We start from the raw sequence: 115,343 nt of genomic DNA, 5'->3' as shown, positions 1-115,343 counted from the left end.
GTATTTACTCGACAATAAAGAGCTTTTTGATCTGCATGCTACTGTCGAACATGCCATGGCGAACGGTACGACACAAGAAAACGTCCGTGGCATTGTCGCAGATCGTGCTCGCGCGGTATTTAATGGCCGTATCCATATTCACCGAGATGCGCAGAAAACGTCGGCGGAGCTGAATAACCGTAACTTGTTGATGTCGGATAAAGCAGAAATTAACACCAAACCAGAGTTGGAAATTTACGCAGACGACGTGAAGTGTGCCCACGGGGCCACGGTTGCTGAGATCGACAAGCAAGCACTTTATTACTTGGAAACTCGTGGTATAAGTCGCTCAAAAGCGCAAGTGATGCTGAACTTTGGTTTTATTAATGAGTTGATAGATTTAATGCCCAATGCGGCGTTAGCGGAGTGGGTTCGCCCGATTATTCGTGAACGTTTTGCGCAAATGGACGTGGAATAAGCGAGAAAATGATGAGTTTTGATGTAGCAGCTATTCGTGAGCAGTTTCCCATATTAAAACGTGAAATTGACGGTAATCCACTCATTTATCTCGATAACGCGGCCACGACACAAAAGCCGCAGTGCGTGATCGACGCTTTGGTGGAGTATTACACGACTTGTAACTCCAATGTGCATCGTGGTGCCCATCGACTTGCGGATGAAGCAACGCGCCATTTTGAAGCGGCGCGAGACATCGTAAAAGACTTTATCAATGCGCCAAAACGCGAAGAAGTGGTTTGGACAACGGGCACTACTGAGGGTATTAACATCATTGCCAACGGTTTGGGGGCTTTGTTGTCGCCTGGTGATGAAGTGATTGCAACAGGAATGGATCACCATGCTAACCTAGTGACGTGGCAGCAGGCATGTAAAGCCTCTGGTGCGACGCTGAAAACGGTGCCAGTGCTTGATTCAGGTGAATTAGATTTAGTCGCTTACCAGGCGTTGCTAAACGACCATACTAAGTTCGTCGCTTTCCCCCATGTGTCGAATGCATTAGGTACGGTAAACCCTATCAAAGAAATGACCGCTAAAGCCAAGCAGGTCGGTGCGCTGGTTTTGGTGGATGGGGCGCAAGGTGCTGCTCATCGTAAGGTCGATGTACAAGATATTGGTTGTGATTTTTATGTCTTTTCAGGGCATAAAATTTATGGGCCAATGGGCATTGGTGCTTTGTGGGGGAAAGAGTCTGTTCTCGCTGAGTGGCCTGTTTGGCGCACTGGTGGTGAGATGATTTCTACTGTGACGTTGCAAGACGCGACGTGGAATGTGTTGCCTTATCGTTTTGAAGCGGGTACGCCAAATGTGGGGGATGCTATTGCCATGGGCGAAGCCATTCGTTGGTTAAGTGCGCTGGACAGGGATGCAGTAGAGGCTCATGAAAAAGCCTTGTTAGATCACGCGACGGCACTTGCTGAACAGTTTGAAGGTCTGACCATTATAGGCAAAGCGAAAGACAAAGTGGGCGTGCTGAGCTTTGTGATGAATCACGGGCATCCTGCGGATATCGGCTTTTTGCTGGATCGACAAGGTATCGCTGTGCGAACGGGTGATCATTGTGCTCAGCCTTTAATGGCGCGTTTTAATGTGCCTGGTACGGCAAGAGTGTCGTTCTCGATTTATAATACATTAGAAGAAGTTGATGCCTTATTTGCAGCGCTGAAAAAAGTGCGCAGCATGTTGGCTTAGGAGGTTTTGATGACAGCAACTACCTTTGATCCTGTCTCTAGCGTGTCTTTAACCGCTTCTGCGCAGAAATATTTTGCCTCTAAATTAGCTAAGCAACCTGGCAAGTTGATTCGATTGAGCACGAAAGAAAGTGGCTGTACTGGCTTTTCTTATGTGTTGGATATTGTCGAAGGAGCGTCTGATAGTGATGACGTGCTGACCTTTGGTGATGTGATTTTTGCCGTCGATTCAGAATCCGCTCAAATGCTTAGGGGTACAGAAATTGACTTGGTTCGTGAAGGTGTGAACGAAGTTGTTAAATTTAATAATCCAAACGTTGTGGCTGAATGCGGCTGTGGCGAAAGCTTCAGTGTGAGCTAATAGATGCAGAAAATGGTAGTAACCCAGCGTGCTTGTCCAGCACGTAGAGTACCCAGCGGTGAGTCGGTTAGTATTCCAGAAGGGCAATTTATTACGATTAACCAAAGTCTTGGTGGTAACTATACCGTCACTTGGCAGGGTAATATGTTGCGCATTGATGGAACCGATGCGGAGGCCATTGGGCAACAGCCAGAAGTGCTTGAGTTTGATGATCTAGGCACGGATCAGATTAATGAAGATCAGGTTTGGCAAGCCTTGGATACCATATACGATCCTGAGATACCTATCAGTTTGGTATCACTGGGTTTGGTGTATAAGGTTGAATTGGATCAACAGAACAAAACGGTTTTGATTGATATGACGCTAACGGCACCGGGTTGTGGAATGGGACCCGTATTGGTGGGTGATGTGAAATATCGTGTTGCCAAAGTGCCGAATGTCGAAGCAGTTAAAGTGGATTTAGTGTTCGATCCGCCTTGGTCGCGAGAGATGATGAGTGAAGAAGCGCAACTAGAAGCGGGTCTTTTCTTCTAGTTAGTGGCTTTTTGATAGCTTCGGTCGAGAATCAAAATCTAATACAATAAGAAACGGCCTTGGATGTTACTAAGCGCCGTTTTTGTTTTTGTGGCCTTGATAAAAAAGAGGGGAGTCATGTCCTTACCTAGTACAGAAGATATTGTGGACGATCTGTCGTTTTTTGACGATTGGGAAGATAAGTACAAGTATATTATTGATTTAGGTAAGTCTTTGCCTGCGTTTGATGCGGCGTGGCATACCTCTGAGCGCTTGGTGAAAGGTTGTCAAAGCAACGTATGGATTCAGCCAGGTACCGAGCAAGATCCACACCAGGGTGAAGTGCTCACCTTTGCTGTCGACAGTGATGCTATTATTGTGCGTGGTTTACTTGGCGTGGTCTTAGCGGCATTCAACCGTAAAACGCCGCAAGATATTTTGGATTTTAATATTGATGAGTATTTTGCTCAGCTGGATCTTGAGCGTCATTTGAGTCCTACTCGCGGTAATGGTTTGCGTTCTATTGTGGGTCGTATAAAAAGTATCGCGCAAGCGGCGGCTTAGTGTTGTTTTGATCGACTCTTGTTTGCTAAAAGAAATCGATTTTATTTTTATTGGAGAGCTTTAAATGAACACCCCAGTCTATCTAGATAATTCAGCGACCACGCCTGTTGATCCAAGAGTGGCTGAAAAAATGATGGCGTGTTTAACTCAGGATGGCAATTTTGGGAACCCAGCTTCTCGCTCTCATCTCTTTGGTTGGCGTGCAGAAGAAGCGGTAGAGGAAGCAAGGCAGCAAGTATCCAGCTTGATTGGTGCGGACGCTCGGGAAATTGTTTGGACATCCGGTGCAACGGAAGCGAATAACTTGGCTTTGAAAGGTGTGGCTCATGCGTATCGCCAAAAAGGCCGCCATATTATTACCTCCATGATTGAACATAAAGCGGTACTGGACCCTTGTAAGCAGCTTGAAAAAGAAGGGTTCGAGGTGACCTATTTAAAACCCGATGTACATGGCGTTATTTCGTCGGATCAAGTTGCGGGCGCTCTCAGAGAAGATACTATTCTCGTGTCTCTGATGCATGGTAATAACGAGTTGGGTGTATTAACAGACATCGCGGCTATCGGTGAATTGACTCGTAAAAATGGTGTGTTTTTGCATGTGGATGCGGCTCAAACCACGGGGAAGGTGGCGATTGATGTGAACGCGATGAAGGTTGATCTAATGTCTCTTACGGCCCATAAAACCTATGGTCCAAAGGGGATTGGTGCTTTATTCGTACGTCGCTCACCAAAAGTGAAACTAGAGGCGCAAATCCATGGCGGTGGTCATGAGCGAGGCATGCGTTCTGGAACCTTGGCAACCCATCAAATTGTTGGAATGGGGGAGGCATTTCGTCTGGCGAATGAAGAGATGGCGCAAGACTGTGCTCGAATCCAAGCTTTGCGGGAGCGTTTATGGTCGTCCCTAAGTGAAATCTCTGGTGTGCATCTTAATGGCGATTCAGCTAACCGTGTCGCTGGAGTGCTCAATGTGGGGTTTTCTGGGGTAGATGGAGAAGTGTTGTTGATGTCATTAACGGACATCGCCGTGTCATCTGGGTCTGCCTGCACCTCTGCGAGCTTAGAGCCCTCATATGTGTTACGAGCCATTGGTTTGCCAGATGCTTTGGCTCACAGTTCATTACGTTTGTCTGTGGGGCGCTTTACCACGGAAGAAGAAGTGGACTTTGCGGCGGAGACAATTAAAAAGGCCGTTACAGCGCTTAGATAGGGCTTTTTTGCTGTAAAAGTGTATTTTTTGTTGAGAATTGCAAAAGAATCGTGTGTTGAGCATACAATTTTAACAAAGAGATGCGTATAATCCACGCGCTGAAACTTTTATGTCTTGGGCCATGGCTGTTATGGCTTTTGTCAAATTAGCCATCGTCCTTTTGAATTTATTTTGGAGTTATATCATGGCGTTAGAACGCACTCTATCTATCATCAAGCCAGATGCGGTTGCGAAAAACGTAATCGGTGAAATCTACACTCGTTTTGAGCGTGCTGGTCTTAAAATTGTTGAAGCGAAAATGGTTCAACTAGACGACGAATTGGCTGGCGGTTTCTACGCTGAGCACAAAGAGCGTCCTTTCTATAAAGATTTGGTTGCGTTCATGACATCTGGTCCTGTTGTTGTATCCGTTCTTGAAGGTGAAAATGCCGTACTTCGTCACCGTGAACTAATGGGAGCGACGAATCCTAAAGAAGCTGCCGCGGGTACTCTGCGTGCAGATTACGCAGAATCTATCGATGCAAACGCGGTTCACGGTTCTGACTCTGTAGAATCAGCGGCTCGTGAAGTTGCTTACTTCTTTGGTAAGTAATTGATCGCTTGCCCGATCTGATTGCTTAAAGCGGGCATTAGCCCGCTTTTTTACAGATATACAGAGGCTTCTGAAAAGCGTTTTCTTTTCAGAAGCTTTTTTCGTTTACACTAAATGCTATTCGTAGCAAGCGATATTTATTATGACTGACAGCAAAAAAGTAAACCTATTAGGTTTATCCCCTGAAAAACTGATTGCCTTCTTTGAGTCCATTGGCGAGAAGAAGTTTCGTGCGACTCAAGTGATGAAATGGATTCATCAAAAAGGGGCGGAAAGCTTCGAAGAGATGACGGATGTCAGCAAAGCATTACGAGCGAAACTGGAAACGATTTGCGAGATTCGGGCGCCAGAAGTCGTTACGCAAAATATTTCTAGCGATGGTACCCGTAAATGGATCATTCGTACCGAAGGCGGCAAGAACGATTGTGTAGAGACAGTGCTTATTCCTGATGGAGATCGAGCGACGTTATGTGTGTCTTCTCAGGTGGGCTGTTCTTTGGATTGCAGTTTTTGCTCGACTGGCAAACAAGGTTTTAATCGTAATTTGACGCCAGCTGAGATCATTGGTCAGGTTTGGATTGCGATAAAATCTTTTGGCCCGATGGATCCTAATGGCCCTCGTCGTGTAACCAACGTGGTCATGATGGGGATGGGGGAACCTCTGATGAACTTTGAGCCTGTTGTAGATGCGATGATCTTGATGATGCACGATAACGCTTATGGGCTATCGAAGCGCCGTGTGACCTTGAGTACTTCCGGTGTGGTACCTAAAATCTACGAGTTAGTTAAACGTACCGATGTGTCGTTGGCGATTTCTCTACACGCACCGAATGATACGTTGCGTAATGAGTTGGTGCCGATCAACAAAAAGTATCCCATTGCGCAATTGCTGGAAGCATGTCAGCATTATTTAGCCAATCTGCCAGATAAACGTCATATCACCATCGAATACACTTTGATGTCTGGGGTGAACGATAATGAAGAGCAAGCGTATGAGTTAGTCGCGTTACTGGAAGAGCTGGAATGTAAGGTTAACTTGATTCCGTTTAACCCATTCCCTCACTCTGGTTATGAAAAACCCTCTAACAATCGTACCCGTCGTTTTCAGAAAATTCTGGCAGATGCCGGCTACACGGTAACGGTTCGAACCACCCGTGGCGATGATATTGATGCGGCTTGTGGTCAATTGGTTGGGGATTTTCAGGATAAAACGCGCCGTAGTCAAAAATACATTGAGTTACGTGAAGTGAAGTAATGGGCTAAGGTGCTAGGTTGTTTCTTTTGAGAGACAACGGGTAAATAAATATCATTGTAGACAAGGATGTCTTAATGAAGATAATACGAATGATCTGTCTTTTCGTGGTGTGTTGGGTGATGATTGGCTGTGCTTATCAGCGTACCGATAATGTATTGTCAGATATCTCTGATGAACGCCGATTGGATCTTGCTCAAGCGCATATATTGTTAGGGCAGTTTGCGTTGAGCAAAGCTCAGCTCGATCAGGTGTCAAAAGCACATCAAGGTAGGAATTACTGGCGTTTAAGAAGTCTTTACTGGTTTAATGCTGGAAAAGAAAGTAAGGCGTTAGCTGAGCATGAGAAGGCCTTGTCTTTGTATCCAGACGATGACTTTATCTTAAATAATTATGGTGTTTTATTAGGTAAAGAAAATCACTGGAAAAAAGCATGCCACGAGTTCAAAAAGGCCAGTTTAGGCGGCTATTCCGCTCGACAATCCGTGTGGATTAATTTGTCTCGGTGTGAGCTAAGTCAGTTTGACGTAAAATTATCTGAAAAGGACTTAAATAGAGCAAAAGAAATTGATGATTTGCCTCTGATAGGTTTGATGACAGAGCTTAATCTTGTTTTAATACGGGGTAACCTTAGTAAGGCTCGCCTAATCTTAAATAATATCCAGGCTGACACAAAACACGCCACCAATAGCGTGTATTTTGATGAATATAACTGTCTGTCGCGGCAAGTGATCGCACGCGAGACTGACCCTACAATTTATTCATCTGCGAGCACTTTGACCTGCCTGGATCGCTCAAGGTATTGATATGACAACTGAATTCCAAGCTGACGTTCCAAATGTAGAAAAGAGTCAAATTGAAAAGCCCACTGTTGATATCAACATAGGTAATCGATTAAAAGCAAGACGTGCTGAGCGTGGCTTTGATGAAAGAGAAGTGGCGACCGAACTTAAGATACCAATTGATCAAGTACGGGCACTTGAGTCCAATAACTTTGCTTACTTCCGTTCTAAAACATTTGCGCGTGGCTATTTGAAAGCTTATTGCCGTTTTCTTGAAATGGATCAAACTGAGATATTGATCGCATTCGATGCGATGCAGCCTGGTGTTGAAACGACGATTAGACCCGTTGATAAGGTCATTAACAAACAGACCAAGTTTGGTGATCCTATTGTTATGTTGGTTTCCGCCGTTATTATTGCAGTATTGATATTCTTGGCGGTCTGGTGGCCAAGTTTCTCCAGTAAACATTCTGCTGCGATAGATAAAAACCCTCCAGTGGCAGACTCTTCTCAAGCGAACACTCCTTCTCAAGGAAAGGCCTCTTCTCCTTTGGTGAGTGGCCCCCCACCAGCTCTTGATCCTCTTAATGAACAAGATGTGGACAGTGATACGGCTTCCAAGACGGGAGACACCGATATCTCGCAATCAAAAGCGGCAGCAGCAAGCGCTGCGGATGAGTCTGTCGATGCAAAGGTTCACACTCAAAAGGACGATGGTGTGACGACAGGAATGTCTGCTGAAACCATTGCTTTGCTTGAAAATTCAGGCGTGAATGCGAAAAAGGTTGAGCAAGAAACAAAAGCCGTAGCGACTGCGGATCTATCACAACCCTCTGCTAATGGCGAACTTGCGAAGCCTGCACCGACCTATACCAATGATATTGAAGCGACCTTTGATGCCGATTGCTGGGTAGAGGTACGCGATAGCACGGGTAAGATTTTATACTCTGGCGTGAAAAACGCAGGGGATAAGTTGGATCTAACTGGCACGCCTCCTTACCACGTTGTGTTGGGGTATGCTAGGGGCGTTACCTCTTTTGATTATAGAGGTAAGCCTTTCGACTTTTCTTCTTATACACATAAAGACCTGGCTCGTTTTGAGCTCAAGTAGAGAATATTATGCATTTTGAATCACCTATTAAGCGCCGTCAGTCTCGTCAGATTATGGTGGGTAATGTACCTGTTGGAGGTGGTGCTCCAATTAGTGTACAAAGTATGACGAATACAGAAACCTGTGATGTAGCGGCGACCGTTGCACAGATTCGTGCGATTACCGAGGCTGGCGCAGACATTGTTCGTGTCTCCATTCCCTCTATGGATGCGGCTGAAGCGTTTAAAAACATTCGTGAACAGGTATCGATTCCTTTAGTTGCTGACATTCATTTTGATTACAAAATTGCCTTGAAAGTCGCCGAATACGGTGTGGACTGTTTGCGTATTAACCCAGGTAATATTGGCAATAAAGATCGTATTCGCGCTGTGGTGGATTGTGCCCGTGATAAAAACATCCCTATTCGTATTGGTGTGAATGCTGGCTCATTAGAAAAAGATCTACAGAAAAAATACGGTGAACCAACAGCCGATGCCTTAGTTGAATCGGCTTTTCGTCAACTGCAATATTTTGATGAGCTGGATTTTCATGAGTACAAGCTCAGCTTAAAAGCGTCTGATGTCTTTATGACGGTTGCGGCTTACCGTAAGATTGCCGCACAAATCGATAACCCGTTACATTTAGGGATTACCGAAGCCGGTGGGTTACGCTCAGGCACGGTAAAATCCTCCATCGGTCTTGGTCTGCTGTTAATGGACGGTATTGGTGATACGCTGCGTGTTTCGTTAGCGGCTGATCCAGTGCAGGAAATTAAAGTCGGTTGGGATATGTTGCGCAGTCTTAAATTGCGTAATCGTGGCATTAACTTTATTGCCTGCCCAAGCTGCTCTCGGCAAAACTTTGATGTCATCAAAACGATGAATCAATTAGAGGAGCGCTTAGACGACATTACTATTCCCATGGATGTGGCCGTGATTGGTTGTGTTGTTAACGGCCCAGGAGAGGCCAAAGAGGCGGATCTAGGTTTGGCTGGTGGCACACCCAATAATTTGGTTTATACCGATGGTAAGCCCAGTGGTAAAGTAAAAAATGAGACACTTGTTGATGAACTGGAAAGAATGATTCGTCAGAAAGCTGTCGCAAAAGAACGTGAACTTGCAAATATTATCGCAAAAGATTAAGGAACCACCGTGGCTCGTAAAATTCAAGCGCTCAGGGGAATGAATGATATTTTACCTGGTCAATCCTCTGTTTGGCAGTATTTAGAAAATGTTGTTGCCGACGTTGCTAAATCCTATGGTTATCAGCAAATCCGTTTTCCTATCGTAGAAAATACCGACCTCTTTAAACGTGGTGTAGGAGAAGCGACGGATATTGTTGAAAAAGAAATGTACACATTCGAAGACCGTAACGGTGAGTCATTAACGTTGCGGCCAGAAGGGACGGCTAGCTGTGTACGTGCAGCGGATCAGGCTGGTCTCTTATTCAATCAAGTTCAGCGTCTGTGGTACACGGGCCCGATGTTCCGCTATGAACGACCACAGAAAGGTCGTTATCGCCAGTTTTATCAAATAGGACTGGAGTGTTTTGGCATGAGCAGTGCCGATATCGACGCGGAATTGATTGTCTTATTAGCCTGTTTATGGAAAAAACTGGGGCTGTTGGAGCATGTGGAATTACAGCTCAATACCATTGGCGAGTCATCGGAGCGTGAAGCGTATAAAACGGCGCTTGTGGAATATTTGACGGGCTTTAAAGATCAGTTGGATGAAGATAGTCAGCGTCGCTTATTCACTAACCCAATGCGTATCCTTGATTCGAAAGATGCCAATACGCAAGCCATATTAGATAAGGCTCCAAGCCTTGAAGAGTTCATTGGTGAAGAGTCGAGAGCGCACTTTGATCGTTTGCAGAGTTTGTTGACGGCCAATGGTGTGTCTTTTGTGATCAATCGCCGCTTGGTTCGAGGGTTAGACTACTACAGCAAAACGGTATTTGAGTGGGTGACGACGCATCTAGGGGCGCAAGCAACGGTCTGTGGTGGAGGCCGTTATGATGGTTTGGTTGAGCTCTTGGGCGGCAAGCCGACACCTGCAGTAGGTTTCGCTATGGGGATAGAGCGTTTGGTTTTATTGCTGGAAACGCTTGATTTGGTTCCAGAGGAAGCGAAACCATCGGTCGATCTATTTATTGTGAGCTTTGGAGAGGATGCCGAGGTGCGTTCCTTTGTGCTAGCGGAAGAGATTCGCTCACATACCAATGATCTTGTCGTGCTGCGTCATTGTGGCGGTGGTAATTTTAAAAACCAAATGAAAAAGGCCAATAATTCTGGTGCACGCTTTACTGTCATCTTAGGACAAGATGAAGTGGATCAAGGTATTTGCCAAATAAAAGATATGCAAACGGGTGAGCAGGAGACTTGTTCATTCGATTCAGTCGTTGCTTATATTAATACAAAATTCTAATCGATAACCGTACCGCGCCTATTTTCGGCGTGTTGAATGAGGGATAGAAAGTGTCTGAGTTAAAGACTGAAGAAGAACAAATTGAAGCGTTTAAACAGTGGTGGAAAAAGTACGGCACGATTCTTCTGATTGCTGTTGTTGTTGTCGTTGGTGGGTATTTTGGTTGGCAAGCATGGCAGCGTAGCCAAGCAGTGCATATTAGTGAAGCATCTGCTCTATACCAAAATTTGCTTCAAGCATCTGGGGATTTATCGAATAAGGATAACCAAAAAACCGTTGCCTACATTTCTAATCAGCTTAAGAAAGACTACAGCGATACCGGATATGCCATGCTTGGCCAGCTTATTGCGGCACGCTTAGAGGTTCATAATAAGGATTATGATAAAGCGATTAGTGATCTTGAAGCAGCGGCGAAAGCAACAGATGACGCTTCTTTTAAAGCCATTGCTTATGTGCGTATTGCTCGAGTATTGGCTCAAAAGGCCGATTATGCCAAAGCGTTGGCGACCCTTGATCAGGTGACTGAACCGCAATTTTTGGCGCAACGAGAAGAAACTGCGGGCGATATTTATTTATTACAAGGTAAGCGTGATGAAGCGCGCATGGCTTATGAAAAAGCTAGCAAGGCTCTGGGTGATAAAGTACAACATCCTTTGCTTGATATTAAACTTAGAGACTTGGTGAAAGGTTAATTATGAGTAAGTCACTTCTCGCGGGCGTTGTATTGGCGGCCTTGATGTTACAAGGGTGTTCTAGCTCGCTTCCTGCATTACCTGATCCCAAGCCCATTAAAAGTGAAGTGGATCTGCATAGTACCTGGCGGACTGGCGTGGATGGTAACTTTGGGGAATCCAGCGAACGTTATAACATCGTAGCAAAAGACGGTTCGCTGTTTTTTGTGACCGATGAGGGGACGGTTTATCAACTATCGCAGAAAAATGGCGATAAAATAGAGCGTATCGACACCAAATACAAACCAAGTGCAGGCGTGACAAAAGTTGGCGATAATATCTATTTTGGTACCTATAAAGCTCAGCTTGTGTCGGTCTCTCTAAAAGATAAGAAAGTAAACTGGGTGAAAACATTAAGCTCAGAAGTCTTATCAAGTCCGGGTTATGCTGATGGTAAATTGGCTGTGCAAACAGGTGATGGCTGGTTAACCGTAATGGATGCGAAAACCGGGGATGTGTTGTGGCGCGCGAAAGAGGATTTGCCTCCGTTGACTGTGCGTGGTACAAGTGCCCCTATTATTGCTGATGGCAAAGTCATTGCCGGTTTTGCTGATGGTCATGTGAAAGCTTATGACTTGAAAACAGGCAAAACGGATTGGGAATACGCCGTTGGTATCCCCAAAGGTCGCTACGAAATAGAGCGATTATCCGATGTGGATGGTCGTCTGGTAGTCAAAGATGGTGTGGTTTATGCCATTGCTTATAATGGCACGCTTGCCGCCCTGTCATTGCAAACAGGACGCCCTATTTGGCAGCGTAATATTTCAAGTGATGTTGGGGTAGCACTTCGAGACAAGTTGTTGGTTGTGGTGAGTCAAGATAGTACGGTCTATGGCTTAAATGCTAGCAATGGTTCGAAAATTTGGGTCAATAAGAATCTGAAAAATCGAGCTTTGATTACGCCTGAGTTTTTTAGAAATTATGTCGCTGTCATGGGCAGAGGCGGTTACGTGTTCTTGCTTGATCTGAAAACAGGTAAAGTGATTGCACAAGAGGTCGCTCATGATGATGTGCCTTCGGGCAGTCGTATGGTGTCGGCTGATAAGCAATTGTTTATACTGACGCCTGACGCTGATGTGACCGCATTAAGTTATTGAAGTCGGCTTCGACTTTTCTAACCAACGCATTTAAAGAGGCCGCCATGCCAATATAGGGATGGTGGCCGTTTTGTATTTTTATAGGTAATAAAATGATTCCAGTTATTGCATTGGTAGGTAGACCCAATGTTGGTAAGTCAACACTGTTTAATCGTCTGACGAAAACACGTGATGCTTTGGTAGCCGATTATCCAGGCTTAACGCGTGACCGTAAATACGGTGATGGTAAAGTGGGTGAGCATGAGTTTATCATCATTGACACGGGTGGTATTAGCGGCGATGAGCAGGGTATTGATGAGAAAATGGCTCGTCAGTCATTGTTGGCCATTGAGGAAGCCGATGTGGTGCTGTTTCTTGTTGATGGTCGCCATGGTTTGAATCCGGCTGACGAAATGATTGCCAATCATTTACGTCGTGCGAATAAACCGGTTTATTTGGTGGTCAATAAAACGGATGGGGTGAATGAAGATATTGCGTTAGCCGATTTTTATTCAATTGGTTTAGGAGAATTGCATCCCATTGCCGCGGCACATGGTAAAGGGGTTCACGTCTTAATTGATAAGGTCATGTTGCCTTTTGCTGAGCAAGTTGCCGAGGCAAAAAATGATATCCAATTGTCTGCGCGAGGTATTCGTATCGGGGTAGTGGGTCGACCAAACGTAGGTAAATCGACATTGGTTAACCGCATGCTGGGCGAGGACCGTGTGGTGGTTTTCGACATGCCAGGTACAACACGGGACAGTGTGTATATCCCTTATGTTCGTAATGACAAAGAATATACCTTGATTGATACCGCAGGTGTGCGCCGTCGTAAACATGTGAAAGAAGCCGTAGAGAAATTCTCCATTGTGAAGACCTTGCAAGCGATCCAAGATGCGAATGTGGTCATTGTAGTGATCGATTCCCATGAGGATCTGGTTGAACAAGATCTTCATATGATTGGCTATGTGTTGGATGCAGGGCGTGGTGTGGTGATCGCTGTGAATAAGTGGGATGGCCTAACGAAAGATGAGCGTGAGCACATTAAAAATGAAATTGAGCGTCGTTTGGGGTTTGTTCCTTATGCGAAAGTGCATTACATTTCTGCTTTGCATGGGACCGATGTTGGTAACCTATATGACACAATAGAAGCGACTTATGATTCTTGTTACGCAAAATGGTCTACTAATCGTTTAACACGAATTTTGGAAGATGCTGTCGCAGAGCATCAGCCTCCATTGGTGAACAGTCGTCGTATCAAGTTGCGCTATGCTCACCAAGGGGGATCCAATCCACCGCGTATTATAGTTCATGGCAATCAGACCGATGCGTTGCCTGGTAGCTATAAGCGTTATTTAGAAAATAAGTTTCGAACGGTGTTGAATATTACAGGTACCCCTATCTCGTTTGAGTTCAAGTCGGGCGACAATCCATACGCGACGAAAAAGTAACGCTGAGAGGAAGAGCTGTGAATGATGAGCTTATTTACTGTCTCTTACTTTTGATTTACGAAAAAACCCCTTGTGTTTATCAAGGGGTTTTTTTATGTTTAGAGCGTAGCCTTGTTATAGTTAGATCCGAACATGGTGTCGCCACCGACACTACGAGTAACCATATAAAATAAACAGCTGGCCGTAGACAACAAGGTTGTTTATAGCATGTAAATGAGCATTTTGAGACTGGTTTAACAAAGCATTGTAAGGCGTTGTCGTCAAAATAGATCTTGCTGTGACAAAATGGTGAGCAAGGATGATAGCAAGCCATTCATAACAATAAGAAAGGAGAAGGTAATGGCTAATCGATTAAGTGTTGTAGAGGCCACTACGAATAGTAATAGCGTTATATTTGATGTCCTGCCGTTTGCAAAACAGTATAAAATGGGCTTGGTTCAATTAAACAGCCCTGAGTCTTTAAATTCCCTTACATTACCCATGATTCAAGCAATATACACTCAACTGGAAGAGTGGGCGATGGATCAAACCATTGTCGCTATCTGGTTGGAAGGGGCGGGAAATAAGGCGTTTTGCGCGGGCGGCAATGTGGTTGACGTCTATCGTAGTTTAGAGAAAGAAAGGGATACCTCATATTGTGAACAGTTTTTTCGTGAGGAATATGCGCTTGATTATTTGTTACATCGTTTTTCAAAGCCTGTAATCTGTTGGGGAAGCGGCTATGTGATGGGCGGCGGTATGGGGTTAATGATGGCTTCTAACTATCGCATTGTCACGGAAAAGAGCCGCTTATCTATGCCGGAAATTAGTATTGGTTTGTACCCTGATGTTGGTGCAAGCTACTTTTTGAATCAGTTGGAAGATGATGCCATTGCACGTTTTTTGGCCTTAACGGCTTATCAAGTTAATGCCACGGATGCCTGTGAGATTGGGCTAGCAACACATTATTTAATGGAGCAGGATTGTGCCGAGTTGAAGCAACGATTAATGATGGCTCAAATGACAGATTTGAACCCTGAAAAAGTCACGCTGATTATTGAGCAGGCATTGTTTACTTTGTCTCAGTCTGATGACTTGCCTTTGCTAAAACCCGAGTTGACTGCGCTATCTCCCACTGTTGTCAGTTTGATGACAGGAGATATCCATAATATTTATGCTTCCATGTTATCCTATTCTCCAGAGTGTCCTGCCATGACAAAAGCTAAAAATACCTTTTTGACAGGCAGTCCTTTGTCGGCCCATATCATTGTGCAGCAGCTTGAATGGGCAAAACAAAAAACCTTAGAGTCGGTTTTTGCGCGAGAATTAGAGTTATCTGTATCTTGCTGTCAGCAGGGCGATTTTGTCGAAGGCGTGAGAGCCTTGTTAGTGGACAAAGATAAGCGCCCTAAATGGCAGTATGGACGAATCTCAGAGGTTCTTGAAGAAAAGGTACAGATCCTCTTAGGTAATCAAAAGTTAATCGACACGATGGATGCAGGAGGGTAATCCTTTAGCCTGGCAGCGCATTTTGTATCTGGTCTATTGCTCTTCTTGCTTTTGCTTGGCTTTGAAGTCATTAAGGGTAATGGTCAAGGCATCGATGATGGTTTGGTTGTCGATGTTGCTTTCTTCTAACATCTCGATAAGATCGACAGCGAGCTTGATATGGGTGGGAGCATTGTCTAGAGACATTTTTTTTCCTGTCTATTAATTGTCGTATTTGACCTGTAAAAACAAAGAAGCGAACTTATAATAGTATGTGTCGCAAAGGTGTGTCCTGTCTTTATTCAGATATTGTCTAAGAATACAGGGGACAAGACAATGAAATCTGTGAGTACTCCGTGAGGTTGTTGTGATTACGAATGAGTTTTGGCTAGATCGTTGGCTAAATGGCCGGATAGGATTTCATCAGGAAGGAGTCAATGCTTGGTTGGTAGAGTACTGGCCAAGCTTGCCGAAAGGCAGTCATGTATTAGTGCCTTTATGTGGTAAGTCCAATGATATGATTTGGCTTGCTGAGCAAGGCTATCAAGTAACAGGGGTGGAATTATCACCTTTAGCCGTTGTGCAGTTCTTGGGGGATAATGACTTAGCCTATGAAACGCAACAGGTAGGGGATTTAAAAATCCATACCGTTGCTGGACTACCGCTGCGTATTGTTGAAGGGGATTATTTTCTTTTTAACGAGGAGCATTTTGATGCTTGTTATGATCGGGCCGCCATGATTGCGATACCTGAAGAAATACGAGCGGACTATGTGGCGCATACAAAAGCACGCTTGTCTCCTAACGCCACGTTATTGTTAGTCTCCACCAAACATGGCGGTGAGGAAGAGGGGCCTCCATTTTCCGTAGAAGATGACAGTATTGTCGCCATGTGGGGCGATGCGATTCAGAAAGTGGCCTCAGAAGATTTGGTGCAAGCTAACCCACAGTATAAAGAGCGTGGCTACACTTTTTTTGAAGAGAGTGTTTGGCATATAGTGCCGCAACAAAGCTAACGACAAATAGCGTGAGTAGTTAATAAATATTCTTTATATGGCTTTGGGGATTGGCGCTGTTTACCTGAGTCGTTTTCTGGGATAATGCCGGAAAATTCACTTGATAAACGATGTCTTCATAATATGACAACGCCATTATGTTGAATATTGATTAAGACTAAGAGCCGCTAATGACCAAACGACATAAAACTGCCAAAGAGCTTTTCTCTTACCCTCTATATTGGGCAGAGTGCTATGGCATCTCGCCTTTTTTGCCAACCACACGAGAAGAAATGGATGCGCTTGGCTGGGACAGCTGTGATGTGATCATTGTCACAGGGGACGCTTATGTGGATCATCCTAGCTTTGGTATGGCAGTTTTAGGTCGTTTATTGGAGTCAAAAGGTTATCGGGTGGGGATTATCGACCAACCAGACTGGCGCAATACGGAGGATTTTATGCGCCTTGGTCGACCGAATTTATACTTCGGTATTACCGCTGGTAACATGGACTCTATGATCAACCGTTATACGGCGGACCTTAAAGTTCGTAATGATGATGCTTATACGCCTTATGGAATAGGCGGCAAACGCCCGGATCGGGCTGTCATTGTCTATTCACAGCGTTGTAAACAGGCTTTCCATGATGTGCCTGTGATGATTGGTGGTATTGAAGCCAGCCTGCGTCGCATAGCCCAATACGATTATTGGAGCAACGAGGTACGCCGCTCTGTGTTGATTGACTCTACGGCAGATATTCTGCTTTATGGTAACGCGGAGCGAGCCATGCTTGAGGTGACTCATCAAATGGCGATGGGGAAAACGCTCGATGAACTCACGGATATCCGAGGCACGACCATTGTGCGTAATGCCCCTCCAGGTGGCTATACTGAGATTGATTCCACCCGAGTGGATTGGCCTGGTAAGGTAGAGAAAATCTACAGTCCTTATGAGTACATTCCAGAGGGAAAGTGTCAGTCTACAGGAGAAGCTGACAACGATGTAATGCCGATTCGCGTGATTCCTGCTCCGCTCCGTCGAGGAGAAAAATTAGAAATGGAGAAGACCTATATTCGTCTTCCTTCGTTCGAAAAAGTGTCTAAAGACCCCGTGTTGTATGCGCATACATCACGTATTTTGCATTTGGAATCGAACCCTCACAATGCTCGGGCTTTGGTACAAAAACACGGCAAAAAAGAGATATGGGTGAATCCACCACCGATTCCATTAGAAACCTCTGAAATGGACGGGGTATTTGATTTGCCCTATGCACGCGTCCCGCATCCTAAGTATAAAAAAGCGCGTATTCCCGCTTATGATATGATTAAAACGTCGATCAATATCATGCGTGGCTGTTTCGGCGGCTGTACTTTTTGTTCGATTACGGAACATGAAGGTCGAGTGATTCAGTCCCGTTCACACGAGTCTATTTTAAAAGAAATTGACGACATCAAAGACAAGGTGCCGGGCTTCACGGGACATATTTCTGATTTAGGTGGACCCACGTCAAATATGTATACCTTGAATTGTAAGGATGACGAGATTCAAGCCTCCTGCCGTAAGCTGTCTTGTGTGTACCCAACGATTTGTTCTAATTTGAATACGGATCACAGTCCAACGACTCAGTTATATCGTAAAGCTCGAGCCGTTGAAGGGATTCATACCGTATCGATTGCCTCAGGGTTACGCTATGACCTCGCCGTAGAAGACCCTGAGTATGTTCGAGAGCTTGTGACATATCATGTGGGCGGGTTATTAAAAATTGCCCCTGAGCATTCTGAGCAAGGTACGCTGTCTAAGATGATGAAACCAGGGATGGGGACCTATGATCGCTTTAAGAAAATGTTTGATAAGTTCTCCAAAGAGGCCGGCAAGAAGCAGCATTTGATTCCCTACTTTATTGCGGCTCATCCCGGAAGTTCGGACGAGGATATGATGAATCTGGCGGTTTGGTTGAAAACCAATGACTTCAAGCCTAATCAAGTACAAACCTTTTACCCTTCGCCCATGTCATTGGCCACTGCAATGTACCACTCTGGGAAAAACCCATTGAAGCCTGTGACCTACAAAAGTGAAGAGGTTTATACGCCGAAAGACTATAAGCAGCGGACGGTACAGAAAGGCTTTTTGCGATACCATGATCCCAGTAATTGGCAAGATTTACGTAATACCTTGATCAAAATGGGACGTGCGGATTTGATCGGCCACGGTGCGAATAAGTTGGTGCCCGCTGAAGACAAGGATAAGCAAATACACCGCCGGCCGAAGAAAACAAAAGCTGGTCAGGCGACAGGAGCCTCCCATAGCTCTAATCGCCCCACCATGGAAAAGAATACCGCTACAGAAAAAGCTCGTCGTAAAAATGCCCATGGTGGAAAGCCGTCTGGTCATCAAGCAGCGGGGGGCGTGGCTCAGTCAGCGAAGCGTCGTAAACCCAAGGTGAAGTCTCGATAGCTAACCATATTGCTAATATGATCATAGAGCAGACATAAGTGCTATGCCTGTCGAGTTGATTAGTCGACATGGCTTTCTAGGGCAATGACGTCACTTAACAGAAGGCTTAATTCCTTGAGCTTATCTTCACCTAATTTGCGAATCAAACGCTGGTAAGCGGCATTGACTTCGGGACGGAACTCCGCAACCACTGAGATGGCTTTAGGTGTCAATGATAATAAGGAAATGCGCTGATCTTGGGGGGATTTTTTCCGAGTAATATACCCTTCTTCTTCAAAGCGTGTGACGATACGAGTTAGGCTTGGGCTAAGAATACAGCTAAGATGCGCCAGCTGCCTAACCTCTAACTCTTCATGATCGTTCAAAACCCTTAATACTCGCCATTGTTGTTCCGTAAATCCCACTTTTTGTAGCACGGGCCGAAAGAAATTCATTGATGATTCACGTGCCCTTAACAACTGTAAGGGTAAAGAGTCTTCTAATTTTTTCATGAGAGAATAGGGAATCCTAAGACCATTTGAGTGATTTGCAGTCGAAAATGAAAAGCAACTGCCTTCCTGAGTTTTGCCATAAAATCAAAGTTTTACATGTTAAGTAATGAATGGCAACAAGCAATATATAACGGTTTAAGTGACAAGTACCTGTCAGAGTATAGAGTGAAGATAGGCTTTTTTATAATTACGAAGTTTAATAAGCAGCCCAGTAAAATGAGTTTACCAAGCTGCTGGACTAAATTGTTGTTATCTACGAAAGGAGCAAAGGGTCAGGAAAGCTGTTTGATTAAATGTTGGAGGCTTTGTTTGAATGTGGTTAATTCTTTATGGTCAAAGTCAGCAAACAGTGTACTCTGTTGTTGATCTGAAATCGCCCACAGGTGCTCTGCAGCATCGAAACCTTTTGTTGTCAATTCAAAGCGTTCATTGATTAGTCCAAAGGATTTAAGGCTTTCAAGGGCATTTGTGACATCCCTGGATGGAATAGTAACGAGGTTATCTAGATCCTCTCTGGTAATGTTTTTAGCATCACTCAGTACCAATAAAATACGCGCTTCACCTGTGCTTAATCCCGTAGAGGACTGTTTGGGCAAATAGTTCATTTGGACTTTTTGCAGCACTTTATGCATGAGATAAATCGCGCTGTCATGGAGTCTTGCTAGAGTCTCTCCTGATGCCACATTATTGGCAGCTGTTTTTGCTCCAGTAAATGACACCGCACCAGCATAGCTTCCTTGCACATAAAGTAGGGGGGCACGGCCGTGATTTTCAAAAGCGACGACTTTGCCAATCATTATCCAATGATCTCCACCATCGACAACTTGGTATTTTTCACACTGAAAATTCGCCGCAGTGTTTGGCAATATAGGAGCGCCGCCAACGCCCGAAGTGTATTCAATGTTGGCAAATTTATCGTCACTGGGTTTTGCAAAGTTATTGGATAAGTCTATTTGATCGGCCGCTAGTATGTTGACGGCAAAGTGCTCTGATTGTTCAAAGATTCTGTAGCTACTGGAAGTTTTAACAATACTCCACAGAATAAGTGGCGGATCAAGTGACACCGAGTTAAAGCTGTTCGCAGTGACGCCGACTTGTTTTCCATTGGATGATTTAGCCGTCATAACAGTAACGCCAGTCGCGAAATTGCCCAGACAGCGTCGGAATTCTTTAGGGTCAAAGCTCATAGTATTCTCTCTTATTATTATGTATGTATTTTTTTAAAGGGGGCAGATCTCTTAAAAATAATGCCAGTATCAGTTACAACCCGGTCTGGTGTTTAAGGAATCTGACCCCTTTAAGGTGCCTTGAAAGTGAGATTATAGTAATGATGGATCCGGCTCTAACCCCATGACTTCACGGCCGAGGATTTGAGCGCAAACGTCATAATCTGTGTAAGCATGTGAACCAGTCATGTGAGCATCGCGGAATAAACGTTGTGCTTCTTTATCCAATAACCAGTTTGATGCACCAATGGCATCAAACAATCTATCAACGGCTTCAATACACATTTTTGTCACGTAGGCTTGGTTTGTACGCCAATGAGCGAGAGTGTAACGATCAGGGTAGCGATGGGCTTTAGCGTATTCAGCGTGCTCTTCCCATGTTTTTTCTAGGAAAGCACGAGCGGCAAGAATTTGGTGGGTCGATTCACCGGTACGAAGAATCGCTGGAATAGCGGCATGCACTTTTGCACCAGTGTAGGCTCGCACACGGTTGCTGGTCACTTCCTTGTAAACTTCGAGCATACGTTCGGCAATACCAAGAGAAATGGCCGAAAAGCCAGAAGCAAAATAAGGGCGGTAGGGTGAATAAAATAAATCACTGTCCGGATACAGGCCGTAACCAGCGGATTTGCCTTCCATCATATCTTTGGCTTTTTGAATGCGGTGTTCTGGAACATAGGCATCTCTAATTTGCAGCGTCTTTGTGCCTGAGCCTTTCATCGCCATCGCATTCCAATCGTCGTCGATGGTGTAATCGGTCGCGGGAATCACCGCAAAACAGTAATCTTTAGCCCCTTCTTGATTATCACGTAAGAAGCCAACAATGGCCCATTGGGCATGATCACAGCCACTGCTCCACTTCATATCGCCATTGAATAGGATACCGCCTTCCGTTTCTTCATAGCGGCCAAAGGGTGCAATACTACTGCTTGCTAGTGCATTTGGATCATTTCCCCAAATCTCATCTTGTAGTTGCTTTGGAAACAAGGCAAGTTGATGGTTATGGGTACATAAAAGACTGAACGCCCAAGCCGTACTGGCACAAGCGCCCGCTAATGCAGCAATACAATCGCCAAATTCAGGAAGCGATATTTCATAACCACCATAGGCTTTTGGTAAAAAGGCTTTATGTAAGCCAACTTTTTTAAGAAGGTCGATATTCTCAGATGGTACTTTTCTGAGCTCTTCGGTATTGGTCGCATTTTTAGCGATGTCTGGTAGAACAGCTTGAAGGTCTTTTAATAAAGGATTAGCACGTTTCATTATTTTTCTCTCTATTTTATTTTTGTTTTGATTGGAACAGTATTAGACGGGAGCAAGATTTAATGAATGTGCTTTTTTCACAAAAGTTAGGACTTTTCTAGAATGTGGTGCTTGCCTGTTTAGAAAAACACCAAGACGGATGTCTCTTGAAATGGCAGGGATTTCTTGACAATACCCTAAGTGAAATAGATAGACTCACAAAATTAAGACACACTTTTCGATAGTCAAAATGCTTGGTGTGATCATCGGGCGGTTTTACGTTCAATATATCAAACCTGCTTAGTTCGCGTTATCAATGTGCTAATAAAACAGCTACTGCATAGTATGCCGCAACTTCCCATCATAATAAGTAAAATTTGCGGGGAGCCATCGAAAAGCAAGCTGGCGATGTAGCTGATCAGGCTCCCCATGGCAAATTGAACAGCAACCAATAACCCTGACGTGGTGCCGGCTTTATCAGGTAATTGGGAGAACAGAATAGCCAAGCTGTTAGCACCAATAGCGCCGGTAACCGATATATAAATCATGGTTGCAGCAATAAATAGCGTCATAGGCACCTGAGTGAAAAAGTACGCATACCAGATCATTAGTGTTGCAGAGAAAGAAACAAATATCATGCAATAAAGAGCCGCTTTCACCGTGAAGCGTTTACTTAAATATGAATTCAGTAACGTGATCAGGATGATGGCGAATATATTGGCCGAAAAGAGCATAGCGTAGTGCTGCTTTGAAATATGGTAATGCTCTATGTAAATAAAAGAGGAGGTCGCAATAAAAGCAAACATACCAGCAAACGAGAACGCATTAGTTAGTGCGTATTGAACCACGAGAGGTGCCCGTAAGCAGATGAGATAGTTTTCCACATAGTGAGTAATGTGAAAGGATTGCTTTTTCTTACTCTGTTCAGAAGGCAGAATCCAAATGCTGCTAAGTAGCGTGATAAGAGAGAATAAGGCTAGAACGTAAAAAATCCAACGCCAATCAAAATGGTCAACAATGGCGGCACCTAAAATGGGAGAAACGAGCATCACCATCATCGAAATGACGTGCATATAAGAAAGAATAGATGCGGCTCTTTTTAGTTCAAATAGGTCTCTTACCAGCGCTCTACCTAAGATAGAGGCTGCCGCACCGCCTAGGGATTGTAAAAAACGATAGGCAATAAGACTCTCACCTGAGGCCGCAATAGAACAGCCAAAACTGCTTAAAAGATAGCAGATAATGCCCACGATCAAGAGGCTTTTCCTACCTAATAAATCTGATAGAGGGCCAAAAAGCAACATGCCTAATGCCATCCCTAATAGAAAAACGGTAATGGTTGTTTGAATGATTTGATTGCTGGTTCCTAAATCATTAGCGATGGTTGGCAAACTTGGTAGGTACATATCGATGGATAAAGGACCAAATGCCACAAGGCAGCCAAGCAAGGGAATTAACAGTCTACTTTTTAACGAATTCATAAGGCTCGTTCTTCGATAACATGATTAATAGCAGTGGTCGCACAATCGAGATCTTAGTGTTCACTGCCTCTTTAAATACTAGTGGCTCTGAGTATCTTGAATTGCCAAGAGGCGAGTGTTTATCAATCCACTTCAATTGGTTGAATTCAAGGTTAAGTTGGCTCTGTTCTGTGGTGTTTCCGAAACTCTGATGGGCTGATATTTGCGTGTTTAATAAAGAATCGAGAAAAATAAGAAGGATCTATATAGCCCAGAGTGTAGGATATTTCAGTTAAGTTTTTGTTGGTGTGGGTAAGTAGGCGTTTAGCTTCCAAAAGAATCCGACTATTGATCATTTTCTTTGGACTGACGCCGGTGATTTTTTTACACAGATAATTTAATCGGCTTTCATTGATGTTCAATTGCTGGCAATAGAATTGAATTTGTTTTTCTTTGAGGAAGTATTTCTCAATAAGAGTACTGAACTCTCTAAAACAAAGAATCTCATTTTGACTGTGTTGCTTTTTGGGGTGTTCTTCACCAGACAGTCTTAACATATTGATAAAAATAAGTTTTACAACAGATTCGATAGTGTTTTGTTGATAGAGCGAAGAATGCCCCCATTCTGCTTTGAGCATCTTAAAAAGGTTTAATAGTTGTTCCCAATACACTTTATCTGTTTCTGATGCCTTTTGTTTATCAATACAGAAGGGCATCAGCAAGGATTCTTGATTGCTGTATTTGTTCAACTCAACCATAATTTTTTGCAGGTGGCTACTATGGATGGTAATCACGTAACCAGGAGCAGTTGGTTCCGTTAAAAACGCATGAGGCGTTGCGGGTGGGGTGTAAAAAGCGGCACAATCTTCAGCCTTGAACACGTTTTGATCGATATTAAAAAGCGTTTTACCGGATAGAATAAGGTGGATTTGACAATACTCGGCATGCAAATGCATGGGCATATCGCGGCCAAAAAAGTCCGCCATCCTGCCTAGCACATCAAAGTGAATGGTCGCGTCTTGATAGGCTTTATCGTAGTCTTGACCAATATTAATATTCGGTATCCATTCTTTGTTCATGGTAAAGTATTCTTATTTTTATTAATGAATGATTGCTGTTAAAAAAGGCCAGCCTATGAATCGTCATAGTGCTGGCAAAAGTAAGGGTGATCAAGTATAGATCAGAAAACTGAATGCCGTAGGGAGGAGGCCGACATCCAGATTACAAGCAGCAGACGTCTAATAGACGGATACTGTTGCCTCTTCTAGCGAGTTGGGCTCACCTTTGAACTCACTCACTAAAGCCTTGGTGCTATTCATCAGTAAGCCAGTATCACTACCAACGGCGACAAATAACGCTCCTAAAGATAAATAATGTTTTGCTTGTTTCTTGTCTGCCATCAAGATACCGGGGGCTTTGCCAGCGGCTACAATCTTAGCAATACTTTCTTCAATGACCTTAACCACATCAGGGTGGTTAGGCTGACCAATATAACCAAGGGACGCACTGAGATCCGCCGGACCAATAAATACGCCATCGACCCCTTCAACCGCCAGAATGTTGTCCAACTCTGCAACAGCTTGAACGGATTCAATTTGCACCAATACACAGATTTCGTCATTGGCGGTTTTTAGATAATCAGGCGTTCTATTGAACTGTGAAGCCCGTGCTAGAGCACTGCCAACGCCACGAATGCCTTCTGGAGGGTAGCGAGTGGCTTTGACAATTTGTTTGGCCTGTTCAGCACTGTCCACCATGGGAGCCAAAATGGTTTGCACACCAATGTCTAAGATTTGCTTAATAGCCACATGATCTGCCCATGCAGGGCGAACAATAGGATGGCTGGCAAAAGGGGCAATGGCTTGCATTTGGCCAACCATTGTTTGCAATGTGTTGGGGGCATGCTCGCCATCGATCAACAGCCAATCAAATCCAGCTGACGCAATCAGTTCTGCGGTGTAGTTATTAGCGAGCCCTAACCAGAGACCAATCTGTGCTTGACGTTCTTTTAGCGCGGCTTTAAAGGTATTTTTTGGGGCAGACATTCATAACCTCCTAGGCAAAATGGCAAGAAACAGAACCCAATGGACCGTAGTCAACATTAAAGGTATCGCCTTTTCTTGCGGCAATGGGGCGTGTGAAAGAGCCGCCCAGAATAATCTGACCTGCTTCTAATTCCACATCAAATGGGGCCAGTTTATTGGCAAGCCAAGCGACACCATTAGCAGGGTGATTGAGCACGCCAGCCGCCACACCGGTTTCTTCTATGATGCCATTTCGTTGCATGATGGCGGCAGCCCAGCGTAAATCCATTTCATCCACTCTGATGGGACGGCCACCTAGAATGATGGCGGCGTTAGCAGCATTATCTGAAATCGTATCGAAAACTTTTCTTGGGCGTTTAGTCTCAGGATCGATAGATTGGCTGCGTGCGTCAATCAGCTCTAACGCTGGAACAACGTAGCCTGTGGCATCGTACACATCAAAAATCGTGCAGTTAGGCCCTTTCAGCGGTTTATCGAGAATGAAAGCCAATTCGACCTCGATACGAGGAACAATGAATTTGTCCGTGTCAATCTCACAGCCATCGTGATAGAGCATATCGTCCAATAGAGTGCCGTAATCCGGCTCATCAATTTGGGAGCTCATTTGCATGGCGCGAGAGGTTAAGCCAATTTTATGACCAATAATTTTACGGCCTTCACTCAGTTTGATCTGCACCCATTCGCGCTGGATGGCGTAGGCATCTTCAAAGGTGATGTCTGGGTAATCAAGGGAGATTTGACGAATCTGCTTGCGCTCTTTTTCCGCTTGGTTAAGGCGTTGTGCGCAGGAGGTAATAATATCTTTAGAAAGCATGTCTCTCCCCTTATTGTTTATTAATCGTTTTTAGGTATTCCGTTTCTGAAATGATGGTATTTTTAAGAACACCAACGCCTTCTACTTCAGTTGTCACCACGTCTCCGGGTTGCACATCGGCTAGACCTTCTGGTGTGCCAGTAAAAATCATATCCCCAGGCGACAAGGTCATGATGTCACTCAGGTAAGCGATTAACTGAGGGATATTAAAGACTAGGTCTTTCGTATTGCCTTCTTGCTTGAGCTCGCCGTTGATATAAGTACGAAGAACCAAGTTGTGAGGGTCTTTGACATCTTTCGCATCGACAAGGTAAGGACCGATTGGTGTACATGTGTCACGGCTCTTAACGCGTAAGTTTGGACGGTAGTAGTTTTCCAAATAGTCACGAATGGCGTAATCGTTACCCACTGTGTATCCACCCACGTAATCCATCGCGTCGTCGACAGAAACGTTTTTGGCTTGTTTGCCAATGACGACAACCAGTTCACACTCATAGTGCATGTAATCCACATTGTCTGGTCGATAGGTGTGTTGGTTATGACCGATCAAGGAGTTGTTGTTTTTTAAAAACACAAGCGGTTCATCGGGTGCTTTGAATGACAGCTCGGCCGCATGATCAGCGTAGTTAATGGCTAAAACGAAAATCTTTCCGTCACAAGGGGGTAGCCAAGTGAAGGAGCCTTCTTCAAGCACCTTGCCTGCTTGCGTAACGACTTGGTCTTTCTCGTTCACCGTGACATGCAAAGTTTCATGGTTAAATAGTATACGAGCACTCTTCATGTCTTTTCCTACTCCATTTCCACTGGGTTACTAAGTTGACCAATGCCGTCGATATCGATCGTCACGCTATCGCCAGGCTTGATTTCAAGCTCTGCAGAACGCAGTGGCGTTCCTGCAATGAGGATGTCACCCGCTTCAAGGGTCATGAATCCACTGATATAACTCACGATCTCTTCAACAGAGTGGATGAGCTGATTTGTGTTGGTTTCATGAACCATCTGGTCATTAATGACAGTTCGAATGGTTAGGTTGTTAGGGTTTTGGATAGATTCTTTATCAATAACCCAAGGGCCAATAGGGCAAAAAGTGTCACGACATTTGGCCTTGACGGCGGGGCGGTAAAACGACGTTTCCGCCAGGCTGACTTCGTTCACTACCGTAAACCCTTGAACCACATCAAGTGCGTTTTCAGCACTCACTCGTGTGGCGGTTTTTCCAATGACAATGCCTAATGCCGGGCCTGCATAAACAGGGCCTTTGTCAGCTGGCACCTTGATCGGAGCGCCATAGCCTAGGTGCGTGTTGTCTGTTTTGATATACAAAACAGGTGTTTTGGGTGGTTGCACATGGGGCTTCTCGTGAAAGCTTTTTTCGAGCGTCTTAACGAGGGCTTTATCGTTCAGCGCCACGCCGATGACGTTGCCTGATGTCGGAGGAAGGATAGTGTCGTCTAAGGGAATCTCAACACTGGCTTGGGCCGTTTTTGCAATGGCGGTATTTGATTCTTTTTGCCTAAAGTAAAACATTATTATTTTTGCCAAATGTAGTTAACATGTTAATCATATTTGCGTAAAAGAAAATCCTTGTCAACATCAATATGCGCTTTATTTGATGAATCGTTGACGATCTATGCTACGGATGCCATCAAGATTCTGCATCAAGTCCATTGGATACGTCTAACAATGCTGTTGGCCAATGCACCTGTACTGCTTAGTTGTGTCATTCGTTCTCGCAAATTAATTTGCTTTCTTTAAGGGTGTGGGCTTGACACCTTATTGCTGTTAAGTTTAATTTATTTAACATGTTAACTAAATTTGGGTGTAAAAAGAAAATACCTAATTTCTAGCTTGGAGAATGAAGACGATGATTAAGAACTTAATAAATGGGAAATGGGTTGAAAGTAAGGAGACGTTTCAAACCTTTAACCCTGCGACGGGAGAAGTGCTTGCCGAAGTGGCCCATGCGTCCGATACACAAGTCGCAGAAGCGGTCGCCGCTGCGAAAGCTGCGTTTCCTGCTTGGGCCAACATGCCCGTTGCTAAGCGTTCTAAAATCATTGAAAAAATGGGCGATTTAATTGCTCAGAATGTCGATGAATTGTCCGCATTAGAAACCGCTGATACGGGGTTGCCTCTCTATCAAACTCGCAATGCACTTGTGCCTCGAGCGTCTAACAATTTCTATTTCTTTGCCGAGAAGTCTCGTCAAATGAACGGCCATACTTATCCAATGGATGACCAAATGTTGAACTACAGTTTGTACCAGCCAACTGGTGTGTGTGCTTTGATTTCTCCGTGGAACGTTCCTTTTATGACCGGAACCTGGAAAACAGCACCTTGTCTTGCATTGGGGAATACAGCGGTTATAAAGCAGTCTGAATTGTCTCCTTTGACAACGGATTTCTTAGGCAAAATTGCCCTTGAAGCTGGGGTTCCTGCGGGCGTATTTAATGTGGTTCATGGTTTTGGTGGGACAACAGGGAACGCTTTGATTACGGACCCAAGCGTCAATGCTATTTCTTTTACCGGCGGCACGGCAACGGGTAAACACATCATTGCGAATGCCGGTCTGAAGAAATTCTCCATGGAGCTGGGTGGTAAATCTCCTGTGATGATTTTTGATGATTGCGATTATGAGCGAGCCCTAGATGCCGCCGTATTCGGTATTTTTTCCATCAACGGTGAACGTTGTACAGCCGGTTCTCGCTTGTTTGTTCAAGAAACTATTTACGACAAGTTCTGTGATGATTTCGCTGCTCGTGCCGCCAAAATCAAAGTTGGCGATCCAAACGATATGCAAACCCAAGTGGGCTCATTGATCTCTAAAGCGCATTGGGAAAAGGTCACTGGCTATATCAAGTTGGGCATTGAAGAGGGCGCGAAGCTCATTGCAGGGGGGGCAGATAAACCCCTTGATGAGCTTCCAGAACACCTAAAAGGCGGCCACTTTGTACGTCCAACCGCTTTCCGTGATGTTACCAATACCATGCGAATTGCCCGAGAAGAAATCTTTGGCCCTGTTGCTGTGATCATCCCATTCAAAGATGAAGCAGACGTTGTGAAGATGGCCAATGACAATGATTACGGACTTGCTTCCTACTTATGGACTCAAGATGTCAGCAAAGTACACCGCATTGCGCGTCAAGTAGAAGCGGGCATGATGTTTGTCAACAGCCAAAACGTGCGAGATCTTCGAACCCCATTTGGTGGTATGAAAGCGTCTGGCACAGGGCGAGAAGGGGGAGATTACAGTTTCGAAGTCTTCTGTGAACCTAAAAACGTCTGTATCAGTATGGGCAGTCACCACATTCCAAAATGGGGTGTCTAGGAAATGATTACCATGCAGAGAGGCGAGGTTCTCTCTGCATTTTATTATTGAATACTCAGTCAACCTTGAAGAGAACGTTGACTTTCAACCCATTTCTAAAGCGCTTCACGATTATGTGATCAATATAAAAGCGGAGAAAACGTATGGGTAAATTAGCCCTTGCTGCAAAAATAACGCATGTTCCCTCTATGTATCTTTCAGAGCTTGATGGTCCTCAAAAAGGATTTCGTCAAGCCGCTATTGACGGGCATTACGAGATATCGAAACGTTGTCGAGAATTGGGTGTCGATACCATTGTCGTGTTTGATACGCACTGGTTGGTTAATGCCAATTATCACATTAATTGTGCTCCGCACTGGGAAGGTGTGTACACGAGCAACGAGTTACCCCACTTTATCAATAATATGCCGTATGAGTTAGATGGTAACCCTGAGTTGGGTCGTATTATTGCTCAAGTATGTAATGAGCAAGGGGTGGAAACCTTAGCCCATGATGCAACCACCTTGGCACCTGAGTACGGAACGTTAGTGCCAATGCGATACATGAATGAAGACCGTCACTTTAAAGCCGTCTCTGTATCGGCGTTGCTAACGGTACATTATCTCAATGACTCGGCTCGTTTGGGGTGGGCGATTCGTGAAGCGATCGAAAAGCACTACGATGGTACGGTGGCCATACTTGCCAGTGGTTCGCTTTCTCACCGTTTTGCGCAAAATGGCCAAGCCCCAGATTTTTCCACCAAAGTGTGGAGTCCATTTTTGGAAACTTTGGATCATCGCGTCGTTGAAATGTGGGAAAACGCAGAGTGGAAAACATTCTGCGAGATGCTGCCTGAATACGCCGCAAAAGGTCACGGTGAAGGATTTATGCATGATACCGCCATGTTATTGGGCGCATTAGGTTGGTCGGATTATGATCAAAAAGTAGAAGTGGTGACGCCCTACTTTGGTAGCTCTGGAACGGGGCAGATCAATGCAATTTTTCCTATCTCACCACAAACGGGGGAGGCGGTTCCTGGCCCGCAAGCTTCTGTTGAAAATGGCTCGTTTGTTTATGGTAAAAGTCGCTTGTGATGTTGGCAATTGGTAATCTGTTACCAGTTGATCAGAGGAGACCATTTTCGGGATAATCCGGATAATTATCCCGAAGTGTTTTTATAAATAAAAAATGATTCACTCACACAGTAATTCTTAATCATGACGTTTGGGTTTCATTGCAACAGCTGTCAGTGATGCGACTTTTCATTTTCCTAACCAAAGATAGGATAATTAATAAGGCGAGTAATACGCCAGCTGATAGTGTCGCCCACGCGGGAAGTAGCGCCTCGTCTTGACCCAGTTGTGGCATCACCTGAATGTTAAATTGTGTAACCGCTAGGTCAACCAAGTAACCGAAGAAGAGAGCACCACCTAATACGCCAGTTAAATACCCCATTAGGGCTCGTTTACCGAGCTCTTTGCTGACAACACCAAGTGTTGCGATGTTTGTTGCTGGCCCTGCCATCATGAAAACCAACACGGCCCCGGGTGAAACGCCTGCTAATAGAAGGCCCGCCGCGATGGGGGTGGAAGCGGTCGCACAGATATACATTGGTATAGATACGATTACCATCACCAGCATTGCAAGCAGTCCGTTCCCCCATTGTGCTAAAAAAACATCTGGTAAGTAGGCTTGCACTAACGCTGCGAAGCCAAGGCCAATCAATAACCAAAGGGCGGTGTCATCGAGTAACTCTGTCGTCGAGTAAACAAGCCCCGAGCGTATTTTACTGGCAATGCTGCTGGGTTCTTGTTTCTCATCATGGTTTTGACCGCAACAAGAGGAAGTTGTTTTCGTATTCGATGAGCAACAGTTTGTACTGGTCTCTTGTTGTTGACTGGAACAACAGGTTTTAGGCATTGATGTGGTTTGATTGTCTTTGACTTCGTCTTTACCAACCAAGATTCCTGCAATAATGGCACTGCAAACTGCAGCAATAGGGCGCACAATGGCCATAAAAGGCCCAAGTAATACATAAGACACCGAAATGGAGTCCACTCCCGTTTCAGGCGTCGACACGAGAAAGGAGGTGGTGGCCGCTTTTGATGCCCCCGCACGACGTAAGCCAACCGCCGCAGGAATAACCCCACAAGAACAGAGAGGGAGTGGGGCGCCGAATAAGGCGGCTTTTATGGTGGTTTTTAAGTCATGTCCCCCAAGTTGAGTCGTCATCCAAGACATGGAAACAAACATTTTTAACATGCCAGCAAGGACAAGACCGATGAGTAGCCAAGGAGCAGACTCTAAAAAAAGCACGTAGAAATGTTCTAAAAAAATCATCTTAGTGCGCCTCATGATGGTGATGTTCATGGCGAATTTGGCTGGTATCAGACTCCAGAGCCTCTAAAATCGTACAGTGCTCGGCGCTTTTTTCGCCGCCACAACAAGCGTCTGATAAATGTTTTAGGGAAGTTTGAAAGCGTGTTAATTCGGCGAGTTTCTGCTCCACATCAAGCAGCTTTGCATCCACTAATTCTTTAACATCCGCGCAGGCGTTATTGGCTTTATCAACTTCAATGGACAATAACTCACGTATCTCCGCTAAACTAAATCCCACCCCTTTTGCGCGGAGAATGAACTGCAGTATTTCCTTGTCTTTTTCCGAATAAAGACGATAGCCTGAATCGGAACGATTAGACGGGCTCAGTAGGCCGTTCTTTTCGTAAAAACGCAGTGTGTCATTATTGATTTTGCAGGCCTTTGCCAATTCGCCAATTCGATACATAGTAATGACCCTCTCCATGAGCGATGACATTAAGTAGTGGATGAGTAGTCAGTATAAACCTTTGAGTTAAGTCACAGGTCAAGGCGTTTTTTTATCGTATGAGGTTTTTTTCACGACATCTGTCCATGCGCAACAAAATAAGACAAACAAATAGAGCAGAATCGACTAGATTTATAGAACGATCTATCAAATGTAACTGTCTGCAGTAATTGTGATGAGTTTATAGGGATGGAATTAGGGTGTCTGTATGAAAAAGATGTCGACTGTTTTAATTGTAGACGATGTTCCTGAGAATTTGCGTGTACTGAGCGACGTTATCGCCAGCGAAGAATGTCAGGTCATGGTTGCCAATTCCGGTGAGCGAGCATTAGAGCTTTTAGAGCGAAACAAACCGAATTTGGTGCTGTTGGATGTCATGATGAGCGGGATTGATGGCTTTGAAACTTGTCGTCGAATTCGTGCGAATCCCGCACTAGTGGATTTGCCTATCATTTTTGTCACGGCTTTAGTTGATGACATTACTAAGGGGTTTGCGGCCGGTGGAAATGATTACATCACCAAGCCTATTCGAGTCGATGAAGTACGGACCCGTGTTGAACATCAATTGGAACGCTTCTATTTACTACAACAGCTTAAAGAGTTAAATAACACGCTTGAAGAACGAGTGCGTGAACGAACTCACGATCTCAATGCCGTTAACCGAAGTTTACAAAAAGAGGTCAGCGAGCGGCGCTATATGCAAGATCGTTTAAACTATCTTGCCCAGCATGATTTTGTCACCAAACTCTATAATCGAGATGCCTTAGAAGAACATGTGACCCACCTTATTTCAGGTGTTCAGCATAAATCGAATGTGAGTGTACCTTACTTTGTCCTGATTGATATTAATGAATTCCGTTTGATTAACGATGCTTGCGGTTGTGTGGCTGGCGATAGTCTATTATTTCAAATCGCACAGATTATCAATCGTGTAGCCGATCCCAAAAAATATTATTGCGCGCGTCTTACGGGCGATAAGTTTGCCATCGCGGTAGGCCGAAGCCGCGCACAAGATATTGAAGCTTTTTTTGAACAGCTCAATACGGAAATAGGGCATTTTGTTTTTACTTGGGATGGTCGAAATTTTCCGACATCCATTACTCAAATCGCCATTCCCATTACCATAGAAATGGTGACCTTTGAACAGGTCATTATGATTGCGGATGAGGTGAGTTACGCTTCGAAACAATCTGGTTCTTATCAACGGGTAGTGGTTGATGAAAAAGAACTGGCCCTTGATGAACGTCGTAGTAATTTAAATTGGGGGCTAATCATTATCGATGGTCTGGAAAAAGACTTATTTGAAGTGCACTTTCAACAGGTCTTTTCTCTTGATAGCGACAATGAGGATAAGAAAAAGCGTATTGAGATATTGGTACGGCTACGAGATGACAAAACAGGTGAACTCATTTATCCGAATGATTTTATCCGCTCTGCTGAGCGCTTTGGTATTGTCTCCAAAATTGATCGCTGGGTCATTCAGCACACTATGATGCAATTGGCTGAACGTCCTGAGCTTTGGAACAGCATTGACCAAGTGGCTCTGAATGTGTCAGCTTTATCGGTGAGAGAGCCGGATTTTGCTCCCTTTATACTGGATACTTTACAGAAGTATCAGTTGGAAGGGGATAAATTTTGCTTTGAAATTACCGAAACAGAGGCACTCAATAATTTCACTGAAACGCGCTATTTTATGTCTTTGCTGCATGAGTCTGGCTGCAGCATTGCCTTGGATGATTTTGGAGCGGGATTCTCGTCTTTCTCATACTTAACAGACTTACCATTTGATGTGATCAAGATAGATGGCGAGTTTGTTCGGGATATGCATGTGAATAGCATTCATCACGGTATGGTCGATTCCATTGTTAAATTGGCTAAGATGCTGAAAAAACCCGTAGTGGCTGAGTTTATTGAACATCAAGAAATTGTGGTGGCTCTACGGGAGTTGGGGGTGGAATGGGGGCAAGGGTATCACTTTCATCGACCTGAAAAACTATAGCGGAGGCGCTTGGAATGCCTGATTTTGAGTTGTTTGATTGGGTGCTGTTTTTGTTTGTTGTGGTCTTTTTTGTCGGTTCGTTGCTGTTGGCTAGACAGTGGCGAGCTTTGTCATTAGAAAAAGAGCGGCATTTTAGAGCCATTCATAATGCTCAGTTTGGGTTATGGCAATGGTTTATTAAGCCTGATCGCTTTGAGTTGTCTTTGGATTTTATTGAAGGCTTTGATGAATACCACTTGCAAGTGCAAACAAAAGACGATTGGCTTGAGCATTTGAGTGAAGTCGATAAAGAAGCCTTTATTGACTGGCTAATGGCAATAAAAGAAGGGAGTTCAGAGCCCGGTTTGCGTTTGAGTATGAGTTCTGAACATGGTGTTGCTCATTGGATAGAGATGCGTGGCAGTGTGGTCGAAAGCGATGGAAATAATCAGCCGACCTGTATTGCTGGTACGGTTCATTGTATTTATCACCTTGTGGCGCTGCAAGAGTCATTCTTAAAAGAGACAACACATAAAAATAAGATAATGACCACCGAAGAAGCGCTTTATTACTTGGGAGAAAGTAAAGACGCGTTGGACGATGAAGAAATATTTGGGGATGATCTCTCTAAAGAGGAATCTTCTCATCATACTCTCTCTGCTGAGGCTTCCCGAGAGCATAATCCACGCACGTTAGGCACTAATGAGCTACATATTGATCCCGCTTTACAAAAAGAAGCTCAGCAACAACAAAGCCAAAGCTATTTTCTGGCCAATATGAGCCATGAAATCCGCACGCCGCTAAACGCCATCATTGGCTACGCGCAATTACTGAGTGAAGACACACACTTTGAGGGCGTTGCCCATACAAGGTTCCAAGCGATTATTGCCGCAGGCGAGCGCTTGTTAAATATGCTCAATGATATTATTGATATTGCGCGTATTGAGGCGGGTCGTTTGGATCTGCAGGGCCACAAAATCAAACTTCATAAAGAAATTAACCAAGCGATTGATGTGATTCGCCAAAGGGTTGAAGACAAAGGCCTTGATCTCAAGGTAAACAATCAAGTTAGTGAAGGTCTGTGTGTTTGGGGGGATTCTGTTAAGTTACAACGTATCTTCCATAATATTCTAACCAATGCCGCGAAGTTTACGCATCAGGGTGATATCTCTGTCAGTGCCTCATATGAAAATGAAATCTTACGCCTTACCGTTCAGGATACGGGCGTAGGTATAGATGAACAGTTACTCGAACACTTGTTTACGCCATTTGTTCAAGAGCGAAATAGCGGTGTTGAAAAGAGCTCAGGGCTAGGGCTAGCGCTAACGAATACGTTAGTGAAGTTGATGGAAGGACAGTTAAACATTGACAGTGTATTAGACGAGGGCACAAAAGCGACCATCCTGTTGCCTCTTAAAGAGGAGGTTGAAGATATTATGCCGATATTATCCGGTGAAGATATGAGCCATTTACATTTGAATCGAAGCATTCAAGTGCTGGTGGCAGATGATGACGATTGGTCTCGAGATATTCTTATTACGTTACTCGAAAAAGCAGGGAGTCAGGTTTGGGAAGCAGAGCACGGAGAAGAGGCTTTAGCCTTGTTTAAGAAGCATTCCCCTGATCTGGTGTTGACTGATATTCGCATGCCCAAGATGGATGGCCGTGAGTTGCTGCAAGCCATTAGGGCGCTTCCTCAAGCTGAGCCTATTCCCGTCATTGCCGTAACGGCCTCAACACTGATTCAAGAGCATCAAGCCTTGATTGATGCAGGCTTTTGGGAAGTGGTGTCTAAACCCTATAAAGTGGCGGAGCTTTATCAGAGTTTAGTTAACCACATTGAGGATTTATCTTTTGTTTATGATAAGGAACCTCAAGAGACAGATGAAGGGAAGGAAAGTCATCATCCTAAGGCGGCTGACGGCCTAAAAGCCGCCCCATTGGTGACGAGTTTAACCCCTGAAAATTGGCGCCCACTCCTACTGGCCGCCAAGGAAGGTGATATGCAGCGAGCAGAAAAGTGTTTCCATGCCATCTATCACAACATGCCAAGTCAGCAGCGTCATGCAATCAAACAGGCATTAGAACAGTTTGATTTAGGATTGGTCGAGCAGCACGTTAAACAGTATTGTCCAGAAGCGATTAAGCATGATTTAGGGGATGTGTGAGCAAATAGACAGCTATCTCCACAAGACAAACTGGATGAAAACCGCCTACAATAGGGCGGTTTTTTGCATGTTACCCATCGAGTGTTTGATTGGGTTTATGCCACTCTTTTTGATCATATGAAACAGGTAACGCCAACATGAGCAGTTTAGCCCATTGTAATTTTCCCTTTACCGCCGTTGCCGGGCAAGAGTCTTTGAAGCTTGCTCTTATTCTGGTAGCGGTTAATCCGAAAATTGGGGGAGTGCTCATTAGTGGGCCGCGTGGCTCGGCGAAATCAACCCTAGCGCGTGGTTTATCCGGTGTTATGCCAACGCTGAATAATGAGGCGTTTGTGCCGTTTACGACGTTACCTTTAGGTGCCAGCGAAGATCGTCTGTTAGGGGCATTAGATTTAGAACAGGTTTTGCAAGACAAAGAGGTGGTGTTCAAACCTGGGTTGTTAAGCCGTGCCCATGGTGGCGTGTTGTATGTGGATGAAGTCAATTTGTTGGCGGATCATTTGGTTGATCAATTGTTGGATGTGTCTGCCAGTGGCGTGAACCGTGTAGAACGTGATGGTATTAGCCATGAACACGAGGCGAAGTTTTTGCTGATCGGTACGATGAATCCAGATGAAGGGGAGCTGCGTCCGCAGCTACAAGACCGTTTTGGTTTGATGGTGTCTTTGAGTAACCAATACAGTTTAGAAGAACGAATACAAATTGTGCGATTGCGTGATGAGTACGATCAAGATCCCAAAGGGTTTTGTGACGCGTTCAAATACAAGCAACGTAATCTTAGGCACAGTGTGAAGGCGGCCCGCGAGTTGCTAACAAAAGTACGCTGTGCTGATGCCCTACGTATGGACATTGCCACCCGTTGCTATGAAGCCAATGTGGATGGTGTGCGAGCCGATATCGTGTGGGTACGAGCGGCCATGGCGCATGCCGCCTGGCGTGGCGCACAGACGGTCTCGATTGATGATATTCAAGCGGTTGAGGCGTTTGTGTTGGACCACCGTCGACAACCTCATCAGCAAGTCCCTCCTTCTAGTGTGCCGCCGTCGCGCCGTCCTGCTGATTCTTTTAAAGATCCAAAAATGCCGCCTTCACAAGCCCCAGACAACACCCGTAGCGAGCAGAAAGAGGACCAAACCTCACAAGGTGAATGGGGCAGTATGACACCAGAAAGTGCAGACCATCATGTTCGAATACCGCTTCCCGCAAGTGATATTCCCTCTCGCTCCCCATCGTCTAGTTCATCGATCAGTGAGGTGACGCCGGGAAAGCACCGAGGTAAGCATCAAGGTGGCTATCGTCCTGATGCTTCAACAAATAGTACGAGTGTGGATTGGTTTCGAAGTCTGACGAAAAATCCGCAAACCTGGCCACCAGAAAACCTAACATCCAAAATGGCCAATACTGGCCAGCCCGTTTTGCACCTTGTTTTGTTGGATTCGTCTGCCTCTACGTTGGGTCAAGGGAGTTTTGCAAAAGCCAAAGGGGTGATTATTGACATTGCGAAGCGCGCCTATCTTGCTCGAGAACACATGGCTATTTTAGGCTTTGGTCAGGACGGGGTCTCATCGGTTTTGCCCAGAGTACGTGCGCCAAAAGAGATCACCGAGTTATTAGATCAGTTAAGCGCGGGTGGCGGCACACCGTTTCGCCTGGTTATTGATAAAGCTCGACAATACTTAAACCAGCAACGTAAGCGCCAAGCGGGTTTATTAAGTCGTACCTATATTTTGACCGATGGCCGTACCCAAGCGGATTTGTCAGACTTTTCAGAGTCTTCTGACAAAGGGGATTTATTGGGTGATTGCGTGCTGATCGATACCGAAAACGCGGCCATTAAACGTGGTCGTGGACAAGACATCGCCCAACAATTAGGGGCACAATACATATTATTGAATTCGATTTTAGGGACACCATCATGACCAGGTCAATTGCCGCGCTGTGTCCGGCACTTTTTTTAACCGCACCGGCTTCTAATCAGGGGAAAACGACCATTACAGCGGCCTTGGCGCGGTATTTTACGAAGCAGGGTAAGGTGGTACGTGTGTTTAAAACCGGGCCTGATTATCTGGATCCACAAATTTTGGCCCAGGCATCTCAGCAACCTGTAGAACAGTTAGATATTTGGATGGCCGGAGATGATTACTGTCAAGATAGACTCTATCTTGCTGCCCAAGAAGCGGACTTGATTCTTGTTGAAGGGGCGATGGGCATGTTTGACGGCGAACCCTCCAGTGCCGATTTAGCCGCGCGTTTTGATATCCCCATGGCGATTGTGATGGATGTAAAGGGCATGGCACAAACCGCAGCGGCGATTGCCTCTGGCTTGGCGAATTTTCGTCATGATGTTGCCATTGCTGGCTTGATCGCAAATCGCTGTGGCAGTGAGCGCCATGCTCAACTGATTCGTGATGCACTGCCCGACAATTTGCCCTTACTTGCAACACTCAAGCGTGATGAAGAGGTGACGTTGCCAGAGCGCCATCTTGGGTTAGTGCAAGCCGAGGAAGTCAAAGATGAATTAGAATTGCGTTTTGAAGCCGCTGTCGATTGGTTGCAACAAAGCGCGGATAAAGGCTTATTGGCTTTGCCTAAAGTCGTGTCTTTTCAACCCGCGAAAAACCCCGTAAATACTCTGAAGACTGAGCCATTACTGCAGGGAAAAACCATAGCCGTTGCCAACGACGCAGCCTTTAGCTTTATCTACGACGCCAATGTAAATGTATTAAGAGACTTAGGGGCGAAAGTGATCTTTTTCTCGCCATTAAATGATGCAAGGTTGCCCGATGCTGATGCTTTATGGTTGCCAGGTGGTTACCCAGAATTGCATGCCAAGGCGTTGTCAGAAAACATTAGTATGCGCACGTCCATTCAGGCATTTTACCAATCCGGTCAGCCGATTTTAGCCGAGTGTGGTGGCATGCTTTATAGTTTAGAAACCTTGACGGATTTAGAGGAAAGAGAGTACCGCATGTTAGGTATTCTGGAGGGGCAAGGCGCGATGCGGGGGAAGCGTGGCTGCCAAGGCATGCAAACGGCTGTTATGCCAGAAGGTGACATTCGTGGACATGCCCATCATCGATCCCGTAGCGCCAATACCCCCACTCCTGTGGGTTATGGTCGCCGTCAGCGTCATCCTGCCCCGGGGGAGCCAATTTATCAGCAAAAAGCGTTAACGGCGAGCTATCTACATTTGTTCTTTCCCTCTAATGTGGAAGCGACTGCAAAGTTATTTTTAAAGCAAGCTTCGTCCTTAGCGAGCGAGTAAGGCTAGGTAATTATGTGGCCAGAAAGTGCTGACGAGCCTGCTCCCCTTCGAACAGGGTTGACCACAGGAACCTGTGCAACAGCCTGTTGTGTGGCCGCGGCACAAGCACTTTTAGGTGGTCATCAAACCTCACAGGTGAGTGTGACCTTACCCAAGGGGCAAACGGTTGAACTGACCATTGAGTCCTATCAGGCGTTAGACTTAACCTTGGAAAAGGGTATTAGAACGTCAACGGTTAAGGATGCAGGAGATGATCCAGACGCGACCCATGGCGCAACGGTGTTCGTTGAGCTGCGTTTGACAGCCGAGCAAGGGGTTCAGTTTTTTGCGGCTCAAGGGGTCGGTATGGTAACCCGAACGGGCCTTGTATTAGCCGTTGGTGAGCCTGCCATTAATCCCGTACCCCGAAACATGATGGTGAGTCATTTGACCGAGTTCGCCAAACGTTATGATTATAACGGCGGCTTTGCCGTTTCTGTCGGTGTGATCAATGGTGAGCAAATTGCCTTGAAAACCATGAACCCTCGTTTGGGCATTGTGGGAGGGCTATCTATTCTTGGCACCACGGGAATTGTGCGGCCTTTTTCTTGCGCTGCTTACATCGCCTCGATCCATCAAGGGATTGATGTGGCCCGAGCCAATGGTCTGACACATATTGCGGCCACGACGGGCAACGCCAGTGAAGTGGCAATAAAACAGCATTATGGCTTAACAGACATGGCTTTGATTGAAATGGGTGACTTTGTCGGCGCCGTGCTAAAGCATATTCGAAAAGTGGAGCACGCTGCCTCGATTCAATTAAGCAAACTCAGTATTTGTGGCGGCTTTGGTAAAATCAGTAAACTGGCCCAACAGCATATGGATTTAAACAGTCGAGTCTCTAGTATTAATTTAGAGGTCTTGGCGGATCTTGCGGCCACTCTGGGTGCCGATGAATCACTACAAATGCGTATGCGAGGGGCCAATACCAGTGTGGAAGCCTTGGCGTTGTTTAATCAACATGGCAATGGCAACCAAGAAAATTTGGCGGATGCCGTGTGCCAGCAGGCGCTGTTGTTTGCTCGCCGCTATATTCCTGATCATATGGCATTGGAAGTGTGGTCGATTGATCGCAAAGGCCAGTTTGTGGGCTTTGCCACCGATACAAAGATTGAATAGAGGGGATGATGGCGTTGGATGCAAAAGAGCGAACAAAAAAGCTACTGCTACTTGGTGGAACGGCGGATGCCAGACGGCTGGCGGATGCGCTGCATCAAGCGGGCATCCGCGTGATATACAGTTTGGCTGGCTTGGTGCGCGTTCCTAAAGTGGATTGTGAATTAGTGGTCGGTGGCTTTACGCAATTTGGTGGGTTAGCCAACTATCTAACCGAACAGAATGTTGCTGCTATTTTGGATGTCACCCACCCTTATGCGCAAACCATGAGCAGCAAAGCGGTCGAGGCCGCTAGAGAGGTTGGCATCCCTTGTTGGCGTTTTCATCGCCCCGCGTGGCAAGCTGTCGCGGGAGATCAATGGCGTTATTATGACGACGATGAAGTACTTATTTTGCAATTAGCCCATTTTAAGCGTCCATTACTGAGTGCGGGTCAAGTGAACGAAGACTCGTTGCAGCGCATTTTACAGTTGCCAAGTATTGAATATGTGGTGTGGCGAACGGCAGTGGCGCCTGCATTTGATCTGCCTAGGGCTGTACATTGGGTAAAGGCCATTGGGCCTTTTCACCTGGAAGAAGAACAGCATTTATTGCAGGCTCAACAAGTGGATGTCATTGTCAGCAAAAACAGTGGAGGCAGCGCCACCTATGCTAAGTTGGAAGCGGCCCGAGCGTTATCTATTCCTGTTTTGCTACACACAAGGCCACGCTTGCCGGAAGCGGATCAAGAATTCAGCGATACAGATAAGTGCCTGCAAGCGTGTTTAGCGGCTTGGGGGAACATCATTCCGACTTTTAAAAATCAACAAAAAGACAACCAACAGTGACTCAAGATACTTTTTCTCAACAGGTTTCCGACAACGTTTATCAATATGAGAACAACCCTCAGGCGATTGAGCAGGAGAGCTTTCGGCAAATTCGCGAATTGACCGATTTATCGGCTTTTACTCAAGATCAACAACAAGTGGTGATGCGAGTGGTGCATAGTTTAGGCTTTCCTGATGTGTCGACCCAAATGCGTTTTAGCCAACATGCCACCCAAGCAGGGCGAGAGGCGTTAGCAAAAAATTGTGCCATTTTGTGTGATGTGGAGATGGTCAAGCAAGGTGTGACCAAACGCATGATAGAACGTGACCCCTTGTGTTTTCTAAACGATCCTCGTACTGCTGAACTGGCAAAAAACAAAGGGGAAACTCGCTCTATGGCGGCCTTGAGTTTATGGCAAGACACTCTAGCGGGCAGTGTGGTGCTTATTGGTAATGCACCGACGGCGCTGTTTCGTTTATTGGAGATGATCGCTCAAGGGGCGCCCAAGCCCGCTTTAATTATAGGAATGCCGGTGGGGTTTGTGGGGGCGGCTGAGTCGAAAGAGGCGTTGTGGCAAGCCCATGAAAGGCTTGGCATCGAATGCATAACGTTGCTTGGTCGCATGGGGGGCAGTGCAGTGACTTCCGCCAGTTGTAACGCTTTATTGCGTTGTAATATTCAAGAGTATTATTAGTAGTGGAAGTGGGCAGTAGATATAATTGATGGAAAAAATACCGATGAAAATACACGTTGTTGGCCTTGGAGTTTCGGAACAGGCAATACTCTCGGAAGAAGCGCAATCACTGCTTGCGAATTTATCTGCCAAGGACATTGTCTTAGGGGCCTCTCGCCAACATGACACCATTGCTCACTATTCTCATCAAGCCCAGAGACAGACGTTACCTAAGCTAACACAATTGGCAGAGTTGTTTGGTCAGTGGCAAACCCAAGGGGCTGAGCAGGTGGTGGTCTTAGCGTCGGGGGATCCTCTTTATTACGGTATTGGGGCTTGGTTAGTACGTACTTTTCCGTTTGAATCCTTGTGTTTTTACCCCAATGTGTCCAGTGTGCAAGTGGCTTGTCATCGCCTTGGTTTGTCTTTGCAAAACGTTCAGGTCGTGAGTTTGCATGGCCGTCCACTTGCCAGTTTGCGTCGCCATTTGCAGTCAAACAAAACTTTGGTGTTACTGACCGACCAATACAGTCAACCGAAACAGATCGCTCAAGAATGTAGCATGGCTGGGATGGATCACAGTGAAATAACGGTGTGTGAGGCGCTAGGTTATGCCCATGAAAAAGTACGAACCTTTGTTGCCAAAGAGGGGCTTGAGAATGACGCTGTGTTTGATCCATTGAATGTGATCGTGGTGAAAACCAGTCAACAAACGTCAATTTACCCAAGTGCCCCAGGTATTCCAGATGTGTCTTTTATTACCGATAAAGGTGAAGGGAAAGGCATGATAACCAAGCGGGAAGTGCGTCTGGCGGTTTTGTCTTACATGAATATCAATCAGGATGACACTGTTTGGGATATTGGTGCAGGTTGTGGTGGCGTCAGTGTGGAGTTGGCCTATTGGCATCCTCATAGTCGGATCATTGCCATTGAGCATCATGCCGAGCGTTTGGCATGTTTAAGGGCCAATCAAGAGTGCTTTGGTGTTGTTCAGAATTTGTCTATTGTGGCGGGGCGGGCTCCTGATGCGCTGGTGGATTTGCCTTTACCGAGTAAAGTCTTTATTGGCGGCAGTGATGGTGAGCTCTGCGTTTTACTTGAGAGTGTTTGGTCGATTTTACCGCTTGGTGGCACGTTGACAGTGAGTGCTGTGACCGAAGAGACTAAATACCAAGTAATGCAATTTGTTCAGCAACGTGATCTAAAGCAAGACGCAAACGAACAGAGTGTGCAATTGTCTATCAGTAAGGGGGAGCGACTAGCAGGGCAACGGGTGTTTCGCCCAAATTTGCCCGTGAGCCTTTTTCATTTTTCTAAGCTTAGTGGTAAAGTCGCGCCCCATTATCATTATGTTCTCAAAAAAAGCACGAATGCCTTTAAGGAAAACGCCTAATGAATGGCATGGACACAGAAGAAAAACAGGGTCGATTTATTGGTGTCGGTGTCGGACCCGGCGACCCAGAGTTAATTACCCTAAAAGCCTTACGTTTAATTCAATCCGCCGATGTGATCAGTTATCTTGCGAATGCCGAAGGAGGCTCTCAAGCGAAAAGCATTGCCTGTGAAGCGTTTGTTGGTGTGGCCCATAAACAGCATGAAATAGCCATCGTGATGCCCATGTCCACCGACCGTCAGTTGGCTAACGACGCTTATGATAGCGGTGCTAAGGCTATTGCCCATGAATTATCACAAGGTAAGGATGTGGTATTTTTATGCGAGGGGGATCCCTTGTTTTTTGGTTCCTTTGCCTATTTGCTAGAGCGCTTAGAAGGACGCTTTGCATGCCAGGTGGTACCTGGAGTGTCGTCCATCAATGCGGCATCGTCAGCCCTGAATCACCCGTTAACGGTCTTAAAAGAATCGTTAGCTGTAGTGAGTGGGCGTCATTCGCCAGAGCAAATTGATAGTGCACTTGAGCAACATGATAGTGTCGTCATTATGAAAGCAGGGCGAGCGCGTCCGCGTATTTTAATGGCCTTGCGTAAGACCAATCGAATACAGGATGCGAAATATCTAGAATATATCGGTCGCGACAATGAACGTATTGTTCATGATGTATCGACCTTGGAAAATGGTGCTGGACCGTACTTTTCACTTTTTGTCGTGACCAAATCGGAGCGAGGCACCCGATGATTCGAGTGATTGCGTTAACGCCAGCAGGAAAAGAATTGGCCCAGCGCTTACAGACTTTTTGGCCCAACAGTATTCTAGACTATAAACCAAAGCCGTTCGCTGAGCAGGTGCAAAGGGCATTTGAACAGGGGGACTCGCTGATTTTTATCTGTGCCACTGGCATTGTTATGAGAACGCTTGCTCCCGTGATTCAAAACAAACGCCAAGATCCTCCGGTGTTGGTATTGGATGAAGAAGGCAAGTTCGTTATCCCGCTCTTGTCTGGTCACGAGGGGGGAGCCAATGAGTGGGGAGCACAAGTGGCACAAGCGCTTGGTGCCCAATTGGTAGTGACGACGGCAAAACCTTACCTGAATCCGGTTTACACTCTTGGTATGGGGTGTGAGCGTGGGTGTCCGTTGGCGTTTCTTGAAAGCTTAATGCTCGATGCGTTAGATCAAAAAGACTTAACCCCAAGTGATATTAATTCACTCAGTAGCATTGATATTAAAGCGGATGAGGTGAATCTTATCGCGTTAGCGGAAAAATACGGTTGGGCCTTTCATACTTTTTCGGCCGACCAACTCTCTACTATGGAGACTTTCCTTAGTTCTCGCTCTGAATACGTTTATAACACCGTTGGCGTCTACGGTGTAGCGGAATCCGCCGCTTTGTTTGCTGCCCACAATGTGACGGGCTCAGAACCCGAGCTAATGCTTAATAAAATCAAAAATGCCAAAGCGACTTGTGCTATAGGGCGTTCCTTTCCATAAAGCTGATGACGTTTAATCATCAACAATCGTTGGCATTTTTCTGAAGAATGGCGGTGTGTTATCGGCGTGCTTTTGTGTTGATTTTTCATTGTAAAGACTGGATGAGTACAAGGTGATGCTTGATAAAAGCGACATGCCATTGATGTCGTGACGGCAAAGTTGTGAGAATGTGTTCTTTTGTCAATAAAAAGTAAAAAAATTAAGACGGGGGGATAGGAAGAATGCCATCATTAAGGTACTCTTCTAGCAAATTAGCTATGGAAGCGTCTTCTAAACGGATTTTTATTGTGAGTGTTTTATCACTCACTCTTTGTGAAAATAATTTATAAATCATAAGGTTGAATTCTCTTATAAATATATTTTATCAGTGTGCCGTCTTTTACTTCTATTTTATAGGTAGTTAACTGATTTTATTATTTTTTGAGTGGTTCGAATAGAAAGTATGTCTTCTATGTTTTTTTGGTATTGGTCATCTTAAGTGGTGTGACTAATAACGACCTCATTGATAAGGGACATAACTATGCAGATCTCCTTAAAAAATAGAATTCTATTTTTTACTCTTTTTCTCATTTTGATTATTTCATGTATTTTAACTTGGAACGGCTATTATCGGTTCAGTTCATTTAATACAAAGTCTGCTCTAGACAATCAAAAGGTTGAAACCAGTCTTGTTGCAGAGGCCCTTGATGAAAAAATAAATGGCTACTTCAAGTCTTTAAATAGTTTTTCGGTGAGTTTTAACGACGATTTAAACTTTTCCGATCAACAGCAGGTGATAAAGGCCCTAGATAAATTAAAAAAAACAGACCCTCATATTCTGGCGGCGTTTGTTGGGCTGAAAAATGGTAAGTCATTTGAGGATGATCGATTTTACCCTGGTTTTAATGCCAAAGAGCTAAATAAAGAATGGTATGTTCGTGCCTTTTCAGGTGAGAAAAATATCATTACCAAAGCGTATTTTGGCGAGGGAGAGCAAGCTGATGTGTTCGCATTGGCCTCACCTATTTATCATGATGGTAACGTGGTTGCTGTGGTCTGTATTACATTAAAAGTGGCTGAACTCACGGACTATATTAAAACCTTAGTGCCTAAAAATAATGTGTTTGTATATGATGACTCTGGGTATGTCGTCTCAGCCCCTAATAAAAAATGGTTGGGTAAAAATATTTACGATATTCGACCAGACTACAAAAGATTTTCTTCAAGTCATCCTGTTCTTGATTATTCGATTGATGGTCGTGGTGTGACAGCCTTTGCAGGAAAGTTAAAAGATCGTAATTGGACGGTGGTTTCTTTTACTTGGGATGATGTGGTTTCCAAGCCAAGTCAAGACATGTTGATTGGTTCCATCATTATTTTTGCTGTTTTGATTATTCTATCCCTATGTATTGTTTATATAGGTGTAGTGAATTTGGTTTATAAACCAATTGGCGGGGAACCAAAAGAAATCTCACAGATCATTTCTCGAATTGCCAAAGGGGATTTATCCCAACCCTTAAAACAGAACGGTGATGAAACAGGAATTTATGCCTCGATTATTGCTTTGAATAATAAATTATCAGAGATTATCAAAGGTAGTTTATCGATTTCTGACAGTGTGTCATCGGCTTCCGAAGAACTAACCTTAGTGATGAAGAGTACGGCGGAGAACGCGCAAGAAGAACTGAAAGAGGTTGAGTCGATTGCCAATGCGGTGAATGAGTTGTCTAACGCGTCAGAAGAAGTCAGCGCAAACGCTGTTCAGGCAGAAGACCAAGCGAATAAGGCCATAGAGAGTGTAACGAAAGGACACCAAGGGCTAGAAAAGTCGATTAACTTAACCCGCTCTATTAATACGACGTTTAATCAAACCGCCGAGATGATTGCCAAGTTACGTGAAGAAACGCTCAATATTGGTGAAGTCACTAATGTCATCAGCTCCATTTCTGAGCAGACAAATTTATTGGCACTCAATGCCGCCATTGAGGCCGCGCGTGCAGGCGAGCAAGGCAGAGGCTTTGCAGTGGTCGCCGATGAAGTTCGAAGTCTTGCTGCGAAGACCCAAGAATCAACATCAACCATTCAAGCAATTATTAATACATTGCAGGATCAGTCCAAAAAAGCCAATGACAATATGATCGAGAATGTGAGGTCAATCGAGGAGTCCGTAGAGCTGGCTGAAAATGTAAAAGTGTCTTTTGATGAATTAACAACGTACGTTCGCACACTTTCTGACATAAATACTCTCGTCGCTGCAGCGTCTCAAGAGCAGTTTAATGTCACGGCAGACATTAATAAAAATACCGCGACAACGGTGGATCTAGTGAATCAAAATGTGTCAGCGGTTGAACAGACTCAGCAGGCGGCAAAAGAGTTGGCACAGTTAGCGTTGAAGCAAAAGAACACACTGGATTTCTTTAAGCATTAGGAGCCACGCCAAGATCTAGAAAGATTGGCTCTATCATTAAAAAGGAGTTGTTGTATATGAAAAGGGACAAACAGGCCTGTTCGGCTGTATCTGAGATGTCTTATTCTCGTCGTGATATATTAAAAAAGACTTTAGCTTGGTCTGGTGTGGCGCTAGGCGGTGCTGTTTTATCGGGTAAGTTATTAGCGCAGCCTTTAAGCCTCAACTACCCTGATGAGCATGTCAAAATATTGGATGAGAGCTTTGCCAAGTATCGTTTGTTTAATGCCAGCGTTGAACGCCTCGCGACCGGAATGCGCTGGGTAGAAGGTCCTGTTTGGAGTGGTGATGGACGTTATTTATTGGTCAGCGACATTGCAAATAATCGCATTATGCGCTGGGACGAACTTACGGATGAGTTGAGTGTTTACCGTTATAAATCGAACCATTCTAATGGTCTTTGTCGCGATCTTGAAGGACGTCTTATTGCCTGTGAGGGCTCAACGACGGATGTGGAAGGACGTCGCGTAACAAGAACCGAGCACAATGGTACGATTACGGTATTGGCCGATAATTTTGAAGGTAAACGCTTTAACTCTCCTAATGACGTTATTGTAAAACGTGATGGCTCAATTTGGTTTACAGATCCGCCGTTCCAAGCTGGCAGCATGTATGAAGGTAATATTGTGAAAACTGAATTGCCGGATGCTGTCTATCGTATAGATGGACAAACCGGTAAGTTAACGCAAGTGATCACAGAGATTGCCGGCCCTAATGGTTTGTGCTTTTCGCCAGATGAATCCATTTTATATGTTGTTGATTGTTTGACAGGGCCGAATCGCAAAGTGTGGGCCTACGATGTGGCATCCGACGGTACGCTAGGGACTCGTAAAGCGTTTATTTCCAACATTAAGCATGCAGCTTTTGATGGGATTAAATGTGACCAAGATGGCAACCTTTGGTGTGGTTGGGGCAGTGACGGTTCTAAGGGGCAAGATTCTAAGGCGTTAAATGGAGTGATGGTCTTTAACAAACATGGAAAAGCAATAGGTCACATCTCATTGCCCGAATACTGTGCCAATATTTGTTTTGGAGGCACCAAGGGGAATCGACTCTTTATGGCGGCTTCCCACTCTATCTATTCGCTCTATGTGAACACTCGAGGGGCAACCTTCGTTTAGTGCGAGTATCTTGATCGACGATAAGAGCAGCTATTTCAGGCTGTTCGCTTTCTATCAGCATAGCAAGATAAATGAGCGTCCATTGTCGGGCGCTTTTTTAACTCGAAAAGTTTCCATCGATTACAGCGGATGGGTGGCTTAATACTCAATTGAACTGACGGTTGAGGATGTCATGATCATGTAACTTTCTTAGTTTATACAGTTGTTATGGTTGCTAAATCGGGCTCTTTCCCCCATCCTTTTAATACGATTGATTTTTATTTATCAGTGATTGGTTACGTATTTTGGGGTTACATCATGAAGAAAGGGAGCTTATGCGAAAGTAGCCATGTGATCAGTCGCTCAGGTAAGTGAGTGCACTTACGCAATGAGAAAAAGATTATGGAGAGAGCAAGTTATGTCGATAGCAATGTCGAATTCTAATCGAGGGCAATCTTTAGGTGAAGAGATTGCCAACAGTATCAGTCATGGTTTAGGGCTGGTCGCGGCGATTGTCGGTACGCCGTTTTTAATTATTAGCGCGGTAAAATACGCTGATGTGAGCTTTGTGGTTGGCGTAAGTATTTTTTCTGCCACCATGATTATTTTGTATTTAGCATCGACCTTATATCATGCCATGCCTGCTGGCTGGCAGCGAGTCAAAGAAGTTTTTCGGGTGATTGACCATGCGGCGGTCTATTTGTTGATCGCAGGAACCTATACGCCCTTTATGCTGGGTGTATTAAAGGGGGCGTGGGGGTGGTCTCTACTCGGTGCGGTTTGGGGGCTAGCATTGACAGGAGTGGCCTTAAAGGCCTTTGGTCGAGTGTCTCACCCAGCGATTTCAACTGGCTTGTATGTCTTATTGGGCTGGTTGATTTTGGTTGCTATCAACCCATTGATTGAGCGAATGCAAACCGAAGGCTTGTACTTATTGGTGCTGGGTGGCGTACTTTACACCATTGGCGTGCTGTTTTTTGTGTTTGATTCACGAATTAAATACAGCCACTTGATCTGGCATTTGTTTGTTCTATCTGGCACGATAAGTCACTTTTTTGCCATTATGTGGTACGGCGCTTAGCCTCTGATTGGCCTGCATTTTTAGTCAATTTTTAAAAGCTCTAGCATGTAAATGTTAGGGCTTTTTTAATGCTAAAGACGCAAGTGTGTTGTTGCGTTATATTGTCTCCGTCCACTGGATTGCCTGTTCCTCAAGGAGGTTACTAGGCTGCTGGTTTTGATATGAGTGTGTTGAGTTAACGTTTGCTTAGAAATGTACTGAACTGGTAGCGGCTAGGCATCGGAGACTTTGTCTTACGGCCAGTTTCTAGCCAAACTGCAAGCCAGTCAAAATAGGACGATAGGTAATACAATAAGTGCAGTAATCGCGGGAATTATACTTTAATATCGATCAATGAACCAATGGTCTTATTCGACGCATCGATGACTTTGGCATTGGCTTTAGATTCTAGCTCGCTTTGTTTGGCTTCAACTAATCCATCCTGAATCTGCGAACCATATCGAGCATTGTTCGTCGTTGCTTCATTTTGATTCACATTTCTCTGATTGACGGTTTGAGTCGACGCTTGGGCGACTTTTTGGCTTGCTTGGTCCAGTCTGTTTTGACTACCTTGCAGACCATTTTGACCGTATAAGAATGAAGATCCTTGTATATTCATGCTGCTGACCTTGGCTTTTCGACGCTAGTGTAATACTAAATATCGTTACAGTGTAATGCAAATTACAGCACTTGTCTGTGACATGGTTGGGTTATTTTGTAACCAAGGTGGTAGAGAATGTGCTTATTGTTTGATCATTGGTGAAGAGAAGGTGCGCATCAAACGGCCTTTTTTGTCAAATTTCGGTAAAATCTTGTCCGTATCTAGTGGTTATCTTTTCGACTTTGCACTATAAGAAAGTATTGGCATCAAGATTGCGTGTTTTGTTGACGAATTCACAATTTGTTGCGAATTTGTTTACAAATAGATTATCTTAGCGAATTAGGATTGTTACTTGACTGGAACAACGCTTCAAAAAGGTGCTTCACCAGATGGTTAAGTTGTTCTTTTTTGGTGCGATTTCTGATCTTTTAGCAATACAGAGTAATTAAGTCGAATTTTCTTTTATCAGCCATTTTGTATTTACAGTAAATTGGCAATAACAGCACTCAAGCAGAGAGAGACAAGCATGAAGAAACTAGTTGCAGCGGTTATAATGTTATTTTATGTGGGTATCGCATCCGCATCCGATAACGCTCTATGGGAAAAGTCCACTCTTAATCAAATCGTTAAGCGTGGCTCACTAGAGGTGTGTTTGGAAGCAGGCTATATGCCGTTCGAAATGCGTGATAAAGCTGGTCGTATTGTCGGTTTTGACGTCGACATGGCGAAAACAATGGCGCACGCCATGGGCGTTAAATTGTCTCTTCGTAACACAGCTTGGGATGGTATCATTCCGGCGCTATTAACATCTAAATGTGACATCATCATGTCTGGTATGACCATCACGGCTCAGCGTAACCTGAAAGTGAATTTTGCACATCCTTATATTGTTATTGGTCAGACGATCCTGATTAATCCTAAGCTAAAAGGCATCGTGAAGAGCTATAAAGATTTGAATAATCCTAAATACACCATCGCGACAAAATTAGGTGTAACGGGTGAAATCGCAACCAAGAAACTGATGAGCAAAGCAAAACTGCAATTATTTGAAACAGAGTCTGAGGCAGCGCTACAAGTTGTTAATGGTAAAGCCGACGCGTTTGTTTACGATTTACCATACAACGCGATCTATGCGGCTCAAAATAAAGGGAAAGTGGATCTTCTTGATAAGCCATTTACCTACGAGCCATTGGCGTGGGCGATCCGCAAAGGCGACCCAGATTTTCTAAACTTCCTTAATAATTATTTGGATCAAGTGAAAGGTGATGGTACCTACGATAAAATCTATCACAAATGGTTCAAAACCAAAGGCTGGTTAAGCACCGTTCAATAATTTCAATCACGTCTTATAGGCGGGGCAAGGTTGCCTCGCCTCTTATTCGCAAGATAGCGCTTCTATTCTTTATTTTGTTGGTCTCATTGTTATTAACACTCTTTTATAACGGGCACGACAAAGTAAAATGAAACATACGGGGAATGCTTCACCGATGAAAAAGCAAAACAATCTGCTTTTATGGAAAATGTTATATGTCCTTATCATGATTGGAATTGGATATGGAGTATATGCATCGAGTAAAAGTCTTAGTTACAACTGGCGTTGGGAGCGTATCCCCCAGTATCTTATTAGCTTCCAACCTACTGATATTAAAGCACCTTTTGATGGTTCTATCGAATCAGTCAATCCCAAAACACATAAGATAGTGGTGCAATCGGATTCGGGTCAAACTTTTGTTGTCACAAAATACGATAAGGCCGTTGCTCATACGGGTGATCTGGTTTTTGAAGGTGATACGGTCGCGACAATAAAAGGCTGGCACCTGGGCTCCCTTTCTTGGGGCTTGATCATGACGCTGAAAATTTCTGCCGTGTCATTGATCTTTGCGATGATCATAGGGTTATTTACAGGGCTTGCACGTATTTCCCATAATCCCGTGCTGCGTTATTTGTCGGTGACTTACATTGAAGTGATTCGCGGGACACCGCTATTGGTCCAGATCTTTATCTTCTATTTCTTTATTGGCACCGTGCTGAATTTGGATAGGTTTACGGCAGGTGTGGCCGCGCTTTCTGTTTTTACAGGCGCCTACATTGCTGAAATTATTCGAGCGGGGATTCAGTCTATCCATCCAGGTCAAATGGAAGCGGCCCGCAGTTTAGGAATGAATTATATTAAGGCAATGATCTATGTTATTTTGCCACAGGCTTTTAAACGTACTTTGCCTCCTTTAGCAGGGCAGTTTATTAACTTGATTAAAGATTCTTCCTTGGTGTCGGTCATTTCGATTACGGATTTAACAAAAGCAGGTCGTGAGGTCGTGAGCTCAACGTTTGCTCCGTTTGAGGTGTGGTTTACAGTGGCGATCTTGTATTTGGTACTTACTGGAAGCCTATCTTGGGTCATTCAAAAGTTAGAGAAGAGGTTATCAGCCAGTGACTAATCCCATTTTGAAAGACAGTATTATTGTCGCTGACAGCGTGGAAAAAATTTACCCAAATGGGTGCCACGCCCTTAAAAAAGTATCGCTTAATATCAAAAAAGGCGAGGTTGTGGTGATTATTGGGCCAAGTGGTTCGGGTAAATCGACATTTTTGCGGACCTTGAATCAGCTAGAGACCATATCCGATGGAACGATTCATATTGATGATATCAACTTGACCCATAAAGAGACCAATATCAACAAAGTGCGAGAAGAAGTGGGGATGGTGTTTCAGTCCTTTAATCTGTTTCCACACAAAACTGCATTGGGTAACGTGATGTTGTCACCCATGAAGGTGCTTAAAAAGTCTGCCAAAGAAGCAGAAGCAGAAGCAAAAGACTTAATGGCTAAGGTGGGGCTGGCGGATCGGATGAGTAACTATCCGTCACACCTTTCTGGAGGACAACAACAGCGTGTCGCCATTGCTAGAGCTTTGGCGATGAGCCCCAAAATTATGCTGTTTGATGAGCCAACCAGTGCGCTTGACCCAGAAATGGTGGGGGAAGTGTTGGATGTCATGAAGAGTCTTGCAGGTGGTGGTATGACCATGGTGGTCGTCACACATGAAATGGGGTTTGCTAGAGAAGTGGCTGATCGAGTGGTGTTCATGGAGGATGGTGAATTGGTGTTTGAAGAAACGCCAGATCGATTCTTTGAATCCGATAACCCGCGCTTACAGCGTTTTCTTGGTCAAGTACTTTAAGCTTTTTAGATGTGGTATAAAAAAGTCTTGGTAGGGTGTTACCTGCCAAGGCTTTTTTTTGAGCATTTTTCGTCCCCATGACTGTGTGGTTACACGAGCACATGGTATGGAACGAGTGGTTGGGATGAATAGTTGGCTCTCAGAATATGATGTGTCCATAGATATCTAACTTCTATCATACAGATTTTATTCACGCAAAGAGTGGTGTGGGTAGGGTCATACATCCTTTGCTGTTAGCAGGAATAAATACAACCAATGTTGACCTCAATATTACGTATATGGTGTGTAGTCAGTGTATTGTGTGCGGCTTCGTTCACGATGGTAACCTCCGAGTTCGCACCAATTGGTTTAATGTCCCAGATATCATCCGATCTAGGACAATCCCCGTCGACTATCGGCCTGACAGTTACGTTGTACGCATGGATAGGCGCTGCAAGTGGCTTGATGTCCAACTGGTTAAACCATTGGATACCTCGTAAGTCGCTGTTAATTACACTCATGTTAATATTGGCTGTTTCAAACGGCTTAGCCGCATTCGCACATGAATTTTTAGCTCTACTCAGTGCTCGAGCCTTAGGTGCATTAGCACATGGTGTATTCTGGGCTATCGTTGCGGCTACAGCTGCACATATTGTCCCAGCACAGCGAGTAGGAGTCGCTACGTCTATAGTGTTGGGAGGCATCACTATTGCCACAGTCATGGGCGTTCCACTGATAAATTTGGTGGGGCAACACTATAGCTGGCGCACTGCATTTGTCTGTCTTTCTTTTATGTGTATCGCCAGTGCTGGAGCGATCGCCCTAGTAATGCCCTCAATACACATTCGGTCATTCAATAAAGGGATAGGTTTTATCGCTGTATTAAAGCGCAAAGACCTTTTGATTACTTATGTGATTACTGGACTGACAGCTGCCGCCCACTTTAGTGCTTACACATTTGTTGAACCCTTTATTGAGAAGGTCCCTGGCATTACGTCTTACCTGATTGCTGTTTTATTATTTACCTTCGGTGCAGCCGGTTTCTTAGGCAACTTACTAAGCGCGTTTTTTATTGATCGTTACTTAAAAAGGTTCATTTTATTAGCATTGATATCGATGGCGCTGGCATTAACTGCTTTAGGGATCTACGGGCCACAGATAGGTATAATACTAGTCGTCGCCTTTCTAATGGTCTGGGGGACTGCTATTTCGTGCTTATTTACCGGACTACAGACTTGGGTGTTACGTATTGCGGGTGATGACACTGTACCAGCAACAGCGGTGCATACTGCAGTATTGAATAGCGCAATTGGTTTAGGTGTGATTATTGGTGGGAATGTTTTAGATGTTATGGGGCTTAAGGGAACCATGATATCGGCAGGCATGATGATTGTCCCTGCCATTATACTGTTAACGATTCTAATAATTCGCGCTAAGAAATGTACTGCAACAGAATAGAGAGAATTTGGGTGCATTTAAATCCATATGTGTTATGACATAAAAAGAGTAAGCCGCAATGAGTTCACAGGATATTTTGTTGATTTATGATAAGGACTGTCCCGCTTGCCATTACTACTGTCAAATTGTGCGTATTCGTGACAGTGTGGGAAACCTAGTCCTGATCGATGCTCGCGAAAACAATGCCGTAATGAAAGAGAGTACTGACCGTGGTTTGGATATCGACCAAGGCATGGTGTTGAAAATGCATGGGCAGTTTTATTATGGTGCAGACGCCATTCATGCTTTATCCTTGCTGAGTAGTCGGTCAGGACTGTTTAACCGTTTTAACTTTTGGTTGTTTCGTTCGAAAAAGTTGGCTTCAGTGTTGTATCCTGCATTACGTTCTTGCCGTAACCTATTGCTGAAAATGCTGGGAAAAACAAAAATCAATAATTTGGATTTACCTAACAATGACCATTTTTAGCGAGATGAGTGTTGTGTAATCCCTGTTTTGATGGCTGCAATCGATCATATTGTATTTCCCATGATTTACATTAGCGCATGAAGATGATTAGAGATCATGTGCTCCCCATAAATAGTATGCTGTATTTTTCTTGAGCAAATTACCATGAAAACATTAAAAGACATGACGTTCTTTGAGCGCTTTGAAGCCGATATTCTTCGTGATAAAAAAGTCATCACGATTCGCGATGAATCCGAGAGTCATTATCACGTTGGCTCAGTGGTGAATGTGTCGACTTTTGAAACGGGTCGTTATTTTTGTCAGTTACGTATCCTATCGGTAGAGCCTATTGCTTTCTCGTCGCTTGATGAGGACCATGCAAAACAAGAAAACATGACACTACCAGAGTTAAAAGGTGTTATTCGAGAGATTTATCCAGGCGTTGAAACACTTTTTGTTATTACCTATGAGCGATTAGCAGAGTCATAATCGTTGACTAAGTGTTATTAAATAGCATTAAACAGCTGCTCGTCACGAGAGTGAAATCCTAACTGTGCCGATCTGAGTCTTTTCTGACTATTACGTTATAACAAAATTCTAAAAAGCTATTAAAAGTTTTTTTTCAAAAAAAATAAACTATAACTGTGTAACTATTGTGCCAATCAAACCTGTTTACTTTTCCTCATTTTCACTCTCGCATAAAATAAGCGTAATTAATTCACTAGGAATATGAAATCATGAAAAAATTACTAGCAACCAGTCTGTTGCTATGTCTGAGTAGTTTCTCTGTGTTGGCAGCCACCCCACCTAATGCGCTAGTGGTTGCTCAGTCCTTAGATGATGTGACCAGTTTGGATCCTGCTCAAGGTTTTGAATTAACCTCAGTGCAAACCTTTACTAATGTGTATCAACGTTTGGTTCAGGCAAACCCAAAGAAACCAACTGAGCTAGAGCCAACCTTGGCGGCAAGTTGGGTATCTACGCCAAAAAGTTTGACCATTACCTTACGTAAAGGGGCTGAGTTTGCCAGTGGTAACCCAGTACGCCCTGAAGATGTGGCTTTTTCCCTTGCCCGTGTGGTGAAGTTGAACTTGGCGCCGTCTTTTATTTTGACGCAATTGGGGTGGAATAAAGACAATGTGGACAGTCACATTCAAAAAGTGGCTGATAACAAAGTAAAAATTACTTGGAATGTTAATGTTGGCCCATCGTTCGTTTTGAGTCTTTTATCTGCGCCAGTGTCTTCGATTGTAGATGAAAAAACCGTAATGGCTCATGCGAAAAATGGTGACTTTGGCCATGCTTGGTTGAATGATCATTCGGCAGGCAGTGGACCATTCCAAATCAGACAATACACACCTCATGAAGCCTTGGTGTTAACGGCGAATAAAACCTCCCCAGGCGGCGCGCCAAAATTGGGCATGATTTTGATGAAAAACGTGCCAGATGCGGCAACCCGTCAGTTATTGATTGAACAAGGCGATGCGGATATTGCGCGTAACTTAGGGGCGGATCAGTTTCAATCTTTAAAAGATAAGCCCGGTGTGAAAACGCTGGCATTGCCTTATGCGTCTTTGTACTACATTTTGTTTAATACCAAAGCGAAAAACAATCCCGATTTAGCAAACCCCGCGTTCTGGAAAGCGGCACATTGGGCATTTGACTATAAAGGCATTGCTGTGGACTTGATGCGTGGCCAATTCCAAGTTCAACAGTCTTTTTTACCGCAAGGTTTTAAAGGCGCTTTAAAGGATCAGCCGTACCATTATGATCCAGAGAAAGCCAAAGCCATCTTGAAAAAGGCGGGCATTAAGAACCCACACTTTAAGTTGATCGTGAGTAATCAGCCGCCGTATTTGGATGTCGCGCAAGCGCTGCAAGCCAGTTTTGCCCGTGCAGGGATTAAAGTCGAGCTCATCCCTGGTGTGAGCAGTCAAGTATCAAGCGAAGTGAATACTCACCATTTTGAAGCAACCGTATCAGCTTGGGGGCCAGATTATTTTGATCCAAATACCAACGCGTCAGCGTTTGCTTATAACCCAGAAAATGGCTCAAAAACCCTTGCATGGCGTGCAAACTGGCAGATACCAGAATTGAGTAAAATGACGCTTGCGGCTCGTGCTGAGACGAATGAAGCGAAACGGACTCAAATGTATGAAACGCTACAGCGTAAAGTACGAGAAAACTCGCCGATTGTGGTGGGTTTGCAAAACAAAAAACTGGTTGCCATTCGTAGCGATCTAAAAGGTTATGTGCAAGGCATCATGCCTGATATGGTTTATTACAAGAACGTTTCTAAATAATGAGCACTTCAACCTACTCAGTCGGCGCTAAGCGCCGACTTTGGATAGGCCGCAGCCGACAGTTGGTGAGCGGCCTTATTTCATTGGCACTGACCTTGTTTGGTTTGCTGATATTTACTTTTATTTTGTCACGAGCGGCACCGGTTGATCCTGTGTTACAGCTAGTGGGAGACCATGCCAGCCAAGCGACATACGATCAAGCACGTCATGAATTAGGTCTAGACCAACCCTTGCCGATGCAGTTTTTGCATTATCTGGGGCGTTTGAGCCATGGGGATTTAGGCGTCTCTCAACTGACGCAGCAGCCAGTTATTAATGACTTGATGCGTACTTTTCCTGCAACCATTGAGCTGGCAACTTGCGCAATGATCTTTGGAGCCTTGTTTGGCATCTTGCTCGCGGCCATGGCGGTTTTTAAGCCGGGTAGTTGGATGGATCACCTCGCGCGTTTCATCTCCTTATTAGGGTATTCGGTGCCTGTGTTTTGGTTAGGCTTATTAGGTCTTTTATTGTTTTATGCCACCTTGCATTGGTCAGCAGGGCCAGGGCGATTAGACGACATTTATACCTATACCATGACGCAACATAGTGGTTTTGTCTTGTTAGACGCCCTTCGCAGTGGTGATCCAGCAATATTGAAAAATGCCATTGCCCATTTATGGTTGCCTGTTGCCGTGCTGGCATTACTTTCTATGGCGTCGATCACTCGCTTATTACGCGCTGTGATGTTGGAAGAAAGTAATAAAGAATATGTGATCTTGGCGCAAGCCAAAGGAGCGAGTCGGCTGCGTATTATCCTTGTTCATATATTTCCGAATGTTTTAGGTACCTTAATTACCATCCTCGCGCTTTCCTACGCCAGCTTACTGGAAGGGGCTGTATTGACCGAAACGGTATTTGCTTGGCCAGGGCTGGGGCGGTATTTGACCAGTGCGTTGTTTGCATCGGACATTTCTGCTGTATTAGGGGCAACCTTGTTAATAGGTACCTGTTTTATTCTGCTGAACGCGTTTGCAGACGCACTGACAAAATGGGTGGACCCGAGAACACGATGATAAATTCTAGTCTTCAAAAAGACCCTTTAGAAAAGAGTACGAAGAGAATCGCCAGCGGACTTCATTTACCACATTGGTTAAATACCTTTAATGTGGGGTTGGTGATGGTGGTGATCCTGCTTGGACTGGCGTTATTGGCGCCGCTTCTTTCCCCCTTTGACCCAAACCTTCAGAACATTCAAGATCGATTGTTAGCGCCTGATGCACAGCATTGGTTTGGTACAGACCGTTTTGGTCGAGATTTATTCTCACGCGTATTGTACGGGGCACGTCCAACACTCATTCTGGTCAGTTTAGTGGTTATTCTAACCGTGCCTATTGGTTTAATCGTGGGGATTTGCGCTGGCTATTTTGGTGGCTGGACTGAGCGTGTATTAATGCGTATGACGGACATTGTTATGTCGTTGCCAAGCTTGGTCATTGCACTGGCGTTGGTGTCGATTTTAGGTCCGGGTTTGATGAATGGCGCTTTGGCGCTCGCCTTTACCAGTTGGCCGTCTTTTGCTCGCCAAGCGCGCACGGAAACCTTATCCATTCGTCGTAGTGATTATCTGTCTGCGGCAAAAATGCAGGGCGTAACTGGCTGGCGTTTGATTGTTGGTCATATTTTGCCTTTGGTGTTGCCTAGCGCGATTGTTCGGGCCGCTTTAAACCTAGGAGGAATTATTCTTGCGGCGGCAGGTTTGGGGTTTTTAGGTATGGGGATTCAGCCGCCAACGGCAGAGTGGGGGTCGATGGTGTCTAGTGGTAGCCGAGTGATCTTTGATCAATGGTGGGTGGCCGCTGTACCAGGCTTTGCTATTTTGTTTGCAAGCCTTGCATTTAATCTGCTTGGTGATGGCTTAAGAGATAAAATGGACCCTCGTCATGACAAATAACAGCAGTTTGATACAGGTCGAGAACCTACATATTGGTCTAGAAGACGGCACCGAATTGATTAAAGGTATCGACTTTGCCATGGGGCGTGAGCGCGTTGCTTTGGTGGGGGAATCCGGCTCAGGTAAGTCACTGACTGCGCGCTCTTTAATGGGCTTGTTGCCAGCATCATTGCATGTTCAGGCTAACCGTTTTGAGTTGCTTGGTGAGGCGGTGTTGTCATACAGCCAGCGTCAGTGGCTTCAATTGCGTGGTAAACAGGTGTCTATGGTATTACAAGACCCAAAATACGCTTTGAACCCATCGCAAAACATTGGCAGGCAAGTAGAAGAACCTTTGGTGCTTCATCAATCTCTGACCAAAAAAACACGAGTTGAAAAAGTCGAACATATGTTGGATGCAGTCGGCTTGCCTAACCCTGCTAAACTTCGCAAGCTTTATCCTCACCAATTATCCGGCGGTATGGGACAGCGTGTCATGCTTGCCATCGCGTTGATTAATGATCCGCAATTTTTGATTGCTGATGAACCCACTTCCGCCCTGGATCATGCCGTGCGCGACCAAGTGCTAGAGCTGATTGCGTCTTTAGTTGAGGAACGGAATATGGGGCTGCTGCTGATCAGTCATGACTTACAACAGGTAGCCGATTATTGCGAACGTGTATTGGTGATGTATCAAGGTCAACTGATCGATCAGTTACCTGCTTCCCAGCTGTCTAATGCGACACATCCCTATACGCAGACCTTGTGGTCTTGTCGGCCCAATATTGATAAGCGAGGGCAAGCGCTTCCGGTGCTGGATCGTGGAGCATTAGCGACCTTAACCGAAGGAGCAGCCAAATGAGTGTGCTTGAATTAAAAGACGTGAGCATCAGTCATGTACAAGGCTTGGAAAAAAACACGGTCGTTCATGATGTGAATGTATCGATAAAAGCAGGTGAATGTTTTGGTTTGGTGGGTCCTTCGGGTTGTGGCAAATCCACCTTGCTTTGGGTATTGGCGGGGTTGAACCCACATTGGAGTGGCCGTATAAAGCTACTTGATCAGCCATTAACACCAGGCAAAGTCTTTAGCGGTGAATTACGCCGTCGTGTACAAATGGTGTTTCAAGACCCGTATGCCTCGTTGCATCCTAAACACCGTTTACGTCGGGCCTTATCTGAACCACTAAAGTTGCTTGGCTATCAAGACATCGACGATCGACTCAGCGAAGGTTTCAAACTTGTGGGGCTGTCAGATAATATGATTGACCGCTATCCCCATCAATTGTCAGGCGGGCAACGTCAACGTGTCGCGATTATCCGAGCCTTGCTGCTGGAGCCCAAGCTTCTTCTACTGGACGAACCAACGTCAGCATTGGATATGTCAGTTCAGGCGGAAATACTTAACTTGCTAAACGAGTTAAAAGCCAAGCGTGATTTGACGATGGTCATGGTCAGTCATGATCCTGAAGTGGTGGATTACATGTGTGATCATGCTGTTACCATGAAAGCTGGGCGGATTGATAAGGAAACTTTCTACGATTAGGCTCAAAGCCTATTGAATGCGAGACATCAAGTTTGCCATGCTGCTTACTAAAATATGCTGCATGGCAAACAGTGAGCTCCTTCTAAATGACAACGATACCGTGGCTTGCTGCCAAACATACTTTGTTCTCTACTGAGAAGAGTGTATTTGTTGCGTTACGGTTTGTACTCTTGCCCCTGTGGCGTTATTCCCCATAAGGTAGCCTAAAATAGCCACAATGACGCAGGCTATTAAGGCAAAGAACATATTAATCATGGGGAAATACGATAGCATTAATCCACAAACCAGTGGGCTAAACGAACCTCCTAAACTTGAGAGATTATGAATTGCAAAATAGGCTCCTTCTCGGCTAGGCAATGCAATATCCTTGATTAGAGAATATTGCGCAGGCGCAATAATCATCTCTGCCAAGCTGAAGACGGCCATTGATAAACACCAAAATGGTAAAGAAGTCGCATACATAAATCCTACCAATCCCAGTGTTAGTAATAGCAATCCACATATTGATCTTGTTATCAGCGGTAGTTTTTCCAATAAGTTCGTGACGTGGACTTGGAAAACGACCACCATACCTGTATTGATTATGATTAGGGTGCTAATGATCTTGGAGATGTCCTCCATGCCATTAGAAAGAAGAAAGAGAGAGAGATAGCTTGGAAATTGGCGTAAAGCAATAGAGGTTAGAAAACCAGCTAGTACATAGTAAAAGAGCTTTTTATCTATCAACAATAATTTAAGTGAGTGAGAGTGCTTCTTTACTTGCTGATCATTGCTAGTCTGCATATGGCTCTTCTGCAATGAGAAAGCGACTAATGCCATTAACATTGCTGTGGCAGCAAACCAAAAGATCATACCATCGTTTCGTTTTAGCAGCACCGCCCCAAGCAATGGGAAAATACCAAATGCCAGGTTTGTAAGTACATATCTCAAACCGAAGACTTTCGTGCTTATTTTGGAAGACGTTACTTTTGCTACTGCTGAATTAATTGTCACCGATATGGTCGAATAGCCAAGGACCAAGACCGTCATGAGCATAAAAATAAGCCATATATTTTGAGTATTATAAATAAGTAGATAAGCAATGATAGAGAAAATGCATATACTATTTAAAATGATCTTAGTATTAAGTCGATCAATTAAGTTTCCAAAAAAAACGCACATAAAACCACCAGCAAAGACTGCGCTGGTAACAACAAAGCCTATTTCACTTAGATTAATATCCATAGACTTATGCAGTATTAATACAATATAGGTTAGTCCTAGCCCCCGCGCTGCTGTAACAAAAAAAGAGCCCGTTAAATAGCCAGAAAATTTTATATATTTTAGTAATGATTTCGACTTCATAAAAATTTAATCCTTTTCAGAAATAAGCTCATAATATTGGCTTTCAATTTTTCTAATGGTTTCCAGGTCTTTAAAAAGGAATTTTTTATTGTCTGATACTAAGTAAATATGACCAGGGCTGCTGGTTAAACAATGTGTAATGGATATCTGGTCGGAATCTCGGATCATTATGCTATGTAGCGACGTTAGATGTTTTTCCCAAAATGCAATGTGTTTATCACTTTTGATTTTTCCAGTTGTGTTGGAAATTAAAAATACACATAAACAATGTCTTAGATTTTTCTTTCTCTCTGAGAGAATCAGTTTATTATAGTTATCATAGTAAAAAAGCGCTGAAATGAGGGTGGCTATTTGCGTGCTCTCTAGGCATCTGGTGTAGGCAGATGGGTCTGATCCACCAGGACATCTCCCCGCTATTTCTATTAATTTGGGTATGCCTTTATCTATGATGATTTCGCTATGTGAAAAACCTGCTTGAAAGCCGATTGCTCTGAGTACAGAGATAGAATAGTTCTCAATTTTTTCAAAAATGGATTGGTCTTCAATAGGACATAATAATTCCATCCGGTTATGAATGAATACACCATTAACGATTCTTTTATACACTCTGATGATTTCAGTAACATAATGCTGCCCATTCAATGAAACGGAGTTTGCATTATAGGCAATGGTATCACTCCCTTCATTGTGGCTATCAAGCAGATATTCTTGAGTAAGAACACTGGTATTTAATGTCTCCATCTTTGTCTGGCTACCCATAATTTTCTGATGAGCAATTCTAATTTCCTCATCACTATGACAAATATAGACATCTTCTGAACCGGAGCTATCGACTGGCTTAAGAACCAATGTGGTCAGTTGAGAGTCGTGCTTCCACTGTATTGCTTCCTCTGCTGAGTACGTTAACGTTTGCTTTAAGTGTGCTATGCCAGCGGCTGATAACGACTCTTGCATCACAAATTTATTTCGGCAACGTTCTGCTGTACCGGGTTTATTCTGGTGGGGAGTATCAAGTATTTTGGCAACGACTTCAGCCATTTCAACACCAGACTCTGCCCCTGGGATGACTAATAGAGGGGAGTATTGAGATAATATATCAGGGCTTTCTTTAAACTCTTTGAATGTTATTTCAAAAATAAAGTCTTCTTTTCGATAGTTATTACCATATCGAGGTGGGATCTTATCTGAACTTCTTATATGAATGCAGTCAAAGCCTCGAGATATAAAACCTGGAGCAATATATTGTCCTGTACCATATGCATCGACAATAATAATAATATTTTTCTTAAAAAACATAGCATAAGATCCTTCTTATAGAGTTTTTATAAACTGATAGAGTCTATCGACTCCTTTAGAAAATTCGGCAGTGCTCATAGCAATAGAAAGACGAATGAGGAAGTTAGAACGCTCGGATGTTGAGATTGAAAAGCATCGTTCCGTTAGAATAAATACATTATAGGTATAAGCTAAAATTCGTTGAACATCTCTCTCATTCATAAATTTAAATTTTTCTATTTTGATAAAAAAATTCATGCCAGCATGATGCTCAGAAACGAAAGATATTTCATCCTTTAAAATATCTAGTCGCCCCTGAAAAACTCTCAACCTATTGAATCTAATGTGTTTTTATAAGATAGTTAATATCTAAATCTTGCTATAAATACGCCATAAGGCCCAAAAAGTTGCAGAACAGGTGAGTTTTATGAAGCCTCGTCAGACACAGACCATACCGCAAAAGGATTTATTCCAACCTCAGCTCGTTGACATCATTAACCCCAATCATCCTTTAGTTCGACTGGCTAAGATCATTGATTGGAAGCAATTGGACTCAACGCTTAGTGCCCATTTTTCAAGCGTTGGTGCGGCCGCGTTGCCAACGCGTCTTATGGCGGGATTGCTGTATTTGCAGCACTTGCATAATTTGTCTGATGAGCTGGTGCTAGAGCAATGGCTTGAATCGCCTTATTACCAATACTTTTGCGGCGAAACCTTTTTCCAGCACGACTTCCCGTGCCATCCAACCAGTCTTGTTAAATGGCGAAAACGGTTAGGAGAAGAAGGCTGTGAATGGCTGCTTACCCAGACGATACAAGCAGGATTGAAACTAAAAGTCATCAAACCAGCGAGCCTAAAACGAGTCGTGGTAGACACCACGGTACAAGAAAAAAACATCACCTTCCCAACCGATGCCAAGCTCTACAACAAGGCTAGAGAGCAGCTCACTCAGGTCGCCAAAGAACAAAACATCACGTTAAGACAAACCTACGACAAAGCCTGTCATGAGTTAATGCCAAAAATTGGACGCTATGGCCACGCCAAACAATATAAGCGGATGAGAAAAGCGATTAAGCAAGTCAAAGGCTTTTTAGGGCGAGTCCTGCGAGATGTTGATCGGCAAGTAAAACGACAAGGATTAACGCTCACTCAAAAGCAAGAAGACACACTCAACCAAGCCTATCGATTACTAAAACAAACTCGCCAGAGCAAAAACAAACTGTATAGCTTGCATGAACCTAATGTGGACTGCATATCCAAAGGCAAAGCGCATAAACGCTACGAATTTGGTGTAAAAGCGAGCATAGCCGTAACAGCAAAAGAATCCTTCATTGTGGGAGCCAGAAGCTATCCAGGTAATCCTTATGATGGCCATACCTTGAAAGATCAACTTCAACAAGTTGAAACCCTAACAGGAAAAAAACCGGAAACCTGTTTTGTTGATAGAGGGTATAAAGGATCGGGCGTAGACGATATTAAGGTGTTGGTTGCAGGTCAAAAACGTGGTGTACCAAAGAAAGAGAAGCCATGGATGGGAAGACGAAATAGCGTAGAACCCATCATAGGACACCTCAAATCAGATGGAAAACTCAGACGATGCTTCTTAAAAGGCGTACTAGGCGATGCGATTAACGTGATCTTAAGTGCCTGTGGTCAGAACCTACGTAAGCTACTGAAGTGGCTTTATTGTGCCCCATATTTTGGGCAATTTTTAAGGCGATTATGGCTGAAAATAACTTTTCTACTGGAAAGACCCAAAAATTGCATGGCGTTTCTTGCTTGAAACGCCATTATTCAGGGACGACTATCTAATGCATAATGCTTATTGGCCAGCATCGTAGCTTCATTTTGTTGATGATTTATTATATATTGATCAGAAAACTGACTGATAAAATCTGAATTTATTTTCTCTAGAATAATGTCTCTAGAATCGTCATCAATCATTTTTAATGATTTTTTGAAAAACAAAGAGGCGCTTTTCTTATAAGACAGCTTTTTTTCTGGTGTCTCTTGAAGCATGATGATTCTACTTAGAAAAATAAGGGGGATAGTGAGTCCAAGTACCGTAGGAGGGTTCATTATCATATTTTGTTGTTCTGTTATAAAGTCATTTATCAAGACTGTGCTGCCAAAGATGTGGCCAAGACGATAACCAGCTAGGCTTTCTGACTTTGAGAGAGAGTCAATTACAGCAACACGACCATTTTCAATATAGTGTTTGACCACGCTAGAAATGTCTTTCATATAGTGTTGGTTAGACACTAGCATGCCCACTCGGTCGATCAAAACATGAGCACCGATGTGATCTGCTACTGTTAGAATGGCGTCTAAATCAGCAGAAGAGTAACATGTTCCTGAGGGGTTATTTGGTAATGATAAGATAATAATAGTCGGTTTTTCTTTATTGGTTATATGCATAACTCTTTCAGCAGAAGGAACACTGGAATCGTCAGATTGGCACTGTATCATCTCACATTGATATATATCGGCTTGATTATAAAAGATTGGATAGCTACTACCCACAATAAGGATGCGGTTTTTTTTGTAGTAGGAGGTCGCTACTTTCATATAAGTGGCTATGCCCTGTGCGCTGCCATTGCACTGTGCTACTTTTATAGATGTCGTATTGTAATGGGTATTAGCTAGGCAGCATTCATATAATTTAATGACTTGACAGGTCGGTAGAATACCATATGGCGCTGTATAGTTTCTGTATAAAAGACCTAGGTTTATTTCAGCATGTATCATCTCTATGATACTGTTAGATAATGGAAGCCAATTAACACCAGAAGAAATTTGAGGGATTTGTATTAGCTTGTTTTGAGCTATAGAGCCTTTGTAGATTTCGAACGATGAAAATAAATTCGTCCATGGCTTTTCCACACTTTCCATGCCTATTTCCTCCTGAAATATTTTGGCGCTTTACATTTTTGATTATTGGTGACTATTTTATTTTTTGTGTTACTGCATCATATGAGATTTGTATGAAGGATTAGTACACTTTTATAGTATTAAGCCTATCTCACAAAAATAGTCGCCTTGCTCTATACCTAGCTAATCCTTTAGTGGTATGCGCATTATTAACGCATAGAATCACTAAATTAAAATAATGTCAATAATAGTTGGAGAGGGGAGGAGCGTTTTATCTAATCACTCCCCCGTCGCATGGCTAATGAGCTAAAGGTAGCAATAGGCAAGTTCGAAGAATCATTAGATTATAAAGTGTGGTTTTCTATGCTATTGATTATATTGAAATTATCTTCTTTATAGAGTGTTTTTATATGATTAATATGAAAGGGAAGGGATTTTACTGTTTTCTGTGGGGAGTGAGAATAAAAAGATTGTTTTATGTATGTTTATCGAAAATAAATTGTAAAACTTTTCGTTTTAAGGTTTTTCTAGTTTAACTGAAAATTGCTTGTTGATATAAGTGCGATGTTATATGGAAGAATGTTGTGTTCATCTGAAGCTCCAACACTCTAAGGAATAGAGAAATAAGGATATAAAATATGGAAATTAGACAAAGTGTTATCATTCCTGTCACTGAAAAACGCATTCCAGCAACTTTTTATTCATTTGATGAATTTGGAGTAGGCCATGAACATCTACTGATCAAGATTCATAGTCCGTCTGGCTCTATGCCAACTGTTCCTACTCTGCGTATTCATTCTGAATGTCTAACAGGGGATGTGTTTCAATCAAGTCGTTGTGATTGTGGGCCGCAACTGCAAGAAGCCTTAAGGATTATGGCTAAGAATGGTGGCTATATCGCTTATTTAAGGCAAGAGGGTAGAGGTATTGGTTTATATAATAAGCTTGATGCCTATAAATTGCAGGATAGCGGTATGGATACTTATGCAGCAAATCGGCATTTAGGCTTTAATAACGATGCTCGCACTTTTGATATGGTCGCGAAGATGCTAAAAGCTGTTAATGTTACGACGATTAAACTCCTTTCTAATAATCCCAAAAAAGAACAAGCATTAGTTAAAAATGGTATTAATGTTATTCAACGTTTGTCTACATCTTGCTTTCTTAGTCCAGATAATAAGAACTATTTACAAGCTAAAATAGATCTTGAAAATCATATTTTTGGTCCTAGGGTCGATGATGAGACGGTCTCTGTATAGTGACTTCTTGAACAATCATTTTGTTGGTTATTATTTTATTTATTGAAGATAAGGAAATCTTATATGTATCATACTTCTCCAATTAGCGGTATTTGTGCAACTGAACATGGCTATATTGCAAGTGCTGGTTATGACAATCAAGTAATTCTATGGAATGCACAAACCCATACACCAATTGCGATTGGTACTCATGATCATTTAGCGAATCAGGTTGTGTTTTCACATGATGCTAAATTATTGGCCTCTTCAAGCAGTGATTATTCTGTAAGGATTTGGTCTGTTCCAGATATGTCTTTATTGTCTGTGATGACCCATGAGGATGATGTAGAAGGCATTAGTTTTAGTCCAGACAATCGTTTAATTGCAACCGCATCACGCGATAATAAAGTCCGTGTTTTTAGTGTGGATGGCCATTTAATACGTGAGTTTATAGGGCATGAAAATGATGTATTAACCGTTGAGTGGCTGACAGAAACGATGCTGGTTTCTTGTGGTGATGATAGTACATTGCGCTATTGGGATATCAATACCGGATTAAGTCAAAAAGTTATTGATCTAGGAGGTATGGAGACAGATACACTTTGTGTAACACCTAATGGAGAAATTGTTTCTGGGAATGATGATGGAGAGTTAATCTACTTTAATAATAAAGGCGAAGAAATCTGCCGTACACATGGTCATAAGGCTGGTATTAAACGTTTGGTTTTAAACCAGAATAAAGTCATTAGTTTGAGTTATGATCGTTCTTTTAAAATTTGGTCTATTCAAGGTAATAGTCTTATTTGCCAAGTAGAGAGCGAGATTCCTAATATTGTTTGGCCAAGATCTTGTGCATTTATTGATGATGCCTTTGTCGCATTTGTTACCTTTGGGGATCGTTATGCAACCTACAGTATAGAGACTAATACATGGGATATTGACTCTATTCAGGATACTCATGGTGTGAATGCTATTTACCCTGTTAGCAATGGGTATTACGATGTTGGCGATGCTGGAATTGTTCGTTTTAATGGTGAAAAAATAAATCAGGTACCATCCTTATGTAACTTTATTATTGCTGAAAATGGCAGAATATTGTGCGGTGGTCAAGACGGTGCAGTCTATGATGCAACAACATCAAAGATTATATACCAGCATCACTCTCCTCTGAACTGTTGCCAAGCATTGGATCATCAAGGTAATAAATACATTGCCATTGGAGCTTATACTGGTGAGTTGATTTTATTGAAATTCTCTTCATATCAAGACATTACCTTTGTTTCCAGTATTTCTGTTCATAACAATGCGATTAAAGATGTCTGTATTATTAATAATAGGGTCTTTACTGTTTGTGCAGATAATAGTGTCGCAGTGACAGAGTTAAACGATTTAATGAGCGTAACCCCTGCTCTTAGAGGAAGTCACGATAAGATAGTCAATGGCTGTGCTGCTTTCAAAGGGAGTTTCATTTCAGTAAGTCGAGATTTGACGCTGCGAATTTGGGGAGATGAAGAGAAGGTTTTAACAACACCGCATAAAAACTCGATCAAGTGTGTTGCAACAGATAGTGATAGTTGGATTGTGAGTGGAGATTACCGAGGTACTGTCTCTTTTTACCATGTTCCAAGCCAAACTTGGCAAAAAAAGAAAGCGAGTAAAACGGGTATCTCGGCCCTTGCCTATGATCAAGGTGAAGGTGTCTTTTTAGCCTCTTCTTACGATGGCCGTGTGCATAAATTATCAGCTCCTGTGCTAAATGGGGTAGAGCAATGAGTAAAATGATCAGGGGAGAAGATATAAACTCATTGAGCAATCGTGAAGCTATGGGGCTGCCTAATTCGTTTACTGACTCGTCCATTGAGGATATTCAAGATGATATAGGGTCTCTTTCTGCTCTGTCTGAGAATGATTTATGTCGCTTGATAGAAAGTACTCATCATGACAAAAAGCGCCGTTATGCCGCGGGTATTCTCCTCTCTTTAAGAGGAGATCCCCGTATCAATACGCTTTTTCCCACTATGGTGACAGTTTCAGGAGGTAAGGTTCTATTGGGCCTTAACCCTGATAAAGTGGACGATATTGTTGAGCAATACCAATCCTATGGTGTGCTTCGTGAGTGGATATTAAAGGAGTGTCCGCAATATGAAGTGGATATTTCGCCTTTTAAAATGGGTAAATATTGCGTGACAAATCAAGAATATCGGGATTTTCTGCGCGATACAGCCCACTCAAGTCTACCGACTTCATGGATCTTTGGCTCTTTCCCCACGTATCATGCAAATCATCCCGTGAATACTGTATCGCCGGAGGATGCTGAATTGTATTGCAAATGGTTGAGTCAAAAAACAGGCCGTTCTTTTCGCTTGCCTACCGAGCAAGAGTGGGAATATGCCGCTGGTGGGGACAAGGGTTTTGAATTCCCTTGGGGGGAGGCATATAAACCCGATCATGCCAATACGATAGAGGAAGGGATTCTGAGTACTACCCCAATCGGTATGTACCCTCTTGGCCTTTCTCCATTTGGTGTGATGGATATGGCAGGCAATGTAGAAGAATATACGTCTAGTGACTACAGGGCGTATGCTGACGGTGAAACCATTGCTGATGATTTACTCACATCAGAAGGAAGTTATCGAATTGCTCGAGGAGGGAGCTTTACTCGATTTCGGGACCTAGCTAGAACAAAGAGACGACATGGTTGGTATAAAAAAGACATATACATAATGGGCTTTCGACTAGTCGAGGATTTTAAATGACGCTCAGCGCACTCCGCTTTGTTCTGTTTCGTCAGAAAATATGTGGTAAATCTTAATATCAGTAGAATAGAGAATATCTCATTTTTTCACCTGCCCTAATACACTGAACGAAAGACATGTATTAGGGCTACCACTCTGTTTAGCTCGTGAATTCTGTCCAACTAGTGAATTTTTTACCCGCGTTTTTCAGGTTTACGTAGGATGTCTTCAAAGCGCAGTAAGCGACCAGTATTCACCAATACTAATAAGGTACTTAAATTATGGAGAACGGCGGCAATAAGGGCTCCAGCCACACCCAGCATGCCAAATGCTGCCGCAGCCATGATGGCAATGGTCCAGCTTAATCCGATAATGACATTCATATGTAAGGTGCGGCGGCAGCGTCGACTCAAGCGTACGCATGTGGCTAGACGGCGCAGGTCGCTGCCAATTAAGACGATGTCGGCAGAGGCTAGGGCAATATCTGCTCCCCCTGCACCCATAGCGACGCCCACCACACCCGCTTTTAGGGCCAGCGAGTCGTTGATGCCATCGCCCACCACAAGGGGTTTAAAGCCTGTTTGAATCTCATGACTGACTCGATGCAGTTTGTCTTCAGGTAAGGCCTGAGCGACGACATCATGAATACCGACTTCTTTGGCGAGTTTGTCCGCCACGGATTGACGGTCGCCGGTGAGTAACACTTGGCGACCTAGGCCAAGCTCTCGTAAATCGGCCAACGCTTGGGCGGCTTCAGGGCGAACTTGATCGGCTAATAACATCCAACTTAAGAATTGACCATTGAGTGATAGTCCCGCAATAGGGCCGTCGTGCTGTGGTATATCTGGAAGCTTGATGCCTAATTGAGTGAACAGCTCAGGTCTGCCCAGCGCCGCTTCTCCTTGTTCGGTTTGCGCTACGACACCTAATCCTTGTCGTTCGCGAATATCTTGTAGAGGCAGGTAAGCATCGGTAGAAGCGAGGCTAGACATGGCACGACTGACCGGGTGGCTGCTAGAGGCACCCAAACTGGCAGCTAAAATACGTATCGCTTGCTCGCTTATGTCGATACCTTCAGCTGTTTTCAGCTCTTGTAGACTTAATGAGCCAAAGGTTAGTGTGCCTGTTTTATCGACCACTAAAGAACTGAGTTCCGTGAATTCTTCTAAAAACGCCGAGCTGCGGATCAGTATGCCATGCCGTGCTGCCACGGCAATGCCTGCAATGGCGGCAGCGGGAGCTGATAGAACCAAAGCACATGGACAAGCGGCCACCAATACTGCCAGCATTGCTTGAGCATCGTAGGTGACGAACCAAGTGATGGCGGCCACCATGAGCACTAATAGCATGTACTGTCCTGCATAGCGTTCCAATAAACGAGTAATGGGCGGCTTAGCTTGTTCTGCTTGCTGCATTAGGGCAATCACTTTGCCTAATGTGGAATCATCACCAGTGCGAGTCACTTGAATGCGTAAGAGACCATCGAGGTTAATGGCGCCGCCAAATACTTCATCGCCTATTTTGGCATCTTGTGGAACGGACTCCCCCGTAATAGGTGCTGTATCAAGGCTTGCCATACCACTGACAACAATGCCATCAGCAGGGATTCTATCACCAGCGCGTACCTCAACCTGATCGTCTTTGGTCAGTTGTTGATTATCTATCTCGCTGATGTTGCCACCATGATCGATTTTTCTGGCTTTGCTTTGAGTGAGGTGACTTAAGGCTTCGATGGCCTCTTGTGAGCCAATCATGCTTCGTTCTTCTAGAATATGACCAAAAATCATAATAATAGGGAGCAACGCGGCGGTCATTAAGTCGCCTGTGGCCCAAGCGCCCAGCATCGCTAATGCGATAAGCTGATCGGTGATGCCATGCAAACTGGGGTGTTTTAAGCTATGCCAAGAGGATTTGATAACAGGAAAGGCGACTAGTATCGAAGCGATTCCTAGCAACATTTGACTCACACTTTGTTGCAAGGGGAATAGCCAATGCCAAGCTAACCCAAGGGCTAATAAGCCTAATGACACCATGGCCAATGTCAGCTGCTTCGCGGCGGCTTTTTGCTCGCTTCTGCTTAGTGAACCTGAACTAAAATGAATATGGCCGTGATCATGTCCATGATGGTCGTGCCCATGATGATGACTGGTGTGGGAATGAGAAGGCTGTGTCATGGTTGTTGGCCTTGTAAAATCAATTTGGCATCGTCTTTAGGATTGACTGTCATGACAGAACCCGCTCGGGACAATAAAGTGGTAATGCGCTGGCGATAAAGGCGCCACAATAAGCCGGGGTCTGCGTTAACCTGCTGCACTTTGGCAAGTTTGAGTATGCTTGCTGTATTGGCTTGCGCATTAGCGATGCGTTCACTGGCGTTTGCATTGGCTTCTTGTAAAATACGATCGGCTTCTTGATTGGCTGCTTGTAAGGTGGATGCCGCTTTATTATTCGCTTTTGCAATGGCTTGTTTGGCAAGCTGACTGGCGGTTAATACCGCATTGAAGGCATCAACCGTTTCTACAGGAAGCTTGGGTTGAATGTCTACACGAGCCACTTTTATGCCCAGACTGGCATGTTCTTGTGTCAGTTGAGCAAGGCGAAGATTGATTTGTTTCACCAAGTCTTCACGCAGTTTTTCCCTTTCTTCTGCCGCTTTGGTGCTGGAACCCACCAGTTCAGGGCGTGCTACCAATATAGTGTCTAAATCCCGTGACGCTGAAATCACCACAGCACTGCGTTCGACCAACCGATCTAACGCGAAATTCACATGTTTGCCTTGCAGCACATAGGCATATGGGTCGGTCACTTTATAATAAAGGTGGACACCGAGTTGCACGATGCCAGAGTCGCCTGTTAGTAAGTAACCCTCCCCAGCGGTTGCATCGGTAAGTATGCCGGAATCCAAGCCATTATAATCTATGGATTTTGGTCGAATAAGCGCTTTTACTGTGCGATCTACGACGCGATCGGCCGAGGGAATAATAATCACTTTTTCAAAAGGTTGAGGCCAAGCGAGCAGTAATCCAGAGTTCTGTTCACGATCAATGGCTCCAAAGCGTAAGACAACTGCACGGCTTTCTGGACCAATTTCCCGAATATTGCTGACTAACCAACTGATGGCGGTGACAGTGGTTAATATGTACAGAGCAATAAAGGCCAAACGCCCAGCTTGAAACCAATGTCCTTGAGGTTTACCTGGTGAGGTGCCAGGTTGCCCATTTCTTTTACTGGCGGACAAGAGACTCATGGCTGGACTGTTCCTTGTTTCTTAATAGAGCGGTTCTGTAACATAACAGGACCGTCTTTGATATTAGCAGGACCGTCGATGAGGGCTTTAAAGGGCGCGGCGTCAGTACGAAGAACCAAATGAGTATTACCATTAATAATGCTACTTAACGTATCCAAAGAGCGAAGTAAATCATACAGTTGGGGGGCTTCTTTATGGGCTTGTCCGTAAATATCCGCGGCCTGTACGATCGACTTCGCTTCAATATCCGCTGCTTTTACTTTCGCATTTGCGGTAATGATACGGGCCTCTTTTTGTGCTGTGGAGACGATTTGTGCGGCTTGTCGTTTTCCTTCTGCCGTGCGTTGTGTGGCGATGGTTTCTCGTTCTGCTCGCATACGATCTACTGTGGCGGTGAGGGTGACAACCGGAAGGGTTAGGCGCTCTATGCCGACTTGCACAACCCGTACGCCGTAGGTGTTGAGTAAGGAACCTTCTATTTGAGCGCGGAGTTTGTTTTCAAAATCGTTAATTTGCACTTTGCTGCCATCCGTATTAACCAAGCTGGATAAGTTATAACTACTGGCGGTAGCTTCGAGTGCTGAACCAACAAAAGTGCGCAGTTGACGGGCCGCTTCAGAGGGCTTGTTTTGTACGGCGCGCATAAAGCGTTTGACGTCTTCTTTATCGGATTTCACCTGCCAAACCACATAGGCTTGCACGATAATACGTAAGCCGTCTTTGGTGCCCACATCTTGTAAGCCACTTGATGTGGTACGAAGTCGTAAATCAACGGGAGTGGAGAGTTCAATAGGAGTGGGTAAATGCCAGGCCAAGCCAGGAGTTAATATCACTCGAACTGGGTCACCAAAGCGGGTGATCACCTCTGCTTCCCCAGATCGCACTTGTACTAAGCAGGCCGCTGCAAGCGCGAACAAAACCAGCAAAAGAGCAAAGGTCATGCGTCGCCAAGTGGCGCTCTTTTTTTCATGATGAGTTCCATTGTCCAGTTGGTCATGCTCATGGTTATGGTCATGATGGTGGTGATGTGGCTGGCTCAATGTGTCTCTCCTGATTGAGTACTAGTGTTGGTCTTAGGGTCAACAGGGGGAACGAAACTTCTAAAGTCAATCGTCGGTGCGCCTGTTCCTTGAATGCGGCTGTCTATAATAAGACTATTGGCATTTTTCATGCCCTTGGCGAGTTGTTGGTAATATTGTTCTCGAATAAAGGTTTTACCAGCGGAGTCATAAGCATGCTTGTCAGCGGTAAATAGTGTTTTAGCGATGTTTGCTTGGCTAATATTTTGATGGGCCTTCGCACTGGCATCGTCTTCGAGTAGGCTTGCTTTTTGCTCAGCTTGGTTTAGATCCACTGCCGCTTTGCCTTTTTCTCTGGCTATTAAAGCTTGAACTTCGATTTGTGCGGATTGTACTTTGTGATAGGCGTTGGCTGCTTTCGCTGGTGGATGAATGGCTTCAATTGCCGTTGCAAGCAAGGTGACGCCTGAATTCAGGCGGTTTAATTCACTTTGTACGGCTTTATCTACGTCAGCCGCAAGTTGATTGCGCTGTTCGCTAAGAAGGTCATCTAAGGTGCGTCCAGCAAAATCATGAACTAATACGCGGCTTGCGGTACGACGAATCAACATAGGCAGATTATCTGTATTGTAGGTGGCTTTGAGTGCGTCTTCGTCGGTTAGGCCGATGCGGTAAATAAAGCGCACATCCATATCGACAATCTGAAAACTTTGCTTGCCATCGCTACTGCTGGCGATGATCTGAGACTTTTCACTGCGATGAGTCACATCCCACAAGCGGTTCGCTGTGTATGGCGCTGGGCCTTCGGTTGGATCTGCTTGGTTGGGTATGGCTGGGGCCGTGGAGTTGTCATCGGTGCTGGCCGCCAATTCGTGTACGACACCATATTCGACATTAATAATGCGCCCAAAAGGCCATGGCAAGCTAACGTGGAGACCTGGCTTGAGTACGGCAACAGGCTTACCAAAACGCTCATAAATGCCTCGACCATTCATAGGGATTTCATGTAATCCAGACAAGAGCCAACCCGCCAATAGAATGAACAGAAGGATCGGTAGAAAAGCGCGACGGATAAAGCCAAAGGCCCAAACTTGGCGTAAATCAATGCCAAAGCGTTGATGAAGGCTTGCTTGAAAAAGTTGCATTGGCTTAGGGGGCCAACGCATCATTTCCGCAAAAAAGCTGGTGGTAAAAAGTGCGGGTTCCAACGAGTCTCGGCGTGGTGTAAAAATGACCAGAATCGCTCGAATAATCAATTCCAACCCAAGAAGGCAAGGTAATAAGCCAACCAATACTGCCAAGCGAAGTGGCCAAATACGCTCCGCGTTAGCATAAAAAAGGCAGATCGCGGATAGTACAAACACAACAATGGCCACTCGAAGTTGTACTGCCAAGGGCAATGCTTCAGGCCATTCTTGTTTGTGTGCAGCAAGGTAGCGTTCAACGACCAGTAACGCAAAGGCTACTAATAACGCTAAACCGCCAAATAGGTAGGCATTGGCTCCCAGTGCTTTTGGTGTGGCGGATAGGTTCCAACCACTGTCAATTAAAAGAAAGGCAAAAAGTATCAGCAAGACGACCCAGGTCACGTCGATACCAATAGCGGATAATATCGGCTTAATTCGGCTTTCTTTGATTCTGTCTGATAGCTGTTTGATGGGGTTGATTGTTTTTAAAACAGTTTTTCCCGTTTGCTCGGTATCGGGCTGAGGGTGAGTTGCTTCTGTCTCTTTTTCTGTTGAAGGTTCTTTTGGTGCAAGTTCCTCTGGAGCAATAATACGGGCGCGCCAAACTGCAATGCGCCATGCAGACTGAAAGGAGGCAAGTAGTATCAGCAAGGTTGCGGCGGCGTTGAGTTGTATCGGAATCCAGATAGAGGTTGGGGCAAACATATCGACGATAAGCCACATCAACAAAATGGCAAAAGCCAAACTTGCAAAGGCTATACAAGTACTAAAGAGTTGACGGGCGTGGGTAGTGGCGAGCTGGAAGCGAGGGATAGCGGCTAATTCTTCGTCATCTGTTTTTAAGTCAACTCTCATTAACGCTCCAAGGGTGAGTTGTTTGGCATCAGGCAGGGCAAAATTACTCCTCATTCTATAATAAAATAATAATATTGCACCCAACTCTTACGGTTATGTCTACTTTATGGATAAGTTTCCCTTTTTGCTTGGTGATTGTAAAAATTTCGTATGGTTTATTGCAAAAAAAATGGCTATCGGAGCCGATAGTCATCTATGCTATTGTTAACTTATTGTATTAAATGATTATTTTAGAGACGTTTCTGCTATGACCGAGACAAAAACTCCTCGTTACCAATGGGTGCTATTGGTTGGGTTGCTGCTGTGTTTTATTTTCTTGGCTGTCATCGCCAATACGGGTCATGTTCCTGATTTTGATCGACGCATATTGTTAGCGCTGCGTGACCCTATGGACAGTACAAAAGAATGGGGGCCGACTTGGCTAGCCGAATTGATGAGGGATATTACTGCCTTGGGGAGCAATTGGATTTTGTTATTTTTCTGCTTTGTTTATGCTGTCTTTTTATGCTTGATTCAAAGGCCGTATTTAGCAAAGTATTTGTTGCTGACGGTGATCATGGGAATGTTCCTAAGCTTTTTGTTGAAATTAGGGTTCGAGCGGCCTCGTCCTTCTATCGTCCCCCATGGGGTTCGGGTTTACACCAGCAGTTTTCCTTCTGGTCATGGCATGTCATCGTCCTTTGTCTGGTTAACCTTGGCATTGGTGGCGACTTGGCATATAGATCACATTAAGGCTAAGCGATTTTTAGTAGGAGTGGCTTTATTGACGACTCTTATGGTGTCGTTTAGTCGTGTCTATCTTGGTGTTCATTGGCCAACCGATGTGTTGGCTGGAATGGCGATTGGGTTATTTTGGGCGTTGCTTTGTTATCGTGTGGCACGTCATTGTCAGACTCATTACTGTCAAGATAAGTCGCAGTTTTAGTGCGAGCGATGCATATTTAGTTGATAGTTGCATCGGTCTTGGCTTTTCCTCTCTCTATGAGGGTAAGTTGTCAAGATCTCAGACTATCTCATGGCTAATGGGGAAAGAGACTTTCTTTAGCTTTGACTGACATATCCTTGCAGTTTTCAGTGCTAGCATGAAATCTCTTAATTCATTATAGCAACAAGGAAAATTGTGATGGCTCGTTTAATTAGAAAATTAGTAAATGCACATTTTTTTAACCGTCATTCTAATGAAAACCCAGCAGAATCTGTCGTGGTTTTTGATATGGATGAATATGAATGGAAAGGCTGGGATGCTTGGGTTGAAGTCAAAGAATAGCGCTCAATGGCTGAAAACATTGCCTCTTGGAGGCATGATATTAACAATATGTGCGTCATATCGACTTTGCTACGCATCATGTATGGTGAGGCTCTCAGGAGTGGTTGTTCTTTCAGGAATAGAGAGATAGTAGGAGTAGATATGATATTATGTTAAAAAGGCGAAAACAGAGGTATCCGTGTTTTCGCCTTTTTTTTTGTTTCTTATTTTTTCCTGTCTCTTTTTTCTAATTCATATGGTTAGCGCTTTACGATACGACTTTCTTGAGTCGATAAGCCAATTGCGCCCTTGTTAAGCCCAGCGATCTCGCCGCAGCGGCCATATTGCCATGCGCGGTATCCATTGCTTCATGTAGCAGTCGTTCTTCCAGTTTATTAATGGAAAACTGCTCATCTTCATTGCTTTGTTTTAATTGTTCTAGAAGTGATGGAGAGGTATCTGAGGTCTGTTGTTTTACCTTAGAGGTTAGTTCTCCTTGTTGATTAATCCAAAACGTTGATTGCTTGGAGCGGTTTTCAGTTCTAAAGAAATGGTGTGTTTCAATCTTTTCATGATCATTCGCAGCAATAACACCACGTTCAACCAAGTTTTGCAGCTCTCGAATATTACCTGGAAAGTCATAATTATAGAGTGCTTGCAATGCTTTTATACTGATGCCTTGTAGTTCTCGTCCATGTAACTGGCAATAGTGTTCGTAATAGTGGTTGACCAGTAATGGGATATCATCGCGACGTTCGCGCAGTGGTGGCAAGGGGATGGGGTAGACATTTAGGCGGTAATAAAGGTCTTCACGAAACTCTCCTTTGGCAACTTTGTCTTTTAGATTATCGTTGGTTGCGGCCACGATTCTCACATCAACCTTGATGGCTTTGGTGCCACCTACACGCTCGATTTCTTTTTCCTGTAGTGCCCGCAACAGTTTACTTTGTCCGACAAGGCTGAGGGTACCTATTTCATCTAGGAAAATAGTGCCACCTTGGGCGCGTTCAAATCGACCCGGGCGACTGTGAGATGCCCCAGTATAGGCCCCACGTTCGACACCAAATAACTCTGATTCCAATAGGTTTTCAGGAATAGCCGCACAGTTAAAGGCAATAAAGGGACCATTTTCTCGTGGGCTTAACTGGTGAAGAAGTGAGGCGAATAGCTCTTTACCTACACCAGATTCCCCAGTTAATAACACCGTAGCAGACGTTTTTGCGACTCTGGTAATGGCTTGAGTGGCTGCTTTAAATGCAGAAGAGGCGCCAATGGTAACAGGGCGGTCAGTTTGGTCGGTTTGTTTCTTTGGGGCGGTATTTTGATTTTTGTGATGGGTGGCTGGTAAAGGACATACCTTTTTCGCAAGGTAATAGAGATCTTCTGAGGCGTCAGGCCAGAGATCCGCTGTTTTCGCAACGACTTTGCATGCTGCATGGCCCATGGATCGACATTCTACTTCGCGAAAAATGACCATATTACCAACAAGAGTGCTGACGTAGCCCATGGCATACCCCAACTCTAGCCAACAAGCAGGATCGGCGCCTACGCCATAGGCATGGATATGGGCATCATCTTCGCTGCTGTGGTGCCAAAGAAACTCGCCTTCATAACGACCTGTTTCTATATCAAATTCAAAATAAATGGTTTCGACTTTAACAATGCCTTCTAGAGCATGAAGCTGAATACCTGCTCCAAAAATAGAGGTGATTTCAGCATCTGGCCAGCGTGATTTCACTAGATTCGCGTCGCGCTTTCCTGATTCAAAGCCTGTTCGAGTCAACACGCCTCTAGCCCCCTCTAGGCCGAGAGAATCGATAAGCTCTCTACGTAATGTGGCAAGCGAAGCATTATGGATAAGCAGCATGCGCTCATCGTTTAGCCAGATTCGACCATCCCCAGGGGAAAAACAAAGACACTCGGTTAGTTCTTCCAATGTAGGAGACTCTTGCGTGTTGAGCTTAGACGAATCGCCTTTGAGTAATACGTTAGCGTTGATGCGTGACATGTCTGCTAGGGAAATACGGTGAGGCATTGTCATTATTATGTTCCTCATTGGTCGTTTAGTTAACTGCTATATTGTTATACATCCAAACTATTTATTTGATCAACTGATCTATTATCTTTTTTTATAAAATTGATCATTTGAGCAATCTAATCGGTTGGTTTTCTCTCTCCTGAGCCATTAAGAAAAAAATCATAAAGATAAAAAATCAATATAAATCAAATAATTATAAGAAAATTTTATATTTTAAAGGATTGTGAAAGAAAAGTGGTACGTTCCATGCAATTTTATGGATAGTTGATGATAGGAGACGAATAATGATAAGAACCCCTCGCTCTCTTGGCTTTCTTTGCCTGTTGTTTGGTCAAATTATCTCTATTTCAGGGCGCTCTAACGAGACGCTGGAAGAAAGGGGAGCTGAACGAAAAGGGCGGATGCTTTTCTTATGTCATTTCATGTTTCTTCTTGTCTGGTTGGTTAATTCGCATCTAAAGCGTTTTTCAAGTTTACGTCCATTATCGTTTTTTAGTTGTTTTTTTCCGGGCCTTTCCCTCCCTGAGAACAGGGTCTAAAAGGCTATTTTGGACGTATTTTGTTTTTTCCTATAACAACAATAACAGAAATGAGAATTAGTTCGATTTGTTCTTATTTCTAATAATTTTGCATCAAAAATAACAATAAAAGGTGGTAATAAAATGGCACTTAAAAAAACAGTACTTGCCTGTGGTATCGCGTTGGCTTCTTTTTCTGCAATGGCTTACGATCTGCCTGGGGGGAATATGGGGGACTCTAGCTTTTACGATGGTGCACCCGCGCCAAATGGCCCAGGTTGGTATTTTTTAGAGTACTTACAATCGATTCGTGCAGATACCTTAAAAGGTAATAATGGGAAAGATTTGCCCGTAGCGAATCCAAAAACCGATATGTTTGTTCCTCTTTCTCAGATTATTTATGTATCTCATAAAAAGTGGGGGAATATTACTCCAGGTTGGACAGCTTTACTGCCATGGATTGCTAAAGCTGACAATGGATCATCCCCATCACAAACAGGTATTGGTGATCTGACGTTGGGCGGTTTCTTACAATTTGATCCTATTATGGGAGAAAATGGGCCTAAGTTCTCGCAACGTGTTGAATTGGATATTACCGGACCGACCGGTCAATATGATAAAGATAAAATTGTCAATCCAGGTAGCCATGCTTGGAGTGTTGAACCTTATTACGCTTTTACTTATTGGGTCACCCCAAAATGGACCACTTCTGCTCGTTTTATGTATTTGTGGAATAGCAAAAATAATGATCCAAATTTTTCTACTGGTGCCAGTAGTAGCATTCAGGCAGGTCAGGCGTTTCACATGAACTTTGCGACGGCTTATGCCGTTAGTAAAACGGTGAGCATCGGGATTAATGGCTATATGTTAAAGCAGGTAACAAATACCAAAATAGATGGTCGTAGCGTGTCGGGACGTAAAGAAAAAGTCTGGGCTATTGGTCCTGGCGCTTTGTTCTCGATAGGTAAAGATGACTCCATTACAGCCAACGTTTACTTTGAACAAGATGCCCATAACCGTGCGGAGGGAAATCGCTATATATTGCGCTACGCCCATTACTTCTAATCGCTGCTAAGCCCAATAGGCAAGGGCTTTGTTAAAGCATCACTCAAAATAAAAAACGGTTCTATACTAGTAGGGCCGTTTTTTATGCGCGCAATTTGAGGGGGGAGGACTCAGAAAATGACAATAAGATTGTCAACAAAAAGAAAAAATGATTAGAGAACAAAGTATATTCGCATCTTCTTAAAATATGCGCTAGTCTGTAAGCACGATTTACCTCTATCGCTATGACATGGTATTGAATCGTTAGTGGCGTTGAATATTAGTATCATTTCTGAATCCAAAGGAGAGTATAGAATGGCTACAACAACCAAAAGTACGACCCAATCCAAAGCACATGAGAAAGTGGATGAAGCAGCAGAGGCAGCGCATAAAGGGGTAGACAGTGCTGCGCAAGCGAAAGAACAGAGCCAAGAGCGTATTGAAGAGGTTGCTCAGCAAATTAGTGAGCAAGCCCATAAAATTGCGGATACCGCGAAAAATCAATCCGAAAAAGTCACTTCTGCCATTGGTGAATACGCCAAAGAGCATCCCGTTAAGACCATAGGCATTGCTTTTTTAGCGGGTGCCTTAGCCGCAAGCTTCTTATGTAAGCGTAAATAGCACCAGAGTTTATCACAAGGGCGACGACTATAAATGGAGACATCATCGCACTCAGATTCAGACAAAGAGACTGCGGACTTATCCGTCGTCCTGAATGATCACAAACATTGGTTCAAGAGTGTGTTAGGGCTGGGAGCCTTGGAGGCCAAGTTGTGGGTGGCTTCCGGTGCTCAGCTCCTTGCTCTAATGTGTGGTGTGATTTTCTTATTATTGACAACCTGGTTGTTAATCATCGCGACGAGCGCCGTGATTGCTTGGAGTTATGGTTTTTCTTTGGTTGGCATTTTGGCAACCGCTACATTAGTAACTTTTGTCAGTGCGATGGTTTTGTTGTATTTGGTAAGACGTACGTTAAAAAACATGGGTTTTACACGTACTTTAGATGCCATTATTCCATCTCAAGAGGAGTAAATCATGTTTGGTCTTAAGAAAATGCAACGTGAGCGTGATCGTCTCTTCGAGAAAACTCAGCAGTTGGAAAAGCAGGCGACGACCTCTCGCAACAAAGCCAAAGACAGTATCTTAGCCATGGCTGTGAGCCCTGCCGGGTTGATTGCGAGCTTTGTGCTCGGTGCGACAACGCAATGCGACATTAGTAAAAAAGCCAGACAAAATCTTCTCAATGGGACAACGAAAGAGGTGTTGGGCTTTTTGTCGAGTCAAGTCATGGCGTATATGTCGGCTGATTCACAAAAAACACCTGCCTCAGAAGAAGAGGTAACGCCGTCACAAACGGATCAGTTTTCTCAAGATTCCCCAGCAAGTCCTTCTAAAAGCGCTTCTACGACGGTCTAATTGTCTTGATCAAGGAGTAGGATCAAGCACTGAGTTTGTCGTTAGCGATATTTGTGCAAAAAACGATACTTAAGCCTCGACTTTAATGGCTTAAATCTCTATATTCGCCCCTCTTTCTGTTTGTCTTTTGATCCTATTGTGGTCGGTATAAACGTTTTTCTTTTCTCTTTGTTTAGGGCTTTTTCCTTTGATCTCCACGGCTAATATCACCATGCAATTCGGCGCAACGCCATTGTTTGAAAACATCTCGGCAAAATTCGGTAATGGCAATCGTTATGGTTTAATCGGCGCCAACGGATGTGGCAAATCCACCTTCATGAAAATTCTCAGTGGTGCGTTAACGCCAACCTCCGGCAATGTGTCCATCACTCCAGGGGAAAAAGTCGGCACCCTAAGCCAAGATCAGTTTGCGTTTGAAGAATACTCAGTGGTTGATGCGGTGATCATGGGCGATGTGACGCTTTGGAAAGTGAAGCAAGAGCGTGATGCCATTTATGCTAAGCCAGAAATGAGCGAAGAAGATGGCATGCGTGCTGGTGAGCTAGAAGCCGAATTTGCTGAAATGGATGGCTACAGTGCGGAAAGTCGTGCTGGCGATATTTTATTGGAAGCGGGCATTGATGAATCCTATCATTTTGGTCTTATGAGCCAGGTGGCACCCGGTTGGAAATTACGTGTCTTATTAGCCCAAGCACTATTTGCAGATCCTGATATTTTGCTGCTTGATGAGCCGACCAACAACTTGGACATTCACACTATCAACTGGTTAGCTGGCATATTAAACCAACGTAAATGCACTATGATTATTATTTCCCATGATCGTCACTTTCTGAATTCTGTGTGTACGCACATGGCAGACATTGATTTTGGTGAGTTACGTATTTATCCCGGCAACTACGAATATTTTATGGAAGCTTCATCTTTGATTCGTGAGCAACTGTTGACGGAAAATGCGAAGAAAAGTGCTGAAATGGACGACTTACAAGCGTTTGTAAATCGCTTCTCTGCTAACGCTTCAAAAGCAAAGCAGGCGAGTTCCCGAGCGAAAAAGCTGGAAAAAATTGAACTGGCGGAAGTGAAACAGTCTAGCCGAATGACGCCGTCGCTGTCTTTCAAGCAGGACAAGAAACTGCACCGACATGCTTTGATTCTAGAAGACCTTGGTCACGGCTACGATGAGTTGCTGTTTACGGGGGGCAATATCATTTTAGAAGCGGGCTCAAGGCTAGCGGTTATTGGAGAAAATGGAGTGGGGAAAACCACCTTTTTGCGCTGCTTGATGAAAGAGTTAGAGGCGCAGCAAGGTAAAATCAAATGGGCGGAAAACGCTGTAGTTGGCTACTGTCCACAAGACACTACCGACGATTTTGATTGTGACCTGACCTTGTTCGATTGGATGTCTAAATGGCGTACGGTTAAGCATGATGATCTAAAAGTTCGCGCGATGCTGGGTCGTTTGCTGTTTACGGCGGATGATTTCAATAAGAAAGTGCGAGTGTGTTCTGGTGGTGAGAAAAACCGCCTCATGTTTGGTAAGTTAATGATGATGGACTTAAATGTCTTAGTCATGGACGAGCCAACCAACCATATGGACATGGAAGCCATCGAAGCGCTCAACAATGCCTTGTTAGACTTTGACGGCACACTGATTTTTGTCAGCCACGATAGGGCGTTTGTTTCTTCCTTGGCGAACCGTGTTATCGAACTCAAAGGGAAAAAAGTCGTAGATTTCCAAGGTACTTATGACGAGTATCTTGCAAACCAGTTGATGTGATAATGGGTTGATTGTTTTGTTTGCTATGTAATTGTCAAAGGATGTCTGATGAAAGGCTTGCGTTTGGATATTTCCTCACTCAGGCTTTTAGCAGATGACTGTGCTGGAGCGATTTGTGGAGGACGTTGTGAATTTTGATACCATAAAAGAGTATTTGTTGTCCAAACCAGAGGCGCAAGAGACGTATCCTTTTGATGAGAAAACTGCAGTTTTTAAGGTGCAGAATAAAATGTTTGCTTTGTTGATCTCAAGGCAGGGGCAACCTTTACTGAACCTCAAATGCGATCCTCTTGACGCCAGAGAATTACGGGATATTTTTGAGGAGGTCATTCCAGCGTACCATATGAACAAACAGCATTGGAACTCTATTGTTTTGGGTGGTAATCTACCAATCGGTGAAGTGCAACGACAGATCGATCATTCCTATGCTTTGGTGGTGAAAGGCATGAAGAAATCGGTGCGTGAAGGGTTAGAAGTGCGTTATGGATCGGACGTGATTTATCAGGCATGATGTCAGATAAATCACTCAATATGAGATAAGCGGCAAGATTAAAGAGGAGTCGTTGTTATGTTGAAAGGCAGTTGTCTTTGTAATGGAATTCAATATGAAATTCAGGGAGATTTGGGCGAAATTGTCCAATGTCATTGCCAAAAATGCCGTAAGGCTAATGGATCGGCATTTGCCACCAATACGGCCATCGCCAGCGAAAGTTTTCGTTTCCTTAAGGGCGAAGAGTTAACCGCAGAGTTTGAATCCACTCCAGGTGTCTTTCGTGTATTCTGTAAGCAGTGCGCATCGCCACTTTATAGCCGCCGCCCTAGTCAACCTGAAGTATTGCGTTTACGTCTTGGCACGCTTGATACGCCAATCAACACCAAATCGTCTATGCATATCTTTGTGAATTCCAAAGCCGAATGGGATGAGATCAACGACGACAAGCCCCAATATGCTGAGAGACCTGTGAACTGATAATGCTGGTATTTTTGGCTGGAAAATCATGGGCTAGCATCTATACTGTAAAAGCTCCCTCCACAATACATAGGTAGTATTTTAGGCGGTTGTTGGCGTGTCCCCTTCGTTGGTACGCCAGCCTGTTTTCTCTTTAGGCTCACTAATCTTCTCTTAATATTTCCCTATTTCAAGGTTATCCAGAGCGCTATTCTGTTTCATTTTATTACCTAGATGGCGTTATGATAGTTATTTATCCATATCACACTGCGAGGTTGTTATGCCCGTTAGTCTTCCTCACCAGTTGGATCAATTTGGTGGTGTCATCATAGAGAGTTCTGCCTTATCCAATTCTGCTTCGGATTTTGAGAAAGGTCTACAAGATCTATTGATGGTCGCCCGCGACGCTGAGAAAAATTTAATCTGGCTAACCTTGTCGAGTGAACAGGGGGAATGGGTTCCTGTTGCGCTGAAACTTGGCTTTGAATTTCACAATTGTCATGCTCAAGAGGTTACTTTAATCTGTCGTTTGTCAGATCAGAGCTTTGCTCCTTTTGCTCCCACACATACCATTGGAACGGGGGCGATTGTGATCAATAAGAAAAATGAGTTGCTGGTGATGCGTGATACTTGGTCGAGCTATCGAGGGTTTAAATTGCCTGGTGGCTATCTTGAGCAGGGGGAAAGAATTGAGACGGCGGTGACTCGTGAGGTGCTCGAAGAAACGGGTATTGAGACACAATTTGAAGGTGTGTTGGGTATTCGCACGCGTCACCCTGTGCAGTTTGGCAAATCCAATATGTATATTGTTTGCCGCTTAACGCCCTTGAGTGAGAAGATTGTCATTACGGATACTGACGAAGTCGCTGAAGCGCGTTGGATGCCAATGGATGAGTATTTGCATGATGCCAATATACATCCATTTAACCGACAAATGGTGGCTGAGTTAAAAGATTGTGCTGGTCTACAACCTTATGAGGCCAATGATGCCTTTGCCCCTCATACCATGCAAGAAGTGTTTTTTGCTAAGGGTTAAAATGTATGTATTGATTTGCTCATTTTTCAAGTTCAGGTCTACAGTGTAAAAAGAAGCTTTTAATAAAGTTGTTTCCTTGTAGAAGGGTGATCATTAATGGCGAGTTTATTTAGTCATTTCTTTTCTCGACATCTTCCTAGGATCGCCCGCCGATCTGTGGGACAAGTCTCGCAGCCTGTTATGTATTCTGAGCGATTAGTATTACGGCCTTTTTTATTAAGTGATGCGGATGTGGTGACTTATTTGGTCAACACTTCCTTGGTGGCCGATATGACAGCCAGTATTCCTCATCCATATCCTGAGGGCTTGTCGGCGCATTGGATAGCAAGTCATTTAGAAGCGTGGCAGGCACGTCGCTTTATTTGTTTCGCCGTTGAGTTAAAACAAACCAAGCAGCTGATTGGTTCGATCTCATTAATGAATATTCATGACGATCAGGCAGAACTGGGGTATTGGTATGGAGTGGATTTTTGGCGACAAGGCTTCGCAACAGAAGCGGCTAAACGTCTGGTTTGTGGCGCTTGTAGCGATTTTGGCCTAAAGCGCTTAACGGCTCGCCATCTTGACAGAAACCCCGCCTCTGGCAATGTCTTGAAGAAGGTGGGTTTTCTCTATCAAAGTAGTGAAATGCAGCAACTTGGCTTAATGACATGCGAAGAATTGATGCATCTATACGTTTATCAGCCACCATTCGCGACAACATAAAAACGACCAATAGGTAAAATTCTAACTTTCATCGCCATTCTTCTTTACCTAGTTGCTGCATATGAAGATGAATATTTCCCTCCCTGAGAAGCGCTTGTTCGTTGATTCTTGACCGAGTTATTATGCCGCCTGAAGACATGCCTATTGGTATTTTAACGGGGTTAGTGGGCGGTCTCGGTTTTATCTCTTTGATGTGAGGTATCGCAGAGGCGTGGTGCTGTCATGTCACTGAATAAGAGCACGAGAAAGGAATATTAATGGGTGAGTGACATAAAAAACGGATCATATGGATCCGTTTTTTTGAGCTTTTCTATTAGGGAAGTGGACGTTTATAGATCGGCTTCGATGGCTTTCACAAGGGCTTCGTTGTCCGGTGTGACATCTGGAGAGAAGCGTATCACCTTGCCTTCTTTAGTGATGAGGAACTTTTCAAAGTTCCATACTACCTCAGGCGCTTTGGTTGCCTCAATATTATGGCCTGCTAACATAGTTACCATCGCGTCACGATTCGGTGTCTCAGGGGCTGCTTCGATTAAGCCTTTGTACAGTGGGTGCTTCTCGTCACCAGTGACAACGATTTTGCTAAACATCGGAAAAGACACATCATAAGTAAGGCTGCAGAACTGTTGAATTTCTTCGTCTGTACCGGGTTCTTGTCCTGCGAAATCGTTTGCAGGAAAGCCGAGTATTTCAAAGCCTTGGTCTTGGTATTTTTTGTAGAGGGCTTCTAGACCTTCGTATTGTGGCGTTAAGCCGCATTTCGATGCCGTGTTAACGATTAATAGCGTTTTGCCACGGTAAGCCGATAAATCCGTATCTTCACCTTGAATGTTTTTAACCGTTAAATCTAGTATGTGACTCATATTATTCCTCTCGAATCGTTGGCATTTTTATAAGATGAAAGTTTTCATCCTGTTTATCCAATACCAAGCCTACCTGTATTCATCACAAAAGAATGCGCAAATAAAGGCTATTTTGTGGCTTCGTCTGGATCAGCTGCGAAAAATAAGCGCCAAACCAAAGAGGAATAGGCTGACACCACAGATTTGATTAAGGCGAGTTTTCATTGACTCAAGACGATTTTGCAAGTGAGGTGAGGTAATGATGCAAGCGACTAAGGCAAACCAAAGGGCGTGCAATAGAATCATATAAGCACCATAAAGATAAGCTGCTAAATTGGGGTCACCTTCTGGGGCCACGACCTGACTAAAAATGCTCAGGAAAAATAACATGGTTTTGGGGTTGAGAGCATTGCAAAGAAAGCCTTGAAGAACATGACGAAAAGAAGACATGGAAACTGCTCTAATGGTCCCTTGTACCTCAGAAGGCCTTTTCTTGGAGAAGAACATCTCTTTTATGCCAAGATAGATTAAGTAGGCTGCACCAGCGTATTGGATAATAGGATATAGCCATGCATTGTGTGAGATCAAGTAACGTATTCCCATTAATGAATAAGTAATGGGAATACTGATGGCGAGGCCGATGCCAATGGCAGTCCAAACACCGGCACGTCGTCCATGGGATAGGCTATTTTTAACAACTAATACAAAGTCTGCCCCTGGACTAATAACAATGATTATGCCTAACAGCCCTAAACTCAACCAAGTGATGTTTTCCTCAAACATGATTTTCTCCTAATGAATTGCTGTGATACTTGACATGGTATGTCATGCTGTCACTCTTTATAATCGATATTTCCTCCTTCAATTTGTGAGAAAAAATCACTAATGCGACACTTAAAAGCGTTCCATATTTTTCACGTTGCTGCCTCGTCGTCGAGTTACACTGAGGCGGCGAACAAGCTTTGTATTACACATGGAGCAGTGAGCAAACAGATTAAGGTGTTAGAAGCCTATTTAGGTCAGGCTTTGTTTTATAAACAGGGGCGTCATGTTCGCTTGACCGAGCAAGGGCGGGTGTTAAAAGGCTTTACCCAACAAGCGTTTCATGCGTTGGAACAGGGAGCGGTAGCCTTAATGCCCAAAATAGACAATGTGCTAACGGTATCGTGTGAGCCAACTTTGACCATGCGTTGGTTGATGCCTCGTCTTGCTCAGTTTCACGAATTGCATCCAGATATTGAGGTGCGTTTATCCACGGCAGGTGGGCCTGTTGATTTTGTCGCCCAAGGCATTGATCTGGCCATTCGCCGAGAAGATTTTGTGATGTCAGCACCCAATCTCAAGTTGCCTTTGCTGGAGGAATGTGTCGGCCCCGTTTTTTCTCCTGCCTATTGGTCGAGTGTACAAGAGACGATGAGCCAAGTTGTTTACTTACACAGTAAAACCCGCCCTGGTGCTTGGCAGGATTGGTTGGCCTGCAACGGATCAGACAAGGTGATGTTTGCGAATTTTTCAAGCAGTCCGCAACACACTTATGAGCATTTTTATTTTTGCTTGCAAGCCGCGGCAGATGGTTTGGGGGCGGCGATGGGCTCTTACCCATTGGTTATGGATGATTTAAAAAGAGGCCGCCTGGTTGCGCCATTTGGCTTTGTCCCATCAGGACATTGCTATCTTGCCTTAGCCTCACAACAGCTAACGCAACAAGCGCAGGCTTTCTATGATTGGCTAAAGACTTTAACGGAGGGCGCTAATGAACATTGAATATCGTTTTATCGATGTGGAAACAGACTATGAGACGTGTTGCGAGTTTCGTAAAGAGGCTTATTTCTGTAGTTTTGCCACTTATCAAGGCTTCGAGACGTTTATAGAAGGCTATAAAGAGCGCTTGCTAGAACGAATCCATCACCCTGACTGGTTTTATTTTCATCTATGGTATGGCGGTAGAATCATTGGTCAGCTTGAGTTTCGTTGTTTTTCAACTCGTAAAAAAACGGGTTATCTTCACCTGATCTATTTAGCTGCTGAATATCGTGGACTGGGCTTGGCTGGCGAATTAGAGCGTTTTATTGCTCGTCGCTTGATGGAGAAAGGATGCCAATATTGTTTGTTGTCTGTTAGTCGCTCCAATCAACGGGCGTTGCTTCATTATGCGAAGTTTGGCTGGTACTACGATTCTCCCAATCCAAAACATGATACGACCGATTTTTACCTCAGAACTCTATCAGAGTGACCATGGCGGCATGATGACTCTATATGTACGGTAATCGTCAATATTTTGCCTGAAAAAAGTGAATACATCCTTTATATGAGGATAATCTGAGAACAGTTATTGAATGAGAATGTTTTTTGTTTACATTTTTCTTCACTAAACAATACAATGTTTATTTACTTTTGTTTCGTTCTTAGGCTTTTTTAACAGGGGTTGTTTATGCGTTATTTGGCGTCACGCTTTGTTTTTCTTTTAATGGGGTTATTTTCGTTGGGCGCTTATGCGGCGACGTATCCGATGACCGTCACTGATATGGCGGGTCGTCATGTGACCATTAAATCAGAGCCAAAACATATTGTGTTACAAGACGGTAGAGATGTGTTGATGCTGGCGGTATTGGATAAAAAGAATCCATTTAAACGCGTTGTTGCTTGGAATAATATTATCAAGAAAAGTGATTCGGGGCTTTGGGATCGACTAGCCACACAGTGGCCAAGCGCTAAAAAAATCTTGGATATGAATTTTGGTGACAGTGGCCAGTTAAATTTAGAAGAAGTCTTAACCCATCAGCCTGATTTGTTAGTCGCAGAGTTGCGTTCTAAACCAGCTTTAGAGCAAGGTGGGGTGATTAAAACCTTGGCTAAATTAAACATTCCTGTTTTGTTCGTCGATACTGCCGAGAACCCGATTAAGGACGCTCCTGCCAGTGTCAAGCTCTTGGGTAAAGTGTTGAATAAAGAACAGAATGGTGACGCGTATTTCAACTTTTACCAGCAGCAGCTTAAAATCGTAGACGATGGGGTGAAAGCTGCTGTAGCCAAACAAGGAGGCAAACGTCCTAATGTGTTTATAGAAGCCCATGCGGGCGTCAAAGGGCCAAATGATTGTTGTTTTACCCATAATAACTTTGGTTGGGCGGATTTAGTGGAAGCCGCTGGCGGTAATAACTTAGGTTCTGAAGTGTTAAAGGGGCCAACAGGCGTGGTAGCAATGGAAAAAGTGCTAGAAATGAAGCCTGATGTGTATGTGATGACAGGTTCTCAATGGTCAGGACGTAGTAAATCCATTGCCCTTCCTTTGGGGTATGATGTGACGCCAAAACAAGTTCAGGAAGCCTTCGATCGTTTATTATCTCGCCCAGGTTTTAAACAATTATCGGCTTATAAAAACCATCGAATTTATGGTGCCTACCACCAATTTTATAACCATCCTTACAATATTGTTGGGATTCAAGGGTTAGCGAAAGATTTTTATCCAAAAGAGTTTAAAAATCTCCATCCGACACAGACCTATCAGACGATTTTAGCGCGTTTTACCGATATTAAGAGTGATAAAAACTTAACGCTATTTGCTCATGCTAAGGAATAATTTTTCCTTATGAATACTGTTTCACAAACGCTGGGCCAAGCGCCCAGCGCGCATGTCTACAAAAATGATGTGCGTCGTAAATTGTTGCTGATAGTGGGTTTTCTTATCTTAACGGTTCTAGCCGTCATAACCGATTTATTATGCGGTTCAGGGACATTGCCTTGGCATGTTGCGCTTAATGGGGTGTTTCATCCCGATCAAGTGTCTCCCATGGTGCATGTGGTGATATGGGATTTACGTATGCCTGTTACCATCACGGCGGTATTGTCTGGTATTGGTTTGGCGATTGCGGGCTCGTTAATGCAAACCGTACTGGATAACCCATTAGCAGAACCCTTTACCTTAGGTATTTCTTCTGCGGCAGGTTTTGGTGCAGCATTGGTTATTGTCTTCCAAACGTCTTTAGTAAGTTTTCTTCCTGTTGATTATTTACTCACGGCGAATGCTTTTATTTTCTCCCTAGCGACTGTGTTGTTTATTGGTATTTTTGCCGCTCGTAAGGGGTTATCAGTGGAAATGATCGTGATGCTAGGGATTGCCGTGCATTTCGTTTTTTCGGCGCTACTGGGTTTGGCGCAATACGTTGCGAATGTGGATCAACTCCAGTCCCTAGTTTTTTGGATGATGGGATCACTACAGAAAAGTACCTGGACACAAGTGGGGATCAATACGGTGATTATTGTGCTGATTGTTCCCATCTTGCTTTTATTATCTTGGCAAATTTCGGCATTACGTGGTTTTGGTGAACAAGCTCAAGTATTAGGGATTTCAGTGGCACGACTTCGTATGCTGTTATTGACTTTTTCCGCGTTGTTGGCAAGTGCTATTACAGCGACGATTGGTGTCGTTGGCTTTATTGGGCTGGTGGCACCACATGTGGCCCGTATGTTGGTTGGTGAGGATCAACGTTTTACGCAATTGATGACGATGATTGTCGGCGCTTTGATTATGACCTTATCTTCCATTGTCAGTAAAATGTTAATACCTGGTATTATTCTACCAATTGGTATGGTGACTTCTTTGCTAGGCGTACCGTTTTTTGTTTGGTTGGTATTCGGCCGTAGTATGGGGAGACGATAATGCTTAATGTTAATGAGTTGTCTGTACGGATTGGTCGAGTTGATATTTTAAACCCCCTGAGTTTTGAATTAGTCGCAGGACAATCTTTGGCTTTGCTGGGTCGTAATGGGGCCGGAAAATCGACGTTGGTAAAAGGGTTAGCGGGCTTAGTAAAAGCCAAAGGGGATATTCAATTAGGAGGAGTAAGTCTTAATAGCATGACGCAAAAGGAGCGCAGCCAGATTATTGGTTATGTGGCTCAAGACTTTTCTAGTAGCAATGTGCGTTTGAGTGTATTTGAGCTGCTGCTGTTGGCCCAAAACAGTCAAAACATGCAGTTACGTGCCTCACCTGAAAGTCTTGTTCTAGCGCAGGAAATGCTTAATATGCTTGGGCTAGCGCATTTAAGCGAGCGTATGCTGAATGAAATGTCAGGGGGGCAGAGGCAAATGGTCGCTTTAGCTTTAGCCCTGATTCGTAAACCAAAACTGCTGTTGCTGGATGAGCCGACATCGGCGCTGGACTTAGCTAACCAGTTACAGCTTTTACAAACGGTTCGTGATTACACTCAAGAGCAAAATATCACCACCCTGATGGTGTTGCATGATTTGAATTTGGCCCATCGTTTTGCTGATCAAACGATGATTCTTGAGTCTGGTAAAGTTTCGGCATTTGGTGATACCCATGAAGTGCTGACGGCAGAACAAATTGCTAACAGTTACGGTGTGCATTGTGAGGTCTTTATTGGTTCAGATGGCTCAAGGAGTATTCATCCTTTGTCTGCCATTTGACGTTTATTTCACCAACAGCTCGACTTTATAAAAAAGGGTGACTATCTATGATTGGATATCACCCTTTTTTGTGGTCTTGATTATTTTGTTAAGACCAATCAGAAGTTGTAAGTAGCGCTTAGATAAACGCGACGGCGTTCACCGACGAACGAACCGATGGTTTTGGTAAAACCACTCACCGCGTATTTTTTATCAAACAGGTTTTTGATGTTTAACTGGAATTTCCATTTTTCCCAATGGGTCTGCCATGAGGCATCGTATACCGTGTAGGGTTTGACTTTTTGCCCTTGGCGATTGATTTGTTGGCTGACATAATCCGCCCCCAATCCAATGGATGAGCGAATATGTGGAAAATCATAACGAGTCCAAACGCCTAGCTGGTTGTGTGGTGTATTGGCAAAGCGTTTTCCGTCCGCATATTTGATCCCATTAAACGCTTTTTCCACAATGGTGTCGTTATAGGCATAGTTGATATTCGCGACCCAGCGAGAGGTGATGTCCGCCATAATGTCCAGTTCCACCCCTTGGCTTCTCACTTTGCCAAAGGCAACTTTTTTATCAGTGTCGTTTGGGTCTTCTTGAAGTATGTTCCTACGGACAATATGGTAAGTCGCCAGATTCACATTCAGTCGATTATTCAGCCAATAGCTGCGCATTCCCACTTCTATTTGTCGACTCTCTTCTGGGTCGAAAGGTCCGCCTACACTGGTTTGTTGGTTCTCTGCATCCTGTGGAACAAAGCCTGTTGAGAAGGATGTATAGGGTTTGAGGTGTTTATTGATTTCGTAGGTGGCGCCAATGCGCGTGGAATAGCCTGTGTCGTAATAGTCGGTTGAAGAGTCCTTTAGGTGATTGTGATAATCTTGTTTGATCCTGTCAATACGCGCCCCTGATGTGAGCTCCAGTTTGTTGGTGATCGCCCATTGATCTTGTGCGTAGAGGCCAAGCTGGTCAGATGTGGTGTCTTCGTTGGTATGCTCGTGCATGATGTAATTGTTGGGGTTGTCTTTTCCATAAATGGGGTGGATAAGACTTAGATTAGAAACACCGTCAGCTGGGCCTGTTGCCCTTGAATAAGTAAAGCGGTTTTTCTCGTGAAAATACTCACTCCCTACTAGCACGGTATGCTTGCCAAGCTCCGCGATTAAATTACCTGCTAAGGTGATGCCTTTGCGTTTACGGACTTGGTCACGGTATTGGCGTTTACTGGTATCGGGAATGCCGTCACCATTCGTATCAAGCAGTTTGTTTATTTCGTGATATTTCTGAGTCTCGGTGTTTTCGAAGTAGCGCACGGCCAGATTACTATCCAACCATGAATTAATAGTGTGGTCGAGCTTAGTCTGAAAGACTTGTGCATTGAGCTCTTGATAGTCTGTTTTTTCGTTGTCGTTCCAAGAAATTGGTGCTAGGAAGTTGCCATCATTATCGGTTGGAATCCCGCGTAAGCGAGCGCCGTTTATTTTCTGATGGATATTAGTATATTGAGTGGTTAGTGTGTCGCTATCGCTAATATCCCACGCATAGCCAAGATCGATGATGCGGTTTTGTTCTTTCACATTATTGCGGTATGAATGTTGTCCATCCGAATAAATTCCCACTCGATAGCGTTTTGAAGCCTCTTTGTTAAGTGGACCAGAGGATTCTACGCTGCCGCTTAGAAAGTCTTTGTTGCCCATGCTAGCTTGAACTGTGTTGTGTGGATCATAGGTTGGTTTCTTGGTGACATAGTTAATCACGCCGCCTGGTTCTCCTGCGCCATACAGGGCACCAGATGGCCCTTTTAAGACCTGAACCTGATCAATTGTGAAAAGCTGAGGAATTGAAAATTCTCCATAAGGGTCGCCTTTCAAGCCATCGTAAAGAATCTCGTCTTGACTGAAGCCGCGTAGGGTAACCGTTGAAACATTGTTTTGTGATAACCCTGATATTGAGCGATACAAATCGGTAATTTGCCGTGCCGCCTGATCTTCTATCATGGTGTGGGTTACCACTTGTACGGACTGTGGTGTTTTATCTATAGGGGTTTCAGTACGTGTGGCGAAGCTTGTTTCATCGTCTTTATAGTAAGACAAGGCACGTCCTTTCACAGCCATTGTGTCCAATTTTATGTTTGCGTCTGTCGTTGTATCAGCAAAGGTATTGGTGGAAAGAGCAAGTGCACTACAAGCTTGCATTGCAACCAGAAGGGGATTAAGTTTCATAACAAACCAAGGGTTAATAAAAGGAAGAAGTATGATATTGATTATGATAATCATTTGCAATATTGTGTTGTTTTAATATGGAAAAAGTCTTTGGTGATTAGCTGCTATTGGGTGGAATAGAGAGGATTAAAGAGACAAAGTTCGTAACGCATTATTTAATAGAAAGTATGTACAGAAAGGTGTCAGAAGAAAAAGTTAAAACGGTAAAGGCGCAACGATCAGCGTTGAACTGGCCTGTGCTTGTTCAACGCTGATCGTTGCGCCTTTGCTGATAAAGGAAGGCGACTCATTCGTCCCTTCTTTAAGCTTGTGCTTGGTATGTCTGCTGAGTATTTTGAGACTGTTTTAAATAATCAACCAGCGTGTCTTTAAGCTGCAGACGACGCTTTTTAAAGGTCTCTTCTTCTTCTGTTGAAACGAGCAGAATTTCTTGCTCCATTTTTTTGATTTCGTTTGTCAGGTAGTGGTACTCATCTGACAGTTTTTTAAAGCGGTCATCCGTCATTTTAAGAGCATGAATGTCGTCTTTAAATTCTGGTAACTCAAGGGCTAAATTATGATTTTCAATTGGCATATTATTTTCCTTTTTCAACTCTCTAATTATTAGACTAGGTGATTTGTGGGGTTGATGTTTTGACACTAATCACGTTTCTTAAATAACACATTAATAAAGTTATGGCGCATTGAGCCCTGCATCACAAGGTAATGCGCATTTATTACGTGATTTTTAGGTATTTTGGAGAAGCTTTTACTGATCTCTGACGGCAAAAGTATGGTTGGTGTTAGCTGAGCGTAAATAAAATGCCTCCGTCAGCTATGCTAAAAAGAGTCTTCTAAATGTTAGCGAGCTCATATTGGGTAAGGCATAATGAAGAGCTAAGCGGCTTGTTGCCGCTTAGCTTAGCAATGAACGAATGCAAATGAATTAGAAATTTAAATCGATACGTGGCGTGCTGCCACGGGTAAGATCAACTTCAGGCGCGCAGATAAAAATACGAGAGGAGCTGATTTTTTGGCTCACTAGGTAATTTTTTAGGCTCTGTGCTCTTTTTATTGCTATCGCGTTGGCCGTTTGACGGGCCGCATTACTTATGGCGACAGGCGGCTTTTCTAAGCCTAAATCCTGATAGCTTGCTACACCACAGGCTCTCAGCTCACTGTCTTCTTTGTTTTTCATAAGATCTGTTAATTGTTTTAAAAAGGTCTCCTGATTTGCCGAAAGGTCGGTTTGTTTCGGCTTGAACTGTAAAGGCTCCACGCGAATTTTTAACAACTGTTCACCCGCAAACTGTGCAATTGAAATGACATTCGCATAAGGCACAAAGGTTTGTAGTAAATAACTAGTAGACGCTTTAAATAAAGCCTTCTTGATCGGTAAAACGAGGAGGTCTCCCCATCCGAACTGAGGATTATCTATGTTACCGGAGAGAGGAATATCGAGATTAATATTGCCGTTTCCGTCTTTTAATGCACTGACCGCAATGTTGAGCGGTATAACCCCTGTTTTGATCACTGAGCTGCTTTTGTAGGTTCCTCCCAGATCAAATTGTTTTAATACAATATGGCTTGTGCCGTTGATGACGCCCTCTTTTGAGTTTAACGTCAGGTTTAGATTCAATTGGCCAGAATCAATTTGGTAGCCCAAAACATTCGCAATATAAGGAGAGTAAGGCGGTAACTCAGCTTGGCTCACAACGAGGTGTGACGACATAGTGAGCTTTTTCGCGAGAGGAAGTATCGTCAGCTCACCAGAAATAGTGGAGTATTTGTCATTTCTGGCTTTGAAATCTAACGTTGCTTTTTGTTTTTTGTCCTTGGTGTTGAGGTTGCGAATTGCAAACTTTTCAATGGTTAGCGTGCGCTTTAGAGCGGGATCAATGCTCTTGTCTTGAATGTATAAGCTAGACTTGCCTGTCATGTTGTAGGCATCCAAGATCACATAATAAGGGGCTTTAAATGCTGAGTTTGCAGGCGCCTTGTTTGATCCTTGTTGTGTGGCGATGTCTTGTTGTCTAGGCACATCGATTGGTTTAGCTTTCTCTGAGGGGGCTTTCTGTTCGCTGGTGTCGACAAACACTAGGTTTTCAATGCGTTTTTTACTGTCTAATAGCAAGTTACCTTTCACTCCTTTGGTATCGATCTGTTTGATGCGAACGCCATCTTGGTTAGCATGAATTTGATCAATGGCAACCTTATCAATAGTGACAAGGGCTGGAGAGGCTGGCTGACTTGTTTTAGCCACAAGAGGTTCGGAAACGATAAGTTTTTGAATGTTTAACTTATTAAGAGAAACATCGAAGTCGTTACCTTGTTGGTTAAGGTTAACATGAGAAAGCGAAGCGTGTTGCCACGATGCTGCTCGCTTTGTGTCGGATAACTTCGCATCAAAAGCTTGAGTCATCAGGTTTAGGTCTGTGCCTATCACATGAGGTTTCTGTTGCTTATTAAGGTCTACATTAAGGGTATTTGCCGTAATATGCAGTTGTCCTAGTGAGACATCCGCTTTATTTTTTTGTTGAGCTGTGAGGCCGGCTAAGGTCAGGTTAATGTCGTTGTTATTGACTTTTATACCCTTGTTGGGTGTTTGTGAGAACGAACTGTTATTCGTCAGGCTGAGTGTGTCGTAGTGGGTTTTGATATCCGCTTGTTCTGCGTTTAGGTTGTGACTGTCTAGCTGACTTTTTACTGAGAGCTGAAGTGAATCCGTGGGGGATTTGCTTAACTTTAATTGACTAAGAGCCAAGGTGCTTTGATCATTCGTCAAGGCAAGAGAAGAGAGCGCCAATGTTAATTGATGAAGGCTGATGTTGGCCTGTGGTGTATTGGCGGTGAGTGCTTGGTCGTGCTGTACTACGTCGAAAGGCGTGTTAACGGATAGCTTGGCGACACTGGCACTTTGCTTATCTTTTAGTTTGGTTGTTAATCCGCTTAATTGTATATCCACATTGCCTTTTGCACTGAGATTGTTTTGTGAGTCATAAGAGGTGGATAGATTTGATAGCGCTAAGGTACTGGAAGCCAGAGAAAGATGATTTTGCTCTGGCAGGGGTAAGTTCAATGCCTTAAGGTTGGCGGTGAGTGAAGAATCGTTAAGCTGGTACGATGTTGTGCCATTGTTTTTGTGCAGGTTGGCAGTCAGTGTGCCTTTCAGAGATAAATCCCCCTTACCCGTTTGATAAGGGGCTGGAATAAAATGGGCGAAGGCTTGAAGAGGCAGTAAGGTGTCTTGAATCGTCAGACTTGCTTGGCCCTTTATTGGTGTGTAATGAAACTGACTAGCAAGGTCGATTTTTGCGGTATTAATGTTTGTGTTTAATTGGACGGAGCCTTGCCAGTCCATACCTTTCCCTATTAGATCGTTAATCGACAACTTATTGATTGATATGGTGTCTTTCTGTATGGGAGCTGTGGTGTCAACTTGCCGGCTTAAGTTGATATGACTATTAACGAACGAAAATTGTGGGACTTTGATTCTCCAAGGAGCGCTGTTTTTTTCTGTTTTGGGCGTATTGCTGGCTTGCTCTTTTGCAGCCTTTGATTGGTATTGAGCAAGGTTAATACCAGCAATGATCCAGTCGTTCTTTTGCTGTTTAACCGACAGTGTCAGTCCATTAATTTTGGCGTGAGAAACCTGGATGGTGCCAGAAAGTAATGGAGAAATATTGATCCCCAAATCCAGTTCTTTAAGGGTTAAGGTATCCTGTTTTTCTTTGGTGATGGTTAAGTCTTTTATGGTCACTCTTGGCGGAAAAAAATGGACACGAAGGTGCTGTAGTGAAGCGTTTTCGCCTTGTGACTGAAAGTATTCTTGTAAATAATGTCTTGCTACAAACGGCGTAATTAGCCAGACAATAAAAATTATCCCAATAAGGGTTAGGCTGGGAATAATAAACAGATTGCGTAACGGTCTTTTGGTGATGTTGCTAAGCGCCATATTCTCTACCTTGGGAGTTAAATCGATGTGTCATCTGGTTGTTCTGGTCGTACTGGCAGGCGTAATAGGTAAGTGCATACCGCGACGCCAATACAAATAAGAGAAATGGTCGCCCAAAGACGACCAATAATGATCATAGAAATCCCCATTCCCATCCACATCAGAATAATGGCTCTATTACGTGCTTTTTTAGGGATGCCTTTACCGGATTGCCAATCATGAACCATCGGGCCGAAATATTTATGGTTCATCAGCCAATGATGAAAGCGCTCGGATGATTTAGAAAAACACCATGCCGCGAGGAGAACCAAAGGGGTGGTGGGCAATAAAGGCAAAAATATGCCGATTATGCCTGTAATCAATGACAGCCAACCCAAGATAAGTAAACCAATTCGTTTCCCCTGCATAGACTGACCCGTGACATTGAGTGGTAATGAATGTGTTATTTTAACCTTGCCGGTGAAGATAGTCAGCCCAAAAAATTCTGCGAAATAAAGAGGTGAACAGATAACCATTTTCATGACCACTGATTGCTTCTGTTAAGCCAATTTTTTGAGACGATACTATTCTTTGAATGACTGTGTTTTCGTATTGTTATTTTCCTGCATTAAAGATGTCTTCCATTGAGCTGTTATCTTCTGATGCTTTTAGTGGCCAGCCTCCTAGACGCTTCAAACGGTTTACCATTTCACAAAACAGTTCCGCGGTTTTTTCTGTATCGTATTTTGCAGAGTGCGCTTCAGCATTGCTGAAGGGGATGGAAGCGACTTCACAGGCTTTTGCTAGCACCGTCTGTCCAAAAATCAATCCAGCTAAGCTGGCAGTATCAAAGCTGGAAAATGGATGGAATGGGTTACGTTTAATTTGCGCCCGTTCAATGGCGGCGTTTAAAAAGCCATGGTCAAAGGCGGCGTTGTGTCCGACAAGAATGGCACGTTTGCAGCCAGCTGATTTTAACTCTTTACGTACCTTGGAGAAAATTTGCGTTAGCGCGTCACTTTCTTCAATATGCGCTCTGTTAGGGTCATATGGGTCAATGCCAGTGAAATCCAGTGCCGCTTTTTCTAGATTCGCCCCTTCGAAAGGTTTGACTAAAAATGACAGAGTTTCATGGGTATATAGCTCACCATTTTCATCCATACGAAGGATGCAGGCAGCAATTTCTAGTAATGCATCGGTTTTTTGATTAAAGCCTGCGGTTTCAACGTCGATAACAATCGGTAGGAAGCCACGGAATCGATCTTTAATTTCATGGTTTGACAAAAGAAGTTCCTTAATTCTGCCACTTTCTCAATAATGATGGGGTAGATAGATCGGATCATAACACAATTGATAATGCTTGAACGAGATCTCTAAATGGGAATTACCCAACGATTTATAACACGCACTTGTTTTCTGTTCGCAAGCAGTATGTTTGTGGCCTGTTCTCAGGCGTCCATACTGTATCAGTCTGGCATCACGGACTCGAAATGGCTGTTATCGGGTGATATTTTTTCATGTAGCTTGAGTCATCCCGTGCCACATTATGGCGTTGGACATTTTATAAAAGAAGCGGGTGAGCCTATGAAGTTTGTGCTTAAACCCAATAACGAAAAATTAGGACCAGGACAAGTTTATATCATTTCTCAGGCTCCGGAATGGTCTCCTGGCATCAAACCCGAAACGCTCGATATTTTGCCTTACCCAGGTTACGGACTGACGGTTGAGGTCGGGGGCAAAGTGGCGGAACGAATGTTAACCAGTCTGGATCATGGTCGACAGCCTATGGTCGCTGGTACGGCTTGGGAGGATCGTCGTGAAGTGGTGGAAGTGAGTTTGTCGAATATTAATTTTGAACCTGCTTATAACCAATTTCGCCAATGTTTGTCGTCTCTATTACCGGTTAATTACGATCAGATTGCTCGTACAGCGGCCTTATTTCCGTCTGGAAAAGCACGACTAACGGACAGCATTAAGCAGCGTTTGAAGTTGGTGGCGTTGTATGTGAAGCACGATCCGACAGTTGAATACATTTACATTGATGGTCACTCAGATAATGTTGGCTCACGACGAGATAACCGAGAATTGTCTAAAGAGCGCGCTGAAAAAGTGACCGCGTATTTGTTAAAACAAGGTGTGGCAGTCGATAAAATCATTTCTCGTTATCATGGCGATCGCTACCCAGTGGTCAGTAATCGTACGGCAGCTGGCCGTGAACGTAACCGTCGTGTGACTATTCGTTTAGAAAAAATCGGCAAGTAATACTGAGTTATCTTGCATAGTCTTTATAAAAGTCCAACTATTCCATTAATTTCAATGGCGTGTTGGGCTTTTTACTTGCTAAGAAAGTAGCGAAATCTTACACTAGATAACCCCTTTTTTTAATTTTTGCGCCGCTGTTTTACTGTGGTTGCGTGACATCGTTGAGGAGAACAGAAAGAATGTCTGACGTGAAGAAGGTAGTGCTGGCTTATTCAGGCGGCCTAGACACTTCGGTAATTGTGAAGTGGCTTCAAGAAGAGTATCAGTGTGAAGTAGTGACCTTTACCGCTGACTTAGGTCAAGGTGAGGAGGTGGAACCTGCTCGCGCGAAAGCTCAAGCGTTGGGTGTTAAGGAAATCTTCATTGAAGATTTGCGTGAGGAATTTGTTCGAGACTTTGTTTTCCCTATGTTCCGTGCGAACACGATTTATGAAGGTGAGTACCTTTTAGGTACCTCTATTGCTCGTCCTCTGATTGCTAAGCGTTTGATTGAGATTGCTAATGAAACCGGAGCCGATGCCATTGCTCACGGTGCGACGGGTAAAGGTAATGACCAAGTACGTTTCGAACTTGGTGCTTACGCTCTTAAGCCTGGTGTAAAAGTGATTGCACCTTGGCGTGAGTGGAGCCTAACGTCTCGCGAAACCTTAATGAACTACTGTGAAGAGCACCAGATTCCAGTCGATTTTTCAACGAAGAAGAAAAAATCGCCTTACTCTATGGATGCTAACTTGTTGCATATCTCTTATGAAGGCGATCAGTTAGAAGATCCGTGGCTAGAGTCGGAAGAAGATATGTGGCGTTGGTCGGTGTCTCCTGAGCAAGCACCGGAAACGCCAACTTATATTGAAATTGAATACGAACATGGTGATCCCATTGCTATCAATGGTGAAAAAATGTCGCCAGCCACTATTTTGGAAACTTTGAACAAAATCGGTGGTGAAAACGGTATTGGCCGTATCGATATAGTAGAAAACCGTTTTGTTGGTATGAAAGCGCGTGGTTGTTATGAAACCCCGGGAGGCACCATTATGTTGCGTGCCCACCGTGCGATAGAGTCTATCACACTGGATCGTGAAGCTATGCATCTTAAAGACGAGCTAATGCCTCGTTACGCAAAAGTGATCTACAATGGTTTCTGGTGGTCTGAAGAGCGCCGCATGCTGCAGGCGATGATCGATACATCTCAGAAATACGTTTCTGGTACCGTACGTTTGAAATTGTATAAAGGAAACGTTAGCGTTGTTGGTCGTCAATCGCCCAATAGTTTGTTTGATAGCTCTATTGCGACTTTTGAAGACGATGCTGGTGCTTACGATCAAAAAGATGCGGCTGGCTTTATTAAACTTAATGCATTGCGTATGCGAATCGCAGCGCAGAAGGGACGTGGTTTTTTAGACTCTGATAAGTAATCCACAGTAAAGTCTGGGTTTTACTCGTCGGCTATGTCCATAAACGCTCTATTCAGGTTGAATAGGGCGTTTTTTATTTTTGTACAGATGGTCAATAATTTTTTAAGCTTGCGTATAATGACTGAATGGTTATTTCTAGACCACTGAACGCTATTCATCCAGAAGGAAAGATTACATGGCAATTTATAATTTTGGTTCGATTAACCTCGACCACCTTTATCAACTGGATCACTTTGTGCGACCAGGTGAAACCATGGCATCGGACAGTTATCAATGTTTGCTTGGTGGCAAAGGGGCGAATCAGTCTGTTGCCTTGGCGAAAGCAGGGGCTGATGTCAAACACGTTGGTGCGGTTCATCAAAATGATGCGCAAATTTTGGATCAATTGTCTGACCTTGGGGTGAATACGGGGTTGATTGCTAAGCTGGATGTACCAACAGGTCACGCGATTATTCAACTGAATAAAGAGGCAGAAAATGCCATTATTTTATTTCAAGGCGCGAACCATGCATTGACAGAAGAACAGGTTGATCAAGTCTTAGCTCAGGCCTCATCTGAGGATTGGGTGTTGCTACAAAATGAGACAAACCTAATCCAATATATTATGCGTCAAGCACAAGCAAAAGGGCTGAAAGTTGCCTTTAATCCTGCGCCAATGGACGCTCAATTGGCGAAGGAAGTGCTGCCTTTTGTTGATCTTCTGATTGTTAATGAAGTAGAAGCAATGGACTTAATTGGCGTTAGTGATGTGGATGCGGCAATCGACGGTCTGCCGAAAGCTTACCCTGAGTTAGCAGTACTGATGACACTAGGGAAAGCCGGAGTACGCTATTTTAATCAGGATGAAAATCTATTTGTTGAAGCATTTTCTGTGAAAGCGGTGGATACAACCGCTGCGGGAGATACCTTTATCGGTTTTTGTCTATCGGCCCTAATGGATCAGTTGGGCATGAAAGAAGCGCTCACGCGCGCTTGTGCGGCGTCTGCTATTTGCGTCACAAGAATGGGGGCTTCAAGTGCCATTCCAAGTATTTCAGAAGTCGATGAGTTTTTAGCCGAACAAGCTTAGTTTGTCATGTCGATATGTTGGCAGACTAAATTCATATAAAAAAGAGGAAGTCGAATATGGCTCGTAAAATTATTATTGATACAGATCCTGGCATTGATGATGCTATGGCGATCTTTTTTGCATTCCAAGCGAAAGAATTGGATGTACTGGGGCTTACCACCACATTTGGTAATGTGCCTGTTGAGCTAGCAACGCAAAATGCCATCACTTTAACGGAAATTGCGAAAGTAGACATTCCCGTCGCTCAAGGGGTTGCAGTGCCATCCGTGATTGAGCCGCGTCCACACCCCGATTTTGTTCATGGTAAAGATGGTTTTGGTAACATTAATTGGCCTGCTCCCAAAGGTACTGCAGTTAAAGAAAGTGCTGCTCAGTTTATTATCGATACGGTTCGTCAGTACCCAGGTGAGGTAACCATTATTGCATTGGGGCCATTGGGTAATTTGGCCGCAGCGCTTAAGTTAGATCCAGAAGTTGCAGAGTTGGTGGACGAAGTCATTTTGATGGGGGGAGCCGCCATTGAATATGGTAACGTCTCGCCTGTTGCAGAAGCCAATATAATGAATGATCCCCATGCAGCAGATGTTGTATTTACCGCACCTTGGCAAGTGACAATGATTGGGTTAGATGTAACTCATCAAGTGTTGCTGGATAATACTATTCTTGAGCGTATAAAAGCAGCCAATCCTGAAGAGGGTGGATTCTTGTACGACTGTGCGCAACATTACATCAATTTCTACAGTAGTCGTTTTGGTGTGAATGGCTGTTATTTCCATGATGCCTCTACGATTGCTTATGCCATGGACCCCAGTATCTTTGGTGTGGAATTAGGGGCGGTACGCGTTGCTTGTGAAGGAATTGGCATTGGTCAGACGATTTTTGCACCACAAGGTATGGATTTTCCTGAACCCCATTGGAATGATGTGCCGATGACGCAAGTTTGTATGGAAGTTGACAGTGAGAAGTTGTTGAAACTGTTTGAGACAACCTTGTCCTAAGTTGTCAAATCTTGTTATATGAAAGTACTAGGCATGATGCTCGCCCCATGCCTAGTCTTTGATTGCTTTTATAATCGTTGTAGCAAAGAGCTAGAAGAAAAAGTATTAGGATAAGATGCGAGCGTTTCATGTCTTATCGAGATTATGAATGTAGAGTAGATGCGATGTGATAACGATTGGACTAAGAGTTATCTTCAATAAAGGTTTTTATATACGCTAGGTCTTTGGGAGCTATTTTGTGAAAACTGAGCCGGATGTAGTGCTTATTATGTTCATTTAACACATCCACCAAGGGCACACAAAGTGCTTTTATGAGAGCTGTTTTGCCTTCATGGATGGCGTTTAGCTCCAGCTTTACCAGTTTCGAACCTTGAGAACCATAGGGAGCCTCCACCTCTATTTGTTGAGAGGAAATGTGAGTACAGTGAACGGACATCACCATGCCATTGGTTAAATAGAGTCTTCCAGCCCAAAAACATCTTATGTATGGTGCTTTCATTTTTTTTCTCTTGTGCTTTTACGAAAGTTTACGCTGATAGCGTATTATAGGGAAAACACATCCTACGACCAGTGTTCAATCTAGGTATTTTTATGAAATAAAAAAATCCGAACGGTTATCCCGCTCGGATTGTTTGATTTCGTTTTATTATTAAGAGTAAATTGATTAATGTTGTTCCTTTAGGGTGTCTCCTAACGCATTGATCAAACTATCAATTTCCGATTTTTCTGTGGTAAACGGCGGTGCTAGCTGGATAGTATCGGCCCCATAGCGCACATAATAGCCTTTCTCCCACATGCGCATAGCAATTTGAAACGGTCGCTTAGCGGGTTCGCCATCGATATGGGCAATGCTCATTCCTGCAGCAAAGCCATAGTTTCGAATATCGGTAATAAGTGGGCTAGCCGCTTTTAATTGATGGACACATTCCTCCAAAACAGGGCTCATTTCTTTCACCCGATCAATCAGGTTTTGTTGTGTGATTGCTTCGAGAGAAGCCAAACCAGCGGCACACGCAATAGGGTGGGCTGAGTAAGTATAGCCATGGGGGACTTCTAACATATAATCAGCGCCACCCGTCTCCATAAAGGTGTCATAAATTTCCTGCTTGAACGCCACGGCCCCCATCGGAATGGCACCGTTAGTGACTTGCTTGGCTAGAGTAATAACATCGGGTGTGACCCCAAAAGCTTCTGCCCCCGTTTTTGCGCCCATGCGGCCAAAACCAGTAATGACCTCGTCGAAAATTAATAGAATATCGTGTTCATCACAAATTTGACGAAGACGTTGGAGATAACCAACTGGAGGAATAATCACACCACCGGAGCCTGACATAGGCTCAACGATCACGGCGGCAATATTGGAGGCATCGTGCATATTAATCAAGTTAAGCAACTCTTCGGCGCGCTCTTTGCCTTTCTCAGGCATGCCTTTTGAGAATTCCGTACCAGGTACTTGCGTATGGGGTAAATGATAAGACTCAAGACCTTGCCCATATAAAGTACGATTGGCAGGAATACCTCCCACACTAAAGCCTGAAACCCCTGCGCCATGGTAGCCCTTAGCACGACCAATAAATTTGGTTTTTGTGCCTTTGCCTTTTTTTCGCCAATAAGCGCGAGCAATTTTCAATGCCGTATCCACAGACTCAGAACCAGAGCCAGTAAAAAAGATACGGTTGAGTGGTGCAGGCATAAACTGCGTTATTTTCTCAGCCAATAAAAAGGACTTTTCATGGCCAAATTGAAAGGCAGGGGAGTAATCCAGTGTTTTTATCTGTTTCGCGACGGCTTCGTTAATAGAAGGGACGCTGTGCCCTAAACCACATGTCCATAAACCAGAGAGCCCATCAAAGATTTTTCGGCCGTCGATATCCGTGTAATAACGACCTTCGGCTGAGGCGATGATGCGAGGATCTTGTTTGAATTGTCTGTTGCCCGTGTAGGCCATCCAGTGGGCATCTAACTGAGCTTGGGTAAGTTTGGTTTTTGCGATCTGGCTCATAAAGGTGGGTCTCTCTCATCATGAATGTGTATAAGAGAAGCATGATCCGAGAATAATGTTTAATAAATTCAATCTTAATTAATTATAGTTTAGTAATTATTAAACAATGAGCCGCTTTTCTCTTGGTATGTCTTTCAGCTTTGTCAGGTTTCATTACTTTTCGTTACTAGATAACGGATTACAATGAATTGTTGTCCCTATTGTATGGGGATGGCAATGGCTCTCAAAAAATTGAAAAGCTGCATGCGAGGAGCATTGGTCAGTTTTAGCAAATTTTTATTGTGGCCTGTCACCAATAAGGACCAAGGAGGAGGGTTAAGCTTATGTTCTATTTGTGTATGGTGATAACACTTTTTCCTTATCTTACTAAGACGCGCTGACAAAGGTTTGATGGCTGGTCTTCCTGTTCGTTGGCTCTTTTCTCTTTTTTGAGTTTTTCAAGTATGCCGCTTTTGGCATGAGGAGAAAAGTAATGACAAACAATATCAAAAACTACCCTAATTATTTAGCTGAAAAAATAAATGCTCATTTGAAAAGACGTGATCATTTGGGAGGGAGAAATCTTTTACATGGTCTTAACCCAACAGTAAGCTCGATTAAATTGATTAGTAATGATTATCTCGCTTTAGCTAATCATCCTGAGATTATCGCAGCGCAAAGAAGTGTACTGGATATGGATATTCCCGAGAATCTAATTCTTATGTCTTCTGCCTTTATGTTTGGAGATAGCCCACAGCTCCAATTTGAGCAGCGTATGGCCGATTTTATGGGGGCTGAAGAAACGGTGTTGTGTCAATCTGGATATAACGCTAACGTAGGCTTGATTCAGGCTGCTGTTGAAGATACTCACACCCCTATCTATATCGATATGATGGCGCATATGTCTCTATGGGATGGTGCGAAATTTAGTAAATCTCCTGTCTATCCATTTCGTCATAATAATATAGATCATCTTATATCATTGATTGATCGCCATGGATCCGGTTTGGTCATTGTCGATTCGGTATACAGTACTAATGGTAGCGTTTGCCCTTTAAAAAAATTAGTGGAGGCGGCTTACGACAAGGGCTGTATATTGCTGGTTGATGAGTCTCATTCCTTAGGGAGTCATGGGCCTCAGGGGCGAGGTATGGTTGTTGATTATGGCTTGCAAGATAAGGTGATGTTCCGAACTGCCAGTTTGGCTAAAGCCTTTGCAGGCCGCGCAGGTATTGTTACCTGTCCAAAAGGTTTTGCTGATTACTTTAAATGTACGGCTAATCCATCCATTTTTAGTTCTGCCCTCATGCCTTATGAGATTGCAGGATTGAACACTACCTTGAATTTGATTATCAAGGCTGATAAACGACGTGAGAAACTGCACCGTAATGCGGAGTATTTGAGAGAGGGTCTAAATCGGTTAGGCTACAATGTAATGGATTCACAATCGCAAATTATTGCGCTTGAATCTGGAACAGAAAGGCAAACTATGGTGCTAAAGGATGCATTAGAGTCGAGGGATGTGTTTGGATCGGTGTTTTGTGCGCCAGCAACGGCTAAAAACCGAGCCTTAATACGTTTATCCGTCAATGCGAGTCTGACAGAGAGCCAATTAGGCTATGTTGTTAAGGTGTTTGGAGACATTAGGGGGGAGGTTGAGTTTACCAAGTGGCGTTCAACCCAAAAATTATCGTTGCATTCTCAACAGGCCTCAGTTGCTTGATCCTAAATTCTGAGCTTTGATGCTCTATATAGGATTGAGTCTGGCTCAAGCCTTTTCTTCGAGGGTTATAACTTTAACCCTCGAAGAACTTCCTAACTGAAGGAGTTTGTCGTTGCACCGTTTTGTTGATGTTGCAGGGAAGGCTCGGATTGAGTGTTTTTTGTATGAGGTGTATATGGTGTTTGGATAAAAGCAGCTAGGTAGAGTTTCTCTCCATGAATCTTGGTACTCGGATAGAAGTACTTCTGCCAGTTTGTTTCTAGGCTGGGATGATAAAAACCGTCTAAACTAGGGAAGAAGGGAAGGCTAGATTGTTTGTCAAGTGCTTCCAATAAAGCTACTGGCGCTCCGGCATCTGCGGCTACATCCTTATGGGCTTTAATATCATCTTGGTTTAGTAACAATAGTCTGTGGCTTTTCCCATTATTATCCAGCATTAAAAAGTCTAATGACGCTGGGCTGAATTCGGTTCTTAAATGATATTCTGCTATCTTTTGCTGTTCAATAAGAGCAAAGAAGTATCCTACTATGGCTGGGTCATCAATTAAAGGGCTAGTGAGTTTTAAGCCTTCTCTGACTACTCGTGTCATGTCGCTAAAATAGGTTTGTTGGTAACGCTGAATCAGTTCATTGATTTGAGGCAGGATATCTTGAGTACTTTTTTTAATGTAGTAATCAATAACCTTGTTATTTAACGCTTCAATGGCGATGTGTTCATCCGCAACACCTGTGAGGAGTATTTTTTTGACATAGGGGTTATCAATCGCGTTGCAGACATCCAAACCATTGTAATCAGAGCCCGGCATGGCATAGTCAGTGATTAGCACAGAAGGTTCCGAAAAACGCTGATGGTCAAGTCTCATATCTAGAAAGGATTTGGTATCAAACTTGTAATGGTAAGATGAGTCGTTATTAGCCCAAAGGCTATCTTGCTTAAGTAGGGAATGGTACTGAGTATGATCGTTAATATAGTCAATCGCTTTTCGAGGATCAGAAAAGGTTTGATAAGCGATGTTTGATTCTAGCGCCAAAGGGATACTGTCTAAAAACGGCTGGTGATCATCCAGAAACACCACAGTAGTTGGATGGTAGTAGGCGTTAAGAGACTGTAACTAATTTTGTGTAACTGCCTACCACAACATATTCTATTAAGAATTAAGGATAGGTAGATGCAAATGAACAAAAAAGAACTTGAAGCGTTCGCAAAAGAAGCCGCCAAGGGAATTAAAACGCCTGAGGATCTCAACGAATTTAGCCAAATGCTGAAGAAGATTACCGTTGAAGCGGCATTGAATGCAGAAATGGATGACCATCTGGGTTACGAGAGACATCAAAAGTCCACCTCAACCAATAGTCGTAATGGCAAGAATAGCAAGCGTATTAAGACGGAAGATGGTGAGTTTGAACTGGATACGCCTCGTGACCGAGAAGGCTCTTTTGAACCCAAGCTGGTCAAAAAACACCAATCCCGATTCACTTCTATGGACGATAAAATCCTGTGGCTCTATGCGCAAGGCATGAGTACCCGAGACATCGTCAATGCCTTCGATGAATGGTATGGTGCCGAGATATCTCCAACACTGGTATCACGCGTTACCAATGCGGTCATTGAGCAAGTGACTGAATGGCAAGCACGCCCTTTGGATGCCATCTACCCCATTGTGTATCTTGATTGTATTGTGTTGAAAATCCGCCAAGATAAACGCGTCATCAATAAATCGATCTTCTTGGCACTCGGTATCAACACTGAAGGTCATAAAGAACTCATGGGCATGTGGATTGCGGAGAACGAAGGTGCGAAGTTCTGGCTCAACGTCCTCACTGAGCTTCAGCAGCGCGGCGTAGAAGATATTCTCATCGCTTGTGTTGATGGTCTAAAAGGCTTCCCAGAAGCCATCAATGCTGTTTTCCCACAAACTAACATCCAACTGTGCATCGTACACATGGTACGCAACTCATTGAAATATGTATCATGGAAAGACTATAAAGCAGTGACGGCGGATTTAAAGCAAGTTTACCGCTCCGCAACGGAAGAAGAAGCCTTGCTAGAGTTAGATCGTTTCGGCGACATCTGGGACGATCAATACCCGCAAATTACCAAATCATGGCGCAATCACTGGCATCACCTCAATACGTTGTTTAATTACCCTGACGATATCCGAAAAGCGATCTACACAACGAATGCGATTGAGTCCCTGAACAGTGTTATCCGTAGAGCCATTAAAAAACGTAAAGTCTTCCCAAGCGATGATTCTGCGAGGAAAATGGTATACCTTGCCATTAAAGAAGCCAGTAAGAAATGGACGATGCCAATTCAGAACTGGCGCCAAGCAATGAGTCGATTTATTATTGAGTTCGAGGAGCGTCTCGAAAAGCACCTTAACTAAATGGCAGTTACACAGAATCTGTTACAGGGTCGGCGTTAATCATTTTTAGTTTAGGTATAAGCATCATCAAAATTCCATCTTTTCAGTCACTGTTGTTTTATTGTTTGAGGAAAACTAAGCACGAACTCCGTGTACTCCCCAAACTCAGAATTACACTTTATATCGGCATTAAAGCTTGCTAATACTTTTTTGCAAAATGCTAGACCTATACCTGTCCCTGCTCCCTTATCCATATTACCGGATGAATAAAAGTTCTCAAAAATAGACGCTCTATCTTGCAATGGGATTCCCCTGCCATTGTCTCTAAAATAAACGTTGTTTACGTTACCAATTTTGTCCAAGGCTATCTCAATTCTGGCCTCTTGAGTGCTATTTGTAAATACTAAAGCATTTTTGATTAGGTTAAAAATAACATGCATCATAAGTATGTCTGAGCCCAAAAACTGAAAATCCTCATTCAGACTTACCTTTACTATCTCACGTTCTCTATTGGAATCAAAAGGATAACGAGTAATTGCTTGCCTGATGATGTCTGCCATAGAAAAATAGTTGAATTCTTTGGTGTTTATTTTAGGCTTCCCCAAATTCATCAAGAGCATGTCAATTACAGTATTGGAATGTCTGACTTCATTTTCGATTTGTGTGATTGAACGTTCTAGTGTTCTAAATATGTCAGGTCTGATTGGGGTAGCGATTAGGTTATTTGCCTTTGCTAGCTCATAGGCGTGCAATAAGGTTGGTAGGTTTTTATTGAGGCCATAAGCATGGTTTTGAATGGTTATCAATGGTGTTCTCAGCTCATGAGAAATTTCCGCACCTATTGAGGCTAGAACTTTAAGTTTTTCTTGCTTCAAGCGATAGGGATAATAGAACATGATGCTAGTCGCAACGATCGAAAAAATGTAAATGGGCAGTTGGGCAGGATAATGACTAAATATCGTATTGTCTACGGTTAATGCATAGGTCAATAAGGCGAAAAATAGACCGATAATGAACATAGTTGTGAACAGTATCCAGTTGTAGGATGCTAACACTAGTAAAGTTAACCCACCTACTGTAGACATCCCCCAGACCGTGTTACCGTTATTCATAAGGAGCATATAGATAAAGAAGAAGGGTAAGGCATACGTCATCCCGACTAGCCAATAAAGGTTAATATATGGTCTCAACCAGCTTGGCCAAAATTTTAGTAGTGCTAGCCCCAGAAACAGAAGACTACCGATGAGACGTAAAGTTAGATTTTCATAGGGTTGTGGGAAGATATACGTCCACACCAAATAGTAAAATGGGAAGCCAACGAGTCCAATTATGCCAATATTAAAGGCGTAGGGCAGAAAGTATTCGGTACTCTCGGAAAGAGATCGACTGATATGACCACATACATAATCAAGCCACATTTTCATGGACTGCACTCTTACTCCTCCTTGAAAACTAGCCAGTAAATCACTTCGAGGCTGCATGCGTTATTGCATCGTATTTCGGGTATACACAATTATTCTTCGACTATAATACTCATAGTGTACCTTTTATGCTATTACAGTCGAGAGACTAAAACAATGACCTGATTGTGTGCGTTGTATCTAAAGATATTTGGTATGATGGGACTGCTAAAAAGTACTCGAATTAATGGCTAGTTTTCTCTTTGAACTCACATAAGTCTTCAATGATGCAGGCGGTGCATTTAGGCTTGCGTGCCACGCAGATGTAGCGTCCATGAAGGATCATCCAGTGGTGGGCATCCAATAAAAACTCTTTTGGGACAAACTTCAGGAGTTTTTGTTCTACTTCAAGCACGTTTTTCCCAGGGGCGACCTTGGTGCGGTTGGCAAAACGGAAGATATGAGTATCCACTGCCATAGCAATTTGTCGGAAGGCAGTATTAAGGACCACATTCGCGGTCTTTCGGCCCACGCCTGGTAAGGCTTCTAGTTCTTCGCGTGTGTCTGGAACTACGCTATTGTGCTTTTCGACAAGTATTTGGCAGGTTTTGATGGCATTTTCTGCTTTGGCGTTAAATAAGCCAATGGTTTTAATATAGCTTTTTAAACCATCAACCCCCAGTGCAAGCATGCTTTCAGGGGTGTTAGCGACGGGAAATAGCTTTCTGGTCGCTTTGTTGACGCTTACATCGGTGGCTTGCGCGGAAAACAACACTGCAATCAGTAACTCGAATGGCGAATTGTATTCTAGTTCTGTCGCTGGGTTTGGGTTCTCCGCACGAAGGCGATCGAAAATTTCATAACGTTTTTCTTTATTCACGGTTTGTCTCTTAAATTGGCATCAAAGCTGTTTTTATGACTACTGATCTTATCATTAATGCTGTTTTTGCCAATGATATTGTATTGATTCCCTTGCTATTTATATGAGGTTAAGACGCAGCTTGACCGGTCACTCGAACGCGCTTAGTGGTAACAGGAGTTTGTGTTGACTTTTGTTCGGCAAGGCGCTTTTTCTGACGTTCATCCAAGTAATTTTTCATGGCAATTAAAATGCCTAGGCCAATAAAGGCCCCAGGAGGTAACAGGGCAAAGAGCACATTAGGGTAGTCATGAAAGACAACGATTTTCCAATGAGCGGCGCTGCTACCGAAGAGTAGTTGCATATTGGAGAATAGGGTACCTTGACCAATTAACTCACGCATCCCACCAAGGACGATCAATATTGAGGTAAAACCGAGCCCCATCATCATGCCGTCTAGAATGGAGGGGAGCACAGGGTTTCGGCTGGCAAATGAGTCGGCACGGCCAAGAATAACGCAGTTGGTTACAATCAAAGGGATAAAGATACCGAGAATCTGATACAGCTCGTAGGTATAAGCTTGCATGATCATCTGAATACAAGTGGTGAAAGAGGCAATGATCATCACGAAAGCGGGTAGTCGAACCGCATCAGTGACATAATTGCGAATCAATGACACGGCCATATTCGAACCCATTAATACGGCGGTTGTCGCAAGGCCAAGACCAAGGGCATTCACTACAGTGCTGGTGACCGCTAGCATTGGACACAACCCTAGAAGTTGGACCAAGGCGGGGTTATTTTTCCACAGGCCGTTGTAGATGATCTCAGTGTAATTTGCGCTTGGTTTATTGTCTGGTGTGGCGTCACTGGTTAAGATTTGCTCGTCTGCACTCATGCCTTTTCCTAACGCGCTAATAGCGAGTCTTTGTGTTGTTTAAAATAGATCAAAGTGTTTTTAATGCCGCGAACCACTGCTCGTGGTGTGATAGTGGCGCCAGTAAACTGATCAAAATCACCGCCGTCTTTCTTGACTTTCCAGCCAGCTAACCCCGGATTACCCAAAGAGTGGCCATTAAAGCTCAAGATCCAGTTAGACTTTTTAATATCCACTTTGTCGCCAAGGCCAGGGGTTTCGTTTTGGCTAATGACTCGAGCTCCGGTCACAATACCGTTTCTGTCTACTGATACTAACAATCCAAGAGGGCCATTATAGCCACCAGGGGCGACGGTTTCGAATATAATGGCGCTGACTTGGCCATTTTTTCGAGCAATATGAATTTTGACTGGGGCCCCACCTAACAGTTTGCTCGCTGGCAGTATAGCGGTGTCCTTGGTGAGATCGTTGTCATAGCGGTTAGCGGGTAAAAT

At 43.9% G+C, this 115,343-nt stretch carries 105 protein-coding genes (2 of these 105 only partly in view); 70 read left to right on the top strand and 35 right to left on the bottom strand.

The window, feature by feature from the left end:
- The 16 genes from sufD to AC0VYG_RS16050 form a co-directional block, all read left to right on the top strand.
- Window positions 1-457 carry the 3' portion of a Fe-S cluster assembly protein SufD gene (gene sufD, locus AC0VYG_RS16125; protein WP_475428971.1) on the top strand. It extends 803 nt beyond the left edge of the window, so 457 of the gene's 1,260 nt are visible here — the last part of the coding sequence; its start codon lies off the left edge, out of view; the stop codon is at window positions 455-457.
- A gap of 11 nt (window positions 458-468) precedes the next feature.
- Entirely contained in the window at window positions 469-1,686 is a 1,218-nt protein-coding gene (locus AC0VYG_RS16120; protein ID WP_475432553.1) for an aminotransferase class V-fold PLP-dependent enzyme, read from the top strand.
- 9 nt (window positions 1,687-1,695) lie between these two features.
- Complete coding sequence (locus tag AC0VYG_RS16115; RefSeq protein ID WP_067014341.1) at window positions 1,696-2,046, top strand: HesB/IscA family protein; 351 nt, start codon at window positions 1,696-1,698, stop codon at window positions 2,044-2,046.
- Window positions 2,047-2,049: 3 nt separating this feature from the next.
- Window positions 2,050-2,580, top strand: a complete 531-nt coding sequence (sufT, locus tag AC0VYG_RS16110) for a putative Fe-S cluster assembly protein SufT (protein WP_475428970.1) — start codon at window positions 2,050-2,052, stop codon at window positions 2,578-2,580.
- A gap of 117 nt (window positions 2,581-2,697) precedes the next feature.
- Complete coding sequence (locus AC0VYG_RS16105) at window positions 2,698-3,123, top strand: SufE family protein (protein WP_475428969.1); 426 nt, start codon at window positions 2,698-2,700, stop codon at window positions 3,121-3,123.
- 64 nt (window positions 3,124-3,187) lie between these two features.
- A complete protein-coding gene (locus AC0VYG_RS16100; protein ID WP_475428968.1) occupies window positions 3,188-4,333 on the top strand; it encodes an IscS subfamily cysteine desulfurase in 1,146 nt (381 codons plus the stop codon).
- Between the two features lie 184 nt (window positions 4,334-4,517).
- Window positions 4,518-4,925, top strand: coding sequence for a nucleoside-diphosphate kinase (gene ndk, locus AC0VYG_RS16095; RefSeq protein WP_067014352.1), 408 nt, complete (start codon window positions 4,518-4,520; stop codon window positions 4,923-4,925).
- A gap of 142 nt (window positions 4,926-5,067) precedes the next feature.
- The gene (rlmN, locus tag AC0VYG_RS16090; protein ID WP_475428967.1) at window positions 5,068-6,180 is read left to right on the top strand and encodes a dual-specificity RNA methyltransferase RlmN; all 1,113 of its coding nucleotides are present in this window, start codon (window positions 5,068-5,070) and stop codon (window positions 6,178-6,180) included.
- A gap of 74 nt (window positions 6,181-6,254) precedes the next feature.
- Window positions 6,255-6,983 carry a hypothetical protein gene (locus tag AC0VYG_RS16085; RefSeq protein ID WP_475428966.1) on the top strand — a complete coding sequence of 243 codons (729 nt, stop codon included), beginning with the start codon at window positions 6,255-6,257 and terminating at the stop codon, window positions 6,981-6,983.
- Between the two features lies 1 nt (window position 6,984).
- A complete protein-coding gene (locus AC0VYG_RS16080; RefSeq protein WP_475428965.1) occupies window positions 6,985-8,070 on the top strand; it encodes a RodZ domain-containing protein in 1,086 nt (361 codons plus the stop codon).
- An 8-nt stretch (window positions 8,071-8,078) separates the two neighbouring features.
- Window positions 8,079-9,191, top strand: coding sequence for a flavodoxin-dependent (E)-4-hydroxy-3-methylbut-2-enyl-diphosphate synthase (gene ispG, locus AC0VYG_RS16075; protein ID WP_475428964.1), 1,113 nt, complete (start codon window positions 8,079-8,081; stop codon window positions 9,189-9,191).
- Between the two features lie 9 nt (window positions 9,192-9,200).
- Window positions 9,201-10,475 (top strand): histidine--tRNA ligase, encoded by a 1,275-nt coding sequence (hisS, locus tag AC0VYG_RS16070; protein WP_475428963.1) that lies wholly within the window; start codon window positions 9,201-9,203, stop codon window positions 10,473-10,475.
- Window positions 10,476-10,525: 50 nt separating this feature from the next.
- Window positions 10,526-11,167 (top strand): YfgM family protein, encoded by a 642-nt coding sequence (locus tag AC0VYG_RS16065; protein ID WP_475428962.1) that lies wholly within the window; start codon window positions 10,526-10,528, stop codon window positions 11,165-11,167.
- Between the two features lie 2 nt (window positions 11,168-11,169).
- On the top strand, window positions 11,170-12,303 hold the full coding sequence (gene bamB / locus AC0VYG_RS16060; protein ID WP_475428961.1) for an outer membrane protein assembly factor BamB: 1,134 nt from the start codon (window positions 11,170-11,172) through the stop codon (window positions 12,301-12,303).
- 92 nt (window positions 12,304-12,395) lie between these two features.
- Window positions 12,396-13,733 (top strand): ribosome biogenesis GTPase Der, encoded by a 1,338-nt coding sequence (der, locus tag AC0VYG_RS16055; protein WP_475428960.1) that lies wholly within the window; start codon window positions 12,396-12,398, stop codon window positions 13,731-13,733.
- Window positions 13,734-14,072: 339 nt separating this feature from the next.
- Window positions 14,073-15,221, top strand: a complete 1,149-nt coding sequence (locus AC0VYG_RS16050) for an enoyl-CoA hydratase/isomerase family protein (RefSeq protein WP_475428959.1) — start codon at window positions 14,073-14,075, stop codon at window positions 15,219-15,221.
- A gap of 33 nt (window positions 15,222-15,254) precedes the next feature.
- Here AC0VYG_RS16050 and AC0VYG_RS16045 read toward each other — a convergent pair whose 3' ends face one another.
- Window positions 15,255-15,407, bottom strand: coding sequence for a DUF2496 domain-containing protein (locus tag AC0VYG_RS16045; RefSeq protein WP_475428958.1), 153 nt, complete (start codon window positions 15,405-15,407; stop codon window positions 15,255-15,257).
- Between the two features lie 160 nt (window positions 15,408-15,567).
- Between AC0VYG_RS16045 and AC0VYG_RS16040 the strand changes: the two genes are divergently transcribed.
- On the top strand, window positions 15,568-16,215 hold the full coding sequence (locus AC0VYG_RS16040; RefSeq protein WP_475428957.1) for a class I SAM-dependent methyltransferase: 648 nt from the start codon (window positions 15,568-15,570) through the stop codon (window positions 16,213-16,215).
- Between the two features lie 170 nt (window positions 16,216-16,385).
- Window positions 16,386-18,647, top strand: a complete 2,262-nt coding sequence (locus AC0VYG_RS16035) for a YgiQ family radical SAM protein (protein WP_475428956.1) — start codon at window positions 16,386-16,388, stop codon at window positions 18,645-18,647.
- 59 nt (window positions 18,648-18,706) lie between these two features.
- Here the strand turns inward: AC0VYG_RS16035 and hpaR are convergent, their stop codons facing one another.
- The 9 genes from hpaR to AC0VYG_RS15990 form a co-directional block, all read right to left on the bottom strand.
- Window positions 18,707-19,138 (bottom strand): homoprotocatechuate degradation operon regulator HpaR, encoded by a 432-nt coding sequence (gene hpaR / locus AC0VYG_RS16030; RefSeq protein ID WP_475428955.1) that lies wholly within the window; start codon window positions 19,136-19,138, stop codon window positions 18,707-18,709.
- 272 nt (window positions 19,139-19,410) lie between these two features.
- Entirely contained in the window at window positions 19,411-20,325 is a 915-nt protein-coding gene (locus AC0VYG_RS16025) for a p-hydroxyphenylacetate 3-hydroxylase reductase component (protein WP_475428954.1), read from the bottom strand.
- Between the two features lie 132 nt (window positions 20,326-20,457).
- Complete coding sequence (locus AC0VYG_RS16020; RefSeq protein ID WP_475428953.1) at window positions 20,458-21,627, bottom strand: p-hydroxyphenylacetate 3-hydroxylase oxygenase component; 1,170 nt, start codon at window positions 21,625-21,627, stop codon at window positions 20,458-20,460.
- Between the two features lie 269 nt (window positions 21,628-21,896).
- Window positions 21,897-23,087 carry a multidrug effflux MFS transporter gene (locus AC0VYG_RS16015; protein WP_475428952.1) on the bottom strand — a complete coding sequence of 397 codons (1,191 nt, stop codon included), beginning with the start codon at window positions 23,085-23,087 and terminating at the stop codon, window positions 21,897-21,899.
- 152 nt (window positions 23,088-23,239) lie between these two features.
- On the bottom strand, window positions 23,240-24,145 hold the full coding sequence (locus AC0VYG_RS16010; protein ID WP_475428951.1) for a helix-turn-helix domain-containing protein: 906 nt from the start codon (window positions 24,143-24,145) through the stop codon (window positions 23,240-23,242).
- A gap of 159 nt (window positions 24,146-24,304) precedes the next feature.
- Entirely contained in the window at window positions 24,305-25,111 is an 807-nt protein-coding gene (gene hpaI, locus AC0VYG_RS16005) for a 4-hydroxy-2-oxoheptanedioate aldolase (RefSeq protein WP_067014403.1), read from the bottom strand.
- Between the two features lie 10 nt (window positions 25,112-25,121).
- Window positions 25,122-25,925: a 2-oxo-hept-4-ene-1,7-dioate hydratase gene (hpaH, locus tag AC0VYG_RS16000; RefSeq protein ID WP_475428950.1), complete on the bottom strand. Its 804-nt coding sequence runs from the start codon at window positions 25,923-25,925 to the stop codon at window positions 25,122-25,124.
- 10 nt (window positions 25,926-25,935) lie between these two features.
- Entirely contained in the window at window positions 25,936-26,706 is a 771-nt protein-coding gene (locus tag AC0VYG_RS15995) for a fumarylacetoacetate hydrolase family protein (protein ID WP_475428949.1), read from the bottom strand.
- 8 nt (window positions 26,707-26,714) lie between these two features.
- Window positions 26,715-27,452, bottom strand: a complete 738-nt coding sequence (locus AC0VYG_RS15990) for a fumarylacetoacetate hydrolase family protein (protein ID WP_475428948.1) — start codon at window positions 27,450-27,452, stop codon at window positions 26,715-26,717.
- A 337-nt stretch (window positions 27,453-27,789) separates the two neighbouring features.
- Here AC0VYG_RS15990 and hpaE point away from each other — a divergent pair, with 337 nt between their 5' ends.
- A complete protein-coding gene (gene hpaE / locus AC0VYG_RS15985) occupies window positions 27,790-29,253 on the top strand; it encodes a 5-carboxymethyl-2-hydroxymuconate semialdehyde dehydrogenase (protein WP_475428947.1) in 1,464 nt (487 codons plus the stop codon).
- Window positions 29,254-29,396: 143 nt separating this feature from the next.
- Window positions 29,397-30,326 (top strand): 3,4-dihydroxyphenylacetate 2,3-dioxygenase, encoded by a 930-nt coding sequence (gene hpaD, locus AC0VYG_RS15980; RefSeq protein ID WP_475428946.1) that lies wholly within the window; start codon window positions 29,397-29,399, stop codon window positions 30,324-30,326.
- Window positions 30,327-30,447: 121 nt separating this feature from the next.
- Here the strand turns inward: hpaD and AC0VYG_RS15975 are convergent, their stop codons facing one another.
- Both AC0VYG_RS15975 and zntR read right to left on the bottom strand, forming a co-directional pair.
- A complete protein-coding gene (locus tag AC0VYG_RS15975; RefSeq protein WP_475428945.1) occupies window positions 30,448-31,572 on the bottom strand; it encodes an SO_0444 family Cu/Zn efflux transporter in 1,125 nt (374 codons plus the stop codon).
- Between the two features lies 1 nt (window position 31,573).
- The gene (zntR, locus tag AC0VYG_RS15970) at window positions 31,574-32,017 is read right to left on the bottom strand and encodes a Zn(2+)-responsive transcriptional regulator (protein WP_475428944.1); all 444 of its coding nucleotides are present in this window, start codon (window positions 32,015-32,017) and stop codon (window positions 31,574-31,576) included.
- Between the two features lie 247 nt (window positions 32,018-32,264).
- Here zntR and AC0VYG_RS15965 point away from each other — a divergent pair, with 247 nt between their 5' ends.
- The 13 genes from AC0VYG_RS15965 to trhA all read left to right on the top strand — a co-directional run bounded on the left by AC0VYG_RS15965 (window position 32,265) and on the right by trhA (window position 49,614).
- The gene (locus AC0VYG_RS15965; RefSeq protein ID WP_475428943.1) at window positions 32,265-34,055 is read left to right on the top strand and encodes an EAL domain-containing protein; all 1,791 of its coding nucleotides are present in this window, start codon (window positions 32,265-32,267) and stop codon (window positions 34,053-34,055) included.
- 14 nt (window positions 34,056-34,069) lie between these two features.
- The gene (locus AC0VYG_RS15960; RefSeq protein ID WP_475428942.1) at window positions 34,070-36,202 is read left to right on the top strand and encodes an ATP-binding response regulator; all 2,133 of its coding nucleotides are present in this window, start codon (window positions 34,070-34,072) and stop codon (window positions 36,200-36,202) included.
- 137 nt (window positions 36,203-36,339) lie between these two features.
- Entirely contained in the window at window positions 36,340-38,121 is a 1,782-nt protein-coding gene (locus AC0VYG_RS15955) for an ATP-binding protein (RefSeq protein ID WP_475449863.1), read from the top strand.
- Complete coding sequence (locus tag AC0VYG_RS15950) at window positions 38,118-39,467, top strand: cobyrinate a,c-diamide synthase (RefSeq protein ID WP_475428939.1); 1,350 nt, start codon at window positions 38,118-38,120, stop codon at window positions 39,465-39,467. The genes AC0VYG_RS15955 and AC0VYG_RS15950 overlap by 4 nt, the downstream gene beginning before the upstream one ends.
- Window positions 39,468-39,479: 12 nt before the next feature.
- Window positions 39,480-40,625 (top strand): cobalt-precorrin-5B (C(1))-methyltransferase, encoded by a 1,146-nt coding sequence (locus AC0VYG_RS15945; RefSeq protein ID WP_475428938.1) that lies wholly within the window; start codon window positions 39,480-39,482, stop codon window positions 40,623-40,625.
- Window positions 40,626-40,630: 5 nt separating this feature from the next.
- Window positions 40,631-41,449 carry a precorrin-6A/cobalt-precorrin-6A reductase gene (locus AC0VYG_RS15940; RefSeq protein ID WP_475449862.1) on the top strand — a complete coding sequence of 273 codons (819 nt, stop codon included), beginning with the start codon at window positions 40,631-40,633 and terminating at the stop codon, window positions 41,447-41,449.
- On the top strand, window positions 41,446-42,123 hold the full coding sequence (locus AC0VYG_RS15935) for a precorrin-8X methylmutase (RefSeq protein ID WP_475428936.1): 678 nt from the start codon (window positions 41,446-41,448) through the stop codon (window positions 42,121-42,123). Before AC0VYG_RS15940 ends, AC0VYG_RS15935 begins: the two co-directional genes overlap by 4 nt.
- A gap of 43 nt (window positions 42,124-42,166) precedes the next feature.
- Entirely contained in the window at window positions 42,167-43,495 is a 1,329-nt protein-coding gene (gene cbiE / locus AC0VYG_RS15930; protein WP_475428935.1) for a precorrin-6y C5,15-methyltransferase (decarboxylating) subunit CbiE, read from the top strand.
- On the top strand, window positions 43,495-44,235 hold the full coding sequence (cobI, locus tag AC0VYG_RS15925; RefSeq protein ID WP_475428934.1) for a precorrin-2 C(20)-methyltransferase: 741 nt from the start codon (window positions 43,495-43,497) through the stop codon (window positions 44,233-44,235). Before cbiE ends, cobI begins: the two co-directional genes overlap by 1 nt.
- Entirely contained in the window at window positions 44,232-44,987 is a 756-nt protein-coding gene (locus AC0VYG_RS15920; protein WP_475428933.1) for a cobalt-precorrin 5A hydrolase, read from the top strand. The genes cobI and AC0VYG_RS15920 overlap by 4 nt, the downstream gene beginning before the upstream one ends.
- Before the next feature lie 520 nt (window positions 44,988-45,507).
- Window positions 45,508-47,394 (top strand): methyl-accepting chemotaxis protein, encoded by a 1,887-nt coding sequence (locus tag AC0VYG_RS15915; RefSeq protein WP_475428932.1) that lies wholly within the window; start codon window positions 45,508-45,510, stop codon window positions 47,392-47,394.
- Window positions 47,395-47,450: 56 nt separating this feature from the next.
- Window positions 47,451-48,554, top strand: a complete 1,104-nt coding sequence (locus AC0VYG_RS15910) for an SMP-30/gluconolactonase/LRE family protein (protein WP_475428931.1) — start codon at window positions 47,451-47,453, stop codon at window positions 48,552-48,554.
- Between the two features lie 397 nt (window positions 48,555-48,951).
- Window positions 48,952-49,614: a PAQR family membrane homeostasis protein TrhA gene (gene trhA / locus AC0VYG_RS15905; protein ID WP_475428930.1), complete on the top strand. Its 663-nt coding sequence runs from the start codon at window positions 48,952-48,954 to the stop codon at window positions 49,612-49,614.
- A 313-nt stretch (window positions 49,615-49,927) separates the two neighbouring features.
- On the opposite strand, the gene AC0VYG_RS15900 is transcribed toward trhA, so the two are convergent.
- Window positions 49,928-50,212 (bottom strand): hypothetical protein, encoded by a 285-nt coding sequence (locus AC0VYG_RS15900; protein WP_475428929.1) that lies wholly within the window; start codon window positions 50,210-50,212, stop codon window positions 49,928-49,930.
- Window positions 50,213-50,720: 508 nt separating this feature from the next.
- Between AC0VYG_RS15900 and AC0VYG_RS15895 the strand changes: the two genes are divergently transcribed.
- The 11 genes from AC0VYG_RS15895 (at window position 50,721) to AC0VYG_RS15845 (ending at window position 61,016) form a co-directional block, all read left to right on the top strand.
- Complete coding sequence (locus tag AC0VYG_RS15895) at window positions 50,721-51,527, top strand: transporter substrate-binding domain-containing protein (RefSeq protein ID WP_475428928.1); 807 nt, start codon at window positions 50,721-50,723, stop codon at window positions 51,525-51,527.
- 205 nt (window positions 51,528-51,732) lie between these two features.
- A complete protein-coding gene (locus tag AC0VYG_RS15890; RefSeq protein WP_475428927.1) occupies window positions 51,733-52,632 on the top strand; it encodes an amino acid ABC transporter permease in 900 nt (299 codons plus the stop codon).
- On the top strand, window positions 52,625-53,374 hold the full coding sequence (locus AC0VYG_RS15885; RefSeq protein WP_475428926.1) for an amino acid ABC transporter ATP-binding protein: 750 nt from the start codon (window positions 52,625-52,627) through the stop codon (window positions 53,372-53,374). The genes AC0VYG_RS15890 and AC0VYG_RS15885 overlap by 8 nt, the downstream gene beginning before the upstream one ends.
- Before the next feature lie 255 nt (window positions 53,375-53,629).
- The gene (locus AC0VYG_RS15880; protein ID WP_475428925.1) at window positions 53,630-54,811 is read left to right on the top strand and encodes an MFS transporter; all 1,182 of its coding nucleotides are present in this window, start codon (window positions 53,630-53,632) and stop codon (window positions 54,809-54,811) included.
- 58 nt (window positions 54,812-54,869) lie between these two features.
- The gene (locus AC0VYG_RS15875) at window positions 54,870-55,277 is read left to right on the top strand and encodes a DCC1-like thiol-disulfide oxidoreductase family protein (RefSeq protein WP_475428924.1); all 408 of its coding nucleotides are present in this window, start codon (window positions 54,870-54,872) and stop codon (window positions 55,275-55,277) included.
- 144 nt (window positions 55,278-55,421) lie between these two features.
- On the top strand, window positions 55,422-55,745 hold the full coding sequence (yqfB, locus tag AC0VYG_RS15870) for a N(4)-acetylcytidine aminohydrolase (RefSeq protein WP_475428923.1): 324 nt from the start codon (window positions 55,422-55,424) through the stop codon (window positions 55,743-55,745).
- Window positions 55,746-55,993: 248 nt separating this feature from the next.
- On the top strand, window positions 55,994-57,559 hold the full coding sequence (locus AC0VYG_RS15865) for an ABC transporter substrate-binding protein (RefSeq protein ID WP_475428922.1): 1,566 nt from the start codon (window positions 55,994-55,996) through the stop codon (window positions 57,557-57,559).
- Entirely contained in the window at window positions 57,559-58,614 is a 1,056-nt protein-coding gene (locus AC0VYG_RS15860; protein ID WP_067020600.1) for an ABC transporter permease, read from the top strand. Before AC0VYG_RS15865 ends, AC0VYG_RS15860 begins: the two co-directional genes overlap by 1 nt.
- On the top strand, window positions 58,611-59,492 hold the full coding sequence (locus tag AC0VYG_RS15855) for an ABC transporter permease (RefSeq protein WP_475428921.1): 882 nt from the start codon (window positions 58,611-58,613) through the stop codon (window positions 59,490-59,492). Before AC0VYG_RS15860 ends, AC0VYG_RS15855 begins: the two co-directional genes overlap by 4 nt.
- Entirely contained in the window at window positions 59,482-60,333 is an 852-nt protein-coding gene (locus tag AC0VYG_RS15850) for an ABC transporter ATP-binding protein (protein WP_475428920.1), read from the top strand. Before AC0VYG_RS15855 ends, AC0VYG_RS15850 begins: the two co-directional genes overlap by 11 nt.
- Window positions 60,330-61,016, top strand: coding sequence for an ABC transporter ATP-binding protein (locus AC0VYG_RS15845; RefSeq protein WP_475428919.1), 687 nt, complete (start codon window positions 60,330-60,332; stop codon window positions 61,014-61,016). Before AC0VYG_RS15850 ends, AC0VYG_RS15845 begins: the two co-directional genes overlap by 4 nt.
- 129 nt (window positions 61,017-61,145) lie before the next feature.
- Here the strand turns inward: AC0VYG_RS15845 and AC0VYG_RS15840 are convergent, their stop codons facing one another.
- Both AC0VYG_RS15840 and AC0VYG_RS15835 read right to left on the bottom strand, forming a co-directional pair.
- Window positions 61,146-62,360: an MFS transporter gene (locus AC0VYG_RS15840; protein ID WP_475428918.1), complete on the bottom strand. Its 1,215-nt coding sequence runs from the start codon at window positions 62,358-62,360 to the stop codon at window positions 61,146-61,148.
- A 6-nt stretch (window positions 62,361-62,366) separates the two neighbouring features.
- Window positions 62,367-63,656, bottom strand: a complete 1,290-nt coding sequence (locus tag AC0VYG_RS15835) for an ATP-grasp domain-containing protein (protein ID WP_475428917.1) — start codon at window positions 63,654-63,656, stop codon at window positions 62,367-62,369.
- A 406-nt stretch (window positions 63,657-64,062) separates the two neighbouring features.
- Between AC0VYG_RS15835 and AC0VYG_RS15830 the strand changes: the two genes are divergently transcribed.
- Window positions 64,063-65,418, top strand: a complete 1,356-nt coding sequence (locus tag AC0VYG_RS15830; protein WP_475428916.1) for an IS5 family transposase — start codon at window positions 64,063-64,065, stop codon at window positions 65,416-65,418.
- A gap of 11 nt (window positions 65,419-65,429) precedes the next feature.
- On the opposite strand, the gene AC0VYG_RS15825 is transcribed toward AC0VYG_RS15830, so the two are convergent.
- The gene (locus tag AC0VYG_RS15825; protein ID WP_475428915.1) at window positions 65,430-66,527 is read right to left on the bottom strand and encodes an aminotransferase class I/II-fold pyridoxal phosphate-dependent enzyme; all 1,098 of its coding nucleotides are present in this window, start codon (window positions 66,525-66,527) and stop codon (window positions 65,430-65,432) included.
- A gap of 617 nt (window positions 66,528-67,144) precedes the next feature.
- Here AC0VYG_RS15825 and ribA point away from each other — a divergent pair.
- The 3 genes from ribA (at window position 67,145) to AC0VYG_RS15810 (ending at window position 70,500) form a co-directional block, all read left to right on the top strand.
- Window positions 67,145-67,765 carry a GTP cyclohydrolase II RibA gene (gene ribA / locus AC0VYG_RS15820; protein ID WP_475428914.1) on the top strand — a complete coding sequence of 207 codons (621 nt, stop codon included), beginning with the start codon at window positions 67,145-67,147 and terminating at the stop codon, window positions 67,763-67,765.
- Between the two features lie 63 nt (window positions 67,766-67,828).
- The gene (locus AC0VYG_RS15815; RefSeq protein WP_475428913.1) at window positions 67,829-69,517 is read left to right on the top strand and encodes a WD40 repeat domain-containing protein; all 1,689 of its coding nucleotides are present in this window, start codon (window positions 67,829-67,831) and stop codon (window positions 69,515-69,517) included.
- Window positions 69,514-70,500: a formylglycine-generating enzyme family protein gene (locus tag AC0VYG_RS15810; RefSeq protein WP_475428912.1), complete on the top strand. Its 987-nt coding sequence runs from the start codon at window positions 69,514-69,516 to the stop codon at window positions 70,498-70,500. The genes AC0VYG_RS15815 and AC0VYG_RS15810 overlap by 4 nt, the downstream gene beginning before the upstream one ends.
- 173 nt (window positions 70,501-70,673) lie before the next feature.
- Here the strand turns inward: AC0VYG_RS15810 and AC0VYG_RS15805 are convergent, their stop codons facing one another.
- From AC0VYG_RS15805 to hflK (AC0VYG_RS15790), 4 genes are read right to left on the bottom strand one after another with little or no spacing between them, the layout of a single operon-like run.
- On the bottom strand, window positions 70,674-72,653 hold the full coding sequence (locus tag AC0VYG_RS15805; protein ID WP_475428911.1) for a heavy metal translocating P-type ATPase: 1,980 nt from the start codon (window positions 72,651-72,653) through the stop codon (window positions 70,674-70,676).
- Window positions 72,650-73,726 (bottom strand): protease modulator HflK, encoded by a 1,077-nt coding sequence (hflK, locus tag AC0VYG_RS15800; protein ID WP_475428910.1) that lies wholly within the window; start codon window positions 73,724-73,726, stop codon window positions 72,650-72,652. The genes AC0VYG_RS15805 and hflK (AC0VYG_RS15800) overlap by 4 nt, the downstream gene beginning before the upstream one ends.
- Complete coding sequence (hflC, locus tag AC0VYG_RS15795) at window positions 73,723-74,766, bottom strand: protease modulator HflC (protein WP_475428909.1); 1,044 nt, start codon at window positions 74,764-74,766, stop codon at window positions 73,723-73,725. The genes hflK (AC0VYG_RS15800) and hflC overlap by 4 nt, the downstream gene beginning before the upstream one ends.
- Window positions 74,763-76,787, bottom strand: a complete 2,025-nt coding sequence (hflK, locus tag AC0VYG_RS15790) for a protease modulator HflK (RefSeq protein ID WP_475428908.1) — start codon at window positions 76,785-76,787, stop codon at window positions 74,763-74,765. Before hflK (AC0VYG_RS15790) ends, hflC begins: the two co-directional genes overlap by 4 nt.
- Window positions 76,788-77,034: 247 nt before the next feature.
- Between hflK (AC0VYG_RS15790) and AC0VYG_RS15785 the strand changes: the two genes are divergently transcribed.
- Both AC0VYG_RS15785 and AC0VYG_RS15780 read left to right on the top strand, forming a co-directional pair.
- The gene (locus AC0VYG_RS15785; protein ID WP_475428907.1) at window positions 77,035-77,712 is read left to right on the top strand and encodes a phosphatase PAP2 family protein; all 678 of its coding nucleotides are present in this window, start codon (window positions 77,035-77,037) and stop codon (window positions 77,710-77,712) included.
- Window positions 77,713-77,910: 198 nt separating this feature from the next.
- The gene (locus tag AC0VYG_RS15780; RefSeq protein WP_199475181.1) at window positions 77,911-78,054 is read left to right on the top strand and encodes a hypothetical protein; all 144 of its coding nucleotides are present in this window, start codon (window positions 77,911-77,913) and stop codon (window positions 78,052-78,054) included.
- A gap of 247 nt (window positions 78,055-78,301) precedes the next feature.
- Here the strand turns inward: AC0VYG_RS15780 and AC0VYG_RS15775 are convergent, their stop codons facing one another.
- Complete coding sequence (locus AC0VYG_RS15775; protein ID WP_475428906.1) at window positions 78,302-80,074, bottom strand: sigma 54-interacting transcriptional regulator; 1,773 nt, start codon at window positions 80,072-80,074, stop codon at window positions 78,302-78,304.
- Window positions 80,075-80,733: 659 nt separating this feature from the next.
- On the opposite strand from AC0VYG_RS15775, the gene AC0VYG_RS15770 reads away from it, so the two are divergent.
- From AC0VYG_RS15770 to AC0VYG_RS15730, 9 genes are all read left to right on the top strand, one after another.
- Window positions 80,734-81,654 (top strand): SphA family protein, encoded by a 921-nt coding sequence (locus AC0VYG_RS15770; RefSeq protein ID WP_475428905.1) that lies wholly within the window; start codon window positions 80,734-80,736, stop codon window positions 81,652-81,654.
- 294 nt (window positions 81,655-81,948) lie between these two features.
- Window positions 81,949-82,254 carry a DUF883 C-terminal domain-containing protein gene (locus AC0VYG_RS15765; protein ID WP_067020628.1) on the top strand — a complete coding sequence of 102 codons (306 nt, stop codon included), beginning with the start codon at window positions 81,949-81,951 and terminating at the stop codon, window positions 82,252-82,254.
- Window positions 82,255-82,287: 33 nt separating this feature from the next.
- A complete protein-coding gene (locus tag AC0VYG_RS15760; RefSeq protein WP_067020631.1) occupies window positions 82,288-82,665 on the top strand; it encodes a hypothetical protein in 378 nt (125 codons plus the stop codon).
- A 3-nt stretch (window positions 82,666-82,668) separates the two neighbouring features.
- Window positions 82,669-83,049 (top strand): hypothetical protein, encoded by a 381-nt coding sequence (locus AC0VYG_RS15755; RefSeq protein WP_475428904.1) that lies wholly within the window; start codon window positions 82,669-82,671, stop codon window positions 83,047-83,049.
- Window positions 83,050-83,236: 187 nt separating this feature from the next.
- The gene (locus tag AC0VYG_RS15750; protein WP_475428903.1) at window positions 83,237-84,823 is read left to right on the top strand and encodes an ABC-F family ATPase; all 1,587 of its coding nucleotides are present in this window, start codon (window positions 83,237-83,239) and stop codon (window positions 84,821-84,823) included.
- Between the two features lie 127 nt (window positions 84,824-84,950).
- Window positions 84,951-85,334 carry an MmcQ/YjbR family DNA-binding protein gene (locus AC0VYG_RS15745; RefSeq protein ID WP_475428902.1) on the top strand — a complete coding sequence of 128 codons (384 nt, stop codon included), beginning with the start codon at window positions 84,951-84,953 and terminating at the stop codon, window positions 85,332-85,334.
- Window positions 85,335-85,391: 57 nt separating this feature from the next.
- Window positions 85,392-85,793, top strand: a complete 402-nt coding sequence (locus AC0VYG_RS15740) for a GFA family protein (RefSeq protein WP_475428901.1) — start codon at window positions 85,392-85,394, stop codon at window positions 85,791-85,793.
- Window positions 85,794-86,052: 259 nt separating this feature from the next.
- A complete protein-coding gene (locus AC0VYG_RS15735) occupies window positions 86,053-86,808 on the top strand; it encodes an NUDIX hydrolase (RefSeq protein ID WP_475428900.1) in 756 nt (251 codons plus the stop codon).
- Between the two features lie 96 nt (window positions 86,809-86,904).
- Complete coding sequence (locus tag AC0VYG_RS15730; RefSeq protein WP_475428899.1) at window positions 86,905-87,513, top strand: GNAT family N-acetyltransferase; 609 nt, start codon at window positions 86,905-86,907, stop codon at window positions 87,511-87,513.
- A gap of 329 nt (window positions 87,514-87,842) precedes the next feature.
- On the opposite strand, the gene AC0VYG_RS15725 is transcribed toward AC0VYG_RS15730, so the two are convergent.
- Window positions 87,843-88,376 carry a glutathione peroxidase gene (locus AC0VYG_RS15725; protein ID WP_199475216.1) on the bottom strand — a complete coding sequence of 178 codons (534 nt, stop codon included), beginning with the start codon at window positions 88,374-88,376 and terminating at the stop codon, window positions 87,843-87,845.
- Between the two features lie 129 nt (window positions 88,377-88,505).
- Window positions 88,506-89,138 carry a LysE family translocator gene (locus tag AC0VYG_RS15720; protein ID WP_475428898.1) on the bottom strand — a complete coding sequence of 211 codons (633 nt, stop codon included), beginning with the start codon at window positions 89,136-89,138 and terminating at the stop codon, window positions 88,506-88,508.
- A gap of 102 nt (window positions 89,139-89,240) precedes the next feature.
- On the opposite strand from AC0VYG_RS15720, the gene AC0VYG_RS15715 reads away from it, so the two are divergent.
- The 5 genes from AC0VYG_RS15715 to AC0VYG_RS15695 all read left to right on the top strand — a co-directional run bounded on the left by AC0VYG_RS15715 (window position 89,241) and on the right by AC0VYG_RS15695 (window position 93,785).
- Window positions 89,241-90,119 (top strand): LysR substrate-binding domain-containing protein, encoded by an 879-nt coding sequence (locus tag AC0VYG_RS15715; RefSeq protein WP_475428897.1) that lies wholly within the window; start codon window positions 89,241-89,243, stop codon window positions 90,117-90,119.
- Window positions 90,109-90,588 (top strand): GNAT family N-acetyltransferase, encoded by a 480-nt coding sequence (locus tag AC0VYG_RS15710; RefSeq protein WP_475428896.1) that lies wholly within the window; start codon window positions 90,109-90,111, stop codon window positions 90,586-90,588. Before AC0VYG_RS15715 ends, AC0VYG_RS15710 begins: the two co-directional genes overlap by 11 nt.
- A 198-nt stretch (window positions 90,589-90,786) precedes the next feature.
- Window positions 90,787-91,935: an ABC transporter substrate-binding protein gene (locus tag AC0VYG_RS15705; RefSeq protein ID WP_475428895.1), complete on the top strand. Its 1,149-nt coding sequence runs from the start codon at window positions 90,787-90,789 to the stop codon at window positions 91,933-91,935.
- Between the two features lie 9 nt (window positions 91,936-91,944).
- Window positions 91,945-93,015 carry a FecCD family ABC transporter permease gene (locus AC0VYG_RS15700; protein WP_475428894.1) on the top strand — a complete coding sequence of 357 codons (1,071 nt, stop codon included), beginning with the start codon at window positions 91,945-91,947 and terminating at the stop codon, window positions 93,013-93,015.
- Window positions 93,015-93,785 (top strand): ABC transporter ATP-binding protein, encoded by a 771-nt coding sequence (locus tag AC0VYG_RS15695; protein WP_475428893.1) that lies wholly within the window; start codon window positions 93,015-93,017, stop codon window positions 93,783-93,785. The genes AC0VYG_RS15700 and AC0VYG_RS15695 overlap by 1 nt, the downstream gene beginning before the upstream one ends.
- Window positions 93,786-93,883: 98 nt before the next feature.
- Here AC0VYG_RS15695 and AC0VYG_RS15690 read toward each other — a convergent pair whose 3' ends face one another.
- The 5 genes from AC0VYG_RS15690 to rnt all read right to left on the bottom strand — a co-directional run bounded on the left by AC0VYG_RS15690 (window position 93,884) and on the right by rnt (window position 101,186).
- On the bottom strand, window positions 93,884-95,989 hold the full coding sequence (locus tag AC0VYG_RS15690; RefSeq protein ID WP_475428892.1) for a TonB-dependent siderophore receptor: 2,106 nt from the start codon (window positions 95,987-95,989) through the stop codon (window positions 93,884-93,886).
- A 301-nt stretch (window positions 95,990-96,290) separates the two neighbouring features.
- The gene (locus AC0VYG_RS15685) at window positions 96,291-96,563 is read right to left on the bottom strand and encodes an HP1242/YdcH family protein (RefSeq protein WP_475428891.1); all 273 of its coding nucleotides are present in this window, start codon (window positions 96,561-96,563) and stop codon (window positions 96,291-96,293) included.
- 351 nt (window positions 96,564-96,914) lie between these two features.
- Complete coding sequence (locus AC0VYG_RS15680) at window positions 96,915-99,923, bottom strand: DUF748 domain-containing protein (protein WP_475428890.1); 3,009 nt, start codon at window positions 99,921-99,923, stop codon at window positions 96,915-96,917.
- Window positions 99,924-99,940: 17 nt separating this feature from the next.
- The gene (locus AC0VYG_RS15675) at window positions 99,941-100,444 is read right to left on the bottom strand and encodes a YbaN family protein (RefSeq protein ID WP_475428889.1); all 504 of its coding nucleotides are present in this window, start codon (window positions 100,442-100,444) and stop codon (window positions 99,941-99,943) included.
- Window positions 100,445-100,517: 73 nt separating this feature from the next.
- On the bottom strand, window positions 100,518-101,186 hold the full coding sequence (gene rnt, locus AC0VYG_RS15670) for a ribonuclease T (protein ID WP_475428888.1): 669 nt from the start codon (window positions 101,184-101,186) through the stop codon (window positions 100,518-100,520).
- Window positions 101,187-101,279: 93 nt separating this feature from the next.
- On the opposite strand from rnt, the gene AC0VYG_RS15665 reads away from it, so the two are divergent.
- From AC0VYG_RS15665 to AC0VYG_RS15650, 4 genes are all read left to right on the top strand, one after another.
- A complete protein-coding gene (locus tag AC0VYG_RS15665; protein WP_475428887.1) occupies window positions 101,280-102,164 on the top strand; it encodes a flagellar protein MotY in 885 nt (294 codons plus the stop codon).
- 179 nt (window positions 102,165-102,343) lie between these two features.
- Window positions 102,344-103,576, top strand: coding sequence for an argininosuccinate synthase (locus AC0VYG_RS15660; RefSeq protein ID WP_475428886.1), 1,233 nt, complete (start codon window positions 102,344-102,346; stop codon window positions 103,574-103,576).
- Between the two features lie 175 nt (window positions 103,577-103,751).
- Window positions 103,752-104,645: a ribokinase gene (locus AC0VYG_RS15655; protein WP_475428885.1), complete on the top strand. Its 894-nt coding sequence runs from the start codon at window positions 103,752-103,754 to the stop codon at window positions 104,643-104,645.
- 56 nt (window positions 104,646-104,701) lie between these two features.
- Window positions 104,702-105,643, top strand: a complete 942-nt coding sequence (locus tag AC0VYG_RS15650; protein ID WP_475428884.1) for a nucleoside hydrolase — start codon at window positions 104,702-104,704, stop codon at window positions 105,641-105,643.
- A gap of 181 nt (window positions 105,644-105,824) precedes the next feature.
- Here the strand turns inward: AC0VYG_RS15650 and AC0VYG_RS15645 are convergent, their stop codons facing one another.
- The gene (locus AC0VYG_RS15645; protein WP_475428883.1) at window positions 105,825-106,142 is read right to left on the bottom strand and encodes a hypothetical protein; all 318 of its coding nucleotides are present in this window, start codon (window positions 106,140-106,142) and stop codon (window positions 105,825-105,827) included.
- Between the two features lie 165 nt (window positions 106,143-106,307).
- The gene (gene aptA, locus AC0VYG_RS15640; RefSeq protein ID WP_475428882.1) at window positions 106,308-107,645 is read right to left on the bottom strand and encodes an omega-aminotransferase AptA; all 1,338 of its coding nucleotides are present in this window, start codon (window positions 107,643-107,645) and stop codon (window positions 106,308-106,310) included.
- 472 nt (window positions 107,646-108,117) lie between these two features.
- Between aptA and cqsA the strand changes: the two genes are divergently transcribed.
- A complete protein-coding gene (gene cqsA / locus AC0VYG_RS15635) occupies window positions 108,118-109,347 on the top strand; it encodes an alpha-hydroxyketone-type quorum-sensing autoinducer synthase (protein ID WP_475428881.1) in 1,230 nt (409 codons plus the stop codon).
- A gap of 92 nt (window positions 109,348-109,439) precedes the next feature.
- Here cqsA and AC0VYG_RS15630 read toward each other — a convergent pair whose 3' ends face one another.
- Window positions 109,440-110,378, bottom strand: coding sequence for a response regulator transcription factor (locus AC0VYG_RS15630; protein WP_475428880.1), 939 nt, complete (start codon window positions 110,376-110,378; stop codon window positions 109,440-109,442).
- A gap of 144 nt (window positions 110,379-110,522) precedes the next feature.
- On the opposite strand from AC0VYG_RS15630, the gene AC0VYG_RS15625 reads away from it, so the two are divergent.
- Complete coding sequence (locus AC0VYG_RS15625) at window positions 110,523-111,734, top strand: IS256 family transposase (protein ID WP_475432512.1); 1,212 nt, start codon at window positions 110,523-110,525, stop codon at window positions 111,732-111,734.
- 86 nt (window positions 111,735-111,820) lie between these two features.
- Here the strand turns inward: AC0VYG_RS15625 and AC0VYG_RS15620 are convergent, their stop codons facing one another.
- From AC0VYG_RS15620 to rsxG, 4 genes are all read right to left on the bottom strand, one after another.
- Window positions 111,821-113,137: a sensor histidine kinase gene (locus tag AC0VYG_RS15620; RefSeq protein ID WP_475428879.1), complete on the bottom strand. Its 1,317-nt coding sequence runs from the start codon at window positions 113,135-113,137 to the stop codon at window positions 111,821-111,823.
- A 220-nt stretch (window positions 113,138-113,357) separates the two neighbouring features.
- Complete coding sequence (gene nth / locus AC0VYG_RS15615) at window positions 113,358-113,993, bottom strand: endonuclease III (protein ID WP_475428878.1); 636 nt, start codon at window positions 113,991-113,993, stop codon at window positions 113,358-113,360.
- Between the two features lie 109 nt (window positions 113,994-114,102).
- Window positions 114,103-114,870, bottom strand: a complete 768-nt coding sequence (locus AC0VYG_RS15610; protein ID WP_475428877.1) for an electron transport complex subunit E — start codon at window positions 114,868-114,870, stop codon at window positions 114,103-114,105.
- Between the two features lie 8 nt (window positions 114,871-114,878).
- Window positions 114,879-115,343 carry the 3' portion of an electron transport complex subunit RsxG gene (gene rsxG, locus AC0VYG_RS15605; protein ID WP_475428876.1) on the bottom strand. The gene runs 150 nt beyond the window's last position, so the window shows 465 of its 615 coding nt (coding positions 151-615); its start codon lies beyond the right edge, outside the window; it ends in the stop codon at window positions 114,879-114,881.

It is taken from the genome of Marinomonas sp. 63XJN7_7_ISO-PGPR-S23-202 (assembly GCF_056173505.1).
Note: the sequence above shows the minus strand (reverse complement) of the source record. Positions and strands in the feature narration are given on the sequence as shown.

Bases quoted from the DNA above. Each gene is read 5' to 3' on its own strand.
- AC0VYG_RS16120 (WP_475432553.1), top strand. From the start codon at position 469: ATGAGTTTTGATGTAGCAGCTATTCGTGAGCAGTTTCCCATATTAAAA.
- AC0VYG_RS16115 (WP_067014341.1), top strand. From the start codon at position 1,696: ATGACAGCAACTACCTTTGATCCTGTCTCTAGCGTGTCTTTAACCGCT.
- sufT (WP_475428970.1), top strand. From the start codon at position 2,050: ATGCAGAAAATGGTAGTAACCCAGCGTGCTTGTCCAGCACGTAGAGTA.
- AC0VYG_RS16105 (WP_475428969.1), top strand. From the start codon at position 2,698: ATGTCCTTACCTAGTACAGAAGATATTGTGGACGATCTGTCGTTTTTT.
- AC0VYG_RS16100 (WP_475428968.1), top strand. From the start codon at position 3,188: ATGAACACCCCAGTCTATCTAGATAATTCAGCGACCACGCCTGTTGAT.
- ndk (WP_067014352.1), top strand. From the start codon at position 4,518: ATGGCGTTAGAACGCACTCTATCTATCATCAAGCCAGATGCGGTTGCG.
- rlmN (WP_475428967.1), top strand. From the start codon at position 5,068: ATGACTGACAGCAAAAAAGTAAACCTATTAGGTTTATCCCCTGAAAAA.
- AC0VYG_RS16085 (WP_475428966.1), top strand. From the start codon at position 6,255: ATGAAGATAATACGAATGATCTGTCTTTTCGTGGTGTGTTGGGTGATG.
- AC0VYG_RS16080 (WP_475428965.1), top strand. From the start codon at position 6,985: ATGACAACTGAATTCCAAGCTGACGTTCCAAATGTAGAAAAGAGTCAA.
- ispG (WP_475428964.1), top strand. From the start codon at position 8,079: ATGCATTTTGAATCACCTATTAAGCGCCGTCAGTCTCGTCAGATTATG.
- bamB (WP_475428961.1), top strand. From the start codon at position 11,170: ATGAGTAAGTCACTTCTCGCGGGCGTTGTATTGGCGGCCTTGATGTTA.
- der (WP_475428960.1), top strand. From the start codon at position 12,396: ATGATTCCAGTTATTGCATTGGTAGGTAGACCCAATGTTGGTAAGTCA.
- AC0VYG_RS16050 (WP_475428959.1), top strand. From the start codon at position 14,073: ATGGCTAATCGATTAAGTGTTGTAGAGGCCACTACGAATAGTAATAGC.
- AC0VYG_RS16045 (WP_475428958.1), bottom strand. From the start codon at position 15,407: ATGTCTCTAGACAATGCTCCCACCCATATCAAGCTCGCTGTCGATCTT.
- AC0VYG_RS16035 (WP_475428956.1), top strand. From the start codon at position 16,386: ATGACCAAACGACATAAAACTGCCAAAGAGCTTTTCTCTTACCCTCTA.
- hpaR (WP_475428955.1), bottom strand. From the start codon at position 19,138: ATGAAAAAATTAGAAGACTCTTTACCCTTACAGTTGTTAAGGGCACGT.
- AC0VYG_RS16025 (WP_475428954.1), bottom strand. From the start codon at position 20,325: ATGAGCTTTGACCCTAAAGAATTCCGACGCTGTCTGGGCAATTTCGCG.
- AC0VYG_RS16020 (WP_475428953.1), bottom strand. From the start codon at position 21,627: ATGAAACGTGCTAATCCTTTATTAAAAGACCTTCAAGCTGTTCTACCA.
- AC0VYG_RS16015 (WP_475428952.1), bottom strand. From the start codon at position 23,087: ATGAATTCGTTAAAAAGTAGACTGTTAATTCCCTTGCTTGGCTGCCTT.
- AC0VYG_RS16010 (WP_475428951.1), bottom strand. From the start codon at position 24,145: ATGAACAAAGAATGGATACCGAATATTAATATTGGTCAAGACTACGAT.
- hpaI (WP_067014403.1), bottom strand. From the start codon at position 25,111: ATGTCTGCCCCAAAAAATACCTTTAAAGCCGCGCTAAAAGAACGTCAA.
- hpaH (WP_475428950.1), bottom strand. From the start codon at position 25,925: ATGCTTTCTAAAGATATTATTACCTCCTGCGCACAACGCCTTAACCAA.
- AC0VYG_RS15995 (WP_475428949.1), bottom strand. From the start codon at position 26,706: ATGAAGAGTGCTCGTATACTATTTAACCATGAAACTTTGCATGTCACG.
- AC0VYG_RS15990 (WP_475428948.1), bottom strand. From the start codon at position 27,452: ATGTTTTACTTTAGGCAAAAAGAATCAAATACCGCCATTGCAAAAACG.
- hpaE (WP_475428947.1), top strand. From the start codon at position 27,790: ATGATTAAGAACTTAATAAATGGGAAATGGGTTGAAAGTAAGGAGACG.
- hpaD (WP_475428946.1), top strand. From the start codon at position 29,397: ATGGGTAAATTAGCCCTTGCTGCAAAAATAACGCATGTTCCCTCTATG.
- AC0VYG_RS15975 (WP_475428945.1), bottom strand. From the start codon at position 31,572: ATGATTTTTTTAGAACATTTCTACGTGCTTTTTTTAGAGTCTGCTCCT.
- zntR (WP_475428944.1), bottom strand. From the start codon at position 32,017: ATGTATCGAATTGGCGAATTGGCAAAGGCCTGCAAAATCAATAATGAC.
- AC0VYG_RS15965 (WP_475428943.1), top strand. From the start codon at position 32,265: ATGAAAAAGATGTCGACTGTTTTAATTGTAGACGATGTTCCTGAGAAT.
- AC0VYG_RS15960 (WP_475428942.1), top strand. From the start codon at position 34,070: ATGCCTGATTTTGAGTTGTTTGATTGGGTGCTGTTTTTGTTTGTTGTG.
- AC0VYG_RS15955 (WP_475449863.1), top strand. From the start codon at position 36,340: ATGAGCAGTTTAGCCCATTGTAATTTTCCCTTTACCGCCGTTGCCGGG.
- AC0VYG_RS15950 (WP_475428939.1), top strand. From the start codon at position 38,118: ATGACCAGGTCAATTGCCGCGCTGTGTCCGGCACTTTTTTTAACCGCA.
- AC0VYG_RS15945 (WP_475428938.1), top strand. From the start codon at position 39,480: ATGTGGCCAGAAAGTGCTGACGAGCCTGCTCCCCTTCGAACAGGGTTG.
- AC0VYG_RS15940 (WP_475449862.1), top strand. From the start codon at position 40,631: ATGATGGCGTTGGATGCAAAAGAGCGAACAAAAAAGCTACTGCTACTT.
- cbiE (WP_475428935.1), top strand. From the start codon at position 42,167: ATGAAAATACACGTTGTTGGCCTTGGAGTTTCGGAACAGGCAATACTC.
- cobI (WP_475428934.1), top strand. From the start codon at position 43,495: ATGAATGGCATGGACACAGAAGAAAAACAGGGTCGATTTATTGGTGTC.
- AC0VYG_RS15920 (WP_475428933.1), top strand. From the start codon at position 44,232: ATGATTCGAGTGATTGCGTTAACGCCAGCAGGAAAAGAATTGGCCCAG.
- AC0VYG_RS15915 (WP_475428932.1), top strand. From the start codon at position 45,508: ATGCAGATCTCCTTAAAAAATAGAATTCTATTTTTTACTCTTTTTCTC.
- AC0VYG_RS15910 (WP_475428931.1), top strand. From the start codon at position 47,451: ATGAAAAGGGACAAACAGGCCTGTTCGGCTGTATCTGAGATGTCTTAT.
- trhA (WP_475428930.1), top strand. From the start codon at position 48,952: ATGTCGATAGCAATGTCGAATTCTAATCGAGGGCAATCTTTAGGTGAA.
- AC0VYG_RS15900 (WP_475428929.1), bottom strand. From the start codon at position 50,212: ATGAATATACAAGGATCTTCATTCTTATACGGTCAAAATGGTCTGCAA.
- AC0VYG_RS15895 (WP_475428928.1), top strand. From the start codon at position 50,721: ATGAAGAAACTAGTTGCAGCGGTTATAATGTTATTTTATGTGGGTATC.
- AC0VYG_RS15890 (WP_475428927.1), top strand. From the start codon at position 51,733: ATGATTGGAATTGGATATGGAGTATATGCATCGAGTAAAAGTCTTAGT.
- AC0VYG_RS15880 (WP_475428925.1), top strand. From the start codon at position 53,630: ATGTTGACCTCAATATTACGTATATGGTGTGTAGTCAGTGTATTGTGT.
- AC0VYG_RS15875 (WP_475428924.1), top strand. From the start codon at position 54,870: ATGAGTTCACAGGATATTTTGTTGATTTATGATAAGGACTGTCCCGCT.
- yqfB (WP_475428923.1), top strand. From the start codon at position 55,422: ATGAAAACATTAAAAGACATGACGTTCTTTGAGCGCTTTGAAGCCGAT.
- AC0VYG_RS15865 (WP_475428922.1), top strand. From the start codon at position 55,994: ATGAAAAAATTACTAGCAACCAGTCTGTTGCTATGTCTGAGTAGTTTC.
- AC0VYG_RS15860 (WP_067020600.1), top strand. From the start codon at position 57,559: ATGAGCACTTCAACCTACTCAGTCGGCGCTAAGCGCCGACTTTGGATA.
- AC0VYG_RS15855 (WP_475428921.1), top strand. From the start codon at position 58,611: ATGATAAATTCTAGTCTTCAAAAAGACCCTTTAGAAAAGAGTACGAAG.
- AC0VYG_RS15850 (WP_475428920.1), top strand. From the start codon at position 59,482: ATGACAAATAACAGCAGTTTGATACAGGTCGAGAACCTACATATTGGT.
- AC0VYG_RS15845 (WP_475428919.1), top strand. From the start codon at position 60,330: ATGAGTGTGCTTGAATTAAAAGACGTGAGCATCAGTCATGTACAAGGC.
- AC0VYG_RS15840 (WP_475428918.1), bottom strand. From the start codon at position 62,360: ATGAAGTCGAAATCATTACTAAAATATATAAAATTTTCTGGCTATTTA.
- AC0VYG_RS15835 (WP_475428917.1), bottom strand. From the start codon at position 63,656: ATGTTTTTTAAGAAAAATATTATTATTATTGTCGATGCATATGGTACA.
- AC0VYG_RS15830 (WP_475428916.1), top strand. From the start codon at position 64,063: ATGAAGCCTCGTCAGACACAGACCATACCGCAAAAGGATTTATTCCAA.
- AC0VYG_RS15825 (WP_475428915.1), bottom strand. From the start codon at position 66,527: ATGGAAAGTGTGGAAAAGCCATGGACGAATTTATTTTCATCGTTCGAA.
- ribA (WP_475428914.1), top strand. From the start codon at position 67,145: ATGGAAATTAGACAAAGTGTTATCATTCCTGTCACTGAAAAACGCATT.
- AC0VYG_RS15815 (WP_475428913.1), top strand. From the start codon at position 67,829: ATGTATCATACTTCTCCAATTAGCGGTATTTGTGCAACTGAACATGGC.
- AC0VYG_RS15810 (WP_475428912.1), top strand. From the start codon at position 69,514: ATGAGTAAAATGATCAGGGGAGAAGATATAAACTCATTGAGCAATCGT.
- AC0VYG_RS15805 (WP_475428911.1), bottom strand. From the start codon at position 72,653: ATGACACAGCCTTCTCATTCCCACACCAGTCATCATCATGGGCACGAC.
- hflK (WP_475428910.1), bottom strand. From the start codon at position 73,726: ATGAGTCTCTTGTCCGCCAGTAAAAGAAATGGGCAACCTGGCACCTCA.
- hflK (WP_475428908.1), bottom strand. From the start codon at position 76,787: ATGAGAGTTGACTTAAAAACAGATGACGAAGAATTAGCCGCTATCCCT.
- AC0VYG_RS15785 (WP_475428907.1), top strand. From the start codon at position 77,035: ATGACCGAGACAAAAACTCCTCGTTACCAATGGGTGCTATTGGTTGGG.
- AC0VYG_RS15780 (WP_199475181.1), top strand. From the start codon at position 77,911: ATGGCTCGTTTAATTAGAAAATTAGTAAATGCACATTTTTTTAACCGT.
- AC0VYG_RS15775 (WP_475428906.1), bottom strand. From the start codon at position 80,074: ATGACAATGCCTCACCGTATTTCCCTAGCAGACATGTCACGCATCAAC.
- AC0VYG_RS15770 (WP_475428905.1), top strand. From the start codon at position 80,734: ATGGCACTTAAAAAAACAGTACTTGCCTGTGGTATCGCGTTGGCTTCT.
- AC0VYG_RS15765 (WP_067020628.1), top strand. From the start codon at position 81,949: ATGGCTACAACAACCAAAAGTACGACCCAATCCAAAGCACATGAGAAA.
- AC0VYG_RS15760 (WP_067020631.1), top strand. From the start codon at position 82,288: ATGGAGACATCATCGCACTCAGATTCAGACAAAGAGACTGCGGACTTA.
- AC0VYG_RS15755 (WP_475428904.1), top strand. From the start codon at position 82,669: ATGTTTGGTCTTAAGAAAATGCAACGTGAGCGTGATCGTCTCTTCGAG.
- AC0VYG_RS15740 (WP_475428901.1), top strand. From the start codon at position 85,392: ATGTTGAAAGGCAGTTGTCTTTGTAATGGAATTCAATATGAAATTCAG.
- AC0VYG_RS15735 (WP_475428900.1), top strand. From the start codon at position 86,053: ATGCCCGTTAGTCTTCCTCACCAGTTGGATCAATTTGGTGGTGTCATC.
- AC0VYG_RS15730 (WP_475428899.1), top strand. From the start codon at position 86,905: ATGGCGAGTTTATTTAGTCATTTCTTTTCTCGACATCTTCCTAGGATC.
- AC0VYG_RS15725 (WP_199475216.1), bottom strand. From the start codon at position 88,376: ATGAGTCACATACTAGATTTAACGGTTAAAAACATTCAAGGTGAAGAT.
- AC0VYG_RS15720 (WP_475428898.1), bottom strand. From the start codon at position 89,138: ATGTTTGAGGAAAACATCACTTGGTTGAGTTTAGGGCTGTTAGGCATA.
- AC0VYG_RS15715 (WP_475428897.1), top strand. From the start codon at position 89,241: ATGCGACACTTAAAAGCGTTCCATATTTTTCACGTTGCTGCCTCGTCG.
- AC0VYG_RS15710 (WP_475428896.1), top strand. From the start codon at position 90,109: ATGAACATTGAATATCGTTTTATCGATGTGGAAACAGACTATGAGACG.
- AC0VYG_RS15705 (WP_475428895.1), top strand. From the start codon at position 90,787: ATGCGTTATTTGGCGTCACGCTTTGTTTTTCTTTTAATGGGGTTATTT.
- AC0VYG_RS15700 (WP_475428894.1), top strand. From the start codon at position 91,945: ATGAATACTGTTTCACAAACGCTGGGCCAAGCGCCCAGCGCGCATGTC.
- AC0VYG_RS15695 (WP_475428893.1), top strand. From the start codon at position 93,015: ATGCTTAATGTTAATGAGTTGTCTGTACGGATTGGTCGAGTTGATATT.
- AC0VYG_RS15690 (WP_475428892.1), bottom strand. From the start codon at position 95,989: ATGAAACTTAATCCCCTTCTGGTTGCAATGCAAGCTTGTAGTGCACTT.
- AC0VYG_RS15685 (WP_475428891.1), bottom strand. From the start codon at position 96,563: ATGCCAATTGAAAATCATAATTTAGCCCTTGAGTTACCAGAATTTAAA.
- AC0VYG_RS15680 (WP_475428890.1), bottom strand. From the start codon at position 99,923: ATGGCGCTTAGCAACATCACCAAAAGACCGTTACGCAATCTGTTTATT.
- AC0VYG_RS15675 (WP_475428889.1), bottom strand. From the start codon at position 100,444: ATGAAAATGGTTATCTGTTCACCTCTTTATTTCGCAGAATTTTTTGGG.
- AC0VYG_RS15665 (WP_475428887.1), top strand. From the start codon at position 101,280: ATGGGAATTACCCAACGATTTATAACACGCACTTGTTTTCTGTTCGCA.
- AC0VYG_RS15660 (WP_475428886.1), top strand. From the start codon at position 102,344: ATGTCTGACGTGAAGAAGGTAGTGCTGGCTTATTCAGGCGGCCTAGAC.
- AC0VYG_RS15655 (WP_475428885.1), top strand. From the start codon at position 103,752: ATGGCAATTTATAATTTTGGTTCGATTAACCTCGACCACCTTTATCAA.
- AC0VYG_RS15650 (WP_475428884.1), top strand. From the start codon at position 104,702: ATGGCTCGTAAAATTATTATTGATACAGATCCTGGCATTGATGATGCT.
- AC0VYG_RS15645 (WP_475428883.1), bottom strand. From the start codon at position 106,142: ATGAAAGCACCATACATAAGATGTTTTTGGGCTGGAAGACTCTATTTA.
- aptA (WP_475428882.1), bottom strand. From the start codon at position 107,645: ATGAGCCAGATCGCAAAAACCAAACTTACCCAAGCTCAGTTAGATGCC.
- cqsA (WP_475428881.1), top strand. From the start codon at position 108,118: ATGACAAACAATATCAAAAACTACCCTAATTATTTAGCTGAAAAAATA.
- AC0VYG_RS15625 (WP_475432512.1), top strand. From the start codon at position 110,523: ATGAACAAAAAAGAACTTGAAGCGTTCGCAAAAGAAGCCGCCAAGGGA.
- AC0VYG_RS15620 (WP_475428879.1), bottom strand. From the start codon at position 113,137: ATGAAAATGTGGCTTGATTATGTATGTGGTCATATCAGTCGATCTCTT.
- AC0VYG_RS15610 (WP_475428877.1), bottom strand. From the start codon at position 114,870: ATGAGTGCAGACGAGCAAATCTTAACCAGTGACGCCACACCAGACAAT.